Below are 82593 nucleotides of genomic sequence, written 5' to 3' on the forward strand. Positions count from 1 at the left end.
GAGCACCCCGTCGCCGACCACGCCAAGGCGGTCATGCAGGCCGCCGCGGCCGGCACCGGCGTACGCCTCTCCGACGGCTCCACCAACGTGCTGCCGGTCGGGAGCCCCGACGAGGTCGCCGCCGCGTGGGACACCCACCTGCGGCTCGTCCGCCGCTCGCTCGAGCGCGGCTACTACCAGGGCTGGGACCTCCACCCGGCCCAGCTGCCGACGCGCTTCGCCGCGACGTTCGGCTTCTACCGCGACGGGCTCGCGAGCGCGGCGACCCGCCTGCGCACCTACGTCGAGCGCCGCGAGTCCGGCGTCCTCGACGAGCCGGCGACGGCCCGGGCGCTCGCGGACTACCTGCTGCGCGGGACCGACTGCGGCGCCCTGTCGCAGGACGAGGTGACCGAGGGGACCGGGCTCGACGCCCACCGCCTCGCACGGCTGGCGCACCGCACCCACGACGGGGGAGGCTGAGTTATGGGGATCAGGCTGGGACCGAACCGCTACGGCAAGGCGGAGTCTCGCGTCGTGCGCATCGTGCGCGACACCGAGCGCCACGAGATCCGCGACCTCACCGTGTCGACGTCCCTCCACGGCGACTTCACCGCGGCGCACACCGACGGCGACCAGTCGCACGTGCTGCCCACCGACACCCAGAAGAACACCGCCTTCGCCTTCGCGAAGAAGCACGGCGTGGCCTCGCCCGAGGACTACGCGATCGCGCTCGGCAGCCGGCTGCTCGAGGCGACGCCGTACGCCACCGGGGCGGAGGTCGTCGTCGACGAGCACGCGTGGGACCGGATCGAGGTCGACGGCGCCGGGCACGACCACGCGTTCGTGCGCCGTGGCGGCGAGGTGCGCACCGCCCGGGTCGAGGTGGAGCGCGACGGCGTCCACGTGACCTCCGGCGTGAAGGACCTGGTGCTGCTGAAGTCCACCGGCTCGGAGTTCAAGGGGTTCCTGCGCGACGACTACACGACGCTCGACGACGCCGACGACCGCATCCTGGCCACCGCGCTGCGAGCCACCTGGCGCCACTCCCGCGCGGACGGCGTCGACTGGAACGCGTCGTACGCCGCGGTGCGGGCGCTGGTGCTGTCGACCTTCGCCACGACCTACAGCCGGGCGCTCCAGGAGACGCTCTACGCGACGGGCCGCGCGGTGCTCGAAGCGCACGAGGGGATCGCCGAGATCTCCTTCGTCGCTCCCAACAAGCACCACTTCCTCGTCGACCTCGCACCCTTCGGCCTCGACAACCCGGGCGAGGTCTTCATCGCCGCGGACCGGCCCTACGGCCTCATCGAGGCGACCGTGACCCGCGAGGAGGAGGACCGATGGCCGTGACCCGACCGGGGCTCGCCGCCTTCAACGAGGCGGACGAGCAGCAGGCCCACGCGCAGCTGCTCACCTGCCTGGACGCGCCGATGTGGGCCGACCGGGTGGTGGCCGGCCGGCCCTACGACACGCTCGGCGAGGTCGAGGCCGCCATGGTCGCCGCCTCGGCCACCCTGTCCGACGAGGAGCTGGAGCAGGCACTCGCCCGGCACCCGCGCATCGGTGAGCGCGCCGACGCCGAGCGGCACGACGCCGCCCACTCCACGCGCGAGCAGGCGGGCGTCGACCGGGAGGACGCCGACCTCGCCCGGCGGCTCGCGGACGGCAACCGGGCCTACGAGGAGCGCTTCGGTCGGGTCTTCATCATCCGGGCGGCGGGGCGCGACGGCCACGAGATCCTCCAGCACCTCGAGCAGCGCCTCGGCAACAGCGACGAGCTCGAGCGGGCCGCGACGATCGACCAGCTGACCCAGATCGCGGTGCTGCGGATGGAGGAGCTGATGGGGGAGGAGCCCTGATGGCCTCGCTGAGCACCCACGTCCTCGACACCGCTGCCGGTCAGCCGGCCGCAGGGCTGCGCGTCACCGTGGAGTCGGCGGACGGCACCGCCCTGGCCGCCGGCGTCACCGACCACGACGGTCGGGTGGGTGACCTCGCGGGCGACCTGCCGGTGGGCGACCTGCGGATCCGGTTCGACACCGGTGCGTGGTTCGCCGCCCACGGGACCGACACCTTCTACCCCGAGGTCGTCGTCGCCTTCACCGTCACCCGCGACGAGCACTTCCACGTCCCGCTCCTGCTGAGCCCGTTCGGCTACTCCACCTACCGGGGCAGCTGAGCGTGGCCGGCGAGGTCGCGCCCGAGACCCTCGTCCGGGCGGCCCGCGCGGTCGTCGGTGACGCCGAGCGGCCGGCGACGGTGCGCGTGCGTGACGGCGTCGTCGTCGAGATCGGCCCGGTCGACGCGGACGCCCGTGGCGCCGAGGTGGTCGTGCTGGCCGACGACGAGGTGCTGCTGCCGGGGCTGGTCGACACCCACGTCCACGTCAACGAGCCGGGGCGCACCGACTGGGAGGGCTTCGCCAGCGCCACCCGGGCCGCGGCGGCCGGCGGCGTCACCACGATCGTCGACATGCCGCTCAACAGCATCCCGCCCACCACGACGGTCGCGGCGCTGGAGGAGAAGCGGGCGGTGGCGACCGGCCAGACGTGGGTGGACGTCGGCTTCTGGGGCGGTGCGGTCCCGGGCAACCTCGACGACCTGGCCCCCCTCCACGAGGCCGGGGTGTTCGGCTTCAAGTGCTTCCTGATCGACTCCGGCGTGGAGGAGTTCCCCCACCTCGCGCCGGACGAGCTCGCCGCCGCGATGGCCGAGACCGCACGGCTCGGCTCGCTGTTGGTCGTGCACGCCGAGGACGCCGACGAGATCGGCGAGTGTGCCCACGGCACGGCCTACCGCGGCTTCCTCGACAGCCGGCCCGACGCGGCCGAGGAGCGCGCGATCGCGCTGGTCGTCGACACGGCCCGCCGCACCGGCGGGCGCGCCCACGTCGTGCACCTCAGCGCCTCCGGTGCCGTGCCGACGCTGCGTGCCGCCCGGGCCGACGGCGTCGACGTCTCGGTGGAGACCTGCCCGCACTACCTCCACTTCGACGCGGCGACGGTCGCCGACGGCGCCACCGAGCTCAAGTGCTGCCCACCGATCCGCGGCGCGGCCAACCGCGACGCGCTGTGGCAGGCGCTCGCCGACGGCGACATCGACCTCGTCGTCACCGACCACTCGCCGTGCACCGCCGACCTCAAGCTCCGCGACACCGGCGACTTCGCCGACGCCTGGGGCGGGATCGCGTCGCTCCAGCTCGGGCTGCCCGTGGTCTGGACGGGCGCCCGCGAGCGCGGCGTACCGCTCTCCGACGTGGTGCGCTGGATGGCCACGGCTCCGGCCCGGCGGGTCGGGCTGGCGGGCAAGGGCGAGATCGCCGTCGGGGCCGACGCCGACCTCTGCGTCTTCGCGCCCGACGAGACCTGGGTGGTCGACGCGGCCGCGCTCCACCACAAGAACCCGGTCACCCCCTACGCGGGGCGTACGCTCACCGGCACCGTGCGCGCGACGTGGCTGCGCGGACGCCCGGTCGACCTGTCGGCCGGGCCACGGGGACGGCTGCTGAGGAGAGGGACGACCTGATGAGCTACTGGGTCCCGCGGGGCGGGCTGCCGGCGCAGACCGACCTGACCACCGGGCAGTCCGGCCGGGCGGTCTTCACCGAGGCCTACGCCGTCATCCCGCGCGGCACGCTCAGCGACATCACCGCCAGCCGGCTGCCGCACTGGGACGACACCCGCCTGTGGGTGATCGCCCGGCCGCTGTCCGGGTTCGCCGAGACGTTCTCGTGGTACGTCGTCGAGGTGGCGCCGGGCGGCGGGACCGAGCGGCCCGACGACGACCCCGACGCGGAGTCCGTGCTCCTCGTGGTCGACGGGGCCGCCGAGCTGCGCATCGGGGAAGAGGTGCACGCCGTGCGCCCCGGGACGTACGTCTTCCTCCCGCCGGGCGCGACCTGGACGTTGCGCGCCACGTCGGGCGAGCCGCTCACCTTCCACTGGATCCGCAAGGCATACGAGCGCGTCGACGGCGTCGAGGTCCCCGAGCCCTTCGTGGTCCACGAGGACGACGTGGCGGTCGAGCCGATGCCCGACACCGGCGGCGCGTGGGGCACGCAGCGCTTCGTCGACCCGCTGGACGTGCGGCACGACATGCACGTCAACATCGTCAGCTTCGAGCCAGGTGGCGCCATCACGTTCCCGGAGACGCACGTGATGGAGCACGGCCTCTACGTCCTGGAGGGCAAGGCGGTCTACCTGCTCAACCAGGACTGGGTCGAGGTGGAGGCGGGGGACTTCATGTGGCTGCGCGCCTTCTGCCCGCAGGCCTGCTACGCCGGTGGCCCGGGAAGGTTCCGCTACCTGCTCTACAAGGACGTCAACCGGCACCCGCGCCTGCGCGCGAGCCCGCCGCTGACGTGACGCCGACGTGAGCCCGATCACGTAGGATGGGCGGTGGCAGGTCGTCGTTCGGCATGGACAACCGGCGGCCCGTGACTCCCTGAACCATGCGCCCACCGCAGCCATGCGCATGACGTACTGCCCGAGGGGAGAGCACGTGCCGGATCCGCAGGTCACCGTCAACGGGCAGCCGCGCCCGCTCGCCGGCACGCCCACCCACACCAACGCGCTCGACTTCCTGCGCGGCCTCGGCCTCACCGGGGCCAAGGAGGGGTGCGCGGAGGGGGAGTGCGGCGCTTGCGCGGTGATGGTCGCCCGGCCCGCCGGCGACGGGAGCCGGTGGACGCCGGTCAACGCCTGCCTGGTGCCGGCCCTCGCGCTCGACGGGCAGGAGGTCGTCACCGCCGAGGGCCTCGGCACGCCCGAGCACCTGCACCCCGTCCAGGCCGGGCTGGCCGCCGCGGGCGGCTCCCAGTGCGGCTACTGCACGCCCGGCTTCGCGTGCTCGATGGCCGCGGAGTTCTACCGGCCCGACCGCGCGGAGGGCGCCGACGGGTTCGACCTGCACGCCATCGCCGGCAACCTCTGCCGCTGCACCGGCTACCGGCCGATCCGCGACGCGGCCCGCGCCCTCGGCCCCGCGACGCCGACGGACCCGCTGGCCGCGCGGCAGGAGCGACCCGCGCCCGACGTCGTACGCACACGGGTCGACGGCTTCGCGCGTCCGGCCGACCTCGCCGAGGCCCTCGCCCTCCTGGCCGAGCACCCCGACGCCGTGGTCGTCGCCGGGTCCACCGACTGGGGGGTGGAGGCCAACCTGCGCGGGCGCCGGGCGTCGCACCTCGTCGCGGTCGACCGGCTCCCCGAGCTGCGCGGGACCTCCACCGACGGGTCGGTCGAGATCGGCGCCGCCCTGACGCTGAGCGAGGTCGAGGCCGCGCTCGGCGACACCGTCCCGCTGCTCGCCGAGGTCTGGCCCCTCTTCGCCTCGCCGCTCATCCGCAACGGCGCCACCATCGGGGGCAACCTCGCGACCGCGTCGCCGATCGGCGACCTCGCCCCCGCGCTGCTCGCCCTCGACGCCAGCGTGGTGCTCGCCTCCACCGACGGCGACCGCGAGGTCGCGCTGGCCGACTTCTTCACCGGCTACCGCGAGACGGTGCTGCGCCCGGGCGAGCTCATCCGGGCCGTCCGAATTCCGCTCCCGCTGGCCGGTCGCACCACCTTCCGCAAGATCGCCAAGCGCCGCTACGACGACATCTCCAGCGTCGCGGTCGCCGCCGCCCTCGACGTCGTCGACGGCACCGTGGTGACCGCGCGCATCGGCCTGGGCGGCGTCGCCGCCACGCCCCTGCGGGCGCGCGCGACCGAGGCCGCCCTCGAGGGACAGCCGTGGAGCGAGGAGACCGTCGAGGCCGCCTCGCGGGTGCTGGCCGGGGAGGGCACGCCGATCGACGACCAGCGCGCCAGCGCCGCCTACCGCTCCGCGATGCTCGGCAACGCGCTGAGGGCCTGGTGGGACGAGGAGGGGTCGCGATGAGCGAGCTGTCGCGGCGCCCCGCCGACGCGGTCGTCGGCCTCGCGCTGCCGCACGAGAGCGCGGCGCTCCACGTCACCGGTCACGCCCTCTACACCGACGACCTCGTGCACCGCACGCCCCACGTCCTGCACGCCCACCCGGTCTGCTCGCCCCACCCCCACGCTCGCGTGACGCGGCTCGACGCCGCACCCGCGATGGCCGTCCCCGGCGTCGTACGCGTGCTGACCGCCGACGACGTGCCCGGGGTCAACGACGCGGGCGTGAAGCACGACGAGCCGCTCTTCCCGGAGATCGTGATGTTCGTCGGGCACGCTGTCTGCTGGGTGCTGGGGGAGACCCTCGAGGCCGCCCGCCGCGGCGCGGAGGCGGTCCAGGTCGACTACGAGCCGCTGCCGGCCGTGGTCTCGCTGACCGACGCTATCGACGCGGAGCACTTCCAGGGCGGCCGGCCGGTGATCGCCCGCGGCGACGTCGGAGCCGGCCTGGCGGGTGCGACCCACGTCTTCAGCGGCGTCACCGAGATGGCCGGCCAGGAGCACTTCTACCTCGAGACCCACGCCTCCCTGGCCCTCGTCGACGAGGGCGGCCAGGTCTTCGTGCAGAGCAGCACGCAGCACCCGAGCGAGACGCAGGAGATCGTCGCGCACGTGCTCGGCCTCGACAGCCACCACGTCACGGTGCAGTGCCTGCGGATGGGTGGCGGCTTCGGCGGCAAGGAGATGCAGCCGCACGGCTTCGCCGCGGTCGCCGCGCTCGGCGCGGTCCTGACCGGGCGGCCCGTCCGGCTCCGGCTGAGCCGCACGCACGACATGACGATGACCGGCAAGCGCCACGGCTTCCACGCCCAGTGGCGGGTCGGCTTCGACGACGACGGCCGGCTGACGGCGCTCGAGGCGACGCTGACCTCCGACGGCGGCTGGAGCCTCGACCTCAGCGAGCCGGTGCTGGCCCGGGCGCTGTGCCACGTCGACAACGCCTACTGGATCCCGCACGTCCTCCTCCACGGCCGCGTGGCGCGCACCCACAAGACCTCACAGACCGCGTTCCGCGGCTTCGGCGGGCCCCAGGGGATGCTCGTGGTCGAGGACATCCTGGGTCGCTGCGCCCCGCTGCTCGGGATCGACCCGGTCGAGCTGCGCCGCCGCAACTTCTACGTCGAGGGGCAGGCCACGCCCTACGGCCAGGTGGTCCGCCACCCCGAGCGGCTCGCCGCCGCGTGGGAGCAGGTGCTCGCCACCGGTGAGGTACGACGACGATGCGAGGAGGTGGCGGCCTTCAACGCCGCCCACCCCCACCGCAAGCGCGGCCTCGCCGTGACGCCGGTGAAGTTCGGCATCTCCTTCAACTTCACCGCCTTCAACCAGGCCGGCGCCCTCGTCCACGTCTACAAGGACGGCTCGGTGCTGATCAACCACGGCGGCACCGAGATGGGCCAGGGCCTCCACACCAAGATGCTGCAGGTCGCGGCCACCACCCTCGGCGTGCCCCTCGCGAAGGTCCGCGTGGCACCCACCCGCACCGACAAGGTGCCCAACACCTCCGCGACGGCGGCGAGCTCCAGCACCGACCTCAACGGCGGCGCCGTCAAGGACGCCTGCGAGCAGGTCCTGGCGCGGCTGCGCGAGGTCGACGCAGGACGCGGCCTGGCCTGGGAGGAGCTCGTGCGGGAGGCCTACTTCAGCCGGGTGCAGCTGTGGGCGGCCGGCTTCTACCGGACCGAGGGCATCCACTGGGACTCCACCGCGATGAGCGGCCACCCGTTCAAGTACTTCGCCTACGGCGTCGCGGCGGCGGAGGTCGAGGTCGACGGCTTCACCGGCGCCCACCGCACCCGGCGCGTCGACATCGTGCACGACGTCGGCGACAGCCTGTCGCCGCTGGTCGACCTCGGCCAGGTCGAGGGCGGCTTCGTGCAGGGGGTGGGCTGGCTGACGCTGGAGGACCTGCGGTGGGACGAGTCCCACGGCCCCGGGCGCGGCCGGCTGACCACCCAGTCCGCCAGCACCTACAAGCTCCCCAGCCTGGGGGAGCTCCCCGACGAGCTCCACGTGGCCCTGCTGGAGCACGCCCACGAGGACGGCGTCGTCTACGGCTCGAAGGCCGTCGGCGAGCCGCCGCTGATGCTGGCGTTCGCGGTGCGCGAGGCGCTGCGTGACGCGGTCGGTGCCTTCGGTCGCGACGGCACCAGTGTCGAGCTGGCGTCGCCGGCCACCCCGGAGGCGGTGTTCTGGGCCGTGGAGCGCGCCCGGGCCGCGGTCGACGGCCACGCCGGGCACGGGGTGGTCGAGGGACTGCCGGGCGAGGTTCCCGACCGCCCGGACCCGGCGGCTCCGGCCCTGCACCCGCGGTCCGAGCAGGCCGCACACGCGGCGGGGGAGGCCTGAGGTGCACTGGCTGGGAGCAGTCGAGCGGCTGCGGGAGGAACGCGTGCCGGGGGTGCTGGTGACCGTGGCCGCGGTCCGCGGGCACGCGCCCCGTGACGCCGGCGCCAAGATGGTCGTCGCCGCCGAGCGGTCGTGGGGCAGTGTCGGCGGCGGCAACCTCGAGGAGACCGCCATCGCCCGCGCCCGGGCGATGCTCGCCGACGGCACCGACAGTCCCGAGCAGCTCGTCCTCGGCCTCACCGACAAGGCCCGCACCGACCACGGCCGCCAGTGCTGCGGGGGCGAGGTCACGCTGCTGCTCGAGCCGCTGCCGGTGGTCGGGTCCGTCGCCGTGTTCGGCGTCGGCCACGTCGGGCTCCAGCTCGCCCGCATCCTGGCGGCCCACGACATCGACCTCCACCTCGTCGACTCCCGCCCCGGCCTGCTCACCGACGAGCGCCTGGCGCTGCCCGCCGACGCCGAGGCGCGCGTGCGGGTCCACCACTCGCCCGTCCCCGAGCTCGCGCTCGGCGCCGTCCCGGCCGGCACCCACGTGCTGGTGATGACCCACGACCACGCCGAGGACTTCGCGCTGTGCGACGCGGCGCTGCGGTGCACCCACCTCGGGTCGGTCGGGCTGATCGGCTCGGCCGCCAAGTGGGCCCGCTTCCGCGCGGGCCTGGCCGTCGAGGGCCACGACGCCCCGACCATCGACCGCATCCGCTGCCCCATCGGGCTGACCGGGCCGGCCTCCTCGTCGCGACCCTCCTCCAAGGCCCCGGCCGCGATCGCCGTCTCCGTGGCGGCCGAGCTGATGGACCTCCTGGCCGCCGACCGCACCCGGGTGTCCGGATGACGCGTCCGGGCGTGGGCGTCGTCTACCGGGCCCGCGCCTTCGACGCCCCCGACGACCCGTTCACCACCAGCGGCCCGGCCTTCCGCTACGACGACGACCTCGGGCTGGCGGTCTCCGACGACGGCGTGATCACCGAGCGCGGGCCCTTCGCCGCGGTCGCCGCCTCGCACCCCGACGCCCCGACGATCGACCTGCGCGCCGGGCTGCTGCTGCCCGGTCTGGTCGACACCCACGTCCACTTCCCCCAGGTGCGGGTGATCGGCGCCCTCGGCATGCCGCTGCTCGAGTGGCTCGAGCGGTGCGCCCTGCCGGAGGAGGAGCGCCTCGCGTCGACGACGTACGCCGCCACGGTGGCCGGTGAGCTCGTCGCCGGGCTGATCGCCGCGGGCACGACGACGTCCCTGGTCTTCGGGTCCCACTTCGCACCCGCCGTCGACGCCCTGTTCGCCGAGGCCGAGCGGTTCGGGCTGCGGATGACGAGCGGGCTGGTGGTCAGCGACCGGGTGCTGCCCGAGCCGCTGCTCACCACGCCCGAGCGCTCGCACGACGAGGCGGTCCGCCTGGCGAAGGACTGGCACGGGCGGGGGCGGCTGCGCTACGCCGTCACCCCGCGCTTCGCGCTCTCGGCCTCCGACGACATCCTGGCCGCCTGTGCCGACGTGCTCGCCGTCGTGGACGGCGCCTGCTTCACCTCCCACGTCAACGAGAACAACGCCGAGGTCGCCACGGTCGCCGACCAGTTCCCGCACCGGGACCACTACGTCGACACCTACGACCACCACGGGCTGCTCGGGGGCTGCTCAGTGCTGGCCCACAACGTCCACCCGACCGACGCCGAGCTCGACGTGCTGGCGGCCCGGGGCACCGCGGTGGCCTACTGCCCGACCAGCAACGCCGCCCTGGGCTCGGGGATGTTCTCGCTGCGCCGCCACGTCGCCGCTGGCGTGCGGGTTGCGCTCGGCAGCGACGTCGGCGCGGGCACCGGGTTCTCGATCTTCAAGGAGGGCCTGCAGGCCTACTTCCTGCAGCACCTGCTCGGCGCCGACGGACTGCCGCTGGCGGCCGGGCACCTCCTGCACCTGAGCACCGCCGCGGGCGCCGCGGCACTGGGCCTCGGCGACGTGACGGGCGACTTCAGCCCCGGGAAGCAGTTCGACGCCATCTGCGTGCGGCCACCCGTCGGCACCTCGCTCGACATCGGGCTGCGGCACGCGGGGTCGCCGGAGGAGGCCCTCGGCAAGGTGTTCGCCCTCGCTGGGGACGCCGACGTCGCCGACGTGTGGGTCGGGGGCGACCAGGTGGCGTCGGGCGGGTTCGTCCGGCCGGTCATTCCCCCCGCGCCAGCAGGACGTCGTACGCCTGCAGGGTGAGGAAGTCGGGGAAGTCCTCGCCCAGCGCGCAGTCGACGAAGAGCCGGCGCGCGTCCTCGTCCACCGCTCCGCCGAGGGCGGTGTGCTCCTCCTCGACGATGCGCTCGACGAGGTCGCGCGTGACCACCTCGCCGGTGTCGAGCCGGGCGTCGTTGTGGACCCACTGCCACACCTGCGAGCGCGAGATCTCGGCGGTCGCGGCGTCCTCCATGAGGTTGTCGATGCCCGCGGCGCCGTTGCCCGACAGCCACGCGTGGAGGTACTGCATGCCGATGCGGACGTTGGCGCGCAGCCCGGCCTCGGTGCGGTCGCCGGGCGTCTCGCCGACGGCCAGCAGGTCGTCGGCGGTGACGGACACGTCGTCGCGGAGCACGTCGAGCTGGTTGACGCGCTCCCCGAGGAACTCGCCGAAGACCTCCGCGCAGAGCGGCACCAGGTCGGGGTGCGCCACCCACGAGCCGTCGAAGCCGGCCCGGGCCTCGCGGGTCTTGTCCTCGCGCACCTTGGCGAACGCGCGCTCGTTGACCTCGGGGTCGCGCCGGCTCGGGATGAACGCCGCCATCCCGCCGATCGCGAAGGCGCCCCGGCGGTGGCAGGTCCGCACGAGCAGGTCGCTGTAGGCGGTCATCATCGGTGCCGCCATGGTGACCGCGTTGCGGTCGGGCAGGGTGAAGCCCGGTCCCGCGTCGCGGAAGTTCTTGATGATGCTGAACAGGTAGTCCCACCGGCCGGCGTTGAGCCCGGCCGCGTGGTCGCGCAGCTCCCAGAGGATCTCGTCCATCTCGAAGGCGGCCGTGATGGTCTCGATGAGGACGGTCGCCCGGACGGAGCCGTGCGGCACCCCGAGCGCCGCCTCGGCGTGGGTGAAGACGTCGTCCCACAGCCGTGCCTCGAGGTGCGACTCCATCTTGGGCAGGTAGTAGTACGGGCCGCTGCCGGCGGCCAGCAGCTCGCGGGCGTTGTGGAAGAAGTGCAAGCCGAAGTCGACCAGGGCGGCGACGACCGGTCGTCCCGCCGCGGTGAGGTGGGCCTCGTCGAAGTGCCAGCCGCGGGGGCGGGGGAGGACGACCGGCGCGCCCGCCGGGTCGGCGACGGCGTACTGCTTGCCCTCGGGGGAGGTGAACGAGAGCCGTCCGCGGACGGCGTCGCGCAGGGTCAGCTGGCCGCCCACGACGTTGCGCCAGTGCGGGGTGTTGGCGTCCTCGAGGTCGGCGAGCCACACGCGCGCCCCCGAGTTGAGGGCGTTGATGGCCATCTTGGGGTCGGTGGGGCCGGTGATCTCCACGCGGCGGTCGCGCAGGTCGTCGGGCGCGGGCGCCACCGTCCACTCCGCGGCGCGCACGTCGGCGGTCTCGGGCAGGAAGTCCAGGCGGCCGGTCCGGGCGATCTCCTCGCGCCGGGTCCGGCGTGCGGCGAGCAGCTCGTCGCGCCGCTCGTGGAAGCGGGCGTCGAGGTCGGCGACGAAGGCGAGCGCCTCGGGCGTCAGCACCTCCTCCGACCGCGGCACGGGCGGGGCGGACACGTCGAGGCCGGTCATGACGCCACGCTAGCCGTCACGACAGGCGGGTGGTCCAGTCCACAGAGGCCCCTGACGCCCGTTTTGGTAACGAACCGGCAACAGGGCGGGCGGCCGTCTGGACGTGACGGTGGTCACTGCATATGTTGCGTGGAACAACATATGTACGTGGGACCCGCGCTGAGCGGCAACCGGACGTACGACAGATCGCTAGGAGGCGGTTTTCGTGAAGCGCAAGCACAGTCTGCTCCTCGTCCCCCTGCTCGGCGCCGCCATGGCACTCACCGCCTGCGGCGACGACAGCAGTGACAGCGACAGCGGCAGTGACAGCAGTGGCTCGAGCGGCGGCGAGGCGACCGGCAAGATCGGCGTCATCCTTCCCGACACCGAGTCGTCGGTGCGCTGGGAGAGCGCGGACCGCCCGGCCCTCGAGGCGGCCTTCGACGAGGCCGGTGTCGAGTACGACATCCAGAACGCCGAGGGTGACGCGGAGCGGATGACGCAGATCGCCGACACCATGATCGGCAACGGCGTGACCGTCCTCGCGATCGTCAACCTCGACTCCGAGTCGGGCGCGGCCATCCAGGAGAAGGCCGCGTCGCAGGGCGTCGCCACCATCGACTACGACCGCCTGACCCTCGGTGGCTCGGCGGAGTACTACGTGTCCTTCGACAACACCGTCGTCGGTGAGCTGCAGGGCCAGGGCCTCGCGGACTGCCTGGGCGACAAGAAGGCCAACATCGTCTACCTCAACGGCTCGCCCACCGACAACAACGCCACGCTCTTCGCCGAGGGCGCGCACAGCGTGCTCGACGAGATCGACAACTACACCGTCGTCGGTGAGCAGGCGGTCCCGGACTGGGACAACGAGGAGGCGGCGACGATCTTCCAGCAGCTCTACACCGCTGCCGACGGCAAGGTCGACGGCGTGCTCGCGGCCAACGACGGTCTCGGTGGTGCCGCGATCAGCATCCTCGAGGGCGCCGGTCAGGCCGGCAAGGTCCCGGTGACCGGTCAGGACGCCACGGTCGAGGGCCTGCAGAACGTGCTCGCCGGCACCCAGTGCATGACGGTCTACAAGTCCGCCACGAAGGAGGCCGGCGCGCTGGCCGACGCCGCGATCGCGCTGGTCAACGGCGACGAGGCCGAGACCACCGGCACGACCGAGGACAGCGAGGGCGGCCGCGAGGTCCCCTCGATCCTGCTCGAGCCGCAGGCCATCACCAAGGACAACGTCGGTGACGTGATCGACGACGGCGGCCAGAAGGCCGAGGACGTCTGCACCGGCAAGTTCGCCGACCTGTGCGCCGAGGCCGGCATCTCCTGATCGCACGACCACGGGGCGGTGTCCGGGTCCTTGGTGACCCGGACGCCGTTCCGTGACGCGGACAACAAATTCTTCGGATCGGAGTAGGTCACATGCCTGAACCGCTGCTCGAGCTGCGCGGGGTCAACAAGAGCTTCGGCGTGGTGCACGTGCTGCACGACGTCGACTTCGCCGTCTATCCCGGACAGGTCACCGCGCTCGTCGGCGACAACGGTGCGGGCAAGTCCACCCTCGTCAAGATCATCGCCGGCATCTACGGCCGCGACACAGGGGACTACATCTTCGAGGGCAAGAAGGTCGAGGTGCACGGCCCGCGCGACGTGGCCGCCCTCGGCATCGAGATCGTCTACCAGGACCTCGCCCTGTGCGACAACCTCGACATCGTCGAGAACATGTTCCTCGGCCGTGAGGAGACCAGCCGCTTCGGTCTCGACGAGGTCACCATGGAGACCCGCGCCCGCGAGACCCTCGCCTCGCTCTCCGTGCGCACCGTGAAGTCGGTGCGCCAGAGCGTCGCCAGCCTCTCCGGCGGCCAGCGTCAGACCGTGGCCATCGCCAAGGCGGTGCTGTGGAACTCCAAGGTCGTCCTCCTCGACGAGCCCACTGCCGCCCTCGGCGTGGCCCAGACGCGACAGGTCCTCGACCTCGTACGCCGTCTCGCCGACCGCGGCCTCGGCGTGGTGCTGATCTCGCACAACATGGGCGACGTCCTGGAGGTCGCCGACCGGATCACCGCGCTCTACCTGGGCCGCGTGGCGGCCGACGTCCCGGCCAAGGACGTCACGCACAGCCAGATCGTCGAGCTCATCACCGCCGGGCGCTCCGGGGACCTCGGCATCGCCGAGAACCCCATGACCGCGGACGTCTGAGAAGGACCGGAGACCCCACCATGACCACTGACACCGACACCGCGTCCGTTCCGAGCCCCGCCCCGAGCGGCTTCGACAACGACAACCGGCAAGCCGCCACCATCGGCGACTCGGCCCGCGACTACGTCAACCGCCTGCGCGGCGGCGACATGGGTTCCCTGCCCGCGATCCTGGGCCTGGTCTTCCTCTTCGTCGTCTTCGCCTCGCTCAACGACCGGTTCCTGACGACCTACAACATGGCCAACCTGGTCATCCAGGCCGGCTCCATCATCGTGCTGGCGATGGGCATCGTCTTCGTCCTGCTGATCGGCGAGATCGACCTGTCCGCCGGCGTCGCGGGCGGCGCCTCGGCCACGATCATCGCGCTGATGCTCATCGACTACGACTGGACGTGGTGGGCGGCCACCCTGGCCGGCGTCGCCGTGGGCGCGGTGATCGGTCTGGCGATCGGCTCGCTCGTCGCCTTCCTCGGCATCCCGTCCTTCGTCGTCACCCTCGCCTTCTTCCTCGCCCTGCAGGCGGTGCCGCTCAAGCTGATCGGCTCGGGCGGGTCGCTGCGGTTCAACGACGAGGTCCTCCGCGGCCTGTCGATCAAGAACGTCCCGGTCACCGCGGGGTGGATCGCGGCGATCCTGATCGTCGTGGGCTTCGCCGCGCTCTCGCTGTGGCGCTACCGCTCGCTCTCGGCGAAGGGCCTGGTCCACAAGCCCCTCGGCCTGGTCGTCATCCAGATCGCCGTCCTCGCCGTGATCGTGCTCGGCATCACCGCACTCCTGAGCGCCAACCGCGCCCCCAACCCCGACCTGTTCACCATCGCCGGCATCCCGTGGGTGGCCCCCGTCGTGATCGCCCTGCTCCTCTTCTGGACGTACATCCTGACCAAGACCCGCTTCGGCCGGCACCTCTACGCGGTCGGCGGCAACGCCGAGGCGGCCCGGCGTGCCGGCATCAACGTGCGGCGCGTGCGGATCATGGCCTTCGTCATCTGCTCGAGCATGGCGGCGATCAGCGGCCTGCTCGCGGCCTCCTACACCGGCAAGGTCTCACCGGGGTCCGGTGGCGGCAACGAGCTGCTCTACGCCGTCGGCGCCGCGGTCATCGGCGGCACCAGCCTCTTCGGTGGTCGCGGCCGGGCGCTCGACGCCGTGGTCGGCGGCCTGGTCATCGCCACGATCCCCAACGGCCTCGGCCTGCTCAACCAGGCGAGCTACATCAACTTCCTCGTCACGGGTGGCGTGCTGCTGCTCGCCGCGAGCGTCGACGCGATCTCGCGCCGCCGCCGCTCCTCCGCAGGCGTGTAGGGGTGGTCGTGACGACCCGCCGGCGTCCGGGCCTGGGGACCAACCAGGAGCTCGCGCGTCGCCACAACCTCGGCACCGTCCTGCGGCACGTCCACGGGGCCGGTCAGATCTCGCGCGCCGAGCTGACCGGCCGCATGGGCCTCAACCGCAGCACCATCGCCGCCCTCGTCAACGAGCTGGAGGCGCTCGGCATCACCGAGCGGGCGCTTCCGGCCGAGGGCATCCCGCGGCAGGGTGCGGGTCGCCCGTCCGCGGGGGTCCGCATCGCCGAGGACGGGCCGTTCGTCATCGCGGTGGACCTCGGGGTCGACCGGGCCGTCGTGGCGCGCATCGGTCTCGGCGGACGCGTGCTGCAGCGGTCGCAGGCGCCGGTGCGCAGCGACGGCGAGGCGTGGCAGGTGGGCGCTGCGGTCGCCGGGCTCATCAGGTGCGTGGTGGAGGGCGTCCCCGACGCCGCGCAGCTCGTCGGCATCGGGATCAGCGTCCCCGGCCTGGTGCGCAACAGCGACGGCCTGATCCGCCTCGCCCCCAACCTCGAGTGGCACGACGTGTCGTTCGGCGGGATCGTCCTGGCCGCCCTCGGCCTCGACGTGCCGGTCTCGATCGCCAACGACGCCGACCTGGGCGCGCTCGCCGAGCACGTGCGCGGGGTGGCGGTCGGGGTGGACGACCTCATCTACGTCTCGGGCAACGTGGGCGTCGGAGCCGGTGTCATCGCCGGCGGAGTCCGGCTCGAGGGTGCCGGGGGCTATGCCGGCGAGGTGGGCCACCTGCGCTTCAACCCGGCCGGCCGCGAGTGCCACTGCGGCAACCGGGGGTGCTGGGAGACCGAGGTCGGCGCGCACGCGATCGCCGAGGCCATCCATTGCCCGAGCGACAAGGTCGCGCAGCTCGACGAGGTGCTCGCCGGGTTCGGCGAGCCGTCCCCGGCCGTGCGCGCCACCGGGACCGCGCTGGGCCACGGACTCGCCGACATCGTCAACGTCTTCAACCCCCGCCAGGTGGTGCTCGGCGGGTACTTCCGCTCCCTCTACGCGCTCGTCGGCCCCGAGGTCGAGGCCGCCCTGGCCGATCGGGCACTCCCCGCTCCGCTCGAGTCGGTGACGCTGACCCTGCCGGGGCTCGGCTCGGACTCGTCCTTGCTGGGGGCCGCGGAGATCGCCCTCGAGCCCCTGTTCGTCGACCCGGTGGCGGCCCTGGGCACGGCGCTGGTCGGCGTCGGCACCCGCCTGGCCGGATGACGGGCCACGTCGAGGCCGTGCGCGGCCGCCCGAGCCGATAACCTCCTCGGGATGTTCCGCGCCCGACTCCTCACCGCTGCTCTCGTCCTCGCCCCGCTGCTGTCCGGGTGCGCCGGCGACGAGCCGACCATCGCGGTCCTCGTCGGCGACGCGGGGGACACCTCCTCCCGCGCGGTCGACGTGGAACGGCTCACCGACCGCGTCGAGTCGACGTGCGACGAGTGCCGGGTGCGGGTCTACGACGCCGAGGGCGACGCCGCCACCCAGAAGAGCCAGGCCCGCCAGGCCGAGGCGGAGTCAGCGGACGTCGTCGTGGTGGTTCCGGTCGACCCCGACGACCTCGGCACCCTCACGGGCGGTGACCTCCCGGTCGTCTCGCTCGGCGAGCTCGTCCCGGGGTCCGACCGCTTCGTCGGCCTCGAGCGCGGCTCCGTCCCCCGCCAGTCGGGCTCCGACGTCGAGGCCGCGCGAGACGTCGTGATGGGGAAGGAGGAGTCGATGACCTACGTCCCCACCGGGCCGATGAGCGACCGGGCAGCCGACCTGGCCGTCGCCTACCTCGCCGACAACCCCGTGGAGGGCGGCGTCGACGTCGACGGCGTCGAGTCGTGGCTCTACAGCCACAGCGACGTCACCGTCGACACCCTCACCTCGGTGCTGGTCGCGGAGGGGATCCTCACCCTCGACGACCTGTGCAGCGGGAGCACGAGCAAGCGGTGTGCGAGGCTGGGCCTGAGATGATGAGCCCACGATGATCGAGATCCTCACCCCTGCCCAGGTCGACCGCGCCCGCCGGACCGGCGCCCTCGTCGCCGACATCCTGCAGACGCTCCGCTCGCGCAGCGAGGTCGGCACCAACCTGCTCGACCTCGACCGCTGGACGGCCGAGATGATCCGCGACGCCGGCGCCGAGTCCTGCTACGTCGACTACGCCCCGTCCTTCGGCAGCGGCCCCTTCGGCCACTACGTCTGCACGGCGGTCAACGACGCGGTGCTGCACGGCCGCCCGCGCGACCAGCGGCTCGCCGACGGGGACCTGCTCACCCTCGACCTCGCGGTGCGCCTCGACGGCGTCGCCGCCGACTCCGCCGTCAGCTTCGTGGTGGGGGAGAGCCGCCCGGCCGGGAGCGTCGAGCTGATCGAGACCACCCAGCGGGCGCTGGCCGCCGGCATCGCCGCCGCCGGACCGGGCGCCCGGATCGGCGACCTGTCCCACGCCATCGGCAGCGTCCTGCGCGCCGACGGCTACCCCATCAACATGCAGTTCGGCGGCCACGGCATCGGCACCACGATGCACCAGGACCCGCACGTCTCCAACGACGGCCGGCCCGGTCGCGGCTACCAGCTCCGGCCCGGCCTGCTGCTGGCGCTGGAGCCGTGGGTCATGACCGACACCGACGAGCTCGTCACCGACGAGGACGGCTGGACGCTCCGCAGCGCCACCGGCTGCCTCACCGCGCACAGCGAGCACACCATCGCGATCACCGAGGACGGTGCCGAGGTGCTGACGCTGCCGTCGCGGTGACGGCGCCCCTCCGGCGGGCGCACCGCAGAGTTGCGGTTGGAAGTGCCGATGGTTCCCCAGCGAGCCGGAACCGGCGGCGCGGAGATCGGCGTACGCCCGCGCGGCCTGCCTGGAGCGGTGCGTGAGGGGGACTTCGCCGGCCCGGTACCCGCGTCAGTCACCGCTGCCGGGCGCGTCGTACGCCGACACGCGCGCGGGCGGTGCCTGAGGGGGATCGCGCGGCCGAGGAATCCCCTCGGGCCACCGCTCGGACGCGACCGGAGGCTCGGCGATCACACCAGTGGCTCAGCTGGCCTTCTTGGCCTGCTTCTTCGCAGCGGCCTTCGTGGCCGGCTTCTCGTCCTCGGCAGTGTCGTCGGAGTCGTCCGAGGAGTCGGCCTCGCCGCGAGCGGTCTTGGCCGCGGCCACCGACTTCTGCAGGGCGGCGAGCAGGTCGACCACCTCGCCCGAGGCCTTGGTCGAGGTCTCGATGCGCGTGATCTCACCGCCCTCGATCGGCGTCCGTCCTGCGCATCGTTACCACCCGCGCTCGCGCCGGCCGGGCGGCACCGGCACCGGCACCCGGCGTCTTCTCAGTGCACCGTCTCGAGCGGCCTGTCGGCCTCGGCCTCGGTGAGCGGGGCGTCGGCCCGGTCGAGCTTGCTGGGCCACCAGATCTTGCCGCCCAGGTCGAGGTTGAGCGCGGTGACCAGCACCGAGCGTACGACGAGCGTGTCGAGCATGACGCCGAGCGCCACCGCGACCCCCAGCTCGGCGAGGAACACCAGCGGCAGCGACCCGAGGACCAGGAAGGTCGCCGCCAGCACGACGCCGGCCGAGGTGATCACGCCACCCGTCGACGCGAGACCGATGAGGGAGCCCTTGCGGGTGCCGTAGGTGATGGTCTCCTCACGCACGCGGGTCATCAGGAAGATGTTGTAGTCGATGCCCAGCGCCACCAGGAACACGAAGGCGAACAGGGGGAACCCGGGGTCCGACCCGGCGAAGCCGAAGACGTACTCGAAGAGCAACGCCGAGATGCCGAGCGCGGCGCCGAAGGACAGCACCACCGTGGCGATCAGGATCAGCGGTGCGACCAGTGCGCGGAGCAGCCCGATGAGGATCAGCAGCACGACCGCCAGGACGAGCGGCATGATCACCCAGCTGTCGCGCTCGCTGGCGATCTTGGTGTCGAGGTAGAACGCCGAGCCGCCGCCGACCAGCGCGTCCGCCCCGTCGACCGCGTGCGCCGCGTCGCGGGATGCCTCGACGATGTCGGCCGCGGTGCTGGAGGAGATGTCGGCGTTGATCGTGGCCTCGAACCAGGACCGCCCGTCGGCCAGCGGCTGCGGCTCCCCGGCCGCGCCGAGACCGTCGATGCCCGACAGGGAGGCCGCCACGTCCGCGGCCTTGTCGGTCGCGGTGGTGACCTGGATCGTGTTGGAGTTGTCGGCCAGCCCGTGCTCGGTCAGCAGCTTCTGGCCCTTGATGGAGTCGAACTCCTTCGTGTAGGTGTCCTCGGTCGACAGCCCGGAGGCGTCGAGGCGGAACAGGCCGAGGCAGGCCAGCAGGAGCAGCCCGGTCGTGGTGAGCCAGACCCGGCGGGGGCGGTGGCTGATCGCCCGGCCGACCCGGGCCCACAGGCCGTTGGCGGTCGGCTCGGCACTGCGGTAGGTGGGACGCTTGGGCCAGAAGACCCAGCGGCCGCAGATGACCAGCAGGGCCGGCAGCAGGGTGATCATCACGAGCATGGTCACCGCGACGCCGATGGCGAGGACCGGGCCGAGCCCGGCGGTGGAGTTGAGGTCGGCGAACGACAGGCACAGCATGCCCACCGCCACGGTGGCCGCGCTGGCGAAGATGGCGGGCGCGGCGCGGTGCAGCGCGAACGCCATCGCCTCGTGCCGGTCCTCGTGGCGACGGAGCTCCTCGCGGTACCTGGCCACCAGGAGCAGGGCGTAGTCGGTGCCGGCGCCGATCACCAGGATGCTGAGGATGGCCTGGCTCTGGCCGTTGACCGTGAGGTCGGCGTACCTCGCGAGGAGGTAGACCAGGCCGGTGGCGATGAAGTTGGCCGACACCGCGCACAGGATCGGGAGCAGCCACAGGACCGGGCTCCGGTAGGTGAAGAGCAGGATCAGGATGACGACCCCGAGCGTGGCGAAGATGAGGTTGGTGTCGATGCCCTCGAACGCCTCGGCCGAGTCGGCCGCCTGGCCGCCGAAGCCCGCCAGGTGGACCTCGCCGCCGTCGAGGACGGCGATGTCGCGGATCTCCTCGGCGGCGTCGGGGATGTCGTTCCACCCGTTGGCACCGAAGTTGAGGACGAAGTAGAGGTAGGCGACCTCGCCGTCCTCCGAGACCAGGGTCGGCACCTCGGCGCCCTGCGCCTTGGCGGCCTCGGCGGCGGCGGGCGTCAGCACGCCCTGGTCGGTCACGCCGTCCAGCTCGGCGATCTCGGGACCGTCCTTCTCCATCGCGGCGAGGTCGGCCTCGGTGAGCCCACCGTCGCGGTGGAAGACCACCAGCGTGGGGATGTCGTTGGGGTCGACGGTCTCGGACAGCTCCTCGAGCACCTTCGTCGACTCGGCCGACTCGGGCAGCCAGGAGGAGGCCTCGTTGTTCTGGACCGAGGTGAGCTTGGAGGAGAAGAAGGCCATGAAGACCGTCAGGAGCAGCATGGTCGCCAGCACGACCCACTTGGTGACCCGTCCCGTCAGCGACCCCGCGATCTGTCGATGCATGCCTCCCAGTCGAACAGGCGAAGGCCGTGGTGTGCATCGGTAATAGCCCTGAGGTCTAGACAGGGTCGAGCGACGCGGGTGCGGTCAGCGGGTCTGCAGCTGGAGCGGCGCGCCCCTGTCGATCGAGCCGCGGCGCGGGGCGACGGCGTACTCCATCGAGCCGTCGACGCCCAGCCGCACGACCGCCCACCGGTCGGCCTGGTAGGTCACGACGAGCACGTGCCCGGCGTCCTCCCAGACCTCGTCGAAGTACGTCGCCGAGCGACCGTTGCGGGCCGAGGTGAACGACCGCACCACCGCGCCGTCGGCGGTGGCGAGCACGTCGAGCGTCCCGGGGCCGAAGCCGTCGGCGTACGCCGGGGTGCCCAGGACGTGGCGGTCGTCGGGGGAGATGTCGGAGAGCTGGTTGTCGCAGGTGCGCCACCGCACGGCCGAGCTGCGGAGCATCGCGCTGCACGAGCCGGTGTCGCTCAGCGAGGTGATGCCCCCGAGCCACCTCCCGCGCCCGGTCGACGTCAGCCGCAGGCGCGGCACCCGGTCGACGATGCCGTGCGAGGAGGTGTAGAAGCCGCGGGTGGGCCCGTTGACGTAGACCGCGCAGCCGGTGCTGGTCGCGCTCTCTTTGCAGTCCTCGCCGAACAGCGCGACGGCCCGTCCCCGGCCGGTGATCGGGACGGGGGCGAACGACAGCACCCGGTCGCCGTCCTCGTCGATCGACCAGACCCGGCCCGCCTTCCCCGCGAACGCGACGGCGCCGCCGCGGGCCGAGACGGCCAGTCCGTAGCCGGTGCGCCACTCGCGGCGCCCGGGCGTGCCGTCGGCGCCGATCCAGCGCGTCGTGGCGCCGCCGGCACCGATCGTCTGGATCACGTGGCCCGAGCCCATCGGTGCGAACTGGTCGAGCCGGTTCGGCACGGGCGTGCGGGTGCCGCCGACGCCGTGGATGACGGTCCGGCCCGACCGCCGCTCGCTCCAGGCGATCGCCGGCGGGTCGCCCTGCTCGAGGCCGCGGACGTCGAGGACGGTGCTCGGCGCGCGACGCGCCCCCGGGTCCGTGGAGTGCGCGGGCGCCGCCGGTGCGAGCCCGGCGGAGACGGCGATCGCGGCGGCTGCCGCCACGGTGGCGCGGAGGGCCGCGCGACAGGAGGTCGTCATGTGTAGAGCTTGTCCACCACGTCGGCGTACTTGGTCTTCACGACCCGGCGCTTGAGCTTGAGCGTCGGGGTCAGCTCCTCGGACTCGGCCGTCCACTCGTCGGGCAGCAGCTCCCACGCCTTGACCTGCTCGGGCCGGGAGAGCCGCTCGTTGGCCTTGTCGACCGCGGCCTGCGCCATCGCGCGGATCTCGGGCTTGGTCGAGAGGTCGGCGAGGTCGGTGAACGTGATGCCCATCTTCGCCGCGACCAGCGGGGCGATCTCGCCGTCGAGGGTCATGATCGCCACCACGTAGGAGCGGTCGTCGCCGAGCGCCATGGCGTGGCCGACGATCGGCGACTCCTTGAGGTAGTTCTCGATGTTGGAGGGCGCGATGTTCTTGCCCGCCGAGGTGATGATGAGTTCCTTCTTGCGGTCGACGACCGAGTAGAAGCCGTCCTCGTCCACGGTGCCGATGTCGCCGGTGTGGATCCAGCCGTCCTCGTCGATGAGATTGCGCGTCGCCTGCTCCTGCTTGTAGTAGCCGGGGGTGTTGACCGGGCCGCGGCACAGGATCTCGCCGTCCTCGGCAAGCCGCACCTCGATGCCTGGGTTGGGTCGTCCGACCGTGCCGAGCTTGAACGCGTCGGGCCCGTTGGAGGTGAAGGCACCCGTCGTCTCGGTCATGCCGTAGACGTCGTAGACCTTCACGCCGAGGCCGCCCATGAACTTCGCGACCTCCAGCGGCATCGGCGCCGCGGCGCTGGCCGCCCACTGCACCTGGTCGAGGCCGAGCAGCAGGCGGAGGAAGCCGAGGATCGCCTCGTCCGCCTTGGCGTAGGCCTCCTCGACCTCCGGCGTCATCTCGTTGCCGTACTCGTGGGCCTGGGTCCACGCGAGGCCGGCGGCCATCGCGTCGGTGACGAGCTTCTGGTTGTCGGGGTCGGGGTCCTCGGCGAGCTTGGCCGAGATGCCGGTCTTGATCTTCTCCCACACGCGCGGCACCCCGAAGAAGGCGGTCGGGTGCACCTCGCCGAGCGCGCCGAGCAGGCCGGCGGGGTCGGGGATGGCGTGCACGTGGCTGGCCAGGAACGGGGGAGCGTACGTCGCCAGGATGCGCTCGGCGATGTGGGCGAGCGGGAGGTAGCTGATCGTGCGCTGCGGGCCGTGGAGGCCCCCGGCGTCGAGCGTGGACACCGCCTCGTACATCACGTTGTGGTGGGTGAGCACCACGCCCTTGGGGTTGCCGGTGGTGCCGGAGGTGTAGAGGAAGGTCGCCGGGAGGTCGGGGGTGATCCGATCCATCCGCGCGTCGACGCCGCTCGTGTCCTCGCCGCGGGCGAGGAGGTCGGACCACGTCATGGCACGCGGGTCGTCGACGCGGTCGGCGTCGGCGAGCATCACGACGTGGCGGATCGAGTCGACCTCGTCGAGAGCCTTCTCCCAGCGCTGGTAGCGGTCGTGGTCCTCGAGCACCACCACGACGGGGCGTGACTCACCGGCGATGAAGGCCACCTGGTCCTGGGCCAGGGTGTTGTAGATCGACATCGGCACGGCGGCCGCGGTCATCGCGCCGTAGTCGGCCAGGGTGTGGGCGGTGCGGTTGGCGGCCATGATCGCGACGGGGTCGCCGGGCTCGACGCCGAGGTCGATCAGGGCGGCGGCCACCCGCCGGGTCAGCTCCCAGGTCTCGGCCCAGGTGATGGTCGACCAGGTCTCGCCCTCGGGCACGTCGAACCTGTCGGAGAAGGCGGGCTGGTCGCCGTGCTTCTCCGCCGCCTGCCGCACCGTGGCGGGCATGTGCAGGCCGAGGATGCGTGCCTCGTAGTCCTCGCGCACGGCCAGGACGTCGGGGTCGGTCTCGGTGGCGGTCATCTGCGGCTCCTCCGGGGGCGATCGTGTGGCAGGGGTCACATCATGGAGCGCAGTGCGCGTGCTGGCTAGGGCCATGGGTACCGGGTGTCATGTCGACCTCCGTGGGCGCCGTTCGCTCGACGACCGCGGCTGGGCGCCTACGCCCGCGGCGGTAGACGTCTCAGCACGACGTCGCTGAGCCCGCCGTCCGCGGCCGTGGCGGTCATGTAGGTGCAGTGCGGCTGGCGTCGCCGGTCGGTGGGGGAGCCGGGGTTGAGCAACCGCAGGCCGGTCGGGGTGACGGTGTCCCACGGGATGTGGCTGTGGCCGAAGACGAGCACGTCGAGGTCGGGGTGCCCCACGCTCATGCGCTCCTCGCGGCCCTTCGCCTGACCGGTCTCGTGGACGACGCCGAGACGGACCCCCTCGACCTCCACGCGCGCGACCTCGGGCAGCCGCTCGCGCAGCTCGCCGTGGTCGTTGTTGCCCCAGCACGCGACCAGCCGCGCCGAGCGCGCCTCGAGCTCGTCGAGGAGGCGCACGTCGACCCAGTCGCCGGCGTGGACCACGAGGTCGGCCTCCTCGACGGCCGCCCACACCTCGGCCGGCAGGTCGCGGGCGCGCTTGGGCACGTGCGTGTCCGCCAGGAGGAGCAGTCGGGTCGCCATGGGGCCAGTCAACCGGTGCCGGTCAACGGGGCGCAGGTGGGTACCTTCGACGCATGAGCTCCGATCAGTCCACCACCGACGACATGGTCGCCGAGTCCGCGCTGCAGCTGTGGTCGGCCGCCCAGACCGACTTCGACCCCTTCGAGGTCGACTCGTCCGAGTGGCCGGAGACGGCCGTGCCGGTCCGCGACGCCGACATCGCCGTCGACACGCGCCTCGAGGTCGACGACGTACGCGCGGCCCTCGAGCGGCTCGACGGGGTCGCGGTCGTGGTGGGCCGGGAGGCCGGAACGCTCAGCGTGCTGCGGGTGGTGCCGCAGGACACGCCTCTGTAGCGGTCGCGTCGCGCCGCAGCTCGGCCTGCACAGCCGTGAGGCGCGCCAGGAACGCCCGCTCGTCGAGTCGCTTGCGGCGCAGCCAGCCGGTCACCTCGTCGTTGCACTTGCTGGCGTTGCACGACGCGCAGGCCGGGACGACGTTGAGGAGCGTGTAGCGACCCCCGCGGGAGATCGGGAGCACGCAGTCCTTCTGCACCGGTCCGCCCGTCGCCCCGCAGTAGGCGCACCCGCCCCACGCCTCCTGCAGCGCCGTCCACTCGCTCGGGCTCAGGTCGTGCTCGACGCCAGCCATCCGCCGCTTGCGCTTGCTGGCCGCCCGGGCTCGGCGGGTGCGGGACGCTGGCATGGGCCCAGACTAGGGGTAGACGGACGGTCTTCACCTGACTCGGGGGAGGAAGCGCCGCAGCGGTTCGCCGAGGATCGCGACATGAGCGCCATCAACGTCAACGTGGACAACTTCGCCCGGGCCGAGACCCACCGCATGATGGCCGACCTGCAGCGCGACGCCGGCGGCATCAACCGGTTCGAGCACAACCGGACGCCGGCGCCGGTCGACAGGCAGACCGTCATCCGGATGAACCGCGACACGCTCTACAGCTTCGCGGTCGTCGACGTCTCCGCCGGGGCGACCCTCACCGTGCCGGACGCGGGACGCCGCTACCTGTCGGTCATGGCGGTCGACGAGGACCACTACATCAACCAGGTCCTCCACGACCCGGGCACCTACGAGCTCACCGCCGAGCGCCTCGGCAGCGCGTACGTCGTGCTCGCCGCACGCACCCTGGTCGACCCGCGGGACCCGGACGACCTGGCTGCCGTGGCCGCGCTCCAGGACCAGCTGCTCCTCGACGCGCCGGCCGGCCGGACCTTCACGCCGCCGGACTACGACACCGCGAGCCTGGACCGCACCCGCGGGGCACTGCTGAGCCTGGCCGCCGACATGACGTCCTTCCAGTCGACCTTCGGACGGCGGGAGGACGTCGACCCGGTGCACCACCTGATCGGCTCGGCCGCCGGCTGGGGCGGGCTGCCCGACGCCGAGGCCACCTACGTCGGGGTCTCACCCGGGCTGCCGGTGGGCGAGTACGAGCTCACCGTCGGTCCCGACGTGCCCGTCGACGGCTTCTGGTCGATCTCGGTCTACAACGCCGAGGGCTACTTCGAGCCCAACGAGCGCGGCGCCTACAGCGTCAACAACATCACCGCCGCCCACGACGACGACGGCAGCGTGACGGTCCGCTTCGGCGGCGACGGCGACCCCGCGCGCAACTCGCTCCCGATCACCGACGGCTGGAACTACCTCGTCCGCCTCTACCGCCCGCGACCCGAGATCCTCACCGGAGCGTGGACCTTCCCCTCCATCACCACGTGATTCCTCACTGACCGCGCGAACCCGCGTCACGACCGGGGGCCGGCGACGTCTCCTCTTCAAAGGGACGTGGCGGGCGAGTGACAGGTGGGCACCGTGGAGATCATCGAAGCGACGCGGAACGAGCCGGAGCGCCTCTTCGGCGCCGGCTTCTGGCGCGAGTGCGAGCTCGAGGCGGCTCGGATGCTGAGCGCCATCACCGACCGGGGCGACGAGGGCGACGAGCGCGGCTGACGTCCTCCTGGCCGACACGCACGCGTGGCGCTGCGGTCACCGTCCGTTGGTGCCTCCACGCCACGGTGTCGACGAAGGCCCGGCCGGACCGGCGGGGCCCCGTCACCTCTCGGAGGATCACATGCGTGCAACCACGCGAATGCTCGGCCTGCTGGGCCTGCTGCTCGGCCTGACCGTCTCCATCCTGTCGCTCTCAGCCGGCAGCAGCTCCGCCGCACCCACACCGGCGGTCGAGGTCGTCGCCCACCGCGGGTCGTCCGGAGCCGCGCCGGAGAACACGCTCGCCGCGGTCCGGCTCGCGATCGCGCAGAAGTCCGACGTCGTGGAGAACGACATCCAGCGGACCCGTGACGGCGAGCTCGTCATCATGCACGACCTCAGCCTCGCCCGTACGACCGACGTCGAGCAGGTCTTCCCCGACCGCGCGCCGTGGAACGTCCGCGACTTCACCCTCGCCGAGATCAAGCAGCTCGACGCCGGGTCCTGGTTCGCGCCGGAGTTCGCCGGCGAGCGGGTGCCCACGCTGGCCGAGTGGGTCCGCGCCGTCGGGCAGGGAGCGGGCATGCTCCTGGAGCCGAAGTCCCCCGAGCTCTACCCCGGCATCGAGACCGACCTGGACAAGGAGCTCCGCTCGCTACCCGAGTTCACCCGCGCGCTCAAGGGCGACCGCGTGGTGGTGCAGTCCTTCAACCACGTCTGGCTGCGCGCCTACAAGGACCTCGCCCCCGACGTCCCGGTCGGACTCCTCTTCGGCAGCCGCCCGACCGAGGTCGACATCGCCGCGGCAGCGACGTGGGCCCAGCAGGTGAACCCCGCGCTCGGCGCGGTCGACCGCGCCACGATCGACCAGGTCCACGCCTACGGGATGGAGGCCCACGTCTGGACCGTCAACGCCGGCGCCGACATGCGCCGTGCCGTCAACTGGCAGGTCGACGGCATCATCACCAACTACCCGCAGGTCCTGCGCGACATCCTCCGACGGGGCTGAGCCGGCGCGGGCGGGCGTCCCGCGACTCAGGAGTGACGTACGACGACGCGACCGCCGTCGACCTCCCACCGCTGGTGCAGCCGGACGTTCTCCAGCAGCCGCCGGTCGTGGGAGACCAGCAGCAGCGCGCCGTCGTACGACTCCAGGGCCTGCTCGAGCTGCTCGATGGCGGGCAGGTCGAGGTGGTTGGTCGGCTCGTCGAGGACGAGCAGGTTGACCCCGCGCGCCTGGAGCAGCGCCATGGCCGCGCGGGTGCGCTCGCCGGGGGAGAGGCGGCCGACCAGGCTGGTGACCTGGTCGGCCTTGAGGCCGAACTTGGCGAGCAGCGTGCGCACCTCGGCCTGCGTCATCTCCGGCACGACGGCCTCGAAGGCGGCGCCCAGCGGCAGGTCCTCGGCCAGGCCGGTGCGGGCCTGGTCGATCACGCCGACGGCGACGGACGCGCCGAGCGAGGCGGTGCCGGCGTCCGGGGCGGTCTCACCGAGGAGCAGCCGGAGGAGCGTGGTCTTGCCCGCCCCGTTGGGGCCGGTGATGCCGATCCGGTCGCCGGCGTTGACCTGCACGGAGACGGGGCCGAGGGTGAAGTCGCCCAGGGTTCGGGTGGTCTCGTTGAGGGTGGCCGCGACCTCGCTCGAGCGCGGTGCGGCGCCGACGTCGAACTGCAGGACCCACTCCTTGCGCGGCTCCTCGACCTCCTCGAGCCGTGCGATCCGCGACTCCATCTGGCGGACCTTCTGTGCCTGCTTCTCCGCCGACTCGATGGACCCACGGCGCCGGATCTTGTCGTTGTCGGGGTTCTTGCGGATCGCGTTGCGCACGCCCTTGGAGCTCCACTCCCGCTGGGTGCGCGCCCGCGTCACGAGGTCGGCCCGGGTCTCGGCGTACTCCTCGTAGGCCTCCCGGGCGTGGCGCCGGGCCACCGCACGCTCCTCGAGGAACGCGTCGTAGCCGCCGTCGTAGACGCTGACCCTGCCCTGCGCGAGGTCGAGCTCGACGATCCGGGTGACGCAGCGGGCGAGGAACTCCCGGTCGTGCGAGACGAGCACGACGCCGCCGCGCAGGCCCTGCACGAACGCCTCGAGCCGCGCGAGCCCGTCGAGGTCGAGGTCGTTGGTCGGCTCGTCGAGCAGGACGACGTCGAAGCGGCTGAGCAGCAGCGCGGCCAGCGCCACGCGCGCGGCCTGGCCACCGGAGAGGGCGGTCATCAGGGCGTCGGGACCGACGTCGAGCCCCAGGTCGGCCAGCACCGGCGCGATCCGGTCCTCGAGGTCGGGTGCGCCGCTCGCCAGCCACCTGTCGTACGCCACCGCGTAGGCGTCGTCCGCACCCGGCTCGCCCGAGCCCAGCGCACCGGCGGCCGCCTCCATCGCCGCGACGGCCTCCGCCGCTCCCGTACGTCGCCCGAGGTAGTGCGCGACCGTCTCGCCCAGCACCCGCTCGTGCTCCTGTGGGAGCCAGCCGACGAAGGCGTCGCGAGGCGCGCACTCGACGGAGCCGGCCATCGGCTGGGCCACCCCGCCGAGGAGCGACAGGAGCGTCGACTTGCCCGCGCCGTTCGCGCCGACGACACCGATCACGTCACCGGGCGCGACCGTGAGGTCGAGCCCCTCGAAGAGCACCCGGTGTCCGTGGCCGCCGGACAGGTCCTTCGCGACGAGGGTGGCGTTCACGCGAGGGAGCCTAGCCACGGTCGGGCGGTCCGCCGGTGCGTGGGCACGGCTTCGCGCCGGACGTACAGTTCCAGCATGGAGCTGATCCTGGTCGTGGTCGTCCTGGCGGTGCTGGGAGCCGTCGCGGTCGCGGCGTCACGCCGCAACAAGGAGCGCGAGCTGGCCCGGCGCGAGGACGAGCTCGCCCCGGTGCGGAAGCTGGCCTTCGAGGACATCACCGCGTTCGGCGAGGACCTGCAGCAGCTCGACCTGGAGATGCTCGGGCACGAGCTCGACGCCGGCGCCACCGCCGACTACCAGCGAGCGCTCGACGCCTACGAGTCCGCCAAGACCGCAGGTGACGCGATCAGCGGGCCCGACGACATCCGGCACGTCACGGGGATCGTCGAGGACGGCCGTTATGCCATCGCCTGCGTGCGCGCCCGCGTCGCAGGGGTGCCGTTGCCGACCCGGCGCCCGCCGTGCTTCTTCGATCCTCGTCATGGCCCCTCGGTGGCCGACGTCCCCTTCGTCCCGCCGGACGGCGTCGAGCGCGACGTGCCTGCCTGCGCCCTCGACACCGAGCGCGTCCGTGCCGGCGCCGAACCGGACGTGCGCAAGGTGATGGTCGGGCCGCAGCGCGTCCCCTACTGGCAGGGCGGCCGGGCCTACGAGCCCTACGCCATGGGCTACTTCGGCGCCTTCGGCCCCATGACCTGGATGTTCATGGGCGGCATGATGTTCGGGGACTTCGGCTCGGGGTACGACGGCTGCGGGGACGACGGTGGTGACGGCGGCGGCGATGGCGGCGACGGCGACGATGGTGGCGGGTTCGACGGCGGCGGTGACGGGGGCGGCTTCGACGGCGGGTTCGACGGCGGCGGCTTCGACATGAGCTTCTGAGGAGGCCCCCGCCTGAGCACCCTGCCCGCGGGGTCACCCGTGTGCACAAGATCATGGCGGCGCTCTATTGGATCGATCCAATTCCTGCTCCAGACTGGAGAGGACACAGCCGAGCCCCACTGCGAATCAAAGGGTTGTCCATGACCAACCAGACCCGCCTCACCGACGAGCTGAACGCCCTCTACGCCAACTACGTCCAGTCCATCAACGACGCCGTCGCGGCCGACGACCTGGCCCTTGCTGCCGAGCTCGCCGACGCCTACGACCGGGACGCGATCATGCTGATGGCCGAGCGCGAGGGGCGCCAGGACCTGCTGTCCCACTTCGGTCTGACGCCGAACGGCGGCCGCCTCAGCGTGCAGCGCGACACGCCGCTGCGTCGTCTCGTGAAGAGCGTCGCCGCACTCCGCTCCGCCTGAACGACCGGTCCGCGCCGCAGCGGAGGCCGAGGCTCTCTACAGCTGCCCGCGGCGCTCGGCCCGGCGCTGACCGAGTCGGAAGCCCGCGCCCCCGGCGATGACCATCAGTCCGGCCGCCACGACCGCGCAACCCGCCACCTGCCATCGCGACACGACCAGCACTGACCCGCTGCCGACCGGGTCGATCCAGCTCATCTGCCACCCGGGGTCGTGGCTCGGCGGAGCGTAGGCGAACCAGCTGAATTCGGCCGGACCCGCCTGTGCGGACAGCGTCACTGCGACGCCGCAGCACACCAGGGCCAGGCCCAGGACCCACCACAGATGACGAAGCACGGAGCGAGTATCGCTGACCCGCCGGTCGCGCCGGTGGGACACGTCCGGATCCCATGTGCGCCAATCGGAGGGGGGTCTGCACCCGGGGCGCCCGCCACTCTCAACGAGAGCTGGCGCGTCGGGCAGTCCGGATCCCTGTCCAGTCGGTGACGCCACACTGTCCGTGCTGGTTGCTACCGGTGGCGACGACCGAACCGTCCGCCCGTAGTCCGAGCGTGTGCCTGGATCCTGCCGCCACCGCAACGATCCCGTGCCATGCGGACACGTCACACTGCCCGAACTCGTTGCTACCCACGGCAAGGACTCGCCCAGCCGTCGTTACAGCGACGGTGTGATGACTACCCGCCGTCACGGCCGCGATGTCCGTCCACCCCTCGACGGCACATGCTCCCGTCGTCCGAGCCCCGGTCGCCAGGACACGTCCGTCGGTTGTGACACCGACCGTGTGCAGGTAGCCGGCGGCGACGGCCCTCACGTCGCGCCACGCATCCACTGCGCACTGCCCGTAGCGATCGCTTCCCACGGCAGTCACGGTTCCGTCCGCCCTGAGACCCACGGAGTGCCAGTCGCCGCACGCCAGCGCAACCAGGTCGCGCCACCGCCCCACGTCGCAGGCTCCTTCATCTGGACGTCCCACGGCCAGCGCGGTGCCGTCGGCGAGCAGCCCCAGAGTGCGCCGCCACCCCGCCGCGACAGCGGTCACGTCGCGCCATGCGGCGACGTCGCACTGTCCGTCACCGTTCCAACCCGTAGCCAGCACGGTGCCATCCGCCCGGAGTCCGACGCTGTGAGAGCGTCCCGTGTTCGATGCCGCATGAACGTTCCCTGCGGCCACAGCGACCACGTCGCTCCAACCGTCGGTGCTGCACTCGCCTGCCGATCCCATACCGGCAGCCACGACCGTGCCGTCGTCGCGCAGCCCCAGCGAGTGCCGCCTCCCGGCAGCGATGGCATCACCCTCCACCGACGCAGCATGGCCCGCGCCGCCGCTCTGGACAAGCTCGGCGAACTCGGTACCGCGGTGCTCGGACCTCATGTCGCGAAGACATGTCGAGGCCGGGGTACGCGGTGTCAGACAAGCGGCGGAGAGACGTATCTTTGTCGCTCGGATCATCGCAGCGGCGAGGCGGTCATCCCGGTCCCGCATCGGCGAGCAGGTCACCGGAGCCAATCGCTCATGGGGAGCGCGACTTCTACATGCGCCTACGCGCCGAGGAGGAAGGTCTGGCGCCCGGCGCACGCACTGCCTACAGTGCAGCTGGGTCACACGGTGACCCTTCATCCACCACGGCCAAGGACTCGGACCGTCGGCGTGGCGCCTGACTACGAGGAGAATCCCATGCCGCTGCAGAACGACTTCTACACGCCCGAGGGCCAGGGAGACTACGAACTCATCTCCATCGGCCGCTTCGAGCTGGAGGAGGGTGGGGTGATCGAGGATCTTCGATTGGCGGTGGCGACGTACGGCACCCTCAACGAGGACAAGTCCAACGCGATCTGCATCCCGACCTGGTTCTCAGGGACCCATGCCACCTGGGAGCAGGTCTACATCGGTTCCGGGCGGGCCCTCGACCCCGACAAGTACTTCATCGCGGTCATCAACCAGATCGGCAATGGCCTTTCGACCTCACCGCACAACACCGAGGACGCGTCGATCGCGATGTCGAAGTTCCCTCATGTGCGCATCGGCGATGACGTCCGCGCACAGGAGCAACTGCTGCGCGAGCATTTTGGCATCGAACGACTTGCACTTGTCGTGGGCGGTTCCATGGGCGCTCAGCAGACCTACGAGTGGGCGGTTCGGTTCCCCGACAAGGTGCTGCGTGCCGCCCCCATCGCAGGTACCGCCCAGAACCTGCCGCATGACTTCCTCTACACCCAGACCTTGATGGACGCGATCACGTCGGATCCGGGCTGGAACGGTGGGGAGTACGCCGCGAACACCGACGTGGCTGATGGGTTGCGGCGCCACGCCGGCATCTGGGCGGTCATGGGACTGACGACGGATTTCTGGAAGACGGAGTTCTGGAAGGACATCCCACCCCTGGTGGAAGGCCTCGGGTGGGAGACGTTCGAGGAGTTCCAGCAGAACTTCATCGCGTTCCTCTTCGGCCTGATGGACCCCAACGCGCTGCTGTCGATGGGCTGGAAGTGGCAACGCGGGGACGTGGCGCGCAACACCAACGGGGACCTTGCAGCTGCGCTGGGCAGGATCACCGCCAAGACGTTCGTGATGCCGATCGAGCAGGACATGTTCTTCCCACCCCGCGACTGCATCCCGGAGCAGGAGGTGATCCCTGGCGCCGAACTCAGGATGCTGCACAGCGTCGCCGGTCACTTCGGCTTGTTCGGCTTCGAGCCCTCCTACACCGCCGAGGTGGACGCCGCGCTCTCAGAGCTGCTGGCCATCGAGGTCTAAGGCTCCTCAACGAGAAGACCAGCCGCTGGCCGTGTTGCGGCGTTGCATCGCAGTTCATGCTGAGGCGGAACCTCTGCGTCCTGCGTCGATCGGCTGAATCCCGGCCGCCAAGCGATGGGATGCGCCGGGCACAGTGTGCTGCGAGTTCGCGGGTAGGGGTCCGTGAACGCCCCGACGTGGTCTATGACCTCGCTTTCAATCCCCGCGCTGCGGTCGTCGTAGGAGACATCCATGCTGTCCCTGCTGATCAACCGGACACAAAGCACAAGCCCTTTTCACGTCTCTCACCTCGACGCGCGCAACGCCAACCTCCAAACATCTCAACGGTCCAGACACGGGGCGTTGGAAGATCGATGATCGCTCACAGGCTTGATCAGACTGCAACCCGACAGGCGGCGGAGTGACGCGCGTTCCCGACCACGCATCGCGGCACGTGCGGGAATGGCCACCCCACGCAACTCAAAGAGGCTCATCCCAATCGGGGGTGTAGGAGTTGGGGTCTGAAGCCGCCGGTCTCGAGCAGGCTTCGGGCGATGTAGTTGGTCAGGTTGCGGAACCCGAGTGCGGAGCCGCGCAGGTGTTCGAGCCGTCCGTTGAGCGCCTCGGTCGGCCCGTTGCTGGTGCCGGGTCGTTCGAAGTAGGCGAGCACGTCAGCGGCTCGCTTCTTCAGGGTCCGGCCCAGGGTGGTGAGCTCGGTGAGCACCTTGGGGACGCCCGCGCTGAGGTCGGTGATCAGCTTCTCCATGAGCTCGCGGCCACGTTGCCGGTCCTCGTGGCGATAGGCGGCGATCATGCGCTGGTAGACACCCCAGGTCGCCTCGACCTCGACGTGAGCGTCATCAACGAACAGCGCGCGTAGCCTGTCGCTCTGCTTGTCGGTGAGCAGGTCCGCGCCGGTGTGCAGCGTGCGCCGCGACTTGTAGAGCGGGTCGTCCCTGAACCCACGGTGCCCGTGGATCGCGAGTTGGACCCGGCGCCGGCACCTGTCGAGGGCGTCACCGGCCAGGCGCACGACGTGGAAGGGATCCATCACCGTGACCGCGTCCGGGATCTCCTCTGCAGCGGCGATCTTGAACCCGGTGAAGCCGTCCATCGCGACCACCTCGACCGCGTCACGGAAGGCGTCGTCGCGGTCGGCGAGCCAGGTCTTGAACGCCGCCTTCGACCGGCCCTCGACCATGTCCAGCAGCCTTGCTGGGCCGGCGCCATCGCGGACCGGGGTGAGGTCGATGATCACGGTGACGTACTTGTCGCCACGCCTGGTGTGGCGCCAGACGTGCTCATCGACGCCAATGACCTTCACGCCCTCAAACCGCGTGGGGTCGTTGATCAGCAGCCGCTTGCCTTCAGCCAGGACCGCGTTGTTGGCGGTGTCCCACGCGACCCCGAGCCCCTCGGCGACACGGGCGACTGTGAGGTGTGCGACCACGATCCCTTCCAGCGCCCACCGCAGCCCGGCGCGCGAGAGCTTCGCGCGTGGCTCCGCCGCGGCGCTGGTGTCTTGGCGCCACACGTGTCCGCAGTCGGCACAGCGGTAGCGGCGCACTACAACTTCCAGCACGGTCGGTCGCCAGCCCAGCGGCTCGTGGGCCAACCGCCGGATCACGGTGTCACGAGCAGCGCCTTCGCTGCCGCACCGTCGGCACCACTGATCTGGTTCCACCACGCGGCACGCGAGGACCGCACGATCCGGTTCAAGTCGTTGTCCGGTCACGCTCAGACCGAGGCCGTCGAGTCGAGCGAAGGCGGTCAGGTCAGGGCGGCCGAAGCCGGCCGGCGGGGAAGCTTCGGACACGTCGAGGTCTTTCGGATGGATGGCGTAGGACCCTCCGTCGTCGGGAGACCTCGACGTCTATCTGCGGACCGACGCGCCCGGCCGACCTACACCGTCATCTGAGAAGACCCCTGAAACGTCTTCGACGACTACGGGACCGGCGAGGAGGAGGGCGCGGTGAGCTAAAGGAATGGAGCTTGCTCGGCTTCGACGCCGCCGCAAGCTCCGGTGAAACGGTCGGTACTGGTCGGTCGTCGTCGGTCACCACCGGATGTTGGCGTCCCCCACGCTCGGCGTTTGCGCAGGTCAGCGGCTCGTTCGCCCAGTGGGCGCATCAAGCGATAGACGCAAAGCCGACGTGATTAGGTCGTCGGTTCGATTCCGACAGGCGGCTCCGGCGAACAGCCCCTGACCTGCGGAAACGCAGAGCAGGGGCGGTTCGGTTCTGGTGGTCGCGCGATGCGCTGGCCTCACGGCCCTGCCCGACACCGACGTCGCTCTCCTCTGCGACGGACCCCTCGCCGGCTGAGCGCTCGCGGCCGGCATCCTGTCCGTGTGCCGATAGGCCTCGCACCGCTCGGCAACGCAGCGTGGCGTTGCGTCGCGACCTGGCGACTGCTCGGCGGGGCGCGATCGTCTCGTGCGTTGGCGGACTACGGGAGCTTGGACGCGAGGACGTCGGCCGCCAGGATCTCGGGTGCTGCGCCGAGGAGGTGCTGGTTGGCCATCAGGGCTGCGACGATGGCGCCGTTGGCGTGGGCGTCGCGAGCGGCCTCGTCGGGGAATGCATCGAAGATCCAGAAGGTGTCGGCGTGGGTCCTGACCGCGAACCAGACAATCGTTCCTACTTCTTCGTTGGCGAGCGCGACAGCGCCGGCGAGCAGATCGGCGAGCGCGTCGTGCTGTCCATCGGCCGCGACGATCTTGGCGACGAAGGCATACGGAAGTGATGCGGGTGCGGACATGAGGGGTTCTCCTAGGTGTCGAGGTTTCTTGGTGAAGCGAGTTCAGCGTATGACGAGCAAGGGCAGGTGAGAAGTGGCGTATACGGCAGTATTGCTATTGTTCGCGCCATGCGTATCGGACTGATCGCGATCGACGGCTGCTTCGGTTCGGCTGTCGCGTCGGTCATCGACATCGTGCGGGTGGCCGACGGAGCCCGCGGCGATGTCGACCCGCGGATCGACCCGATCGAACTCGCCATCCTCGGACCGAAACGGAGAGTGACCACGACGGCATCGATGACCCTGTCGGTGGACCACCCGCTGTCGGAGTCCGCAGAGTTCGACGTGGTCGTCGTCCCTGCGCTTGGAACCCTCACGGCCGCCGCTACCAACGACGCCCTCCAGGGCCGAGATGCTCGTTCGGTCATCGCCTCGCTCGGGCGCCTCGACGACGCGACCACCCGGATCGCCGCGGCGTGCACCGGCGTGTTCGCTGTCGCCGAGACCGGACGGATGCATCATCGGCGGGCGACGACCAGCTGGTTCCTGGGGCCGGAGTTCCTGAAGCGCTATCCGACCGTCGCCCTCGATCTCGACACCATGGTCGTGGTCGACGGGAACCTCGTCACCGCCGGCGCCGCGTTCGCCCACATCGACCTCGCGCTCTCACTCGTGCGATCGATCAGCCCCGACCTGGCCCAACATGTCGCCAAGCTCCTCATCATCGACGAGCGTCCGTCGCAGGCGGCCTTCGTCGCCTACGAACATCTCCGGCACGAGGACCCGATCGTCGTCGAGTTCGAACGCTTCGTGCGCGCCCACCTGGACGAACCGTTCAACGTCGCCTTCGTCGCGCAGTCGCTCGGCACCAGCCGGCGCACCCTCGAACGACGAGTCCGTGCGGCGCTCAACCTCACTCCGCTCGGTTTCGTCCAACGGCTTCGCATCGAACGAGCTCGGCACCTCTCAGCAACCACGGACCTTACCTCCGCCGAGATCGCGCTACGGGTCGGCTACGCGAACGCCGAGACTCTGCGCTCCCTCCTGCGTAGGGAGCGACGCCGTTCCTGACCTATCGCCATGCCTGCAGCCGGTGTCCTAGTGCTCGACTGGAACCACCTCTCAGCACGTCGCGTCGACGCTCCTGCGTCGCCCCTGGACGACCCACTCGACACGCCCGCAGCACGAGCCATGTGACGTGTCCCGGCTTCCCGGACGGTCGGGGTTGGGTGGCTGTGATGTCGCTGCGTTCTCGTCGAGGGGGTCACCAGACTCGATCAGGGTCGATTGGGATGAGACGCGAAGGCGGTCAGGTCAGGGCGGCCGAAGCCGGCCGGCGGGGTAGCGTCGGTCACGTCGAGGTCTTTCGGATGGATGGCGTAGGAACCTCCATCGTCGGGACGTGACCTCCCAGACACGCGCGGAGAGGACGGCAGCCGTAGTGGCTCGCCCGACGACCCCGGATGGACCGCGCGACGCGGATTACCAGCGAGGTTTCCCGACTCGCGCCGAATGGCACGGGCGGGCGCTGGACCGTGGCCACTTCGTAGCTTTCAGCGGCGGAGGCCTGTTCGGCCCCAACTTGTTCGACCAGGACCGTGCGCTGAACCGGGGGTGGTCAGCCGCCGGCAAGCGTTACCGCGCCTTGGAGAACAGGGCAGTCCGAGCAACTGGCGCAGTGTTGGTCGTCCTCCCGCAGTACACCGACGACAGCGATTTCCCGGCGTTCCTGGACATCGCCGTCATCGACGGCCCGGACGTTGAGGCGGCTCGATTTCGCAATCGCTACGATCTTGCCCCGGATCGGCATGAACTGGTCCTCGACGTGCATCTTGACGGCGCTACCAATGCTCAGATCGGCGGGCTCGGCGAGGAGACGGCAGCGATCTGGATCGAGTCCGAGCTCTGCGGCACGATTGTGGCGCTCGGGGACGCGGAGATGCCGCGTGCGATGGGTAGGCAGGATCTCGACGTCCTCGCGATTGTCGACGACATTCTGGTCGCATTCGAGGTCAAGACCCGCTTCCATTCTCGCTAAGCCGGGCGAACCACCCGCACCGGAGACCTGTACCGGCCTCGGTTGCGGCGGGCCAGCCGCCTTGACGGGCACCGCCAGGGCAGCCAGCCATACGTCGCGAGGCGGCTGAGTGATTACGTAGACACCAATGACGAGGACTATTTGGGTGTTGAGGTCCGCGTCATCGGGGTCGATCTCGTTGGCTTCCTCATTCAGCAGTTCCGCGTCGATGACGGGGGCCGACGAATGACGCCGGTGGCTCCGCCAGCCTCCTGCCGAAACGAAGCCGAAGCGGCCGTTGACCGAATCCATAAGCACCGTGGTCGTCTCTGAGTACCCGGAGGCCCCGATTAGGGGGGCATGCAACACGGTGCGAGAACGTGTACAAGCCCCTCATCGCTCGGCACGCGGCGAACTGAACGTCGATGTGCGACCACGAGCATTGATGGTCACCGGCCTATCTGCGTAGGTGGAAGCAGTGGTCGGCGTTGGGGAGGCGCTCGGTGTCGTAGCGGGGGTCGTGGATGCGGCGGTGGTGCGACACCACGAGCCTCCTTCCGTCGAGCCGACGACGGTCCAGCCCACGCGCACGCGCGGCTGGATGACGGTCGTCGCTCCTGGTGGCCGGAACCGACGGGCAGGGCTGCACGTTGGCGGCCTCGCCTAGGGTCACCGCATGAGAGCCGACGTGGTGGTCGTGGGCGCCGGACTGGCCGGGCTTCGGTGCGCCCAGGTGCTGGCGGCCGCCGGGCGTGACGTGGTGGTCCTCGAGGCCTCCGACGGGGTCGGCGGCCGCATCCGCACCGACCGCGTGGACGGGTTCCTGGTCGACCGCGGCTTCCAGCTGCTCAACCCCGCCTACCCGGCCGTACGCCGCTGGGTGGACGTGGACGCCCTCGGCCTGCAGCCGTTCGGTGCCGGCGTCGCTGCGCGCACCGAGGACGGGCTCGACGTGCTCGGCCACCCGCTCCGCAGCCCCGGGCTCCTCCCGGCCACCCTGCGCACCGCCGCCCGGCGGCCGAGGGAGGTCGCCGCGCTTGCGCGGTGGGCTGCCCCGCTGCTGCGACCGCGTCCCGGACGCGAGCTGTCCGAGGTACTCGCGCAGCGCGCTGACGTCGACCGGCGCACGGCGCTGGATGGCGCCGGGGTCGACGGCCTGCTGCGACGCGTGGTCGACCGCTTCTTCGCCGGGGTGCTGCTCGAGGACGACGGCAGCACCGCTGACCGCTTCGCGCTCCTGCTCACGTGGATGTTCGTCCGCGGGGTGCCCGCGCTGCCGAGGGACGGCATGCAGGCCCTGCCCGAGCAGCTGGCCGCGACGCTGGGCGAACGCGTACGGCTCGGGCAGCCGGTGCGCCGCATCACCGGGTCCTCCGTCGAGACCGACGACGGCACCTGGACCGCCGACCACGTCGTCGTCGCGACGGGCGCGCCGGAGGCGGCCGGGCTCACCGGCGTCCCGGTCCCGGCGACCAAGGGCGTCGTGACCGTGTGGTGGTCGGCGCCCGACGCGCCCGACACCGACCTGCTCCACGTCGACGCCCGCCGGACGCCCACCGGACCGCTCGTCAACACCGCCGTCGTCTCCCGCGCCGCACCGTCCTACGCCCCGCCCGGCCGGCACCTGGTGCAGGGCTCGGCGCTGACTCGCGACGGTGGGGACACCGAGGAGATGCGGCGCCACGCCGGCGACCTGCTGGGGGTCGACCCGCGCGGGTGGGAGGTCGTCGCCCGCCACGACGTCCCGCACGCCCTGCCTGCGCAGCTGGCGCCCTTCAGCAGTGCCCGCCCGGTGCGACACGGCGACCTCGTCGTCTGCGGCGACCATCGCGACACCGGCTCGATCCAGGGTGCGCTCGTCAGCGGGCAACGGGCGGCCGACGACGTGCTGGCGGTGGGCCGATGACGACGGTGGCGGTCGTCGGTGCCGGTCTCTCGGGCGTCGCCTGCGCCCGCGAGCTCCGCGCCGCCGGCATCGACGCCCGGCTCGTCGACCGCGGGCACGTGGCCGGGGGCCGGATGGCGGCCCGCACCCTGTGGGGCCGCCGCGTCGACCTGGGCGCGTCCTACCTCACGGTCGGCGACCCCGGGTTCGCCGCGGTCGTCGACGACTGGGCCGCCCGCGGGCTCGCCCGCGAGTGGACCGACACCTTCACCGCCCTGGAGGACGGCGACGCCGACAGCAAGTCCGGGCCGCTGCGGTGGGGAGCCCCCCACGGCCTGCGGTCGCTCGTCGAGGACCTCGCCGCGGACCTCGGCGTCGAGCGGCGGGAGGTGCGGGCGATCGAGGAGCTGGACGCGGATGTCGTCGTCCTCGCCATGCCCGACCCGCAGGCCCGCCGGCTCGTCGGCGACCACCCGGTCGCGGACGCGCTCGGTCGTGAGTGGGAGCCCGTCATCGCCGTCGCGGCCCGGTGGTCCGAGCGCACCTGGGACGGCGTGAGCCCGACGGGCCGCTTCCACGGCGCCTTCGTCAACGGCGACCCCGACGTGGGCTGGATCGCCGACGACGGCCGGCGCCGCGGCGACGACGCCCCGGTGCTGGTCGCGCACTCGACACCGGAGCTGGCCGCGCACCACCTCGACGACCCGGCGGGAGCGGCGCCCGCCGTGCTGCGGGCGGTGCGGCGGCTGCTCGACCTCGGGGAGCCCGAGGACGTCCACGTCCACCGCTGGACCTTCGCCCGCCCGACGGGGCGGCGCGAGGAGCCCTTCGCCCTCGTCGAGGGCGACCGCCCGGTGGGCGTCTGCGGCGACGGGTGGGGCGAGGCGCCCAAGGTCGAGACCGCGTGGCTGTCGGGCGTACGCCTGGGACGGGCGCTGGTCGCGCGCCTCACGTGAGCTCGAGCAATCCCCGCTCCTCGATGAGGTCGAGCGCCAGGGTGCGGTAGCCCTCGTCCTCGAACAGCACCGTGATCCGGTCCTCCTCGACGTCGGTGACCGTGCCGAGGCCGAACTCCGCGTGCCGCACGGTGCTCTGCACGGCGTAGGGCACGTCGGGCGCCGCCGACTCGTCGGGCGCGAGCCCGGACACGCAGTTGTCGCAGATGCCGCACCGGTCGCGGACCTCCGCGCCGAAGTAGCCGAGCATGAACGCGCTGCGGCACCGGTCGGTCTCGGCATAGGCGCGCATCATCTCCACGCGCGAGGCCTCCAACCGGCGCTGTGCCTCGGCCCGCTCCACGACGGCGTCGACCACCTTGTCGAGGTCGGCGTCGTCGGGCAGGTCGTCCGCCTCGCGGGCGAGGTGCACCAGGTTGACGAGCCGACCGGCCTTCCGAGGGCCGAAGTCGAGCTGCTCGCTCAGCTCGCGCGGGTCGTCGGTGCCCGACGTCCCCATCGCGGTGAGGACAGCGCGTACGTCGCCGCGCCCGGGCACGGGAGTGGCGAAGAAGCGCCCGAGCGAGAGGTCCTCGGCCCGGTAGGCCAGCACCGCCGTCGCGATCGCCCGGTCGCGACCGGCCCGTCCGACCTCCTGCCAGTAGGTGTCCGGCGACTCGGGGACGTCGGCGTGCACGACGAACCGGATGTCGGGCTTGTCGACGCCCATCCCGAAGGCCGAGGTCGCCGCGACCAGCGGCAGCTCGCCCGCCATGAAGCTCTCGTGCACCTCGTCACGCCGGCGCTGGGGTAGCCCGGCGTGGTACGCCGCCGCGTCGTGGCCCCGCTCGAGCAGGGCCGCCGCCACGGACTCGGCGCCCTTGCGGGTCCGGCAGTAGACGACGCCGCTGCCGCGGTCGACCGACAGCTCGTCGACGATCGCGAGGACCCGGTCGCGCTGCTCGTCGGCGTCGGAGAAGCGCTCGACCGTGAGCGCGATGTTGTCGCGCTCGAAGCCGGTGAGCACGATGAGGGCGTCGCGGAGAGCGAGCCGGTCGGCGATGTCCTGCTGCGTGGGCAACGCGGCCGTCGCGGTCATGGCGATGACGCGCGGTGACCCGAGCTGCTCGACGAGCTCGCCGAGGCGCAGGTAGTCGGGGCGGAAGTCGTGCCCCCACGACGAGACGCAGTGCGCCTCGTCGACGGCCACCAGCGCCGGCCCGATGTCGGCGACCTCCGCCAGGACGTCGGGGTTGGCCAGCTGCTCGGGGGAGAGCAGGAGGAAGCGCAGGTCGCCCGCGCTTGCCGCGGCCAGGATCCGGTCGCGCTCCTCGTCCGACTCCGCCGAGCTCAGGCGCGCGGCGGTCAGGCGGGCCTCCTCCAGCGAGGCCACCTGGTCCTGCTGCAGCGCGAGGAGCGGCGAGACGACGACCGTGCAGCCGTCGAGCAGCAGGCCGGCGAGCTGGTAGGCCAGCGACTTGCCCGCCCCGGTCGGGGCGACGAGCAGCACGTCCCGTCCGTCGAGGATCGCCTGCACGGCCTCCTCCTGCCCGGGAAGCAGCTCCCGGTGCCCGAACCAGCGCTCGGCGGCCTCGCGCACCCGTGCGGAATCCTTCGTCACGCGGCAGGAGTACCCGCCGGCCGGCGTCGCTATGAGCCGGGCGTCATGAGCGGTGCGTCACCTCGGCCGGAAGCCCGAGCACATCATCCGCAGGTGCGCGATCGTGCCGTCCCCGCGGTAGTACGCCTGCTGCTCGGCGACGTAGGAGCCCGTCGGCGTGGCCAGGTCGAAGCGATAGCTCACGTGGGACGTGTCGGCCACGTCCGCGCCCTCGGACAGGTCGACGACCCGCTCGATGCGGTCCTCGGGCTCGAACCACGCACCGAACAGCGTCGCCACGACGTCGTCGGGTCCGGTGCCCTCCCAGAGCCGCCCGGGGGTGAGGCCCTTGAAGTCGACGTCGACGGCCAGCACGCCGCGCAGGGCAGCCTCGTCCTTGGCGGCGATCGCGCGGGCCAGTCGGGTGCCCAGGGTGTCGGTCACGGTGCTCTCGTCCACGCGCCCCAGTGTGCGCCCGACCGTCAGGCGGGCGCCAGCACCGCGAGGTCGCGCTCGGCGTAGAGCCGGTGCTCCCACTCCTCGTTGAGGACCACCCGCAAGCAGTCCGCGACGGTCAGGGAGTCGGCGTCGCGGAGGAACGCGGTGGCCGACGAGACCGGGCGTGCGAGCCCGTCGTCGGAGAGGTCCGCGAGCACGTCGGCCACGGTGGCCCGCCGCCCGGCCCGCACCTCGAGCACCTCGTCGAGCGAGGGTCGTACGTCGCGGTCCCACGGGACGCCCTCCACTGCGGGCGCCTCGTCCCACGGCAGGTCGAGCGGGTGCCACGGCTCCGGGTCGGTTAGCACGACGCCGCCGACCCAGCAGGCGTGCGCGAAGCCGAGGTGGCGCAGCGTCTCGACGAAGGACCACTCGCCGTCGACCCGCTCGTGCAGCAGCGTCGGCGGCAGGCCGCGGGCCCGGTCGACCGTCCCGGCCCACAGCCGGTCGAGGGTGTCGAAGGCCTCGCGGAAGCCGTCGGCGTCGGTGGGTCGCATGAGCACCCGCTCCGGCATCCGGCGGTCGAGCTCGGCCTCGACCAGCGGCACCACGTCGACGCCGTTGACGACCAGCCGGCCGAGCTCGCCGTAGATCTCCAGGTCGGGCACCTCGACGCCCGTCATGCGTACGCCGTCGAGGTAGGCCGCCCGCACGCGCACGCGGCTGAGGTCGACGTCGTGGAGCTCGGCGCCGGAGAGGTCGACCCGGCGGAACGTCGAGCCGCTGAGGTCCTGCTCGGTGAAGTCGGTCATCCGGGCAGGCTAGGGGCCGTTGCGGACGATCCGCGACCGGTTCGATGATGGGGCCATGAGCGACGCACCCCGCACGCCCGGCACCGTCGCGGTCCCCGGGGCCGTCCTGTCCTTCGACGTCTTCGGCGACCTCGCCGACGCCACACCAGAGGCCCCGCCGCTGGTGCTCGCCGGCTCGCCGATGGACAGCACCGGCTTCGGCAGCCTCGCCGCCCGGCTCCCCGACCGGGTCCTCGTGCTGACCGACCCGCGCAACGTGGGCCGGAGCACGCGGGAGGACGACACCGCGGCCGTCACCCCCGAGCAGCACGCCGAGGACCTGCACGCGCTCGTCGAGGCGCTCGGCGTGGGCCGGGTGGATCTCTTCGCCTCGTCCGGTGCCGCGGTCAACGCGCTCTTCCTCGTCGCCGCGCACCCCGACGACGTACGCCTCCTGGTGGCGCACGAGCCTCCGATGGCCCCGCTCCTGCCCGACGGCGACGCCATCGTGAGGGCGTGCGACGACCTGGTTGCGGCCTACGACGCCGACGGCATCGGACCCGGGATGGCCCGCTTCATCAGCCTTGTGATGCACCGCGGTGAGTGGACGGGCGACGAACCCGTCCCGGACCCGGCGGTCTTCGGCCTGCCCACGGAGGACGACGGCTCGCGCAACGACGGCCTCATGGCCAACATGCGCGGCGGAGGGTGCTCCCGCGTCCCCGACCTCGAGGCGGTCCGGGCCGCTCCCACCCGGGTCGTCGTCGGCGTGGGGGAGGAGTCCGGGGGGCCGGACGACGGCGAGATCGCCGGACGGGCCGGCTACGCCGTGGCGCGCGAGCTCGGCGTCGAGCCGGTCGTCTTCCCCGGCGGGCACAACGGCTTCCTGGGCGGCGAGTACGGCCAGACCGGTAGGCCGGACGAGTTCGCCGCCCGGCTGCGCGAGGTGCTCGCTACCAGGTGAGCTCGATCTCGACCTCGTTGTCCTCGCCGAGCTCCACCTCCACCTTGAGCCGCACCTCGTCCGGCACGGCCACCGTGACGCGGCCGCCCGCGCGGGAGAACTCCACGGAGTTGTGCTTGGCGAGCGAGTCGGCGAGGGCGCGGAGCCGGGCCGCCGCCTCCTCGCGGGTCATCGTCTGGGTCTCGTCCATCTCGAACAGGTCCATGGACCGAATCTAGTGCCGGACGCCAACCGGCTACAGCCCCAGCATGCGCCCGATGATCTCCTTCTGGATCTCGGTCGTGCCGCCGTAGATCGTCTGGATCCGCGAGTCGGTGTAGGCCTTGGAGATCGGGTACTCGTCCATGTAGCCGTAGCCACCGTGGAGCTGCACGCCGGCGTCGACGACGCGCTTCTGCAGCTCGGTGGTCCACCACTTCGCCATGGACGCCAGCGCGGTGTCGACCTGTCCGGCGTTGAGCCGTAGCACGCAGTCGTTGATGAAGACCCGCGCGATGTGCGCCTCGGTGGCCATCTCGGCGAGCACGAAGCGGTTGTGCTGGAACTTTCCGATCGGCCTGCCGAAGGCCTCGCGCTCCTTGGCGTAGGCCAGGCACAGGTCGAGGACGTGCTCGATCGCGGCGACGGCGATGCAGCCGATCGAGATGCGCTCCTGCGGCAGGTTCTCCATCAGCGACACGAAGCCCGAGCCCTCCGGGCCGAGGAGGTTCGCCTTCGGCACCCGGACGTCGGTGAAGGACAGCTCCGCGGTGTCCTGGGCGTGCAGCCCCATCTTGGCGAGGTTGCGCCCGCGCTCGAAGCCCTCCATGCCGCGCTCGACGACCAGCAGCGAGATGCCCTGGTGCCCGGCCTCGGGGTCGGTCCGGCACACCACCACCACGAGGTCGGACAGGATGCCGTTGGAGATGAAGGTCTTCGAGCCGTTGAGGACGTAGTGGTCGCCCACGTCGACGGCGGTCGTCCGGATGCCCTGGAGGTCCGAGCCGGCGCCCGGCTCGGTCATCGCGATGGCGGTGACGAGGTCGCCCGAGACGCAGCCGGGCAGCCAGCGCCGCTTCTGCTCCTCGGTCCCGAGCGTGGAGATGTAGGGGACGATGATGTCGGTGTGCACGGCGAAGCCCGGGCCCGAGGCGCCGGCCCGCGCGGACTCCTCGGCGAGCACCATGTTGTAGCGGAAGTCCTTGATCCCCGGCCCGCCGTAGGCCTCGTCGACGTCGAAGCACAGCAGCCCGCGCTCGCCGGCCTTGCGCCAGACCTCGCGGTCCACGACGCCCGCCTGCTCCCAGGCGGCGTGGTGCGGCGCGACCTCCTTCTCGAAGAAGGCGCGCGCCACGGCGCGGAAGTCCTCGTGCTCCTGCTCGAGGATGCTGGGGCGGTCAGGCATGGGATCCCTCTCGGTGGGTGGGTGCGTTGAGGTGGTCGAGCATGGACAGCGGGCCGAGGTCCTCGAGCCGGTGGCCGTGCGGGTAGGTGGTCGGCCGGTGGACGTACGCCGTCCGGCGCGGGGGAGCCAGGCGCAGCAGCCGGCCGCGCGTCCTCAGCCCGCCGCGCACGGCTCGGACGAACCACGCCGGCTGGCGCGGCAGGCCGAGGGCGTCGCGCAGCGGCTCGTCCATGACCGCGATCGTGACCCGCCGCAGCAGCGGGCGCAGCGGGGCCGGCGCGAGGTCCCGGGCGATGCGGATCGACGCCTCGGCGAGCCGGGTGGCGGCCGGGGTGTGGGCGAAGTGCCGGCGCTCGTAGTCGAGGAGCAGCGCCAGGTAGCCGTCGTACGTCGTCGGCAGGCCCTTGAGCCCCATCAGCTCGCCGAAGCGGGTGGTCACCTTCGTGATCGCGGCGAGCTCGACCGGGTCGAGCCGCCGCCAGCCGTAGGCTTCGATCCACCGGACCGGGCCGACGATCGTCGTGGCGAGGACGTAGGCGAGCTCGTGGTCGGGGATGTCGTAGTGGCCGTGGATGCGGTTGAGCCGGCGCAGCGCGGCGTGCGAGCGCGGGGAGTCGATGCCGTCGAGGGTGGCCTCGTCGCCGATCAGGATCGTGTCGTCGTAGCGCTTGGTGCCGTGGTCCTCGAACTCGCGCGTGCGGTCGAGGAGGGCGGCGATCGACGGGACGCCGTAGTCGCGCATGAAGGCGATGCCGGTGCCCTGCGTGTAGTCCCAGGGGAACTCGTGGCGCGCGGTCAGCCGCAGGATCTCGTCGTGGTCGACCTCCGGGTCCAGCGACTGGATCCGGCGGAGGTTGGCGTAGCGACCCGGGGCGTGCACGGCCTCAGGACACCCATTCCTTCACCTGGGCCACCGTCGCCGCGGGGTCCTCGCTGACGGGCGTGATGTTGAGGTCGGTGACGCCGGCCTCGCGGAAGGCGGCGATGCGCTCCTTGACGTAGGACGCCGGGCCGACGAGGTTGGCCGCCTCGAGCCACTCGGTGGGGACGAGCGCCGCCGCGTCGCGCTTCTTCCCGGAGAGGTAGAGGTCCTGGATCTCCTCGGCCTCCTTCTCGTAGCCGTAGGCGCGGGCGACGTCGTTGTAGAAGTTCTTGCCCCGGGCGCCCATGCCGCCGACGTAGAGGGCGAAGACGGGGCGGGCGAGGTCGAGCAGCGCCTTGGTCTCCGGGCCTTCGCCGATCGCCACCATGCCGCCGGCCATCACCTGCAGCGGGCCGAGCCCGTCCTGTCGCTTGGCGTTGCCGGCCGCCAGCGCGTCGCCCCACACGACGTGCGCCTTCTCGGGGTGGAAGAGGTGGGGGATCCACCCGTCGGCGATCTCGGCGGTCTGCTCGACGTTCTTCGGGCCCAGCGCGGCGATCCAGATCGGGATGGTGTCGCGCTCGGGCCGGGTCAGCAGCTTGAGCGGCTTGCCGAGCCCGGTGACCGCGCCGTGCTCCTTGTCGAGCGGCAGGTGGAACTCGCCGTCGGCGGACAGCGACTCGCGCCGCAGCCCGCTGCGGATGATCTCGACGACCTCGGCGGTGCGCGCCATCGGCCGGCGGTAGGGCACGCCGTGGAAGCCCTCGATCACCTGCGGCCCGCTCACGCCCAGGCCCAGGATCGCGCGCCCCTGGCTGACGTTGTCGAGCCCGGCCGCCGTCTGGAGCAGGGCGCCCGGCGTGCGGGAGTAGATGTTGAGGATGCCCGAGCCGATCTCCACGGTCTCGGTCTTCGCCGCCAGGTAGCCCATCAGGGTCGGCGCGTCGAAGCCGTAGGCCTCCGCGACCCACACGCTGTCGAGGCCCGCTTGCTCGAGCGCGACCACGTCGTCGGCCGCCTTGCGCGGGTTGCCGTCGTACATCAGCAGGGTGGCGAGGCGCATGCGGCAATCGTGACAGTGGCACTGTCACGATGGCAAGGGTGCTTGGCCGCTCAGCCCTCGACGTACGTCGATCCGGCGAGCACGGCGGCCACGGCCTCGGACCGCGGCGGGGTGCCGAGCATGGTGGCGGTGACGAAGTCGGCGGCGTAGGACTCGAAGGCGCGCGCGTGCCGGAGCATCGCGTGCCGGCCGCCGGGGATGGTCACGTAGCCGACCGGGGTGGTGGTCTCGAGGCGACGGGCCAGCTCCGCCGAGCGCGTGGGCAGCGCGATGCGGTCCTCGCCACCGTGCACGACGAGGACCTGCGTGTCGCGCAGGCCGACCCGGTCGGTCGGCAGCACCCAGGGATTCAGCGCCACGACGCTGCGCACCTGCGGGTCGTTGCCGGCCAGGAGCGCGGCCCGACCGCCGAGCGAGTGGCCGACGAGGGCGACCGGCAGGTCGCCGTGCTCCTCGGTGACGCGCTCGAGGGCCCACGCGACGTCCATGACGGGCGTCGTCCGGGAGTCCCAGCCGCGGTGGGTGTTGAGCAGGCGGTGGACCGCGAGCCGCGACCTGCCCGCGAAGGCGATGCGCTGCGCCAGGGGCACCATGCGCAGCACCGAGAGCTGTGCCGGGCTGACCATCGCCCGGTCGCCGCGACCGGCCCCGCCGTGCAGGACCAGGACGATCCCCTCGGGGTCTCGCCCCCTGCGGACGGGGACCAGCCGGGCACCGGTCATCAGGACAGGCCGGGGATCCGCGCGCTCAGTCCCTCAAGGACGGTGGTGGGACGCTGCTCCTCGCCCGCCTGCGCGCTGACCACGACGAGGGCTCCGGTCAGGGCCGGGACCGCCCACTGCAGCAGGCGCAGCTGGCGCTGAGCAGAGGCGACGTCGTCCGGCGTGCGAGTCGACGGCTCGGTGCCCGACTCGGCAGGCACGTCGGTGTGCTCCGACACCCGTCGACCCAGGACGCGGCTGTAGGCGGTCACGCCGAGTGCCGCCGCCGTGAGCGCGGTCTTGAGCATCACAGTGCGCGTGGCGCCCTTCTGCGCCGCGACGCGGCCGGCGTCGCTGCTCAGCATCCCGATGCTGCCGACGAGGTGGGCGGCGATGGCGCCGGCGTTGACCGGGGTCCACCTGTCCCACCCGACGTTGGCGACGGCGCCCGTCCGGTCCGGCGCGTCGGCCTGGGCCGCGGCCGGGTTGAGGGCCGTGGCGTTCGCGAGGGTCCCGCCGAACCAGGCGGCCAGGCCGACGTCGTGGAGCGAGCGGGACAGGGTGTTCGTGGACATGAGGTCCTCCGATTGCGGGGGTGACGTGCTGACCCCGGTCCGTACCCGACGAGGCGGGGGCTATGCCCTCCTCAGCGGCCCAGGTCGGGCACGACCTCCGCGCCCGGCAGGTCCGCGAGCGCGCGCCCGGGCACCAGCAGCTTGGAGCGTCGTACGCCGCTGCCGACCACGACGACGGGCTCCTCGAGCAGCGCCTCGTGCACCAGCACCCGCCAGCCGTCCGGGAGCCCGATCGGAGTGATGCCGCCGTAGGCCATGCCGGTCTCCTCGACCGCGCGGTCCATCGGCAGGAACGACGCCTTGCGCACGTCGAGCATCTTGCGGACCAGGGTGTTGACGTCGGCGCGGGTGTCGGCGCGGACCACGCACGCAGCGATCCGCTCGTCGCCGGCCCGGGCCCCGGCCACGACGACGCAGTTGCCGCTCGCCGTCATCGGGATGTCGTAGGCCTCGCTCATCGCCGCGGTGTCGGCGAGGTCCGGGTCGATCTCGACGACCGCCACCTCCGCCGCGCCGGGCCACCCGGCGAGGGCGGCGGCGACGGGAGCGGCGACCAGGTCGGCGTGCTCGGTCGCGGGCAGGGACGTCAGGGACGGGAAGCTCGGGAGCGTCACGCGGTCATCATGCGGCATTCACCCTGAGGCCGCCCGCCGGTCGCGCGGGCCCTGCAGCGTGGAGCCATGACGGTGACCCGCGAGGCGCCCCAGGTCAGGGAGGTCTCGACCTCGTCGTTGGTCCTCACTCCCGCCGTGGTCGCGCACCGCGGCGCCAGCGGGCACCGTCCCGAGCACACTCTCGAGGCCTACCGGACCGCCATCCGGATGGGCGTCGACGACATCGAGCTCGACCTCGTCGCCACTCGCGACGGGGTGCTCGTGGCGCGCCACGACCTCGAGCTCAGCGCGACGACGGACGTCGCCGAACGTCCCGGGCTGGCCCACCTGCGCCGCACGCTCGTCGTCGACGGGGTGGAGCAGCAGGGCTGGTTCGTCCAGGACCTCACGATCGCGCAGCTCAAGACGCTCGCCGCGCGGGAGCGGATGCCCGGCACCCGGCCCGGCAACACGGCGTACGACGGCGTGGAGGGCGTCCCGACGCTGACCGAGGTGCTGGCGACGGTCCGTGCGGAGTCGGCCCGGCGCGGCCGCCCGGTGGGGGTGGCGCTGGAGCTGAAGCACGCCGCCCACCACGACGCCGTCGGGCTGCCCCTCGACGTGCCCCTGCTGCGCGAGCTCGCCCGCCAGGGCCTCGACCACCCCTGGGCCCGGGTGACGCTGATGTCGTTCGAGGCCCCGGTCCTCCGCCGCCTGGCCGCGCGCACCCGGCTGCCGGTCGTGCGGCTCCTCGACCGTGGGCACCGCCTGACGTCCGAGGAGCTCGACGACATCGACGACTACGCCGACGGCCTCGGCGTCCACACGTCGCTCGTGCTGCCCCGCGACGCCGGTGGGGCGGTCGGAGCGCCGTCGTCCCTCGTCCGCGACGCGCACCGCCGCGGCCTCACGGTGCACGTGTGGACCGTGCGTGCGGAGAACCGCTTCCTGCCGACCGACCTGCGCCGCGGCACCGCGCCCGACGCGCTCGGCGACATGGCGGGGGAGGTGCGGGCGCTGCTGGCCGCCGGGGTCGACGGGATCATCACCGACCACCCCGAGCAGGCGCTGGCCGTGCTCCGCGAGCGCCCGGTGCCCGCCGTCGGCTGAGGGTTCACGAGGCGTTCACCGCCCCGACCGCGGGCCGCCGTGCCGTCCCGGTTGGCTCGTCGCATGACCTCTCGGAAGACCCCCCACCTGCGCGGCGTCGCCACGACCGCCGCCCTCGCCCTGGCCGCCTCCCTGGCCGCCGTCACCACGTCCGCGCCCGCCGGCGCGGCCCCGGCCGCCGCCGCCGAGCCGTCGCTCGTCGAGCCGGTCCTGATCGGCCACCGCGGCGCGTCGGGCTACCGGCCCGAGCACACCCTTGCCGCCTACGAGCTCGCCATCGAGCAGGGCGCCGACTACATCGAGCCCGACCTCGTCTCCACCCGCGACGGCGTCCTCGTCGCCCGCCACGAGAACGAGATCGGCGGCACCACCGACGTCGCCGACCACCCCGAGTTCGCCGACCGCCGCACCACCAAGGTCATCGACGGACGCCCGGTCACCGGCTGGTTCACCGAGGACTTCACCTACCGGGAGCTGCGCACGCTGCGCGCGAAGGAGCGGCTCCCGCAGGTGCGGCCCGACAACACGGCGTACGACGGCGAGGAGCGGATCCCGACCCTCGACCAGGTCATCAAGCTGGCCCGCCGTGAGGGCGTCGGCGTCTACCCCGAGACCAAGCACCCGACCTACTTCGACTCCATCGGCCTCTCGCTGGAGGAGCCGCTCGTCGCGGCGCTGGAGAAGCGGAAGTGGGCCGACGCGGACGACCCCGTGATCATCCAGTCCTTCGAGGTCACCAACCTCCGCGACCTCGACACGATGGTCGACGTGCCGCTCGCCCAGCTGGTGGACGCCTCGGGCGGACCCGCCGACCTGCCCGGCACGACGTACGCCTCGATGGTGACCCCGGCGGGCCTGGCCGCGATCGCGACCTACGCCGACGGGGTGGGTGCGGCGAAGAACGTGGTGCTGCCTCGCGACGCCGCCGGCCGGACGGGCGCACCGTCGTCGCTGGTGCCGGACGCCCACGACGAGGGCCTCGTCGTGCACGTGTGGACCCTGCGCCGCGAGAACCAGTTCATGGCGACGAACTTCCGCCTCGGCACCGACCCGGACGCGCCCGGCGACCTGGCCGCGGAGGCCCGCGCCTTCCTCGACGCCGGGGTCGACGGGATCTTCAGCGACAACCCGGACGTGGTCGCCCAGGTGATGGACGAGACCACCTCCCAGGAGTGACAGGCAGGGCCTCGCACCGGCGTACGCTCGCCTCGTGACGTACGCCGGTGCCGCCCCGACCGCGACCTCGACCGCGCGCTCGAGCGCCCTCCTCGAGCGCATCCGCGCCGCGGTCATCGGCGACGACCAGGTGATGCAGGGCCCCTACGGCCCGCGCCGCGTGACCTACGCCGACTACACCGCGTCCGGCCGCAGCTTGACCTTCATCGAGGACTTCATCCGCGCCGAGGTGCTGCCGGCCTACGCCAACACCCACACCGAGGCGAGCGGCACCGGACTCCAGACGACCCGGCTCCGCGAGGACGCGCGGCGGATCATCCGCGACGCCGTGGGTGGTGACGACGAGACCGTCGTGGTGTTCTGCGGCTCCGGCAGCACCGCCGCGATCGACAAGCTGATCGGCATCCTGGGGCTGCGGGTCCCGGCCGCGCTCGACGACCGCTACGACCTCACTGCCGCGATCCCGCCCTCGGAGCGCCCCGTCGTGTTCATCGGTCCCTTCGAGCACCACTCCAACGAGGTCCCGTGGCGCGAGACCATCGCCGATGTCGTGACGATCCACGAGGACGCCGACGGACGGGTCTCGCTCGACCACCTCCGCGAGGAGCTCGAGGCCCACGCCGACCGGCCGCTGAAGATCGGGTCCTTCTCCGCGGCCTCCAACGTCACCGGCATCGTCACCGACACCGAGGGCGTGGCCGACCTGCTCCACGAGCACGGTGCGCTGAGCTTCTGGGACTTCGCCGCGTGCGCGCCCTACGTCGACATCGAGATGTACGGCCCCGGCCGCTCGGTCAAGGACGCGATCTTCATCAGCCCGCACAAGTTCATCGGCGGTCCGGGCACGCCCGGGGTGCTGGTCGTGCGCCGCGAGCTGATGACCAACCGGGTGCCGGTCGTGCCCGGTGGAGGCACGGTGATGTACGTCAACCCGACCGAGCACCGCTACCTCGACGACCCCGCCCACCGCGAGGAGGGCGGCACCCCCGCCATCGTCGAGTCGATCCGCGCCGGGCTGGTCTTCCAGCTCAAGCAGGCCGTCGGCGTCGAGACGATCCAGGCCCACGAGGAGGAGCTGCTGAGCCGGGCGGTGGAGGCATGGGTCGCCGAGCCGACCATCCAGATCCTCGGCAACCTCGACTCGCAGCGTCTCTCGATCGTCTCCTTCGTCATCAAGGCGCCCGACGGGTCCTACCTCCACCACAACTTCGTGGTCGCGCTGCTCAACGACCTCTTCGGCATCCAGACGCGCGGTGGCTGCTCGTGCGCCGGCCCCTACGGCCACCGGCTGCTCGACATCGACCTCGACACCAGCCACCAGTTCGAGGCGCAGATCGCCGGCGGGTGCGAGGGCATCAAGCCGGGCTGGGTCCGGGTCAACTTCAACTACTTCGTCGACGAGGAGGTCTTCTCCTACGTCGTGGAGGCCGTCCGGCTCGTGGCCCGCGAGGGCTGGCGGCTGCTGGGGGACTACCGCTTCGACCCGCTCACGGGACTGTGGCACCACCGCACCGGACCGGTGGAGCCGCCGCTGCGCCTCGCCGACGTGTCGTACGCCGCCGACGGGGCGATGACGTGGCCCTCGCACACGATGACGGCCCCCGTCTCGGTGCTCCGGGAGCACCTCGACGAGGGCCGCGCGATCATGGCCGCCGCGTCGCCGCCGGACTGGTCGGACGCCGCGCACCTCGGTGCGGACTTCGACGACCTCCGGTGGTTCGCCCTGCCGGCCTGCTCGTTGGGCTAGGCGCGTCCCTCGCCCGCACGCCGGGAGCCCCACACCGTCGCCGCGAGACCGGCGGCGCCGGCCGCGATCCACGGGATCGGCATCAGCCACCGCAGCTCCTCGTCGGCGACGACGTCGCCCTGGACGAGGGCCCACACCAGCACCATCCCGGCGAAGGCGACGCCCATCACGAGGTGGCCGACGTTGACCGGGTGGAAGCCGCTGGGCCGCTCGGGTGCGTCGAGGGGACCGACCATCGGCGAGTCGTAGCCGTAGAGATCGGTGTCGTGGAAGCCGGTGTCGTGGCTGCCGGGCTCGTTCATGCCTGTGCTCATTTCGGGTGCTCCTCAGGCCGCTTCGCGGACGATGACCTCGCCGGCGAACAGGTCGATGGTGATGGACATGTCGGGGACCTCGTCGCCGCCGTCGCGGAACCCGTCGAGGTTGACGTCGAGGCCGTCGCGCCGCTCGTCGAAGACCCGGCTGTCGCCGGCGAAGAGGTCGGTCCGCACGGTGACGTCCATGCCGTCGGGGACCACCACCTCCACGCGGCCGCCGACTCCGTCGACGGTCACGGCGCGCCCGTCGAGCGCGTCCACGTCGGAGACGTCGGACAGGTCGAGGGTGAGCTCGCCCCCACCGAGGTCGTAGGAGTCGCGCACCTCGGCAGCGCTGGTCGGCGCGTAGGTGAGCCGGTCGTCGGGGAAGCTGCTCGTGGCGGTGGTGGCCGCCGTGGCCAGCGCGGCCACCAGGCCGAGGGCGATCAGCCCGCCCGCGCGGCCCCAGAAGGCGCCGACCACGAGCATGGCCGCGATGATGCCGAGGGCGAGTGCCGGGTAGGCGCTCGGGACGACATCGAGCCCGTAGATGTCGCTCACCCCGAGCGCACCGATCGCGAGGCAGATCAGGGCCATCGTGGAGTTGAACAGGATCGGGCCGCGGCGGCGCGGGTTGCGGTACTGCCGCGGCGCCCGGGCGTACGCCTCCGGCTGCTGCCAGGCGGTCTGCTGCCACCCGGCCTGGTCCCACCCGGTCTGGTCCCACCCGGTCTGGTCCCAGCCGGCGGGGTCGAGCCCGGCCGTGTGGTCGGGCTGCTGCTCCGCGCCGGGCGCGGCAGGACCGGCGTACCCGTAGCCGGAGCGGGGCGTCGAGCGGTCCTTGCGGTTGAGGAACCAGATGACGATCGCGGCGACGATCGCCAGCGGCCACGGAAACCAGAACGCACCGGCCCAGTCGCCGACGGCGCTCAGCAGCGCGAGGACGCCGACACCGGCGAGGGCGAGCGAGCGGCTGCGCACGTCGAGGCCGAGCGGCTGGTCGTCGGTGCCCTCCTCGGGCACCAGGAGCCAGGCGCCGACGTAGGCGATGAGACCGGCGCCGCCGAAGAAGACCCCGACGACCAGCGCCACGCGGATGATGATGACGTCGACGTCGAGGTGGCGGGCCAGGCCGCCGGCGACGCCGGCGACGTGCCGGTCGGTGATGCTGCGCCGCAGGCGGCCGAGGTCCTTCATCTCCTCGCGGGTGACCCGCGGGCCCGACGGGGGCGGGGTGCCCGGTGCGGGCTGCTCGCTCGCCGTGGCGTCGGCGGGGTTCTGCCCCGCCGATGCGCCCGGTGGGGCGTCAGCAGGATTCGTGGGGCTGGGGTTGTCCATGCCCCAACTCTCCTCGGCGGCGTCGCCCCGCACCATCGGGGACAGCCCTGATCCTCGTCGTGGCCGCCGGGGTCCGGGTCAGGGTCGGCTCGGGGTCAGTCCTCATGGTCGCGCACCTGCGCGCCTGCGACGATGGAGGCACGATGAGCCACCCCACGACCCCCGCCCACCCGGCTGCGCAACCGGCCGGCCACCCGGCTGCCCGGCCGCGCCCGGGTGCCCGGCGCCGCGCCTACCGCGACATCTCGGCGCCGATCGCCGGTGGCGTCGCCGCCGGTCTCGCCGAGCACCTGGCGCTGCCGGTGCTGTGGGTGCGTGGCTTCTTCGTGGCCACCGCGTTCCTCGGCGGGTTCGGGCTCATGCTCTACGCCGGCCTGTGGGTGTTCCTGCCCGCAGACCAGCACTTCGAGGTCGGCGCCCCCGGCCTGGAGAGCGCCACCCGCACCGGCAAGCGCCCCGGGCGCCGGTCGCGGCTGCGCGACGCCGGCCCGGCGATCGCACTGGGTGCGCTGTTCTTCGGCGTGGTGCTCGGCGTCGAGGCGATCTTCGGCCAGGGGGTGCTCTTCTGGCCCGTGGTCCTCGCTGTCGCGGGCATCGGGCTGCTGTGGCGCCAGGCCGACGAGGCCCAGCGCGAGCGGTGGATGGACTCGTCGGGGCGCATCGACCCCTTCCGGGCGATCTTCGGCAACGGTGGCTGGGCCTCCTACGCACGCATCGCCGCTGGCCTCGGGCTCATCGTCGCCGCCCTCATCGTCTTCGCCGTCGCCGCGGGGCAGGCGACCTTCGCGGTCCCGGTGCTCGTCGCCGGCCTGCTCGGGCTGCTCGGCCTCGCCATCGTGGTCGGGCCGTGGGCGCTGAGGCTGGTCAACGACCTCGGCGCCGAGCGGGCCGAGCGGGTCCGCACCCAGGAGCGCGCCGACATGGCCGCGCACCTGCACGACTCGGTGCTGCAGACGCTCGCGCTGATCCAGAAGAACGCGCACGACGCCACCACCGTCGCCCGGCTGGCGCGCTCGCAGGAGCGCGACCTGCGCCAGTGGCTCTTCGAGGCCGACTCCGGCGACGCGACGACCCTCGCGGGCGCGCTGAAGGAGATGGCGGCCGACGTGGAGTCCCAGCACCCGGTCGTCGTCGACGTGGTCACCGTGGGCGACTGCGACCTCGACGAGGCGCTGCGCCCGATCGTCCTCGCCGCACGCGAGGCCGTGGTCAACGTCGCCAAGCACGCGGGCACCCAGCGGGCCGACGTCTACGCCGAGACCACCGCCGGAGCCGTCGACGTGTTCGTCCGTGACCGGGGTGCCGGCTTCGACGTCGCCGCCGTGGCCGGCGACCGCCACGGCGTGCGCAACAGCATCGTCGACCGGATGTCGCGCCACGGCGGCAGCGCGGACGTACGCTCTGCTCCCGGTGAGGGGACCGAGGTCCGGCTCCACATGCCCCGCGCCGCGCAGCACCAACCCGACAGCCAGCCCCACGACCACGACCCCCAGGACCACGAGGAGACCCGATGAACCAGGCCCAGCCGACGGGTCCCGTGCGTGTCGTGCTGGTCGACGACCACGCGATGTTCCGCGCGGGCGTGCGCGCCGAGCTCGCGGCCAGCGGCGCCGGCCTGGTCGAGGTCGTCGGCGAGGCGGCCGACGCCGACGCCGCCGTCTCCGTCGTACGTGAGCTGCAGCCCCAGGTCGTGCTGCTCGACGTGCACCTGCCCGGCGGGGGAGGCGTGGAGGTGATGCGCCGCCAGCCGTCGCCCGACACGCTCTACCTCGCGCTGTCGGTCTCCGACGCGGCCGAGGACGTCATCGGCACCATCCGCGGCGGCGCGCGCGGCTACGTCACCAAGACCATCACCGGGCCCGAGCTCGTCGACGCGATCACCCGCGTCGCCGGGGGAGACGCGGTGTTCTCACCGCGGCTCGCCGGCTTCGTGCTCGACGCCTTCGCCGGGTCGATCGACGTCGCGGCGGTCGACGAGGACCTCGACCGCCTCACCGAGCGCGAGCGGGAGGTGATGCGGCTCATCGCCCGTGGCTACGCCTACAAGGAGGTCGCCAAGGAGCTGTTCATCTCGGTCAAGACCGTGGAGACCCACATGTCGTCGGTGCTCCGCAAGCTGCAGCTCTCGAGTCGTCACGAGCTGACGAAGTGGGCCTCTGACCGACGTCTGCTCTGACGCGCCGTCGCCCCCGTCGGGGTGGGCGATGTTTGACAAGGGCGGGCTGAGGCGCTGGGGTCGGTGAGAACCCCCACCCCACTCGGGAAGCGAGGCCCCACCGTGGCCGACTCGACGACCGCCGTTGCCGACACCACCGACGACGAAGGCGGCCTCAAGAGATCCATCACCGGGGCGCAGCTGTTCTTCTACACCCTGGGCGACGTCCTGGGATCGGGAATCTACGTCCTCATCGGCCTGGTGGCCGCAGCCGTGGGCGGAGCGTTCTGGATCGCCTTCGCCGCCGGAGTGACCGTGGCGGCCATCACCGGCTCGGCCTACGCCGAGCTCGTCACGAAGTACCCGCAGGCCGCGGGTTCCTCGCTCTACGTGCAGAAGGCGTTCGGCAACAAGGCGCTGACGTTCCTGGTCACCGTGTCCTTCCTGTCGGCCAGCTTCGCGGCCTCCGGCTCGCTGGCGGCGGGGTTCGCCTCGTACTTCGGCCAGCTCTTCGACGGCGGCGGCCCGCCGGCGCTGCTGGTCTCGCTGGTCTTCGTCGCCGTGCTGGTGGTCATCAACTACATCGGCATCACCGAGTCGGTCGTGATGAACATGCTCATGACCTTCATCGAGCTCAGCGGCCTGGTCATCGTGATGATCATCGGCGTCTGGTACGTCGCCGAGGGCAACGCGGACTTCGGGACGCTCACCGACATCAGCGTCTCCGGCAACCCCGCGCTCGCCGTCCTCGCCGGAGTCGCGCTCTCCTTCTTCGCCATGACGGGCTTCGAGAACACCGCCAACGTGGCCGAGGAGACCATCGACCCCTACAGGGCGTTCCCGCGCTCGCTCATCGGCGGCATGGTCGTGGCCGGTGTGGTCTACGTGCTCGTCTCGATGGCCGCTGCGCTGACCGTGCCGACCGACCAGCTGGCCGAGTCCGACGTGGCGCTGCTCGAGGTGGTCAAGCAGGGGATCCTCCCCTTCTCCACCGACCTGATGACCACCATCTTCACCATCATCGCGCTCGTCGCGATCACCAACACCACGCTCGTGACCCTGGTGACGCAGCCCCGCATCCTCTACGGCATGGCTCGCGAGGACGTCGTCCCCGGAGTGTTCGCCAAGGTCCACGCGAGCCGGCGCAGCCCCTGGGTGGGCCTGCTGTTCAGCGGCCTGGTGGTCGGCGGCCTGCTCGTCACCGGCACCCTCGTCACCGAGGCCGGCGGCAAGCTCGACCTCGTCAACCGGCTGGCCCTGGTCACGGTCGTCTTCCTGCTCGCCATCTACGCGCTGGTCATCGTGACGTGCCTGAAGCTGCGCGGACACGACGAGGACGAGCGGGCGTTCCGCGCCAGCACGCCCCTGCTGGTCCTCGGGCTGGTCGGGAACCTCGCGATCCTCTACTACGCCGTCTATGACGACCCTGCGTCGCTCTACTGGTGCGCCGGGCTGCTCGCCGTGGGTGTCGTGCTCTACCTGGTCGAGCAGCTCTTCGGTGGGCGGTCCCGCCCCCGACCCGGCACCGCCTCGCGCGCACCGAAGGGAGACAGCTGATGCACGTCATCGTCGCCACGGACGGCTCCCGCCAGTCACTGGCCGCCGCCAAGCACCTCAAGTCCTTCGCCGACCCGACCAAGGTCACCGAGATCTCCGTCGTCGCGGTGATCCGGCCTCTCGCCTCGGTCGCGTTCGCCGACGACGTGTCCGAGCGAGGCTTCGACGGGTCGTTCCGCGACGCCGCGCAGAGCGCCGTCGACACGATCGCCGCCGTGTTCGAGGGGTGGGGGCCGAAGGTCAACAAGCGCATCCGCAGCGGCTCGGCGGCCAACGAGATCATCAAGGCCGCCAAGCAGTACGACGCCGGGCTGGTCGTGGTCGCCGCGGGCGGGCGTGGCCTGAGCGACAGCGTGCTCGTCGGCAGCACCGCCCAGCGCGTGCAGCACTACGCGCCGTGCCCGGTGCTCGTCGTACGCCCCGCGCCGAAGCCGAAGAAGCACCGGGCCTGACCCGAGGCCCGCCACCCTCCACCGGCCCGCACTGGCGCCTCACTAGGGTGTGCGCATGGAGACCCTGCGGCTGGTGCTGCTCTTCGTCCACATCCTCGGCTACGCCGCCCTCCTCGGAGGCCTCCTCGTGCAGGTGCGCGACGACACCAAGCGGGTCAACACGCTGATGCGCGACGGCTCCGGGACGGCGTTCCTCGCCGGCCTGCTGCTCGTCGGGGTGCTCGAGAGCCTGGGCTCGCCCGACCACGCCAAGATCGGCGTCAAGTTCGCGATCGGCCTGGTCATCCTGGTGCTCGTGATGGTCAACCTGCGCAAGCCGAGCATCCCCCAGGGCCTCTACTTCGGCCTGCTCGCGCTGACGATCGCCAACATCGCGGTGGCCGTCTTCTGGTCGCCCGCCCACGCCTGATCGGCTGTCACCGGCGCCGCATAGGCTGGGGGCGAGATGACCCCCACTGACACCTCTGCCGACCAGGCCCTCTTCGAGCGCACCGACCACCCGCTCCTCGAGGGTCTCAACGAGCCGCAGCGGGCGGCGGTGACCCACGCCGGGCCGCCGCTCCTCGTCGTCGCCGGCGCGGGCTCGGGCAAGACCCGGGTGCTGACGCGGCGCATCGCCTGGCTGATCAACGAGCGCAAGGCGCACCCCGGCTCGATCCTGGCGATCACCTTCACCAACAAGGCCGCGGCCGAGATGAAGGAGCGCGTCGAGGAGCTCGTCGGCAAGCGCGCCCGGATCATGTGGGTCTCGACCTTCCACTCCGCGTGCGTGCGCATCCTCCGCAAGGAGATCGACCGGGTGGGCTTCAAGTCCAACTTCTCGATCTACGACGCGGCCGACTCCAAGCGGCTGATGACGCTCGTGCTGCGCGACCTCGAGCTCGACCCCAAGCGCTACCAGCCCAACGCGGTGCTCAACTGGGTCTCCGACCAGAAGAACGAGCTGCGCGACGCCGAGGACGCCGCCAAGGAGGCGCGCAACTCGTTCGAGGAGGCCTACGCCAAGGCCTTCAGCGCCTATCAGCGCCGCCTGCGCGAGGCCAACGCCCTTGACTTCGACGACCTGATCATGACCACGGTGCACCTGCTGCAGGCGTTCCCCGACGTCCGGGAGAACTACCGCCGCCGGTTCCGCCACGTGCTGGTCGATGAGTACCAGGACACCAACCACGCGCAGTACAGCCTGATCCAGCAGCTGTGCGGGCAGTCCTTCGAGATCGGCACCGACGTCGAGGAGCCCGGTGCGGAGTCCGCGGAGCGGGTGGGGCCGAGCGAGCTGATGGTCGTCGGTGACGCCGACCAGTCCATCTACGCCTTCCGCGGCGCCGACATCCGCAACATCCTCGACTTCGAGCAGGACTTCCCCGACGCCACCACCATCCTGCTCGAGCAGAACTACCGCTCCACCCAGACCATCCTGTCCGCCGCCAACTCGGTCATCGGCAACAACCGCGGCCGCAAGCCCAAGCGGCTGTGGACCGACGCGGGGGAGGGCGAGCGGATCATCGGCTACGTCTCCGACGACGAGCACGACGAGGCCCGCTTCGTCAGCGAGGAGATCGACAAGCTGACCGACGACGCCGGCGTACGCCCGGCCGACGTCGCCGTCTTCTACCGCACCAACGCCCAGTCGCGCGTCTTCGAGGAGGTGTTCATCCGCACCGGCCAGCCCTACAAGGTGGTCGGCGGGGTGCGCTTCTACGAGCGCAAGGAGGTGCGCGACGCGCTCGCCTACCTGCGCATGCTGGTCAACACCGCCGACGAGATATCGCTGCGACGGGTGCTCAACACCCCCAAGCGCGGCATCGGCGAGCGGGCCGAGGCCTGCATCGCCGCCCTCGCCGACCGCGACCGGATCACCTTCTGGGAGGCCCTGACCCGGGCGGCGGAGGCGCCCGGCCTCGCCACGCGGAGCCTGAAGAACATCGAGGCGTTCGTCGCGATGGTCCAGGAGCTGCAGTCGATGGTCGAGGCCGACGAGCGTCCCGACGTCATCCTCGAGTCCGTGCTCGAGCGCTCGGGCTACCTCGTCGAGCTCGAGGCCAGCGACGACCCGCAGGACGGCACCCGCGTGGAGAACCTCGCCGAGCTGGTCGCGGTCGCCCGCGAGTTCGCCGAGGACCCGCAGCCCGGGCCGAGCGCCGACCCGGCGGAGGTGGAGGCCGGCACGGTCGCCGTGGGCCTGGGTGACTTCCTCGAGCGGGTGGCCCTGGTGGCCGACGCTGACCAGATCCCCGACTCGCCTGATGGCGACGACTCGGGCGTGGTCACCCTGATGACCCTCCACACCGCCAAGGGCCTGGAGTTCCCGGTCGTCTTCCTCACCGGCCTGGAGGACGGCGTCTTCCCCCACCAGCGCTCGCTCGGTGACCAGCCCGAGCTCGAGGAGGAGCGCCGCCTCGCCTACGTCGGCCTCACCCGCGCGCAGCAGCGCCTCTACGTCTCCCGGGCCCTCGTCCGCTCGGCGTGGGGCGCGCCCAGCCACAACCCGGCCAGCCGGTTCCTCGACGAGCTCCCGGTCGACCTCGTCGACTGGCGACGTACGGCTGCCGAGCAGACCCGGTGGGGCCGCGCCGACCTGACCGGCGGCTCCACGCGCCTCGGCACCCCCACCGACGCCGGGCGGCGCAACTTCAGCTCCGCCGCCCTGCGCGCCGACGCCGCCTCCAAGGCCAAGCCCGCCCGCGAGATCCCGAGCCTCGCGCCGGGGGACCGGGTCGTCCACGACTCCTTCGGCATGGGCACCGTCGTGGCCGTCGAGGGCGTGGCCGAGAAGTCCGTGGCCTCCATCGACTTCGGCTCCGAGGGCGTCAAGCGCCTGCTCCTGCGCTACGCGCCGGTCGAGAAGCTCTAGGTCCCCGCTCCAGGGCGAGTCGGCGTACGGCGCGCGGGTGGGACGTACGACGCTCCGTCGGGCGGTGCGTGAGGGGGGTTCGCGCGCCCGGGGATCCCCCTTGGGCCACCGCTCGTCTGCGGGGGTCGTACGTCGCTCCGTGGGGCGGTGCGTGAGGGGGATTCACGCGCCCGGGGATCCCCCTGGGCCACCGCCACTGTGAGGAGGGCTGGCTAGCGCGAGCCGAAGGTCACGGAACGATGCCGTGCTCGACGAAGGCCTGGAACGGGTCGACCGGGCCACCGCCGCCGGGGCGGACCTCGAGGTGGAGGTGGGAGCCGGTCACGTTGCCGGTGGCGCCCACGGTGCCGATGACCTCGCTGCCGTTGACGCGGTCGCCGACGGAGACGTAGATCGACGTCTGGTGGCAGTACCAGATCTCGGTGCCGTCATCGAGGGTGACGACGGTCTTGTTACCGTAGGCCCCGTCGTAGCCGGTCTCGGTGACCGTGCCGTTGGCGACCGAGAAGATCTGGTCGCCGCTGTTGGCGTTGAAGTCGAGGCCGGTGTGGTAGCTGGCCCAGAGGCCGTACTGGCCGAAGGTGGCGGTGATGCCGTAGCTGGAGAGTGGGAGGACCCACTTGTTCTCCTTGATCTTCGCCGCCTGCTTCTCCGCGGCGTTGCGCATCTCCTCGAGCTTGGCGGCGCGCTCGGCCATCTGCTTCTCGGCCAGCGCGACGAGCTCGGGGTCGGTCTCCTCGGTGCCGGAGTCGCGGACGTGGTCGCGGCTCACGACGACGCTGCGGCGCGAGAGGGCCTGACCGGCGGCCGAGCCGATGGCCTGGGTGGCCTCGACGGCCGAGCCGGTCGAGGCGAGGGCGGTGACGCCCGAGCCCGAGCCGGTGACGGCGCCGCCGGCGGAGACCGCCAGCACCGCGACACCGGCGACGAGGGGCAGGGACGGGAGCCGGACCACGGAGCGTCGCGGCGGCGTGGAGGCACGTCGCTTGCCGCTCACGGGTGCAGCCGTTGCCGAGGTGCGGCGCTTGGGAGCGCGCTCCGCTCGGTGGTTGCCCATGAAGGAGTTACCAATCTGCCGGATCGTCAGGGGGGTCGGGTCGGCTAGACCGCGCACGACTGTAACGGAAGGATCACGGGGAAGTGCAACCCTCGACCAAATAAGTTCACTTACCCCGCTCAGTGGTCGATAAACGGACGCGTTCGGGTGACGCGGCTCTCAGCCACGTGCGGCCTGGTAGCGCGCGAGCGCCTCCTGCCGCTCGTCGGCGTGGTCGACGATGCGCAGTGGGTAGTCCCGCTCGTAGCCGACGTCCGACTTCCACGGCTCGTGGGCCGCCTTGCCCGGCAGGTGCTCCAGCTCGGGCACCCAGCGGCGTACGTAGTCGCCCTGCGGGTCGAACTTCAGCCCCTGCGTGACCGGGTTGAAGACGCGGAAGTAGGGAGAGGCGTCCGTCCCGGTGCCGGCCACCCACTGCCAGCCGTGGTTGTTGGAGGCCACGTCACCGTCGATGAGCAGGTCGAGGAAGTGGCGCGCCCCCACCGGCCACCACACGTGGAGGTCCTTGGTGAGGAAGGAGGCGGTGATCATCCGCACCCGGTTGTGCATCCACCCGGTGTGCAGGAGCTGGCGCATCCCGGCGTCGACGATCGGGAAGCCCGTGGTGCCGGTGCGCCACGCCTCGATCGCGTCCTCGGGGTCGTCGTACCTCATGCCCCTCAGCGCGGGCTTGAGGTCGGTCCACGCCGAGGACGGCGTGTGCCACAGGACGTCGGCGTAGAACTCGCGCCAGGCCAGCTCGGTGGCGTACGTCGACGTGTGGGGGACCTCCGCGAGGAGCGAGCGCGGGTGCAGCACCCCGAGGTGGAGGTAGGGGGAGAGCCGCGAGGTGCCGTCGTGGTCCGGCCGGTTCCTCTCGTCGGGGTAGGCCCGCAGGCCCTGGTCGCGGAAGTCCCGCCAGCGTCGCCACGCGGCGTCCTCCCCGGCTCCGGGCAGCTCGAACGGTGCGTCGGCGACCGCCTCCTCGAGCAGGTCGACCGCGCGCTGGTGCGAGTCGGCCGGCGCCAGGTCGGGGGAGCGGGGCGTCGGCGCCGGGTCCGACCAGCCGTGCTCGCGCCACGCGCGGGCGAAGGCGCTGAACACCTGGTAGGGGTCGCCGCTGCCGTTGCGGACCAGCCCCGGCCCGACGGCGTACGGCGACCCGGTGGCGACGAGCTCGACCCGCTCGCCCACCGCCTCGTCGCGTCGGCGTCCGTAGGGCGTGGTCTCGGCCGCGACGTGCACGCGCCGACCGTCGGCCACCCGCGGTACGACGTCCCGGGGGTCGCCGTGGTGGATGCTCAGCGGGATCCGCTCGGCGAGGGACAGCACGTTGGCGGCCAGCCACGCCCGGCGGGCCGGTCCGGCGGTGGCCCAGATGGCCGGGTCGACGACGAAGAGCGCGGTCACGGATCCCTCGTCGAGCGCGGCGCGGAGGGCAGGGTTGTCGCGCACCCGGAGGTCGCGTCGGAACCACATCACCGCTGAGCTCGTGTCGGGCTTCGGGGTCGACATGCTCCTCAACGTAGCCCCGGCGTGAGCACCACCACGCTCACCCGACCTCGTGCCACCCCGCTCCGGAGGTCTAGGGTGCCGAGAGGTAATCCCCCTTGCTCGCATACGAAAAGGACTGGTCACTCTCGTGGACCTGATGGAATTTCAGGCGAAGGAGCTCTTCGCCAAGCATGGAGTAGCGACCACGTTGGGTGTCGTCGCCGAGACCCCGGAGGCCGCGCGTGCGGCCGCCGAGGAGATGGGCGGCGTGACCGTCGTCAAGGCGCAGGTCAAGGCCGGCGGACGCGGCAAGGCGGGCGGCGTGAAGATCGCCAAGACCGCCGACGAGGCCGAGTCCTACGCCCGCGACATCATCGGCATGGAGATCAAGGGCCTGCGCGTCAACCGCGTCCTGGTCACGCCGGCCACCCCGCCGGTGGAGGAGTACTACTTCTCCTTCCTGCTCGACCGCTCCAACCGCTCGCACCTGTGCATCGCCTCGGTCGAGGGCGGCGTGGAGATCGAGGAGGTCGCCAAGACCAACCCCGACGCCGTGCGCCAGACCCCGATCAACGCCATCGAGGGCGTGACCCCGGAGAAGGCCGCCGAGATCGTCGACGACGCCAAGTTCCCCGCCGAGCTGCGCGACCAGGCCATCGAGATGGTGCAGAAGCTGTGGAAGGTCTACGTCGAGGAGGACGCCACCCTCGTCGAGGTCAACCCGCTGGCGCGGCTCGAGGGCGACAAGCTCGAGGCGCTCGACGGCAAGGTGTCGCTGGACGCCAACGCGTCCGAGGTGCGGCACCCCGACCACGAGCAGTTCGAGATCCGCGACGAGGAGGACCCGCTCGAGGCGGCCGCCAAGGACAAGGGCCTCAACTACGTCAAGCTCGACGGCCAGGTCGGCATCATCGGCAACGGCGCGGGCCTGGTCATGTCGACCCTCGACGTCGTGGCGTACGCCGGTGAGGACCACGGCGGTGTCAAGCCCGCCAACTTCCTCGACATCGGTGGCGGCGCCAACGCGCAGGTGATGGCCGACGGGCTGCACATCATCCTGGGCGACCCCCAGGTGAAGAGCGTCTTCGTCAACGTCTTCGGCGGCATCACCGCCTGCGACGAGGTCGCCAACGGCATCAAGGGTGCGCTCGAGATCCTCGGCGACGAGGCCTCCAAGCCGCTCGTCGTCCGCCTCGACGGCAACAACGTCGACGAGGGTCGCCGCATCCTCGACGAGCTCAACCACCCGCTGGTCACCCAGGTCGACACGATGGACGGCGCGGCCGATAAGGCCGCCGAGCTCGCCCACCAGGCCTGAGAGAGAGAACTGAACAGATGAGCATCTACCTCAACAAGGACAGCAAGATCATCGTCCAGGGCATGACGGGCGGCATGGGTGCCAAGCACACCACCCTCATGGTCGAGTCCGGCGCCAACATCGTCGGCGGCGTCAACGCCCGCAAGGCCGGCACCACCGTCGAGCTCGGTGGCAAGGAGCTCCCGGTCTACGGGACCGTCGAGGAGGCGATGAAGGAGACCGGCGCCGACGTGTCCGTCGCCTTCGTGCCGCCGGCGTTCACCAAGGACGCCTGCATCGAGGCGATCGACGCCGAGATCCCGCTCCTCGTGGTGATCACCGAGGGCGTCCCGGTCCTCGACACCGCCGAGGTCGTGGCCTACCTCGAGGGCAAGTCGACCCGGATGATCGGCCCCAACTGCCCGGGCATCATCACGCCGGAGGAGTCGCTGGCCGGCATCACGCCGCACACCATCGCGGGCAAGGGCCCGGTCGGCCTGGTGTCGAAGTCGGGCACGCTGACCTACCAGATGATGTACGAGCTGAAGGACTACGGCTTCACCACCGCCATCGGCATCGGCGGCGACCCGATCATCGGCACCACCCACATCGACGCCCTCGAGGCCTTCGAGAACGACCCGGAGACCAAGGCGATCGTGATGATCGGCGAGATCGGTGGCGACGCCGAGGAGCGTGCGGCCGCCTACATCAAGGAGCACGTGACCAAGCCGGTCGTCGGCTACGTCGCCGGCTTCACCGCCCCCGAGGGCAAGACCATGGGCCACGCCGGCGCCATCGTGTCGGGCTCGTCGGGCACCGCCCAGGCGAAGAAGGAGGCCCTCGAGGCCGCCGGGGTCAAGGTCGGCAAGACGCCGTCGGAGACCGCCGAGCTGATGCGGGAGATCCTCAACCAGCTCTAGGCCTCAGTCGCTCTCGTCGCTGACGTCCTCCAGACGGCCTCGCAGGTCCACCTGCGGGGCCGTCGTGGATTTCGCGTGACGGTCGTGGCGGACGGGCGGGTGCGCCTCCCACAGCAGCCGCCACACGACGTGGGCGCCGAGGAGGCGCACGGGGGCGACGGCGGAGTGCCGCCGCGGTGACGGCAGCGTCGGGCACGCCGCGCTGGCCAGCGTCGATGGAATGGACATGGTTCTAGCACCCCGTTCTCGTGAGCTCGCACATCTTCGAAACCGCCTCGGTGGCCTGCGAGGCCATCGCCTCGACCTGCCGCTGACCGTCGCCGTCCGGGTAGCCGGCGTGCCCCTCGTGGCGCACGACCAGCACCGCCCGTCCGACGCGGACGACCAACGTGCTCGAGCCGAACGCCGACGGACTGCCCTCGAACGTGTCGCGCTCGAGCAGCGCCCACGCGTCGGCGCCCAGCGCGACCGGGCGCACCTCGCGGGTCGTCGCGTAGCCGTCGTCGCCCGCCGGCTCGCTCGGGCACGCCCGCTGCTGCTCCACCAGGTCCTCGACGGCCGCGGCGGCAGTCGCAGCGCGCGCGTACGTCGTCAGCTGGCGGTGGCGGTAGTCCTCGACGTCGACCCACGCGGCGCTCAGCCGGTCGACGTGCTCGGGCTCGCGCCACACCTCGTCGCAGGCCCGGAGCTCGAGGGCGGCGGCACCGCGGGTCGGGCCCTGTCGGCCGTTGTCCGCCCCGGGCTCGGCAGCCGAGTCCTCGGGCCACCCGGCCAGCAGCGGGAAGTCGGCCGGGATCTCGGTCGGCTCGGGCGCCTCGCTGGGCTCGGGCGTCCCGGTGGGCTCGGTGGGCTCCGGCGTCCCCGTGGGCTCGGTGGGTGCAGTCGGCGGCGGGGACGTCGGCGCGGGTGAGGACGGTGACGGTGCCGAGGGCGACTCGCTGGGGGACTCCGAGGGCGACTCGGACGGCGACTCGGACGGGGGTTCACCGGGCGACGGCGTGGACGTCGGCGTCGGCGTCTCGCCGAACACCGTCAGCGCCGCGACGGTCGTGCGCAGCGGCGCGACGGTGGCGTCGACCGCCTCCCGGACGCCGTCGGAGGACCACCGGCCGTAGGTCGAGCTGACGAGCACCGCGGCGCCGACCGGTACGACGTGGACGACGGTCGCACCTTCGTCGGGCTCGCCGTCGACGCTGTAGGTCTGCAGCAGGGTGGTGGCCGGGCCGGCGCCGAAGGGTGAGGGGAGCACCTCGGTGCGGGTCTCCACGTCACGGCGGGTGTCCGGCTCGGCGCAGTCCGAGACGAGGCCGGCGAGCCGGTCCGCGAGGCGGACGGCGTCCTCGGGGGAGCCCAGGACCAGCAGCTCGCGGGTGTCGGCGGACTCGCCCCCGCTGGTGTCGGCGACCATCCGGTCGCGCGTGCCCAGTCCGCGCAGCGGGGAAGTGCCGCACAGCTCGAGGTCGCGCAGGCCGGTGCCGGTGCGGGAGGTGGGGACGGCGTCCGCGGGGCCACCCATGCCCTCGGACAGCGGGAAGTCATCCGGGATCGCGGTGCCGAGGGTCGACCCGTCGCTCGCCGCGGCGACGACGCCGTCCGACGAGCCGCCGGAGGCCGCCTGGTCCGACGACCGGTCCGCGCACGCGGCGAGCACGAGGGCGCACGCCACAGCGGCGGTCACGTGCCGTGAGCGGTGCCTCATGCCCGATGAGACACCCCGACGGGCGAAAAGGTTGCGTCAGCGCGAGGAGTCGAGCGGTCCGAGCCGCTGGGCCACCCGCCGGGCGAGTGCGACGAAGTCGGAGCGCGACATCGTCATGTTGCGGTCGGGGGCGAAACCGAGCTGGGAGACGGCCCCGCCGTCGCGCACGATCGCCATCAGGAACGGGAACGACTGGCTGTCGTTGATCTCGAAGGTCAGCGCCCACACGCTCAGGTCGGCTGCCTTCGACGAGCTCGAGGCCAGCTCGGTGACGCTGGTGCCCAGGTTGGCGCGGCCGCACTCGCGGACGCGGTCGCGGACCTGGTCGACGAAGGTGCCGGCCCGGTCCGGCTGCATCGCGCCGACGATCTGGGTGAGGCCGAGCTGGGAGGCGTCGGGGGTCTCGGGGAAGACGAAGGTGCGGGTCAGGGCCCGGCTGATGCCCTTGCCCTGGAAGGTGGTGCGGTCGCAGCGGGTGGCGGCGTAGTTGGTGCGCGCCTTCTCGGGCTCGGTGCCGACCCACGGGCCGCGCACGGCCGAGACGGGCGGCAGGTCGACCACCGACAGCAGCCCGGGCGGCGTACCGATCGCAAGCGGGGCGCTGGCGCGCGAGGTCGCCCGGCCGGCGCAGGTGCCGGCGCCCTCGGCGCCGCAGACGCCGTTGACGGCGGCGGACAGCCCGGTCAGCACCGCCTTGTCCGGGACGGCCCGGCCGATGCTGCGCACCACCTGGGTGACGACGAGGCTGCCCGTGCGGGCCATGCCGACGGTGAGGGTGGCCGGCTGCTTGCCCCAGGACCGGAAGCGGAAGGTGCGCGCCTCGTCGCCGACGCGCTTGACGGTGCGGGTGTCCATCAGCTGGGTGCGGGGGTCGATGCACCCGGCGAACCACAGCGAGGCCGTCTCGAAGCCCCGTGCCGCCTGACGGGCGTTGCGCGACATCTCGACCATCTCGACGGCCGTCGACCGGACGTCGGCGACCTTGCGCTTGCGGGTGCGCTGCCGGTCGCCCTTGCCCACCGTCCTCTTCTCGACGCGGGTCTCGGTGCCCTCCCACGTGCGGGCCACCGCCGTGATGCCGTCGGGGTCGGCGAACCGCTCCCGCTGGCACGGCGCGAGGAGGCCGTCACCGGAGAGGTTGTCGGTGGTGGCGGTCTCGGTCCAGTCGAGCCCCGTCCCGAACCGGGCGAGCTGGGCGGGGGAGAGGAGCGAGTCGCCGCTGATCATCTCCTCGCCCGCCTCGTCGGCGACCGGCGCGTGCACGGTGACCCCGGCGGTGACCTTCTCCTCGGCCAGGCTGGTGGGCTCGGCTCCGGCGCCGGTGGCGACGAGGGAGCCGGAGGCGAGCAGGGCGGCGGTGGCGAGGCCGGCGCCGATGACGGTGTGGGTACGACGTCGCGCGGCGCCGGACCGGCGGATGACCGTGGCTCGCGGCCAGCGGATGTCCTCGAGCGGGCCGGCGAGCGCGTGGAGCAGGCGCGGGATGTCGGTCGTCGGGGCGTCGCGGTGCAGGGAGAACTGGGAGCTCGCCGTCTGCAGCTCCCGCTCGGCGTCGGCACGGGGCAGGCCCACCGTGCGGGCCACCTCGCCGAGCGAGAGCGCCGAGAGGCCGTTGAGCACGAGCAGCTCGCGCTGGCGGCTGGTGAGCTTGGACAGCGCCTCGAGGGTGCTGCGCACCTCGGGGTCGAGCGACTTGTCGCGGTGCCAGATCCGGGCGGTGTGGCGTCGTCGGGCCCGGCTGAGGGCGAGGGGACGGACGTATCCGTCGCGGTCCTCGAGCTGCCCGACCTTGCGCCAGCGGTGCCACGCGACCACGAAGGCGTCGCGGACGGCGGCCCGCGAGGCCGGCGCGTCCCCGGTGAGGGCATAGGCCTCGTGCAGGAGGCGGGTGCGGGTCTCGACGTAGTAGGCGTCGAAGGTCTCGGGGCTCCTCATGACCGCTCCACGGTACGGGAGGGGGCCGTGCGACGCACATCCCTCCCCCCGGCTCCCCGCGCGGTCGGCGCAGGCGGCGTGGCAGCGCGATCTGCCGCGACGAGCGGGTGATGATGGGGCAGATATGACGTCGCTCCTCACCCGACCCGACCGGTCCCGACACGACAACGGGCGGACCGACGCTGCCCGGCCCCGACCGCTCGTGCTGATCGCCACCCTGGGCGGAGCGCTCGCGGCGCTGGGCCCGCTCGTGGTGCTGCTCGCGATCGGCGTCATCGGCTGGTTCGCCACCGACGCCGGCGTGCACGGCGCACCCCGCGACGGCATGCAGGTGGGTGCCCTCGCCTGGCTGGCCGGGCACGGCTCCGGCGTCACCGTCATGGGCGCGCGGATCACGATCGTCCCCCTCGGGATCACGGCGATCGCCGCCTGGTCGATGTGGCGGCTCGGCCACCGCGTCGGCGACTCGATCTCCGGGCACGGCCCCGACGCCGACCGGATCTCCGACGGCGAGCGCGACCTCACCGTGCCGACCGCCGTCGCCCTCTTCTTCGCGGCCTACGCCGTCGTGGCCGTGGTGGTCGCGACCCTCGCCGCCGGCACGACCGCCGACCCGTCGCTGCCCCGGGTGCTCGGCTGGACCCTGCTGCTGACGGCCTTCGTCGCCGCCCCCGCCATCGCCATCGGGTCGGGCCGCGCCGCGATCTGGGCAGCCTTCCTGCCCGCCTCGGTGCGAGCGGGCGCCGCCGTCGCGGGCGCGGTGCTCGCCCGGCTGCTCGCCGTCTCGGCCGTCGTCTTCGTCGTCGCCCTCGTCGCCTCCTTCGACGACGCCGCCACCATGACCGCGCGGCTGCACCCCAGCCCGTCGGAGGCCGGCCTCTACACCCTCGTCAACGCGGCCTTCGCGCCCAACGCCGCCCTGTTCTCCGGCTCGTGGCTGCTGGGCCCGGGGTTCGCGGTCGGCGGCGCCACCCTCGTCTCGCCCGGTGCGGTCGTCCTCGGCCCGCTGCCGGTCGTCCCGCTGCTCGCCGCGCTCCCGTCGGTCGGCACCCCGGCCGGCTGGGTGGGTGCGCTGATGGTGCTCCCGCCGCTCGTCGCCGCCGTGACGACCCACCGCACGCTCCGTGGCCGCCTCCTGAGCTGGGACCGGATCGCGCTCGCCGGGTGCGGCGGCGGGCTCGCGGCCGGCGTCGGGTTCGCGGTGCTCGCCTCGCTGTCCGGCGGCGCTGCCGGCCCCGGCCGGATGCGCTTCGTGGGTCCCTTCACCCGCGACGTCCTCGTCCACGCGGTCACGGCGTGCGGCATCGGCGCGCTCCTCGGCGCCTCCGTGCTGACCTGGCTGGCCTGGCGTGCCGCCCGGGCCCTCCCGTCCGACCCGGCACCCGGTGCCGGCGCGGACACCGACATCCGCACCGAGGGCTGATCGTGGGGGCTGGACACAGCCACGGTGAGCGTCCCCCGCTGGGGCCGGCACCGCGGCAGATCAGGGTGCTGATGGCGGCCGTGGTGGGGCCGCTCGTGCTGGCGACGCTCGTCGGCCTCTTCGTGCTGTGGCCCGACGGCGACCTGGAGATCAGCGGGCCGGGCGTGGACGTGCAGCGCGGCACCGCGGAGGTGCAGTCGATCGGCCCCTGCCGCCAGGCGGTCGAGGGCTGCCAGCTCGCGCAGGTCGAGCTGCTGAGCGGCCCCGGCGCCCCCGGCACGGCGGAGGCGCTGCTGCCCTACGGCTCGCAGGCCCCGGACGTCGTGGCGGGCGACCGGATCATCGTCTCGTTCACCGAGCAGGCGCCCGACGGGGAGCAGTACGCCTTCCAGGACTTCGACCGCGGCCCGCCGCTGCTCGTGCTCCTGATCCTCTTCGCGGTGGGCGTCCTCGCGCTGTCGCGATGGCGCGGGATCGGGGCGCTCGCCAGCCTCGCCTACTCCCTGGTCCTCATCGCGGTCTTCATGCTGCCCGCGATCATGGAGGGCTCCTCGCCACTGCTCGTCGCGGTCACCACCGCGTCCGCGATCATGCTCGTCACGCTCTACCTCTCGCACGGCTTCACCGTGCGCTCGACCGTGGCGATGCTCGGCACCCTGGTCTCGCTGCTGGTGATCGGCGGGCTCGGCTGGGTGTTCACCCGCGTCGGGCACTTCACCGGGCTGGTCGACGAGGGCAGCCAGTACATCTCCGGCATCGCCGCGCAGGTCGACCTCCGCGGGCTGCTGCTGGCAGGGCTGGTCATCGGCGCGCTCGGCGTCCTCGACGACGTCACCGTCACCCAGACCTGGGCCGTGTGGGAGCTCGCCGACGTCGACCCCGACGCCAGCACGCGCTCGCTCTTCACCCGGGCGATGCGCATCGGGCGCTCGCACGTCGCCTCCACCGTCAACACCCTCGTGCTCGCCTACGTCGGCGCCACGCTGCCGCTGATGCTGGTCTTCTCGGCCCTGTCGCTGCCCTTCGGGATTGCGGTCAGCCAGGAGATCGTGGCGCAGGAGGTGGTCCGCGGTCTCGTGGGCGGGCTCGGCATCGTCGCCGCGGTGCCGGTCACCACCCTGATCGCGGCGGTGGTGGCGGGCCGGCTGGTGCGGGACCGGACAGCGGCGTCGGGTCCCTCCCACCGCGCCTAGACTCGCCGCGTGCACCAGCCCACCCGCCTCGTCGTCCTCGTCTCGGGATCCGGCACCAACCTGCAGGCCCTGCTCGACGCCTGCGCCGATCCGGCGTACGGCGCCCGGGTGGTCGCCGTCGGCGCCGACCGCGAGGACATCGAGGGCCTCGCCCGCGCGGAGCGCGCCGGGATCCCCACCTTCGTGAGGAAGGTGTCGGACTTCGAGACCCGCGAGGGCTGGGACGCCTCGCTGACGACGGTGGTGGAGCGCTTCGAGCCCGACCTCGTGGTCTCGGCCGGCTTCATGAAGCTGCTCGCCCCCGAGTTCCTCGACCGGTTCCTCACCCTCAACACCCACCCGGCGCTCTGCCCGGCGTTCCCCGGCATGCACGGCCCGCGCGATGCCCTCGAGCACGGCGTCAAGGTCACCGGCGCGACCCTGTTCGTGGTCGACGCGGGCGTCGACACCGGCCCGATCGTGGCGCAGGTGCCGGTCGAGGTGGCCGACGACGACGACGTCGCCTCGCTCCACGAGCGCATCAAAACCGCCGAGCGCGCGATGCTCGTCGACGCCGTCGGCCGCATCGCACGCGACGGGATCACCGTCGACGGCCGCCGGGTTCGCATCGGCGCCGGCGCTCGGTAGTCTGCAGCCACACGACTGGCGCAGGTGGGCCACCACCAGGGAGTGACGCCGGGGACGCATCGAACGCCTGGGTGCCCCCGATCTCGTCAACGATCTCGATTGAGTCCGAGGAGTCCCGTGTCCCCCTCCGCCCCTGAGCACCGCGTCCCGATCCGCCGCGCCCTGGTCTCCGTCTACGACAAGGCCGGTCTCGACGACCTGGTCCGCGGCCTCCACGAGGCCGGGGTCGAGCTCGTCTCCACCGGCGGCTCGGCCGCGCTGATCGAGTCGCTCGGCCTGCCCGTCACCAAGGTGGAGGACCTCACCGGCTTCCCCGAGTGCCTCGACGGCCGGGTCAAGACGCTGCACCCGCGGGTCCACGCCGGGATCCTCGCCGACCGTCGCCTCGACTCCCACGTCGCGCAGCTCGAGGAGCTCGGCGTGCAGCCGTTCGACCTCGTGGTCAGCAACCTCTACCCCTTCACCCAGACCGTCGCCTCGGGCGCCGGCCCCGACGAGTGCGTCGAGCAGATCGACATCGGCGGACCGTCGATGGTGCGCGCCGCGGCCAAGAACCACCCGAGCGTCGCGATCGTCACCTCGCCCGCGGCGTACGACGCCGTGCTGGCCGCGGTCGCCGCCGGCGGGTTCACGCTGGCCGAGCGGCAGCGCCTCGCCGCCGAGGCGTTCGTGCACACCGCGACCTATGACGTCCACGTGGCGTCGTGGATGGGCAACGTGCTCACCGACACCAGCGAGGGCACCGGCTTCCCGGCATGGATGGGCGCGACCTGGGACAAGCTCTCGGTGCTGCGCTACGGCGAGAACCCTCACCAGTCCGCCGCGCTCTACAGCAACGGCTTCCTCCCCGGCGGGCCCGGCCTCGCCCAGGCCACCCAGCACCACGGCAAGGAGATGTCCTACAACAACTACGTCGACGCCGACGCTGCCCGCCGGGCGGCCTACGACTTCGACGAGCCGGCCGTGGCCATCATCAAGCACGCCAACCCCTGCGGGATCGCCGTCGGCGACGACGTGGCTACCGCCCACCGCAAGGCCCACGAGTGCGACCCCGTCAGCGCCTTCGGCGGCGTGATCGCCACCAACGTGCCGGTCTCCGTCGCGATGGCCGAGCAGGTCGCAGAGATCTTCACCGAGGTGATCGTGGCGCCGGGCTACGAGGACGGCGCCGTCGAGGTCCTGCAGGCCAAGAAGAACATCCGCATCCTCGAGTGCCCGCCGCTCACCCGCGGCGGCACCGAGACCCGCTCGATCTCGGGCGGGCTGCTGCTGCAGCAGCGCGACGTCATCTCGGCCGAGGGAGACGACCCGTTGACGTGGACGCTCGCGACCGGAGAGGCCGCGTCCGAGGAGGTGCTCGCCGACCTCGCGTTCGCCTGGCGCGCCTGCCGGGCGGTGAAGTCCAACGCGATCCTGCTCGCCTCCGGCGGCGCCTCGGTCGGCGTCGGGATGGGACAGGTCAACCGCGTCGACTCCTGCCGCCTCGCCGTCGAGCGCGCGGGGGAGCGGGCGTCGTCCGCGGTCGCCGCCTCCGACGCCTTCTTCCCCTTCGCCGACGGCCCGCAGATCCTCATCGACGCCGGCGTGAAGGCGATCGTCCAGCCCGGTGGCTCGGTCCGCGACGCGGAGGTCGTCGCGGCCTGCGAGGCGGCCGGCGTGACGATGTACCTCACCGGCGCGCGGCACTTCTTCCACTGATGAGCGGCCTCCCTAGGATGAAGCCCGTGACCGCACAGACCCTCGACGGCGCAGCCACGCTGAAGACCATCAAGGCCGAGCTGGCCGAGCGCGTCGCCGCGCTGCGCGAGCAGGGCGTGGTCCCCGGCCTGGGCACCGTCCTCGTCGGCGACGACCCCGGCTCGCACTGGTACGTCGGCGCCAAGCACAAGGACTGCGCCGAGATCGGCATCACCTCGATCCGCCGCGACCTGCCCGCCACGGCCACCCAGGCCGAGGTGGAGGCGGTGATCGACGAGCTCAACGCCGACGACGCCTGCACCGGGTTCATCGTCCAGCAGCCCACCGGGCTCGACGAGTTCGCCTTGCTCTCGCGGGTCGACCCCGACAAGGACGTCGACGGGCTGCACCCGGTCAACCTCGGCAAGCTCGTGCTGGGCGAGGCCGGTCCGCTGCCCTGCACCCCGGTGGGTGCCATCGAGCTGCTGCGCCGCCACGGCGTCGAGATCGCCGGCGCGGAGGTCGTGGTCGTCGGCCGTGGCATCACCGTCGGACGCCCGCTCGGGCTGCTGCTGACCCGCCGGTCCGAGAACGCCACCGTCACGCTCTGCCACACCGGCACGCGCGACCTCGCCGCGCACGTGCGCACGGCCGACATCGTGGTCGCGGCCGCCGGCGTGCCCGGCATCATCACCGCCGACATGGTCAAGCCCGGTGCGGCCGTCCTCGACGTCGGCGTCTCGCGCGTGGACGGCAAGGTCACCGGTGACGTGCACCCCGACGTGTGGGACGTGGCCGGCTGGGTCTCGCCCAACCCGAAGGGCGTCGGTCCGATGACGCGCGCGATGCTGCTGACCAACATCGTCGAGATCGCCGAGAAGTCCGTCCGGTCCTGACATGGCCCATCCCGACCAGCCGCCCGTCGAGCCCCCCGAGTCGGTCCCACCGGTCTCGGCGGAGCCGCTGCCGGACGACCCCGACGAGCCGCGCCGCTACCCCTCGACGATCGGGGGAGCCTTCTACCTGCTCGTCCTGGGCGTCGTCGCGGCGGCGCTGGTCGTCGTGGCGCTCGGCGAGTGGCGCAGCGGCATCCGGTTGATGGGCGGGGCGCTGATCTTCGCCGCCGCCATGCGCCTGGTGCTCCGCAGCCGCGACGCCGGCATGCTCGCCGTACGCCACAAGGTGCTCGACGCGGCCGTGCTCATCGTGCTCGGCGGGTTGCTGATCTTCCTCGCCGGCTCGATCCCCGACCAGCCGGGCGCCTTCTAGCCGAGTCGGCGCGTCCTGCGCCCGAAATGACGTCGAGCCGGCGCGTCCTCACGCGTGCTGCGTCAGGATGCGCCGACTCGACGGGGTGCGGGCGTCAGGACGAGCCCACTCGGCTCAGATGAGGCCGAGCTCCGTCACGGCCTTGCGCTCGTCGGCGAGCTCGGCCGTCGAGGCGTCGATCCGGGCGCGGGAGAAGTCGTCGATCTCGAGGCCCTCGACGATCGACCAGTCGCCACCCGAGGTGGTGACCGGGAACGACGAGATCAGGCCCTCGGGGACGTCGTACTCGCCCTTGGACACGACCGCCATCGACACCCAGTCGTCCTGGGCCGAGCCGAACAGCCAGTCGCGGGCGGCGTCGATCGTGGCCGACGCGGCCGAGGCGGCCGAGGAGGAGCCGCGCGCGTCGATGATCGCGGCGCCGCGCTTGGCGACGGTCGGGATGAAGTCGCCCTCGAGCCAGGCCTGGTCGCCGACGAGCTCGGCGGCGTTCTGGCCGTTGACCTCGGCGTGGAAGAGGTCGGGGTACTGGGTGGCGGAGTGGTTGCCCCAGATCGTCATCTTCTTGATGTCGGTGACCTTGGCGCCGGTCTTGGCCGCCAGCTGGCTGATCGCGCGGTTGTGGTCGAGGCGGGTCAGCGCCGAGAAGCGCTCGCGCGGGATGTCGGGGGCGTTGGTCATCGCGATGAGGGCGTTGGTGTTGGCCGGGTTGCCGGTCACCCCGATGCGTACGTCGTCGGCGGCGACGGCGTTGAGGGCCTTGCCCTGCGCGGTGAAGATCGCACCGTTGGCCGAGAGCAGGTCGCCACGCTCCATGCCGGGGCCGCGCGGGCGGGCGCCGACGAGGAGGGCGAGGTTGACGCCGTCGAAGATCTTCTCGGCGTCCGAGCCGATCTCCACGCCCGCGAGCAGGGGGAAGGCGCAGTCGTCGAGCTCCATCACGACGCCCTCGAGCGCCTTGAGGGCGGGCTCGATCTCGAGCAGTCGCAGCTCGATCGGGCGGTCCGCCGCCAGCGCGCCGCTGGCGAGGCGGAAGAGCAGGCTGTAGCCGATCTGGCCGGCGGCGCCGGTGACGGCGACCTTGAGGGGTTCAGCGGAGGTCACGGTGTCTTCTCCTCGCGAGATGAGGTCGGTGAGGTCTGTCCCGCTGACGCTAGCAGCGCCCGATCCGCCGTCGGCCGCTGGTCTGCGGCTGGCATGCTGGCGCCCATGACGAGGAGGCCCCGAGCCGTACGCCGTCCGCGGGCGGTGGTCCTGGCGGCCGGCCTCGCTGTCGGTGCCGCCGGCCTCACCGGCTGCGGGGGCGTCGGCCAGCCCGCGCCCTACGACTCCCCGGGCATCAACGGCCTCGTCATCCCGACGCCGACCCCGACACCTGCCGACTTCACCGAGGGCGTCGACAACCCCTGGCTGCCGCTCGAGCCCGGCACGCGCTGGACCTACGTCATGGCCGAGGACGGCCGCACGACCGGCCGGATCGCGGTGGACGTGCTCGACCGCACGGTCCCGGTCGCGGGCCTCGACGCCACGGCCGTGGAGACCACGACCGACCCGACCGCGGGCGCGACCACGGTCGAGACGCACCTCTACGCGCAGGACGAGGCGGGCAACGTGTGGCTGGTCGGCGCCGACGTCGGTGACACGTCCTGGCGCGCGGCAGCCGACGGCGCCGAGGCCGGGCTCGCGATGCCCGCCGACCCGCGTCTCGGCGACGGCTGGCTGTCCTACGCCGTCCCCGGCCTGCCGCGCGCGAGCGCCACCATCGAGGACCAGTCCAGCGAGCTGGTGCAGCTGCGCAACGAGGCCGACACCACCACTCGCACGGTGTACGAGAAGGGTGTCGGCCTCGTGGGGCTCGAGGACCTCGACGCCGGCTGGACCGCCGAGCTGGTCGAGGCCACCGGCTAAAGGTCAGTCGGGCCGGCGCACCTGCGTGCGGCCGTCGTCGTCACCGTCGGGGTTGCCCCAGTGGCCGGGCGCGCTCTGCCCCGGCTGGCCCGGCTGCTGCGGCTGCTGGGTCGGGGGCTGCTGCTGCGGCGCGGGCTGGCCCCACTGCCCGGGCTGGCCCGGCTGCTGTGCCGGCGGCTGCTGCTGCGGCGCGGGCTGCCCCCACTGGCCCGGCTGACCCGGCTGCTGCGGCGGGGCCTGCGGCGCACCGTAGGCCGGGTCGGGCTGCTGGCCGGGCTGGCCCCACTGCTGCTGCGGGGGAGCACCCCACGCGGCGCCGGGCTGGCCCCAGCTGCCCGGCTGGCCCTGGTTCCACTGGGCCTCGTAGTTGCCCGGGACGTACTGGTCCTTCCGGCCGCCGCCGAAGTTGAGGCCGGAGCCGGCGACCGGCTCGGCACCGTGGCCGAAGAGGACGGGGTAGGTGAGGCCGGCGATGGCCGCACCGAGCAGCGGCGCGACGACGAAGAGCCAGAGCTGGACGATGGCGTCGGTGCCGGCGAAGACGCCGACGCCGATCGAGCGGGCCGGGTTGACCGACGTGCCGGTCAGCGGGATCGCGAGGAGGTGGAGCATCGCGAGCGACAGGCCGATCGCGAGCGGGCCGAGGGCGACGTTGACCTCGTTGCGTGCGTCGGTGACGGCGAGGATGACCCACAGGAAGACCGCGGTCATCAGCACCTCGAGCAGCAGGGCGGCCCACCACGCGAAGCCGGAGCCCTGGTCGCCGTAGAAGTTCTGGCCCATGTTGCCCTCGGCCACGAAGCCCTCGAAGCCGTGGCCGAGTCCGAAGAGGACGGCGCCGGCGAGGAGGGCGCCGAGCAGCTGGGCGGCCATATAGATGCCGACCTGGTTCCACGAGAGCCGGCCACCGAGGACGGCGCCCAACGTCACGGCCGGGTTGAAGTGACCACCGGAGACGCGGCCGAAAGCGTAGGCCATCACAAGGACCGTGAGGCCGAAGGCCAGCGCCGTGGCGACGATGTCGCCGCCGCTGTAGACCGCGGCGCCGCAGCCGAAGAAGACGAGCACGAAGGTGCCCAGCGCCTCTGCGGTGAACTTCTGCCCGGTGGTCGGTGTGTCTTCGACGGTGTCGCTCATCGCGAGTTCCTCCAGAGTCAGGTGGCCGCCCCCCGGCGGCCACCGCGACTCTAGCGGCGCCGTTGCAGGGGTGCGAGGGTAGGCGAGTCGCAACCGCCTCCCGGCGTCAGGTATCTTGACGTCAAGAGTTATGCCCGGATCAGATCACGATCTACAGGAGCTGTCGTACTTATGGCCAAGATCATCTACACCCACACCGACGAGGCGCCGCTGCTCGCGACGTACTCGTTCCTGCCGATCATCGCCGCCTACGCGAAGACCGCCGGTGTGGACGTCGAGACCCGTGACATCTCGCTGGCCGGCCGCGTGATCGCGCAGTTCCCCGACCGGCTCACCGAGGAGCAGCGCCTCGACGACGCCCTCGCCGAGCTCGGCGAGCTCGCGACGAAGCCCGAGGCCAACATCATCAAGCTGCCCAACATCTCCGCCTCGATCCCGCAGCTCAAGGCGACCATCGCCGAGCTGCAGTCGCAGGGCTACGACCTGCCCGACTACCCCGAGAACCCGCAGACCGACGAGGAGCGCGAGACCCGCGCCCGCTACGACAAGGTCAAGGGGTCCGCGGTCAACCCGGTGCTGCGCGAGGGCAACTCCGACCGCCGCGCGCCCGCGTCGGTGAAGAACTACGCCCGGTCCCACCCGCACTCGATGGGCGAGTGGAGCAGCGACTCGAGGACGTCCGTCGCCACCATGGGCCACGACGACTTCCGCAGCAACGAGAAGTCCGTCGTCATCGACGGCGACGACACCCTCTCCATCGTGCACGTCGACAGCGACGGCACCGAGACGGTGCTCAAGGAGGGCCTGGCGGTCCTCGACGGCGAGGTCGTCGACGCGACCTTCATGAGCGCCGCCAAGCTCGACGAGTTCCTCGAGCAGCAGGTCGCGAAGGCCAAGGCCGACGGCGTCCTCTTCTCCGCCCACCTCAAGGCCACGATGATGAAGGTCTCCGACCCGATCATCTTCGGCCACGTCGTGCGGGCCTACTTCGCCGACGTCTTCAGCCAGTACGGCGAGCAGCTCGCCGCCGCCGGCCTGTCCGCCAACGACGGTCTCGGCGCCATCCTCTCCGGGCTCGACAAGGTCGAGGGCGGGGCCGAGATCAAGGCCGCCTTCGAGAAGGGCCTGGCCGAGGGCCCGTCCCTCGCGATGGTCGACTCCGACCGCGGCATCACCAACCTGCACGTGCCCTCCGACGTCATCATCGACGCCTCGATGCCGGCGATGATCCGCACGTCGGGTCAGATGTGGAACGCCGAGGGCAAGCAGCAGGACACCCTCGCTGTCATCCCCGATTCGTCCTACGCCGGCGTCTACCAGGCCGCGATCGACGACTGCCGCACCCACGGCGCCCTCGACCCGGCGACGATGGGCTCGGTGCCCAACGTCGGCCTGATGGCCAAGGCGGCCGAGGAGTACGGCTCGCACGACAAGACGTTCGAGATCCCCGCGGCCGGCAAGGTCGAGGTGCGCAACGCCGCCGGCGACGTGCTGATGTCGCACGACGTCGAGGCCGGTGACATCTGGCGCGCCTGCCAGACCAAGGACGCCTCGATCCGCGACTGGGTCAAGCTCGCCGTGACCCGCGCCCGGGCCAGCGAGACGCCCGCGGTCTTCTGGCTCGACGAGACCCGCGCCCACGACGCCAACCTCATCGCCAAGGTGCACGCCTACCTCGAGGACCACGACACCGAGGGCCTCGAGCTCTCGATCATGGCGCCCGCGGAGGCGACGACGTACTCCCTCGAGCGGATCCGCAAGGGCGAGGACACCATCTCGGTGACCGGCAACGTGCTGCGCGACTACAACACCGACCTCTTCCCGATCCTCGAGCTCGGCACGAGCGCCAAGATGCTCTCGATCGTCCCGCTGATGAACGGCGGCGGCCTCTTCGAGACCGGCGCCGGCGGCTCGGCGCCGAAGCACGTGCAGCAGCTCGTCAAGGAGGACTACCTCCGCTGGGACAGCCTGGGCGAGTTCTTCGCTCTCGCCGCCTCGCTGGAGCACCTCGCCGGCTACGCCGACAACCAGCGCGCCAAGCTGCTCGGCGACGCCCTCGACCGCGCGACCGAGACGTTCCTCAACGAGGACCGCTCGCCCGGCCGCAAGCTCGGCACGATCGACAACAGGGGCTCGCACTTCTACCTCGCGCTCTACTGGGCCGAGGAGCTGGCGAAGCAGACCGAGGACGCCGACCTCGCGGAGGCGTTCTCGGCGCTGGCCGCCTCGCTGCGCGACAACGAGCAGACCATCGTCGACGAGCTGCTCGCGGTGCAGGGCAAGCCGGCCGACATCGGCGGCTACTTCCGCCCCGACCCCGAGAAGGCCGCGGCAGTGATGCGCCCGTCGACGACGTTCAACGAGGCCATCGCCTCGCTCGTCTGATATGTAGTCCGCGGTTGTCAAGAGTGCAGGGTGAGGCGCCGCCGGCACTGGGTGTGCTGGCGGCGCCTCGTCTTGGCCTGGTGGTGTCATTGCCCTGCCGCAGCGTGTCGTTGTCGACG

Annotated in this window: 78 protein-coding genes and 1 riboswitch (1 of these 79 running past the window's edge); of the genes, 46 read left to right on the forward strand and 32 right to left on the reverse strand. The window is 72.2% G+C overall.

Features of this window, described 5'->3' with window-relative positions:
• From NCI01_RS16790 to NCI01_RS16835, 10 genes are all read left to right on the forward strand, one after another.
• Positions 1-462 carry the end of a DUF6986 family protein gene (locus NCI01_RS16790; RefSeq protein ID WP_254182635.1) on the forward strand. The gene continues 792 nt to the left of window position 1, outside the view, so 462 of the gene's 1254 nt are visible here — the last part of the coding sequence; its start codon lies beyond the left edge, outside the window; its stop codon occupies positions 460-462.
• Positions 463-465: 3 nt separating this feature from the next.
• Entirely contained in the window at positions 466-1332 is an 867-nt protein-coding gene (pucL, locus tag NCI01_RS16795; RefSeq protein WP_254182636.1) for a factor-independent urate hydroxylase, read from the forward strand.
• The gene (gene uraD, locus NCI01_RS16800; RefSeq protein ID WP_254182637.1) at positions 1323-1841 is read left to right on the forward strand and encodes a 2-oxo-4-hydroxy-4-carboxy-5-ureidoimidazoline decarboxylase; all 519 of its coding nucleotides are present in this window, start codon (positions 1323-1325) and stop codon (positions 1839-1841) included. The genes pucL and uraD overlap by 10 nt, the downstream gene beginning before the upstream one ends.
• Positions 1841-2161: a hydroxyisourate hydrolase gene (gene uraH / locus NCI01_RS16805; protein ID WP_254182638.1), complete on the forward strand. Its 321-nt coding sequence runs from the start codon at positions 1841-1843 to the stop codon at positions 2159-2161. Before uraD ends, uraH begins: the two co-directional genes overlap by 1 nt.
• Positions 2162-2163: 2 nt before the next feature.
• Positions 2164-3507: an allantoinase AllB gene (gene allB, locus NCI01_RS16810; protein ID WP_254182639.1), complete on the forward strand. Its 1344-nt coding sequence runs from the start codon at positions 2164-2166 to the stop codon at positions 3505-3507.
• Positions 3507-4346: a bifunctional allantoicase/(S)-ureidoglycine aminohydrolase gene (locus NCI01_RS16815; protein ID WP_254182640.1), complete on the forward strand. Its 840-nt coding sequence runs from the start codon at positions 3507-3509 to the stop codon at positions 4344-4346. The genes allB and NCI01_RS16815 overlap by 1 nt, the downstream gene beginning before the upstream one ends.
• Positions 4347-4482: 136 nt before the next feature.
• Positions 4483-5865 (forward strand): xanthine dehydrogenase small subunit, encoded by a 1383-nt coding sequence (locus NCI01_RS16820; protein ID WP_254182641.1) that lies wholly within the window; start codon positions 4483-4485, stop codon positions 5863-5865.
• Positions 5862-8249 carry a xanthine dehydrogenase molybdopterin binding subunit gene (xdhB, locus tag NCI01_RS16825; RefSeq protein ID WP_254182642.1) on the forward strand — a complete coding sequence of 796 codons (2388 nt, stop codon included), beginning with the start codon at positions 5862-5864 and terminating at the stop codon, positions 8247-8249. The genes NCI01_RS16820 and xdhB overlap by 4 nt, the downstream gene beginning before the upstream one ends.
• A gap of 1 nt (position 8250) precedes the next feature.
• On the forward strand, positions 8251-9084 hold the full coding sequence (gene xdhC, locus NCI01_RS16830) for a xanthine dehydrogenase accessory protein XdhC (RefSeq protein WP_254182643.1): 834 nt from the start codon (positions 8251-8253) through the stop codon (positions 9082-9084).
• On the forward strand, positions 9081-10454 hold the full coding sequence (locus tag NCI01_RS16835; RefSeq protein WP_254182644.1) for a guanine deaminase: 1374 nt from the start codon (positions 9081-9083) through the stop codon (positions 10452-10454). The genes xdhC and NCI01_RS16835 overlap by 4 nt, the downstream gene beginning before the upstream one ends.
• Here NCI01_RS16835 and aceB read toward each other — a convergent pair.
• The gene (gene aceB, locus NCI01_RS16840) at positions 10411-11991 is read right to left on the reverse strand and encodes a malate synthase A (RefSeq protein ID WP_254182645.1); all 1581 of its coding nucleotides are present in this window, start codon (positions 11989-11991) and stop codon (positions 10411-10413) included. The two genes, NCI01_RS16835 and aceB, sit on opposite strands and share 44 nt — an antisense overlap.
• Positions 11992-12196: 205 nt before the next feature.
• On the opposite strand from aceB, the gene NCI01_RS16845 reads away from it, so the two are divergent.
• The 6 genes from NCI01_RS16845 (at position 12197) to map (ending at position 18233) form a co-directional block, all read left to right on the forward strand.
• Positions 12197-13297, forward strand: a complete 1101-nt coding sequence (locus tag NCI01_RS16845) for a sugar ABC transporter substrate-binding protein (RefSeq protein ID WP_254182646.1) — start codon at positions 12197-12199, stop codon at positions 13295-13297.
• Between the two features lie 92 nt (positions 13298-13389).
• Complete coding sequence (locus NCI01_RS16850; RefSeq protein WP_254182647.1) at positions 13390-14166, forward strand: ATP-binding cassette domain-containing protein; 777 nt, start codon at positions 13390-13392, stop codon at positions 14164-14166.
• A gap of 20 nt (positions 14167-14186) precedes the next feature.
• A complete protein-coding gene (locus NCI01_RS16855; RefSeq protein ID WP_254182648.1) occupies positions 14187-15467 on the forward strand; it encodes a sugar ABC transporter permease in 1281 nt (426 codons plus the stop codon).
• 8 nt (positions 15468-15475) lie between these two features.
• Positions 15476-16708, forward strand: a complete 1233-nt coding sequence (locus NCI01_RS16860) for an ROK family protein (RefSeq protein WP_254182649.1) — start codon at positions 15476-15478, stop codon at positions 16706-16708.
• Positions 16709-16759: 51 nt separating this feature from the next.
• The gene (locus NCI01_RS16865; RefSeq protein ID WP_254182650.1) at positions 16760-17449 is read left to right on the forward strand and encodes a type 1 periplasmic-binding domain-containing protein; all 690 of its coding nucleotides are present in this window, start codon (positions 16760-16762) and stop codon (positions 17447-17449) included.
• A gap of 10 nt (positions 17450-17459) precedes the next feature.
• The gene (map, locus tag NCI01_RS16870) at positions 17460-18233 is read left to right on the forward strand and encodes a type I methionyl aminopeptidase (RefSeq protein WP_254182651.1); all 774 of its coding nucleotides are present in this window, start codon (positions 17460-17462) and stop codon (positions 18231-18233) included.
• 285 nt (positions 18234-18518) lie between these two features.
• Here the strand turns inward: map and NCI01_RS16875 are convergent, their stop codons facing one another.
• The 5 genes from NCI01_RS16875 to NCI01_RS16895 form a co-directional block, all read right to left on the reverse strand.
• Entirely contained in the window at positions 18519-18674 is a 156-nt protein-coding gene (locus tag NCI01_RS16875) for a hypothetical protein (protein WP_254182652.1), read from the reverse strand.
• A gap of 131 nt (positions 18675-18805) precedes the next feature.
• On the reverse strand, positions 18806-20956 hold the full coding sequence (locus tag NCI01_RS16880) for an MMPL family transporter (protein ID WP_254182653.1): 2151 nt from the start codon (positions 20954-20956) through the stop codon (positions 18806-18808).
• Positions 20957-21040: 84 nt separating this feature from the next.
• On the reverse strand, positions 21041-22111 hold the full coding sequence (locus NCI01_RS16885) for a hypothetical protein (protein WP_254182654.1): 1071 nt from the start codon (positions 22109-22111) through the stop codon (positions 21041-21043).
• On the reverse strand, positions 22108-23964 hold the full coding sequence (locus tag NCI01_RS16890; protein ID WP_254182655.1) for an AMP-dependent synthetase/ligase: 1857 nt from the start codon (positions 23962-23964) through the stop codon (positions 22108-22110). The genes NCI01_RS16885 and NCI01_RS16890 overlap by 4 nt, the downstream gene beginning before the upstream one ends.
• A gap of 137 nt (positions 23965-24101) precedes the next feature.
• Entirely contained in the window at positions 24102-24611 is a 510-nt protein-coding gene (locus tag NCI01_RS16895; protein WP_254182656.1) for a metallophosphoesterase family protein, read from the reverse strand.
• Between the two features lie 53 nt (positions 24612-24664).
• On the opposite strand from NCI01_RS16895, the gene NCI01_RS16900 reads away from it, so the two are divergent.
• Positions 24665-24946, forward strand: coding sequence for a hypothetical protein (locus NCI01_RS16900; RefSeq protein WP_254182657.1), 282 nt, complete (start codon positions 24665-24667; stop codon positions 24944-24946).
• Here the strand turns inward: NCI01_RS16900 and NCI01_RS16905 are convergent.
• Positions 24906-25295, reverse strand: a complete 390-nt coding sequence (locus NCI01_RS16905; protein WP_254182658.1) for an HNH endonuclease — start codon at positions 25293-25295, stop codon at positions 24906-24908. The genes NCI01_RS16900 and NCI01_RS16905 overlap by 41 nt on opposite strands.
• Positions 25296-25376: 81 nt before the next feature.
• Here NCI01_RS16905 and NCI01_RS16910 point away from each other — a divergent pair, with 81 nt between their 5' ends.
• The 3 genes from NCI01_RS16910 (at position 25377) to NCI01_RS16920 (ending at position 27540) form a co-directional block, all read left to right on the forward strand.
• On the forward strand, positions 25377-26321 hold the full coding sequence (locus tag NCI01_RS16910; RefSeq protein ID WP_254182659.1) for a DUF1214 domain-containing protein: 945 nt from the start codon (positions 25377-25379) through the stop codon (positions 26319-26321).
• A 93-nt stretch (positions 26322-26414) separates the two neighbouring features.
• Entirely contained in the window at positions 26415-26552 is a 138-nt protein-coding gene (locus NCI01_RS16915; RefSeq protein WP_254182660.1) for a hypothetical protein, read from the forward strand.
• Positions 26553-26673: 121 nt separating this feature from the next.
• Entirely contained in the window at positions 26674-27540 is an 867-nt protein-coding gene (locus tag NCI01_RS16920) for a glycerophosphodiester phosphodiesterase (RefSeq protein WP_254182661.1), read from the forward strand.
• 26 nt (positions 27541-27566) lie between these two features.
• Here the strand turns inward: NCI01_RS16920 and NCI01_RS16925 are convergent, their stop codons facing one another.
• Positions 27567-29210, reverse strand: coding sequence for an ABC-F family ATP-binding cassette domain-containing protein (locus NCI01_RS16925; protein WP_254182662.1), 1644 nt, complete (start codon positions 29208-29210; stop codon positions 27567-27569).
• A 75-nt stretch (positions 29211-29285) separates the two neighbouring features.
• Between NCI01_RS16925 and NCI01_RS16930 the strand changes: the two genes are divergently transcribed.
• Positions 29286-30092, forward strand: coding sequence for a hypothetical protein (locus NCI01_RS16930; protein ID WP_254182663.1), 807 nt, complete (start codon positions 29286-29288; stop codon positions 30090-30092).
• Positions 30093-30232: 140 nt separating this feature from the next.
• Positions 30233-30511: a hypothetical protein gene (locus tag NCI01_RS16935; protein WP_254182664.1), complete on the forward strand. Its 279-nt coding sequence runs from the start codon at positions 30233-30235 to the stop codon at positions 30509-30511.
• Between the two features lie 36 nt (positions 30512-30547).
• Here the strand turns inward: NCI01_RS16935 and NCI01_RS16940 are convergent, their stop codons facing one another.
• The gene (locus NCI01_RS16940; protein ID WP_254182665.1) at positions 30548-30844 is read right to left on the reverse strand and encodes a hypothetical protein; all 297 of its coding nucleotides are present in this window, start codon (positions 30842-30844) and stop codon (positions 30548-30550) included.
• Positions 30845-30944: 100 nt separating this feature from the next.
• Entirely contained in the window at positions 30945-31880 is a 936-nt protein-coding gene (locus tag NCI01_RS16945) for an RCC1 domain-containing protein (RefSeq protein ID WP_254182666.1), read from the reverse strand.
• 303 nt (positions 31881-32183) lie between these two features.
• Between NCI01_RS16945 and NCI01_RS16950 the strand changes: the two genes are divergently transcribed.
• Positions 32184-33263, forward strand: a complete 1080-nt coding sequence (locus NCI01_RS16950; protein ID WP_254182667.1) for an alpha/beta fold hydrolase — start codon at positions 32184-32186, stop codon at positions 33261-33263.
• 469 nt (positions 33264-33732) lie between these two features.
• Here the strand turns inward: NCI01_RS16950 and NCI01_RS16955 are convergent, their stop codons facing one another.
• Positions 33733-35058, reverse strand: a complete 1326-nt coding sequence (locus tag NCI01_RS16955; protein WP_254182668.1) for an ISL3-like element ISPfr2 family transposase — start codon at positions 35056-35058, stop codon at positions 33733-33735.
• Positions 35059-35690: 632 nt separating this feature from the next.
• The gene (locus NCI01_RS16960; protein WP_035904877.1) at positions 35691-36002 is read right to left on the reverse strand and encodes a putative quinol monooxygenase; all 312 of its coding nucleotides are present in this window, start codon (positions 36000-36002) and stop codon (positions 35691-35693) included.
• Positions 36003-36110: 108 nt separating this feature from the next.
• Between NCI01_RS16960 and NCI01_RS16965 the strand changes: the two genes are divergently transcribed.
• Positions 36111-37052 (forward strand): GlxA family transcriptional regulator, encoded by a 942-nt coding sequence (locus NCI01_RS16965; RefSeq protein WP_254182669.1) that lies wholly within the window; start codon positions 36111-36113, stop codon positions 37050-37052.
• A 547-nt stretch (positions 37053-37599) separates the two neighbouring features.
• On the opposite strand, the gene NCI01_RS16970 is transcribed toward NCI01_RS16965, so the two are convergent.
• Positions 37600-38316, reverse strand: coding sequence for a hypothetical protein (locus tag NCI01_RS16970; protein ID WP_254182670.1), 717 nt, complete (start codon positions 38314-38316; stop codon positions 37600-37602).
• A 358-nt stretch (positions 38317-38674) separates the two neighbouring features.
• Between NCI01_RS16970 and NCI01_RS16975 the strand changes: the two genes are divergently transcribed.
• Positions 38675-39904, forward strand: a complete 1230-nt coding sequence (locus tag NCI01_RS16975; RefSeq protein WP_254182671.1) for an NAD(P)/FAD-dependent oxidoreductase — start codon at positions 38675-38677, stop codon at positions 39902-39904.
• A complete protein-coding gene (locus NCI01_RS16980) occupies positions 39901-40839 on the forward strand; it encodes an NAD(P)/FAD-dependent oxidoreductase (protein ID WP_254182672.1) in 939 nt (312 codons plus the stop codon). The genes NCI01_RS16975 and NCI01_RS16980 overlap by 4 nt, the downstream gene beginning before the upstream one ends.
• Here the strand turns inward: NCI01_RS16980 and NCI01_RS22820 are convergent.
• The 3 genes from NCI01_RS22820 to NCI01_RS16995 are packed head-to-tail and all read right to left on the reverse strand — an operon-like array spanning position 40832 to position 43668.
• Positions 40832-42439 (reverse strand): RecQ family ATP-dependent DNA helicase, encoded by a 1608-nt coding sequence (locus NCI01_RS22820; RefSeq protein WP_254182673.1) that lies wholly within the window; start codon positions 42437-42439, stop codon positions 40832-40834. The genes NCI01_RS16980 and NCI01_RS22820 overlap by 8 nt on opposite strands.
• 57 nt (positions 42440-42496) lie before the next feature.
• The gene (locus tag NCI01_RS16990; protein WP_254182674.1) at positions 42497-42877 is read right to left on the reverse strand and encodes a hypothetical protein; all 381 of its coding nucleotides are present in this window, start codon (positions 42875-42877) and stop codon (positions 42497-42499) included.
• 23 nt (positions 42878-42900) lie between these two features.
• Positions 42901-43668 carry a DinB family protein gene (locus NCI01_RS16995; protein WP_254182675.1) on the reverse strand — a complete coding sequence of 256 codons (768 nt, stop codon included), beginning with the start codon at positions 43666-43668 and terminating at the stop codon, positions 42901-42903.
• A gap of 55 nt (positions 43669-43723) precedes the next feature.
• Here NCI01_RS16995 and NCI01_RS17000 point away from each other — a divergent pair, with 55 nt between their 5' ends.
• A complete protein-coding gene (locus tag NCI01_RS17000; protein ID WP_254182676.1) occupies positions 43724-44611 on the forward strand; it encodes an alpha/beta fold hydrolase in 888 nt (295 codons plus the stop codon).
• Here NCI01_RS17000 and NCI01_RS17005 read toward each other — a convergent pair.
• From NCI01_RS17005 to NCI01_RS17035, 7 genes are all read right to left on the reverse strand, one after another.
• On the reverse strand, positions 44601-44816 hold the full coding sequence (locus tag NCI01_RS17005; RefSeq protein WP_254182677.1) for an amphi-Trp domain-containing protein: 216 nt from the start codon (positions 44814-44816) through the stop codon (positions 44601-44603). The two genes, NCI01_RS17000 and NCI01_RS17005, sit on opposite strands and share 11 nt — an antisense overlap.
• 30 nt (positions 44817-44846) lie before the next feature.
• Complete coding sequence (locus tag NCI01_RS17010; protein WP_254182678.1) at positions 44847-45995, reverse strand: acyl-CoA dehydrogenase family protein; 1149 nt, start codon at positions 45993-45995, stop codon at positions 44847-44849.
• Entirely contained in the window at positions 45988-46875 is an 888-nt protein-coding gene (locus NCI01_RS17015; RefSeq protein WP_254182679.1) for an oxygenase MpaB family protein, read from the reverse strand. Before NCI01_RS17015 ends, NCI01_RS17010 begins: the two co-directional genes overlap by 8 nt.
• A 4-nt stretch (positions 46876-46879) precedes the next feature.
• Positions 46880-47920: an LLM class F420-dependent oxidoreductase gene (locus tag NCI01_RS17020; protein WP_254182680.1), complete on the reverse strand. Its 1041-nt coding sequence runs from the start codon at positions 47918-47920 to the stop codon at positions 46880-46882.
• Positions 47921-47970: 50 nt separating this feature from the next.
• Positions 47971-48642, reverse strand: a complete 672-nt coding sequence (locus NCI01_RS17025) for an alpha/beta hydrolase (RefSeq protein WP_254182681.1) — start codon at positions 48640-48642, stop codon at positions 47971-47973.
• Entirely contained in the window at positions 48642-49196 is a 555-nt protein-coding gene (locus tag NCI01_RS17030) for a hypothetical protein (RefSeq protein ID WP_254182682.1), read from the reverse strand. The genes NCI01_RS17025 and NCI01_RS17030 overlap by 1 nt, the downstream gene beginning before the upstream one ends.
• Positions 49197-49267: 71 nt before the next feature.
• Positions 49268-49810 carry a YbaK/EbsC family protein gene (locus tag NCI01_RS17035; RefSeq protein ID WP_254182683.1) on the reverse strand — a complete coding sequence of 181 codons (543 nt, stop codon included), beginning with the start codon at positions 49808-49810 and terminating at the stop codon, positions 49268-49270.
• Positions 49811-49876: 66 nt separating this feature from the next.
• On the opposite strand from NCI01_RS17035, the gene NCI01_RS17040 reads away from it, so the two are divergent.
• From NCI01_RS17040 to NCI01_RS17050, 3 genes are all read left to right on the forward strand, one after another.
• Positions 49877-50899, forward strand: coding sequence for a glycerophosphodiester phosphodiesterase family protein (locus NCI01_RS17040; RefSeq protein WP_254182684.1), 1023 nt, complete (start codon positions 49877-49879; stop codon positions 50897-50899).
• Positions 50900-50962: 63 nt separating this feature from the next.
• Entirely contained in the window at positions 50963-52075 is a 1113-nt protein-coding gene (locus NCI01_RS17045; protein WP_254182685.1) for a glycerophosphodiester phosphodiesterase, read from the forward strand.
• Between the two features lie 34 nt (positions 52076-52109).
• Complete coding sequence (locus NCI01_RS17050) at positions 52110-53822, forward strand: aminotransferase class V-fold PLP-dependent enzyme (RefSeq protein WP_254182686.1); 1713 nt, start codon at positions 52110-52112, stop codon at positions 53820-53822.
• On the opposite strand, the gene NCI01_RS17055 is transcribed toward NCI01_RS17050, so the two are convergent.
• Together NCI01_RS17055 and NCI01_RS17060 are read right to left on the reverse strand one after the other, a co-directional pair.
• Positions 53819-54136 carry a hypothetical protein gene (locus tag NCI01_RS17055; RefSeq protein ID WP_254182687.1) on the reverse strand — a complete coding sequence of 106 codons (318 nt, stop codon included), beginning with the start codon at positions 54134-54136 and terminating at the stop codon, positions 53819-53821. The genes NCI01_RS17050 and NCI01_RS17055 overlap by 4 nt on opposite strands.
• A gap of 12 nt (positions 54137-54148) precedes the next feature.
• Positions 54149-55456, reverse strand: a complete 1308-nt coding sequence (locus tag NCI01_RS17060; RefSeq protein WP_254182688.1) for a PspC domain-containing protein — start codon at positions 55454-55456, stop codon at positions 54149-54151.
• A 143-nt stretch (positions 55457-55599) separates the two neighbouring features.
• On the opposite strand from NCI01_RS17060, the gene NCI01_RS17065 reads away from it, so the two are divergent.
• The 6 genes from NCI01_RS17065 (at position 55600) to pcrA (ending at position 62474) form a co-directional block, all read left to right on the forward strand.
• Entirely contained in the window at positions 55600-56970 is a 1371-nt protein-coding gene (locus tag NCI01_RS17065; protein WP_254182689.1) for an ATP-binding protein, read from the forward strand.
• Positions 56967-57632, forward strand: coding sequence for a LuxR C-terminal-related transcriptional regulator (locus NCI01_RS17070; protein ID WP_254182690.1), 666 nt, complete (start codon positions 56967-56969; stop codon positions 57630-57632). Before NCI01_RS17065 ends, NCI01_RS17070 begins: the two co-directional genes overlap by 4 nt.
• Before the next feature lie 102 nt (positions 57633-57734).
• Positions 57735-59168 (forward strand): APC family permease, encoded by a 1434-nt coding sequence (locus NCI01_RS17075; RefSeq protein WP_254182691.1) that lies wholly within the window; start codon positions 57735-57737, stop codon positions 59166-59168.
• Positions 59168-59620: a universal stress protein gene (locus NCI01_RS17080; RefSeq protein WP_254182692.1), complete on the forward strand. Its 453-nt coding sequence runs from the start codon at positions 59168-59170 to the stop codon at positions 59618-59620. The genes NCI01_RS17075 and NCI01_RS17080 overlap by 1 nt, the downstream gene beginning before the upstream one ends.
• A 55-nt stretch (positions 59621-59675) precedes the next feature.
• Positions 59676-60029: a hypothetical protein gene (locus tag NCI01_RS17085; protein ID WP_254182693.1), complete on the forward strand. Its 354-nt coding sequence runs from the start codon at positions 59676-59678 to the stop codon at positions 60027-60029.
• 36 nt (positions 60030-60065) lie between these two features.
• A complete protein-coding gene (gene pcrA / locus NCI01_RS17090; RefSeq protein WP_254182694.1) occupies positions 60066-62474 on the forward strand; it encodes a DNA helicase PcrA in 2409 nt (802 codons plus the stop codon).
• Positions 62475-62703: 229 nt separating this feature from the next.
• Here the strand turns inward: pcrA and NCI01_RS22825 are convergent, their stop codons facing one another.
• A complete protein-coding gene (locus NCI01_RS22825) occupies positions 62704-63471 on the reverse strand; it encodes a M23 family metallopeptidase (protein ID WP_254182695.1) in 768 nt (255 codons plus the stop codon).
• A 219-nt stretch (positions 63472-63690) separates the two neighbouring features.
• Positions 63691-65025, reverse strand: coding sequence for a cryptochrome/photolyase family protein (locus tag NCI01_RS17100; RefSeq protein ID WP_254182696.1), 1335 nt, complete (start codon positions 65023-65025; stop codon positions 63691-63693).
• A gap of 127 nt (positions 65026-65152) precedes the next feature.
• On the opposite strand from NCI01_RS17100, the gene sucC reads away from it, so the two are divergent.
• Both sucC and sucD read left to right on the forward strand, forming a co-directional pair.
• Complete coding sequence (gene sucC / locus NCI01_RS17105; RefSeq protein WP_254182697.1) at positions 65153-66322, forward strand: ADP-forming succinate--CoA ligase subunit beta; 1170 nt, start codon at positions 65153-65155, stop codon at positions 66320-66322.
• A 17-nt stretch (positions 66323-66339) separates the two neighbouring features.
• Positions 66340-67221 (forward strand): succinate--CoA ligase subunit alpha, encoded by an 882-nt coding sequence (sucD, locus tag NCI01_RS17110; protein WP_254182698.1) that lies wholly within the window; start codon positions 66340-66342, stop codon positions 67219-67221.
• A 3-nt stretch (positions 67222-67224) separates the two neighbouring features.
• Here the strand turns inward: sucD and NCI01_RS17115 are convergent, their stop codons facing one another.
• Genes NCI01_RS17115 through NCI01_RS17125 form a run of 3 tightly spaced genes read right to left on the reverse strand, consistent with a single transcriptional unit; the run spans position 67225 to position 70855 of the window.
• On the reverse strand, positions 67225-67449 hold the full coding sequence (locus tag NCI01_RS17115; protein ID WP_254182699.1) for a hypothetical protein: 225 nt from the start codon (positions 67447-67449) through the stop codon (positions 67225-67227).
• Between the two features lie 4 nt (positions 67450-67453).
• Positions 67454-68899 carry a hypothetical protein gene (locus tag NCI01_RS17120; protein WP_254182700.1) on the reverse strand — a complete coding sequence of 482 codons (1446 nt, stop codon included), beginning with the start codon at positions 68897-68899 and terminating at the stop codon, positions 67454-67456.
• Between the two features lie 57 nt (positions 68900-68956).
• Entirely contained in the window at positions 68957-70855 is a 1899-nt protein-coding gene (locus NCI01_RS17125; RefSeq protein WP_254182701.1) for a SigE family RNA polymerase sigma factor, read from the reverse strand.
• Positions 70856-70979: 124 nt separating this feature from the next.
• Between NCI01_RS17125 and NCI01_RS17130 the strand changes: the two genes are divergently transcribed.
• The 6 genes from NCI01_RS17130 (at position 70980) to NCI01_RS17155 (ending at position 77044) form a co-directional block, all read left to right on the forward strand.
• Positions 70980-72278 carry a cell division protein PerM gene (locus tag NCI01_RS17130; protein ID WP_254182702.1) on the forward strand — a complete coding sequence of 433 codons (1299 nt, stop codon included), beginning with the start codon at positions 70980-70982 and terminating at the stop codon, positions 72276-72278.
• Positions 72279-72349: 71 nt separating this feature from the next.
• On the forward strand, positions 72350-73471 hold the full coding sequence (locus tag NCI01_RS17135) for a YibE/F family protein (protein WP_254182703.1): 1122 nt from the start codon (positions 72350-72352) through the stop codon (positions 73469-73471).
• A 9-nt stretch (positions 73472-73480) separates the two neighbouring features.
• Positions 73481-74098, forward strand: coding sequence for a phosphoribosylglycinamide formyltransferase (purN, locus tag NCI01_RS17140; RefSeq protein WP_254182704.1), 618 nt, complete (start codon positions 73481-73483; stop codon positions 74096-74098).
• 1 nt (position 74099) lies between these two features.
• Positions 74100-74178: riboswitch (ZMP/ZTP riboswitch) on the forward strand.
• Between the two features lie 37 nt (positions 74179-74215).
• Positions 74216-75796, forward strand: a complete 1581-nt coding sequence (gene purH, locus NCI01_RS17145) for a bifunctional phosphoribosylaminoimidazolecarboxamide formyltransferase/IMP cyclohydrolase (protein ID WP_254182705.1) — start codon at positions 74216-74218, stop codon at positions 75794-75796.
• A gap of 26 nt (positions 75797-75822) precedes the next feature.
• Positions 75823-76671 carry a bifunctional methylenetetrahydrofolate dehydrogenase/methenyltetrahydrofolate cyclohydrolase gene (locus NCI01_RS17150; protein WP_254182706.1) on the forward strand — a complete coding sequence of 283 codons (849 nt, stop codon included), beginning with the start codon at positions 75823-75825 and terminating at the stop codon, positions 76669-76671.
• Position 76672: 1 nt separating this feature from the next.
• On the forward strand, positions 76673-77044 hold the full coding sequence (locus NCI01_RS17155; RefSeq protein WP_254182707.1) for a DUF3017 domain-containing protein: 372 nt from the start codon (positions 76673-76675) through the stop codon (positions 77042-77044).
• A gap of 114 nt (positions 77045-77158) precedes the next feature.
• On the opposite strand, the gene NCI01_RS17160 is transcribed toward NCI01_RS17155, so the two are convergent.
• The gene (locus NCI01_RS17160) at positions 77159-78148 is read right to left on the reverse strand and encodes a malate dehydrogenase (RefSeq protein ID WP_254182708.1); all 990 of its coding nucleotides are present in this window, start codon (positions 78146-78148) and stop codon (positions 77159-77161) included.
• A gap of 105 nt (positions 78149-78253) precedes the next feature.
• Here NCI01_RS17160 and NCI01_RS17165 point away from each other — a divergent pair, with 105 nt between their 5' ends.
• A complete protein-coding gene (locus tag NCI01_RS17165; protein WP_254182709.1) occupies positions 78254-78952 on the forward strand; it encodes a hypothetical protein in 699 nt (232 codons plus the stop codon).
• A 3-nt stretch (positions 78953-78955) separates the two neighbouring features.
• On the opposite strand, the gene NCI01_RS17170 is transcribed toward NCI01_RS17165, so the two are convergent.
• Positions 78956-80089 (reverse strand): aquaporin, encoded by a 1134-nt coding sequence (locus NCI01_RS17170; RefSeq protein WP_254182710.1) that lies wholly within the window; start codon positions 80087-80089, stop codon positions 78956-78958.
• A gap of 171 nt (positions 80090-80260) precedes the next feature.
• On the opposite strand from NCI01_RS17170, the gene NCI01_RS17175 reads away from it, so the two are divergent.
• Positions 80261-82474: an NADP-dependent isocitrate dehydrogenase gene (locus tag NCI01_RS17175; RefSeq protein WP_254182711.1), complete on the forward strand. Its 2214-nt coding sequence runs from the start codon at positions 80261-80263 to the stop codon at positions 82472-82474.
• Positions 82475-82593 lie beyond the last annotated feature (119 nt).

The organism is Nocardioides pinisoli (assembly GCF_024199985.1).
Taxonomy (GTDB): domain Bacteria; phylum Actinomycetota; class Actinomycetes; order Propionibacteriales; family Nocardioidaceae; genus Nocardioides; species Nocardioides pinisoli.

Excerpts from the sequence above, each read along its gene's own strand:
- pucL (WP_254182636.1), top strand. The coding sequence starts at position 466 with ATGGGGATCAGGCTGGGACCGAACCGCTACGGCAAGGCGGAGTCTCGC.
- uraD (WP_254182637.1), top strand. The coding sequence starts at position 1,323 with ATGGCCGTGACCCGACCGGGGCTCGCCGCCTTCAACGAGGCGGACGAG.
- uraH (WP_254182638.1), top strand. The coding sequence starts at position 1,841 with ATGGCCTCGCTGAGCACCCACGTCCTCGACACCGCTGCCGGTCAGCCG.
- NCI01_RS16815 (WP_254182640.1), top strand. The coding sequence starts at position 3,507 with ATGAGCTACTGGGTCCCGCGGGGCGGGCTGCCGGCGCAGACCGACCTG.
- xdhB (WP_254182642.1), top strand. The coding sequence starts at position 5,862 with ATGAGCGAGCTGTCGCGGCGCCCCGCCGACGCGGTCGTCGGCCTCGCG.
- NCI01_RS16835 (WP_254182644.1), top strand. The coding sequence starts at position 9,081 with ATGACGCGTCCGGGCGTGGGCGTCGTCTACCGGGCCCGCGCCTTCGAC.
- aceB (WP_254182645.1), bottom strand. The coding sequence starts at position 11,991 with ATGACCGGCCTCGACGTGTCCGCCCCGCCCGTGCCGCGGTCGGAGGAG.
- NCI01_RS16850 (WP_254182647.1), top strand. The coding sequence starts at position 13,390 with ATGCCTGAACCGCTGCTCGAGCTGCGCGGGGTCAACAAGAGCTTCGGC.
- NCI01_RS16855 (WP_254182648.1), top strand. The coding sequence starts at position 14,187 with ATGACCACTGACACCGACACCGCGTCCGTTCCGAGCCCCGCCCCGAGC.
- NCI01_RS16865 (WP_254182650.1), top strand. The coding sequence starts at position 16,760 with ATGTTCCGCGCCCGACTCCTCACCGCTGCTCTCGTCCTCGCCCCGCTG.
- map (WP_254182651.1), top strand. The coding sequence starts at position 17,460 with ATGATCGAGATCCTCACCCCTGCCCAGGTCGACCGCGCCCGCCGGACC.
- NCI01_RS16880 (WP_254182653.1), bottom strand. The coding sequence starts at position 20,956 with ATGCATCGACAGATCGCGGGGTCGCTGACGGGACGGGTCACCAAGTGG.
- NCI01_RS16885 (WP_254182654.1), bottom strand. The coding sequence starts at position 22,111 with ATGACGACCTCCTGTCGCGCGGCCCTCCGCGCCACCGTGGCGGCAGCC.
- NCI01_RS16890 (WP_254182655.1), bottom strand. The coding sequence starts at position 23,964 with ATGACCGCCACCGAGACCGACCCCGACGTCCTGGCCGTGCGCGAGGAC.
- NCI01_RS16895 (WP_254182656.1), bottom strand. The coding sequence starts at position 24,611 with ATGGCGACCCGACTGCTCCTCCTGGCGGACACGCACGTGCCCAAGCGC.
- NCI01_RS16900 (WP_254182657.1), top strand. The coding sequence starts at position 24,665 with ATGAGCTCCGATCAGTCCACCACCGACGACATGGTCGCCGAGTCCGCG.
- NCI01_RS16905 (WP_254182658.1), bottom strand. The coding sequence starts at position 25,295 with ATGCCAGCGTCCCGCACCCGCCGAGCCCGGGCGGCCAGCAAGCGCAAG.
- NCI01_RS16910 (WP_254182659.1), top strand. The coding sequence starts at position 25,377 with ATGAGCGCCATCAACGTCAACGTGGACAACTTCGCCCGGGCCGAGACC.
- NCI01_RS16920 (WP_254182661.1), top strand. The coding sequence starts at position 26,674 with ATGCGTGCAACCACGCGAATGCTCGGCCTGCTGGGCCTGCTGCTCGGC.
- NCI01_RS16930 (WP_254182663.1), top strand. The coding sequence starts at position 29,286 with ATGGAGCTGATCCTGGTCGTGGTCGTCCTGGCGGTGCTGGGAGCCGTC.
- NCI01_RS16935 (WP_254182664.1), top strand. The coding sequence starts at position 30,233 with ATGACCAACCAGACCCGCCTCACCGACGAGCTGAACGCCCTCTACGCC.
- NCI01_RS16945 (WP_254182666.1), bottom strand. The coding sequence starts at position 31,880 with ATGAGGTCCGAGCACCGCGGTACCGAGTTCGCCGAGCTTGTCCAGAGC.
- NCI01_RS16950 (WP_254182667.1), top strand. The coding sequence starts at position 32,184 with ATGCCGCTGCAGAACGACTTCTACACGCCCGAGGGCCAGGGAGACTAC.
- NCI01_RS16960 (WP_035904877.1), bottom strand. The coding sequence starts at position 36,002 with ATGTCCGCACCCGCATCACTTCCGTATGCCTTCGTCGCCAAGATCGTC.
- NCI01_RS16965 (WP_254182669.1), top strand. The coding sequence starts at position 36,111 with ATGCGTATCGGACTGATCGCGATCGACGGCTGCTTCGGTTCGGCTGTC.
- NCI01_RS16975 (WP_254182671.1), top strand. The coding sequence starts at position 38,675 with ATGAGAGCCGACGTGGTGGTCGTGGGCGCCGGACTGGCCGGGCTTCGG.
- NCI01_RS16980 (WP_254182672.1), top strand. The coding sequence starts at position 39,901 with ATGACGACGGTGGCGGTCGTCGGTGCCGGTCTCTCGGGCGTCGCCTGC.
- NCI01_RS16995 (WP_254182675.1), bottom strand. The coding sequence starts at position 43,668 with ATGACCGACTTCACCGAGCAGGACCTCAGCGGCTCGACGTTCCGCCGG.
- NCI01_RS17000 (WP_254182676.1), top strand. The coding sequence starts at position 43,724 with ATGAGCGACGCACCCCGCACGCCCGGCACCGTCGCGGTCCCCGGGGCC.
- NCI01_RS17005 (WP_254182677.1), bottom strand. The coding sequence starts at position 44,816 with ATGGACCTGTTCGAGATGGACGAGACCCAGACGATGACCCGCGAGGAG.
- NCI01_RS17010 (WP_254182678.1), bottom strand. The coding sequence starts at position 45,995 with ATGCCTGACCGCCCCAGCATCCTCGAGCAGGAGCACGAGGACTTCCGC.
- NCI01_RS17020 (WP_254182680.1), bottom strand. The coding sequence starts at position 47,920 with ATGCGCCTCGCCACCCTGCTGATGTACGACGGCAACCCGCGCAAGGCG.
- NCI01_RS17025 (WP_254182681.1), bottom strand. The coding sequence starts at position 48,642 with ATGACCGGTGCCCGGCTGGTCCCCGTCCGCAGGGGGCGAGACCCCGAG.
- NCI01_RS17030 (WP_254182682.1), bottom strand. The coding sequence starts at position 49,196 with ATGTCCACGAACACCCTGTCCCGCTCGCTCCACGACGTCGGCCTGGCC.
- NCI01_RS17040 (WP_254182684.1), top strand. The coding sequence starts at position 49,877 with ATGACGGTGACCCGCGAGGCGCCCCAGGTCAGGGAGGTCTCGACCTCG.
- NCI01_RS17045 (WP_254182685.1), top strand. The coding sequence starts at position 50,963 with ATGACCTCTCGGAAGACCCCCCACCTGCGCGGCGTCGCCACGACCGCC.
- NCI01_RS17055 (WP_254182687.1), bottom strand. The coding sequence starts at position 54,136 with ATGAGCACAGGCATGAACGAGCCCGGCAGCCACGACACCGGCTTCCAC.
- NCI01_RS17060 (WP_254182688.1), bottom strand. The coding sequence starts at position 55,456 with ATGGACAACCCCAGCCCCACGAATCCTGCTGACGCCCCACCGGGCGCA.
- NCI01_RS17065 (WP_254182689.1), top strand. The coding sequence starts at position 55,600 with ATGAGCCACCCCACGACCCCCGCCCACCCGGCTGCGCAACCGGCCGGC.
- NCI01_RS17070 (WP_254182690.1), top strand. The coding sequence starts at position 56,967 with ATGAACCAGGCCCAGCCGACGGGTCCCGTGCGTGTCGTGCTGGTCGAC.
- NCI01_RS17080 (WP_254182692.1), top strand. The coding sequence starts at position 59,168 with ATGCACGTCATCGTCGCCACGGACGGCTCCCGCCAGTCACTGGCCGCC.
- NCI01_RS17085 (WP_254182693.1), top strand. The coding sequence starts at position 59,676 with ATGGAGACCCTGCGGCTGGTGCTGCTCTTCGTCCACATCCTCGGCTAC.
- pcrA (WP_254182694.1), top strand. The coding sequence starts at position 60,066 with ATGACCCCCACTGACACCTCTGCCGACCAGGCCCTCTTCGAGCGCACC.
- NCI01_RS17100 (WP_254182696.1), bottom strand. The coding sequence starts at position 65,025 with ATGTCGACCCCGAAGCCCGACACGAGCTCAGCGGTGATGTGGTTCCGA.
- sucD (WP_254182698.1), top strand. The coding sequence starts at position 66,340 with ATGAGCATCTACCTCAACAAGGACAGCAAGATCATCGTCCAGGGCATG.
- NCI01_RS17115 (WP_254182699.1), bottom strand. The coding sequence starts at position 67,449 with ATGTCCATTCCATCGACGCTGGCCAGCGCGGCGTGCCCGACGCTGCCG.
- NCI01_RS17125 (WP_254182701.1), bottom strand. The coding sequence starts at position 70,855 with ATGAGGAGCCCCGAGACCTTCGACGCCTACTACGTCGAGACCCGCACC.
- NCI01_RS17130 (WP_254182702.1), top strand. The coding sequence starts at position 70,980 with ATGACGTCGCTCCTCACCCGACCCGACCGGTCCCGACACGACAACGGG.
- NCI01_RS17135 (WP_254182703.1), top strand. The coding sequence starts at position 72,350 with ATGGCGGCCGTGGTGGGGCCGCTCGTGCTGGCGACGCTCGTCGGCCTC.
- NCI01_RS17155 (WP_254182707.1), top strand. The coding sequence starts at position 76,673 with ATGGCCCATCCCGACCAGCCGCCCGTCGAGCCCCCCGAGTCGGTCCCA.
- NCI01_RS17165 (WP_254182709.1), top strand. The coding sequence starts at position 78,254 with ATGACGAGGAGGCCCCGAGCCGTACGCCGTCCGCGGGCGGTGGTCCTG.
- NCI01_RS17170 (WP_254182710.1), bottom strand. The coding sequence starts at position 80,089 with ATGAGCGACACCGTCGAAGACACACCGACCACCGGGCAGAAGTTCACC.
- NCI01_RS17175 (WP_254182711.1), top strand. The coding sequence starts at position 80,261 with ATGGCCAAGATCATCTACACCCACACCGACGAGGCGCCGCTGCTCGCG.